The sequence below is a fragment of the Paraburkholderia sp. J7 genome, from assembly GCF_905220155.1.
Taxonomy (GTDB): domain Bacteria; phylum Pseudomonadota; class Gammaproteobacteria; order Burkholderiales; family Burkholderiaceae; genus Paraburkholderia.
The window spans coordinates 571,511-685,197 of the sequence record NZ_CAJMYZ010000001.1 but is presented as its reverse complement, the minus strand read 5'-3'; the positions used below and the strand labels follow the sequence as shown (position 1 = coordinate 685,197).

Genomic DNA, 113,687 nt, shown 5'->3' with positions numbered 1-113,687 from the left:
CGCGCATCGGCATCCGGCTCTACAAGGTGGGCTGTGTGTGGCCGCTCGAAGCGCAGGGCGCGCACGCCTTCGCGCGCGGCCTCGAAGAAATTCTCGTGGTCGAGGAAAAGCGTCAGATTCTCGAATACGCGATCAAGGAAGAGTTGTACAACTGGCCCGATGCGCAGCGTCCGCGCGTGTACGGCAAGTTCGACGAGAAGGACGGCGCCGGCGGCGAATGGTCGGTGCCGATGGGCAACTGGCTCCTGCCCGCGCACTACGAGCTGTCGCCGGCGATCATCGCGAAAGCGATCTCCACGCGGCTCGAAAAGTTCGAGTTGCCCTCCGACGTGCGCGCGCGTATCGCCGCGCGCATGACGGTGATCGAAGCGAAGGAAAAGGCGCTCGCGAAACCGCGTGTGCAAGCCGAGCGCAAGCCGTGGTTCTGTTCCGGCTGCCCGCACAACACATCGACGAACGTGCCCGAGGGCTCGCGCGCGATGGCCGGCATCGGCTGCCACTACATGACCGTGTGGATGGACCGCAATACGAGCACCTTCAGCCAGATGGGTGGCGAAGGCGTGGCGTGGGTCGGCCAGGCGCCGTTCACGAACGACAAGCACGTGTTCGCCAACCTCGGCGACGGCACCTACTTCCATTCAGGGCTGCTCGCGATTCGCGCGGCGATCGCGTCGAAGGCGAACATCACCTATAAGATCCTCTACAACGACGCGGTGGCGATGACGGGCGGACAGCCCGTGGACGGCACGCTCACCGTGCCGCAGATCACGCATCAGGTCGCCGCCGAAGGCGCGGCGAAGATCGCGATCGTCACCGACGAACCCGAGAAGTACGAAGGTGAACCCGCCACGAAGCTCGCGCCGGGCGTGACGATCCACCATCGCGATCAGCTCGATGCGATCCAGCGCGAGTTGCGTGAGATTCCCGGCACGACGATCCTGATCTACGACCAGACCTGCGCCACCGAAAAGCGCCGCCGCCGCAAGCGCGGCACGTATCCGGACCCTGCAAAGCGCGTGGTTATCAACGAGGCCGTGTGCGAAGGCTGCGGCGACTGCTCGGTGCAGTCGAACTGCCTGAGTGTCGAGCCGCTCGACACCGAATACGGCACGAAGCGTCAGATCAACCAGTCCACGTGCAACAAGGACTTCTCGTGTCTGAAGGGCTTTTGCCCGAGCTTCGTGACGGTAGAAGGCGGCCAGTTGCGCAAACCGAAGACGAGCAGCGTGGCGAACGAGACGATGCCGGGCGTGCCAACGCCCGACGTGCCCGCAATCGGCCGCCCCTATGGTGTGCTCGTGACGGGTGTGGGCGGCACTGGCGTGGTGACGATCGGCGCGCTGCTCGGCATGGCCGCGCACCTCGAAGCCAAGGGCGTGACCGTGCTCGACGTGACCGGCCTCGCGCAAAAGGGCGGCGCGGTGATGAGCCATGTGCAGATCGCCAACCAGCCCGGCGACATCCACGCCACGCGTATCGCCATGGGCGAAGCGAACCTCGTGATCGGCTGCGACGCCATCGTGACGGCGGGCGACGACTGCGTTTCACGCATGCAGGAAGGCATGACGCACGTCGTGCTCAACAGCGCGCCCACGCCGACCGCCGAATTCATCAAGAATCCGCAGTGGCAGTTCCCGGGCTCCAACACCGAAGCCGATGTGCGCGCCGCAGCGGGCACGGACAACGTCGCGACCGTCGATGCAAACCGCTACGCGCTCGCGCTGCTCGGCGACGCGATCTACACGAACCCGTTCGTGCTCGGCTACGCATGGCAGAAAGGCTGGCTGCCGCTTACGCACGAGTCGCTCGTGCGTGCGATCGAGTTGAACGCGGTACAGGTCGAGAAGAATCTCGCGGCGTTCGAATGGGGCCGGCGCGTGGCGCACGATTGCGCGGCGGTGGATCAGCTCGTGAAAAAGCCGCTGCCCGAGCAGAACGCCGATGCTGCCGGCGCCAAGATCGTCTCGCTGCATACGCCGAAAGCGCTCGACGCGCTCATCGACAAGCGGGCGCAGTATCTCGCCGCGTATCAGAACGAGGCGTACGCGCGGCGCTATCGCGCATTCGTCGAAAGCGTGCGTCAGGCCGAAGCAAAGCTCGAGCACGCGGACGGCCAGTCAGCGCTGACCGAAGCCGTGGCGAAGAACCTGCACAAGCTGATGGCGTACAAGGACGAGTACGAAGTGGCGCGCCTCTATGCGGACCCAGCGTTCATCGAGAAGATCAAGGCGAGCTTCGAAGGCGACTGGAAGGTGAACGTCCATCTCGCACCGCCCTCGTTCGCGAAGCACGACGACAAGGGCCATCTGCTGAAGAAGCAGTACGGTCCGCGCATGCTGAGCGCCATGCGCGTGCTCGCGAAGCTCAAGTTCCTGCGTGGCACGGCGCTCGATCCGTTCGGCCGCACCGAGGAACGACGTCACGAACGTGCGCTGATCGGCGAGTACGAGGCACTGATGCGCGAAGTGATCGGCGGATTAAGCGAGGCGAATCTGCCGCTCGCAGTCGAACTCGCGAATCTGCCCGACGCAATTCGCGGTTATGGCCACGTGAAGGAAAACAACCTCAAGGCTACGCGCGCGAAGTGGGCCACGCTGCTTGCGAAGTGGCGTTCACCGGAAAACGGCGCGGCTCGGCACGCGGCTTGATGCTTTCTTGAAGCCGTAAAACAAAGGGCGCTCCGTGGGGTCAATTCACCCCGCGGAGCGCCCTTTTCACATCAGGCGATTGCCGAAAGCGCGCTTACTTCGCCGCCGCCTTCGCGACATTCGCGTTAGCCGAAGCCACCGCCGTCATGTTGATGATGCGTCGCACGGTCGCCGCCGGCGTGAGGATGTGCACCGGCTTCGAAGCGCCCAGCAGGAACGGGCCCACCGTCACGCCTTCACCGCCAATCACCTTCAGCAGGTTGTACGCGATATTGGCCGCTTCCACGTTCGGCATGATCAGCAGGTTCGCTTCGCCCGTGAGCGTGGTGCCCGGGAACGACTGCTTGCGGATCAGCTCGGAGAGCGCCGCGTCGCCGTGCATTTCGCCGTCCACTTCGAGTTGCGGATCGCGTGCGGCGATCAGCTCGCGCGCAGCCTGCATGCGCTGTGACGTCGACGAACGCACACTGCCGAAGTTCGACGACGAAAGCAGCGCCACCTTCGGCGTGATGCCGAACTTCTCGATTTCGCGCGCGGCGAGGATCGTCATGTCGGCGAGCTGCTCGGCGCTCGGCACTTCGTTCACGTACGTGTCGCTGATGAAGATGTTGCGGCCCGGCAGCATCAGCAGGTTCATCGCCGCGTAGTTCTGCGCTTCCTTCGCCTTGCCGAACACCTGATCGACGAACTTGAGGTGATAGTCGAAGCTGTTGAGCAGGCCGCAGATCATGCCGTCGGCGTCGCCCAGATGCACGAGAATCGCGCCGATCAGCGTATTGAACTTGCGCACCGAAGCCTTCGCCACGTCGGGCGTGATGCCCTGGCGCGCGCCGAGTTCGTGGTACGCCTGCCAGCTTTTCTGGAAGCGCGGATCGTCTTCCGGATCGACAATCTCGAAGTCGGTGCCCGGGCGCAGCTTCGAGCCCATCTTTTTCAGGCGCATTTCCACGACCGACGGACGGCCCACGATGATCGGCCTGGCGATCTTCTCGTTGAGCACGAACTGCGCGGCGCGCAGCACGCGCTCGTCTTCGCCTTCAGCGAACACGATGCGCGCGCAGTTGGCCTTCGCCGCCGCGAACACCGGACGCATCACCATGCCCGAGCGGTAGACCGTCGCGCCAAGCTGCTCGCGGTAGGCGTCCATGTCCTGGATCGGACGCGTGGCCACGCCCGAATCCATCGCGGCTTGCGCCACGGCCGGTGCGATCTTGATGATGAGGCGCGGGTCGAACGGCTTCGGAATCAGGTATTCCGGGCCGAATTCGAGCGTGTGGCCTTCATAGGCCTTCGCCACTTCGTCGCCCTGATCGGTTTCCTCGGCGAGTTCCGCGATCGCGCGCACGCACGCGAGCTTCATCTCTTCCGTGATGGTGGTCGCGCCCACGTCCAGCGCGCCGCGGAAGATGAACGGGAAGCACAGCACGTTGTTGACCTGGTTCGGATAGTCCGAACGGCCCGTGGCGATGATCGCGTCCGGGCGCACCTTCTTCGCTTCTTCCGGGCGGATTTCCGGCTCCGGGTTCGCGAGTGCGAGGATCAGCGGCTTGTCGCCCATTTCCTTGACCATCTCGGGCTTGAGCACGCCTGCGCTCGAGCAGCCAAGGAACACGTCTGCCGCCTTGATCGCGTCGCCAAGCGTGCGCGCTTCGGTGTTGGCCGCATAGCGCGCCTTCGACGGATCGAGATTGCCGCGCCCCTCGTAGATCACGCCCTTCGAGTCGGTGACGAGGATGTTCTCTTTCTTCAGACCCAGCTTCACGAGCAGGTCCAGACACGCAATCGCCGCCGCGCCCGCACCCGAGCACACGAGCTTCACGCTGCCGAGTTCCTTGCCCACGACCTTCAGGCCATTGAGGATCGCAGCGGATGCAATGATGGCCGTGCCATGCTGGTCGTCGTGGAAGACGGGAATCTTCATGCGCTCGCGCAGCTTCTGCTCGATGTAGAAGCACTCGGGCGCCTTGATGTCCTCGAGGTTGATGCCGCCGAGCGTCGGCTCGAGCATCGCGATGGCGTCGACCAGCTTGTCCGGGTCCAGTTCGTCGAGTTCGATGTCGAAGACGTCGATGCCTGCGAACTTCTTGAAGAGGCAGCCCTTGCCTTCCATGACCGGCTTGGCCGCGAGCGGGCCGATGTTGCCAAGGCCGAGCACGGCCGTGCCGTTCGTCACGACGCCGACGAGGTTGGCGCGCGAGGTGTACTTCTGCGCATCGAGCGGGTCGGCGTGGATCGCCTCGCAAGCCGCCGCGACGCCCGGCGAGTACGCGAGCGAAAGATCGAGCTGGTTGGAGAGCGGTTTGGTCGGCGTGACCGAAATCTTGCCGGGCTTCGGATTCTGGTGATACGCGAGCGCGCTTTGCTTCAGTTGTTCATCCATTTTCAGGCCTGCCTGGACATGAGAGACGTGAGAGAGAGAATCTTTTATGGTCGTAGGCCCGCCGGTTCGCGCGGCACGAGCGTTCCAGCAGGGCCGATTAGTGTACACCTGGCGTCGTTCGCATCCACGTGGGTCAAAGACTGATACCGGGAATTCGCAGGGCCGATACTGCGGCCGCGCGCAGCGCTTTCGTCTGACCGATGCGCCGTGCTTATTCGAGCGCTGCGCCGCGCCGTTCGGGGATCAGGAAGAGGGTCGCGAGGATATCGAGCCCGTAGATGGCGGCGAGCATGCCGAGCGCCGCCGTGAAGGAATAACGGGCGGCCAGTGCGCCCACGGCGAGGGGCCCGAAGCCGCCCACCGCGCGGCCGATGTTGAACAGCACGTTCTGCGCGGTGGCGCGCGCGGCGGTCGGGTACAACTCGGAAATGAGCGCGCCATAGCCGCCGATCATGCCGTTGACGAACACGCCCATCGCCGCGCCGCCGATCAGCAGCGCAAACGGCGTGGAAAGCTGCGCGTAGACGAACACCATGATCACGGCGCCGGCTTGATAGAACAGGAAGGCGGGCCGGCGGCCGAACCGGTCGGCTGCGATGCCGAAAAGCCAGATGCCGAGCGCCATGCCGGCAACCGTCGCGGCGGTCCAGAGCCCCGACTTCGTGAGCGAATAGCCGAAGGACTTCGAAAGGTAGGCGGGCAGCCAGATCATCAGACCGTAGTAGCCGAAGTTCTGCACCGAGCACAGCACGGCCACACCCAGGCTCGCGCGCGCAGTGCGCGCATCGGCCACGAGCATACGCAGCGCGCGCGGGCGCCCGGCCTTCGCCGCGACAGCCACGCGCTGCGCATGCGCGACGAAAAGCTCGGGCTCCTCCACGCGTCGGCGCACCACGAACGACACGACCGCCGGCAACAGCCCGATGGCGAACATGCCGCGCCAGCCGATCAGCGGGAGCAGCAGCGGCGTGAGCAGCGCCGCGGCCAGCACGCCCACTTGCCAGCCGAGCCCGACATACGACGACGCCCGCGCGCGCAAGTGTGCGGGCCACGCCTCGGCAACGAGCGCCATGCCAATGCCGAATTCGCCGCCCAGCCCGATGCCCGCGATCGTCCGGTAGACGAGCAGGTCGCCGTAGCCGCGCGCCAGCGCGCACATGCCGGTGAAGACGGCGAACAGCAGGATGGTCCACGTGAGCACGCGCACGCGCCCGTAGCGGTCGCTCAAAAGCCCGAAGACGATGCCGCCCACCACCGCGCCGACGAGCGTCCACGTGACGAGCGCGCCCGCCTGCGCGCCGGAGAGATGCAGATCGGCGCTGATTGCGGGCAGCATGAAGCCGAGCATCAGCAGATCGAAGCCGTCCATGGCGTAGCCGAGCACCGAAGCGACCAGCGCACGCAGAGCGTGGCCGCGCGGGGTGGTGGCCGGGTTGGCAGAGGCTCCGGGCGGGGAAACGGCGGTCATGTAGGCAATCCTGGGAAACGTGCGCTGACGGGGAACGCAAACCGGCGTGAGTGTAAAGGCGTGGCCGGGCCGTCACAACCGCGCTGCGAACCGGGAATCCCGCAGCGCCGCTGGTGTTCGTACCCCACATCACTGTCGGCAGTTGCCATCGCAACTCGTCGGCGATCGTCAAGTCGGGTAAAATACCGGCCTACGCGCGCAAGAGAAGCCGTCCGGACCGGGCGAGTCGTCCTGACCGATGTTGTCAGACGATCCACGCCTCCGGGCCGCGCACCGCAGGCGCCGAAGCCACGCTTCGAGCCTGCCGTGCCAGCGCCACCGGGCCACGCGCCCACCCTCCTCCCGCACTCATATCCAAGGATTCGCCCATGACAGGCTACGATCGCCAGACGATCTCGGACGCAACCGCGAAAATGCTGCTCGAAGTGAAGGCCGTGCACTTCAACGCCGAAAAGCCCTTCATCTTCACCTCCGGCTGGGCGAGCCCGGTCTATATCGACTGCCGCAAGCTGATCTCGTACCCGCGCGTGCGCCGCGGCCTGATGGAAATGGCCGAAGCCACGATCCTGCGCGACGTCGGCTACGAGCAGATCGACGCCGTGGCCGGCGGCGAAACCGCGGGCATTCCGTTCGCGGCATGGCTCTCCGACCGCCTGATGGTGCCCATGCAGTACGTGCGCAAGAAGCCGAAGGGTTTCGGCCGCAACGCGCAGATCGAAGGTCTGCTCACCGAAGGCCAGCGCGTGCTGCTCGTCGAAGACCTGACCACCGACAGCCGCAGCAAGATCAACTTCATCAACGCGCTGCGCACGGCCGGCGCGCAGGTGAACCACTGCTTCGTGCTGTTTCACTACAACATCTTCAAGGAAAGCGTCTCGGTCCTGAAGGACATCGACGTCGACCTGCACGCACTCGCTACGTGGTGGGACGTGCTGCGCGTCGCCAAGCAATCGGGCTACTTCGAAACGAAGACGCTCGACGAAGTCGAAAAATTCCTGCACGCACCGGCTGAGTGGTCGGCTGCGCACGGCGGCGCAACGTCGGCACCGCAGTAAGCGCACTCGCCGCGCAAGTTCGAGCGCATAGCAAAAAGGCCATCTGCCTCATGGGGCAGATGGCCTTTTTTTCTGGCCGGGGCCGCGCTGCGGGTTCAATGCGCCGCGTGTGCCTCACCGCCCTCGTCAGGCACATCGGGCGCGTGCGATGAGAGATTCAGCAAACCATTGCTCTGCGCGTACTGGAAAAGTTCGGAATCTCGATCGAGTCCGAGCTTGCGCATCGCCGTATTCTTTTGAGTACTGATGGTCTTAATGCTTCGGCTCAGTTTCTCGGATATTTCCTTAATCGTCATACCCGAAACAAAGAGTCGTACGACTTCGAGTTCTCGCTTCGAGAGAATCACTTCATCGGTTTTCCCGCCGCTATTGATGCGCAATTGATCGAGCGCAACCTTTACCTGCGGGCTCATATATTCGAGATTGCGGCTCACATGCTGGACCGCAAGGCCAATGTGGCTCAGGTCGTCGGACTTGTGCACCACCGCGATCACGCCTAGCTCGCCCAGGCGTTTGAGCAGCGCGGCATTTTCGAGCATCGTCAGGACAACGATGGGAACATTCGGGAAGTTGCGCCGCAGGTAGCCGATGAGCGGCAAGCCGTCGCCGTACTGACCGCCCGGCATGGCAAGGTCGGTGACCAGCACGTCGCAGGGAACCGTTTGTAGCGCCTTGACGAGTTCCGTGGACTGGCGAGCGCGGCCAACGACCTGGATCCCTGGAAAATTGAGCAGTGCATGTTCCGCACCAAACAAGATCACCGGATGATCGTCGGCGACTACGACCCTGATTGGTTGCTGCATTACCCCTCCCTGTAGGCAAACCTGCTTCTCTCTCCGGCGCGAGGCCATCCCATAGTTCGCTTCTTGTTGCTGGCGCCCGACGGCTTCACGTGCCCAAGCAGGAGAATATATGACTATAGCGGAATCCTCCCGCTCATTCTGTACGCGCGCAGGCGAAAGCTCGCTCGTTTATACCGCTATATTGAATCAAATCCGGACTAGGGAACAAATCAAACCTTTCCTTCAGGACTACGTGGCCCGAATTTCACAAACATACAGGAGAACTCGCTGATGCGTACTCCCTATGACTTTGAGCCAGGTTGCGCGCGCCGCTCAGGCGTATTCAAGTGGCTCGCCATGGCGAGCGCCGTTACGATCGCCAACCTAGCCTACGCAGGCGAAAATTTCATCATATCGAGCGCCGACTTCAGTGACGGCGGAAAAATCGGACCACGCCAGATTTTCAACGATGCAGGCTGCAAGGGGCCGAACCAATCGCCAAGCTTGACCTGGCGCAATGCTCCTGCAACTACGCGCAGTTTTGCCATTACGATCTTCGATCGCGACGCACCAGGGCGCGGCTGGTGGCACTGGGCCGTCGCGAATATCCCCGCAAACGTGACGAGCCTGCCGGAGAACGCCAGCGCTTCGGGCGCGCTACACAAGCTCGGCGCGATCGAGGCGCGCAACGACTTCAACGTCGACGGCTATGGGGGACCATGCCCGCCGCCGGGCAATCCCCATCGCTATGTCGTGACCGTCTACGCACTGAACATCGATACGCTCCCGCTCGCGCAAGGCCGCCCCGCGGCGCTATTCGATCGCGAGATTCGCGGCTCGACGCTCGCAAGCGCGCAAATCACGGTGACGTACGGCCGCTGACCGGGAGCGGCTGTGTGCGGCTCGCAGCCGATACGCCATGCGACGGATGCTGCAACACGGAACTGTTTAAGATGATGCGTCCCGTTTCAGCGACGCGCGGGTTGGAGCGCTGCGCATCATCCCCACCCCTTGAATGGAGTTGCCCATGTCCCGGATCGTCATTGCGTATCACAGCGGCTACGGCCACACGAAGAAACTCGCGGAAAACGTACTGGTGGGGCTGCAAGGCGCAGGTGCCGACGCAACGATGATCGCCGTGAACGAGATCGACGATGCGGGATGGTCGGCGCTCGACGCCGCCGACGCCATCGTGTTCGGCGCGCCCACCTACATGGGCGGACCGTCCGCCGACTTCAAGAAGTTTGCAGACGCGAGTTCGAAGGCATGGTTCACACAAAAGTGGAAGGACAAGATCGCTGCGGGCTTCACCAATTCGGCGACCATGAATGGCGACAAGTTTTCGACCATCCAGTATTTCGTCACGCTGGCGATGCAGCATGGCATGGTCTGGACCGGTACCGGCATGATGCCCGCCAACACGAAGGCCGCCACGCGCAACGACGTGAACTTCGTGGGCGGCTTCACCGGGCTGCTCGCGCAGTCGCCGGCCGACGCCTCGCCGGACGAAGCGCCGCCCGCAGGCGACCTCGAAACGGCGCGCGCCTTCGGCGTGCGTGTTGCCGCGGTGACCGAGCGCTGGCTGGCCGGCCGCGCGGCGAACGCCTGAATCTCTGCCTTATGGGCCCACGCCGGGTGAGCCCCGGGTAAGCCCCGATTTTTTTCCAGGCGCCGTCACACGTGTGGCGGCATGACGTCTTAAAATACCGTTCCAGCGCCGCCCTGGGTGATGGCGCCCCGCAATTCCCCCGCGTTCAGAGAGACTGAGATGAGCACGAAAGTTTTTGTCGACGGACAGGAAGGCACGACCGGCCTGAAGATTTTTGAATACCTGTCGCCGCGCACCGACGTCGAGATCCTGCGTATCGACGACGCGAAGCGCAAGGACGTCGAGGAACGCCGCCGTCTCATCAACGCTTCGGACGTGACGTTCCTGTGCCTGCCCGACGTCGCCTCGCGCGAGTCGGCCTCGCTCGTCGAAAACGACCGCACCGTCCTCATCGACGCGAGCACGGCGTTTCGCACCCAGGCCGACTGGGCGTACGGCCTGCCCGAGCTGACGAAAGCCCAGCGCGACAAGGTGCGCAAATCGAAGCGCATCGCGGTGCCGGGCTGCCACGCTTCGGCGTTCATCCTGGCCATGCGCCCGCTCGTCGAAGCCGGCCTCGTCGCGCCGGAATTCGCCGCGCACAGCTACTCGCTCACCGGCTACAGCGGCGGCGGCAAGAAAATGATTGCGGAGTACGAAGCGGGCGGCAACGCGAAGCTCGCGAGCCCGCGCCCCTACGCGCTCGGCCTCACGCACAAGCATCTGCCGGAAATGGCGGTGCACGGCGGCCTGAAGTCGGCGCCGGTATTCACGCCGATCGTGGGACCGTTCTACAAAGGCCTCGCGGTCACGACCTATTTTTCGCCGAAGCAGCTCACGCGCGGCGCAAAGCCCCAGGACGTGCAGGCGCTCTTCGCCGAGTACTACGCGGGCGAACCATTCGTGCGCGTGGCGCCCTTCAATGCCGACGAAAACCTCGACGCCGGCATGTTCGACGTTCAGGCGAACAACGACACGAATCGCGTGGACCTGTTCGTATTCGGCAACGACGAGCAGTTCGTCACCGTTGCGCGCCTCGACAACCTCGGCAAGGGCGCATCGGGCGCGGCGATCCAGTGCATGAATCTCGCGATCGGCGCGGCCGAGAATACCGGTCTGAATGCCTGAAGCACTTGCGGTTTCCAGCGCAAACAAAAAAACCGGCTCGCTGAGCCGGTTTTTTTACGTCCGCTGTTTTGCGTCGATGCAAAACCTGCAGACGAAAAAAAGCCCGCCAATGTTTGGCGGGCTGAATCCATATCAGAGGAGACATGGAGGAGACAAGAAGCAGTATATCGACTAGCGTGATGCAATGCAACATGTAAAGTAGTGCGCACCCTGAATGTTGCGTCACAACAACATATTCGTCATTGTCCTGTCATGGACAGGATGAACATCAACTGATCGAGCCCCACAGGCCGCACGAGGTGCACATCAAAGCCTGCTGCGAGCGCCTCGTCGCGGTGGCGCGACTCGCCCCAGCCCGCGAGCGCGATCAGCAGCGGCGCGCGCTCGCCGCTAACCGCGCGCAATTGCCGCGCGATCGTTCCGGGCTCGTCCTGCACGAGCGAAAGCGCCACGATCGCGACATTGGGCGCACCGCGCGCCGCAAGATCGAGCGCTTCGTCGAGCGTGCGGGCCGCAGATACGCCGTAGCCAAGATCGGTCAGCAAGGTGCTGAGCCCGTCCAGCGACTTCTCGTCGTTGTCGGCGATCAGGATGCGCGTCTCCATCCGCCGTTCTCCTACCCTGAAATTGGCCTCGCAGTCGGATCTCCCGTTCGATCCGGTGCGCGCCCTGTCGTCGTCATCGGTTCCCCGCCCCACTTCGCGGGCGGCGCCGCAAACCCGGCCGCCGTCCGTCAAGATGCGCCACATTGTGCTCAGCCGGCCGCCGGGACTTTGTGCGTCACCGCGCGGTCGTCTGAAGATTTTGATCGCAAAACGCCCGCGAACGTTCGCCGGACCTCATTGCGCCCCGATATTCACGTAGTCTCGTCAACCGCGGCCCGCGCGCCGCGCAGCCACCTTGCCGAGCACGGCGAAATCGCGCTCGCCGTCGCCGTGCGCCACGGCTTCGAGCAGGCTGTCGCGCAGCACGCTCGCGAGCGGCATCGGCGTCGCGGCGGCGTCCGCGGCGGCCAGTGCGAGCCGCACGTCCTTCAGGCCAAGGCGCGCCTTGAAGAGCGCGGGCTCGTAGCGCCGCTGCGCGATCATGCCGCCGTAGCCCGCATACACCGGGCCCGGAAACGGGCCGCCTGTCACGACGTCGAGGAAGTCGCGCATCGCGACGCCGTAGCCGTCGAGCAGCGCCGCCGCCTCGCCGAGCGACTCGACGGCCGCAGCGAGCATGAAGTTCGCGGCGAGCTTCATCACGTTCGCCTGCTGAGGGACGGCGCCCACGCGCCACGTTTTCTGACCGATCACGTCGAACAGCGGCTGTACGCGGTCGATCGCCTCGGTCGCGCCAGCCGCCATGATCGTGAGTTTCGCCGCCTGCGCGGCGTCCGGGCGCCCGAGCACCGGCGCCGCCACGTAGTGCAAACCGCGCCCGGCATGGGCATGCGCCAGCGTTTCAGCCAGCTCGACGGAAATGGTCGCCATGTTCACGTGCACGAGGCCGGGCTGTGCGTGATCGAGCAGCGTCGCGTCGATGACCTCGCTCAGCGCAGCGTCGTCGGCGAGCATCGAGAGCACGGCATCGCCCGCGAAGGCCTCGCCCGGCGTGGCGACGATGCGCGCCCCCGCGTCGGCAAGCGCCTGCGCCTTCGCAGTCGTGCGGTTCCACACGCGCACCGTGTGGCCCGCCTTCAGCAGATTGCCGACTATCGCGCCGCCCATTTCGCCAAGACCGATAAAACCGATGTCCATCGCCTGCTCCTTCCATGAAAAACGAGGGGAAACCCGCGCAAAGGTGCAGTACAGCACAACACGGGCCGCGCTGCAGGCGGCCACTCACGCCGCGCGAACGCACGCACGCGCTCCGGCAGGCGGTGCGATACTGCTTTGCATGGTCACCGCCACCTTTCGCTTTTATGAGGAGCTGAACGACTTTCTTGCGCGGCCGCTGCGCCGGCGTGCGTTTAGTTGCGCCTGCGCGCGCAATGCCACGGCCAAACACATGATCGAAGCGCTCGGCGTGCCGCATACCGAAGTCGAATTGATCCTCGTGAACGGCGAATCAGTGGGATTCGATCATCCGCTCGCGGATGGCGACCGCGTGGCCGTCTACCCGAAGTTCGAAGCACTCGACATCCGCCCGCTCTTGCGCGTGCGCGACGCGCCGCTGCGCGAACTGCGCTTTGTCGCCGACGCCCATCTTGGCGGCCTCGCGCAACTCCTGCGGCTCGCGGGTTTCGATACGCTCTACGACAACCACTTCCCCGACGACGAGATCGAGGCGCTCGCCGCCGCCGAGCATCGCATCGTGCTCACGCGCGACCGCGAACTGCTCAAGCGGCGCAGCATCACGCACGGCTGCTACGTGCGCGCGCTCAAGCCGCGCGCCCAGGTCCACGAGATTTTCGAGCGGCTCGACCTCGCGGCGAGCGCGCGGCCGTTCCGGCTCTGCCTCCTGTGCAACGCGCCGCTGCGGCCCATCGAGCGCGCCGCGGTCCGCGAGCGCGTGCCCGCGGGCGTCTACGACCGGCAAACGCGCTTTGTGACCTGCGACGTGTGCCAGCGGGTGTTCTGGGAAGGCTCGCACTGGCAGCGCATGCGCACGCTGATCGACGGCCTCACGCGCCCCGCGGACGACGCGCACGCGGCACACGACGGGCACGACGGGCACGACGGGCACGACGGGCACGACGGCCACAATCGGCACAACGGCCATGAAGGGCCGGATCGTGGTGGCAGCGCGTAGTGGTATTCACGGGTACTCGATGCGGCCAAAAGGCGCTCAAGAGGCACGTAACCGCAATGGACTCACGCAGGCGTTTGCGTACAATGCGCGCCACCGCCCAACACCGGAGCACGACATATGGCCATGAAGAAAACCGACCTTGAGAAGAACAAGGCGCTGAAACTGATGCAAGCAACGCACAAGAACGGACCCGACCGTTTCGGCAAGGGTTCGGCGCAGCCTGCGCTGGACCGCCGCGAACAGCGCAAGCTGGACCAGGCGCAGGGGCTCGTGCCGTTTGCGTGCAAGCTCAACGCCGATCTCGTCGAGAAGCTGAAGGCTCGCGCCGAGGGCCACCCCGGCGGCGTGAACGGCCTGGTCACCGAATTGCTGGAAGCCGGGCTCGCACGCGAAGCGTCCTGAACGCTCCCCCGCGGCAAGCGCGCAAAAAAAAGCCAGAGCAGATGCTCTGGCTTTTTTATGGCTGAAAGGCGCTTTAGTTAGCTTGGCCCTTGTCTGCCGTACCCGCAGCCGATGCGCCTTCCGACACAGCGGCGCGCTTGCCGTGGTGCTTCAGTTGCTTGTGCTGCTTCTTGGCCTTGGCCGGTGCGCTAGCTGCCGGTGCGGTTGCAGCCGGAGCCGAAGCGTCTTGTGCGAATGCGTGAGCCGTAACCAGTGCGAACGATGCTGCGATGAGCGAGGCGAGAATCTTTTTCATCTGTTGTTCCCCAAACCTGACAAATAATGACCGGCACGTTGTGAATTAGAACAGCTGGAAAACGCGAAACGATCCGCTTGCCGATCTGGGCGGGCGTTTCGCGCGAAGCAGTATTACGCAGCGTAGGGCGTTTGTCATCCGCTAATGCCCGGGTGTATTTTCCGGGAGACAATTCCCTTTCAATTCGGATACGATCGCCATTTACGCGTTCGTTTTCCGGAAGTTCGTTGTCTTTTCACGTAATACGCTGAATCGGCCTGCCCCGCGCGAATTCGGGCCAGATTACCGCCCGACTCAGATGCAATCGCGAAAAAATGGGCAATCCGCCCCTTGCGCAACAGGACACCGCGCGCCATTGGCGCCAACCGTCGAAAACGCTGTCGCGCCCGTTCCCCGCGAAAAGAGATCTCCGCTTGCAATCCGCTACCCGCCGCCACCTGCGCGCCAATCTGCTCATGCTGATCGCCGCCCTCATCTGGGGCTCGGCCTTCGTCGCCCAGCGACTGAGCCTCGACGCCATCGGCCCGTTCCTGTTTACCGGCCTGCGCTTCCTGCTGGGCGCCGGCGTCGTCGCCTGCTTCTTGCTGGCACGCGGCCGCGCCGGTGGGCGCCCGGCTGCGGGCCGCGGCAACGCGGCGGCCCCGGCGCTCTTCAATGGTGCGCTGGTGCGCTCGGGCACCGTGCTCGGCCTCGTGCTGGCCGTCGCTATCTCGCTTCAGCAGATCGGGCTCGGCTACACGAAAATCGCAAACGCCGGCTTCATCAGCTCGCTCTATGTCGTGATCGTGCCGATACTCGGTGTGCTGCTGCGTCATCGCACCGGCATCGGCACATGGGTCGGCGCTGCGCTCGCTGCGGTTGGGCTCTACTTCCTCAGCATCAACGAACACTTTTCGGTGATGTACGGCGACTGGTTCCAACTCGGCTGCGCACTCGTGATCTCGATCCAGGTCATGCTCGTGGGCCACTACGCGCCGCGGCACGACCCGCTCGCGCTCTCGATCGTTCAGTTCGTCGCCTGCGGCGTGGCGTGTCTCGCGATCGGGCTCGTGTGCGAACCGCTGCGCGCGGCCGACATCGTGCGCGCCGCGCCCACTATCCTCTATGGCGGCGCGCTTTCGGTGGGCGTCGGTTATACGCTGCAGGTCGTCGCGCAGCGTGACGCCGCGCCCGCGCACGCCGCCGTGATCTTCAGCATGGAAGGCGTATTCGCCGCGCTCGCGGGCTGGGCCGCACTCGGCGAAACGCTCACGCCGCGCGCACTTGCCGGCTGCGCGCTCATGCTCGCCGGCTTGCTCGCCTGCCAGCTGCTGCCAGCCTGGCAAGCGCGCCAGCGCGCCCGGCAGCGCACAACAGTGAAGCCTGTCGAAACAGCGTAAAGCGCGCCATGGTTTTGCGGCGTTGATATCGCGCTCTACAGTTCTTTTTGACGAATGGCGTCGCTAACAGGCGACGCCATTTTTTTTTGTGGATAACGCGCGATTGCGCCGCGCCGAGCCAGGTTATCCACGTCCACCTCTGGATAACCTGGGGACGACCTGGCGAACGACCTGTGCATCACTTCTTGATAACTACGCACCTGGCGTTGCGGTCTGAAAAGTTATCCCAGGAGCTCGCAACGCGTACATGTCTTGTCCGCATGGCTATCCGTTTCGCATCGGTATGAGCCAACAGGTAATTTTCCGGTTGTCCACAGTTAATGCCAGGACTTGTTAACTGCTACTACTTATAAATATAAATACTGAAAAGACTATGGGGAAAGCCGCGACGCTCGCTGCGCTCGCGTGCTGCGCATTCGCGCAGGTCATTGCGCTTCGCGTCTATTCGCGCGCGAAAACACCATCGACGAATCGCGGCAAGCCGAGCAAGGCGAGCCGCGCGATCGATCTGCGGATCTCGCTGCGTCTACCGGAAAGACGCACTGTCTCGCCCGCGCTATGCACGCGGCCGCCTTCGCTGCACGCCCATGCGAGGCAATGCGTCACGGCCACACCTGGCTCGTGATCTTCATTGGCAAGCCAGCCGACGCTCGCCAACGCAACGCTCGCGCGTCCTGCGCTGCGCGCAAGCCCGCCCTCGGCCGCTTCGCGCGCAACCGCCTCGCTAACGAGTCCGTGACGCGCGATCGTCTGCGGACTCACGCCGGGCAGCGCCGCAAGCGGCGCTGCCGAGTGCGCCACGTAACCGAGATCGAGACAACCTGAAGCCCCGCGCTGGTCGGCCATCATCGCGCCGATCGCACCCGCCGTGCAGGTCTCGACACTCACGAGCACGAGCGAGCGCGACATCAGATACCCGGCGATCTGCTTCGTAATGTTCATGACACCAGGAGATGAAAAGGGAAAAAAGCGAGTGTCGCACGCATGCGCACATGAAAAAGGGCGTGCCTCCCGAGGAGGCACGCCCTTGCTGAATGCATCGCGTGAGTACAACGTGGGCGTTAGCCGCCCGCCATCATTTGCTCGATAGTCGGCTCGAGATGGACCAAACCGATGGTCGCGGGCTTGGCCTCGACGACGCCAAAGCATTCCGTGCGGCGCGGCGCCGGATCGACGAGGAAGTTGCGCGCGTAATGCCCGCAACGCTCCGGTGGCAGAAGCCGCTCAGGCGGGATCACCTCGAACGCCGTCCCTACGGCGATGAAGAGATCGTCAGCCGTCATGTCGCGCTGAATGCGCCAGAGCGTTTCGTACTCGGGCGCGCCCTCGTTGAAGAACACCACGCCCGGCTTCACGCCCTCCACCTGCCCGCACGACGGGCAGGCGGCCTGGGGATCGAGCGCCCGGCCGGAGGTCGGGAAGCGATAGTCGCAGTCGGTGCACAGAAGCGAAATCATGTCGCCGTGCAGATGCGTGACCTGACGCGCGCCGGCCTGCTCGAGCATGTCGTCGATGTTCTGCGTGACGAGATGCACGCGCTCCGTGCCCCAGCTGTCCTGCCACTTCGCGAGCAACTCGTGGGCGGCGTTCGGACGCGCGTCGCCGCATTCGGCAATGCGTTGGTTGTAGAAACGGAAAACCGCGGGCCGGTTGCGGCGCCATGTGAGGTAGTTGCAAACCTCGTCGATGCTCGCGTGGGACCAGATGCCGTCGCCGGTGCGGAACGTCGAAATGCCGCTCTCCGCCGAGAGCCCTGCGCCGGAAAACACGAACAGGCGGGGGAGTCTGCCGGACCGCCCAGGTTGCCGGGGTTGCGCCACGTTTGCCACTTTCGCCTCCTTGATCGAACGGCGACATTATGACCTTACAGCAGTGTTTCGGCAGAAGGTCGCAATGGCGATTGCACCCACGGTCTCAACGAGCGCACTACGCTGCCTCTGAGGCGTCCCAGGGCGTCAGACCATCCTGGCAGACGCAGCGAACCGCGGCAGCCGCCTGTGCGGCCTCTCAACGGCTCCTGCTGCGATCGACGAAACAAAAAAGGGATGTCGTAGTGGCATCCCTTTTTCAACAAGCACAAACAAGCACAATCAGCGCGCGATAAACCTCACTCCACCGTCACCGACTTCGCGAGATTGCGCGGCTTGTCCACATCGGTGCCGCGCACGCACGCCGTGTGATACGCGAGCAGTTGCAGCGGCACGACGTGCAGGATCGGCGAAAGCAGCCCGTAGTGCTCCGGCATGCGAATCACGTGGATGCCATCTTCGCTCGTGATGTGCGTGTCGGCATCGGCGAACACATAAAGCTGGCCGCCGCGCGCGCGCACTTCCTGCATGTTCGACTTGAGCTTTTCGAGCAGCGCGTCGTTGGGCGCCACCGTCACCACGGGCATCGCCTCGGTCACGAGCGCCAGCGGTCCGTGCTTGAGCTCGCCTGCCGGATACGCCTCGGCGTGGATGTACGAGATTTCCTTGAGCTTGAGCGCGCCTTCGAGCGCAATCGGGTAATGCAGCCCACGCCCGAGGAACAGCGCGTTTTCCTTGCGCGCGAACTCTTCCGACCACGCGATGATCTGCGGCTCCAGCGCGAGCACGCCGTTGAGCGCGGCCGGCAGGTGGCGCAGCAGTTTCAGATGCGCGGCTTCCTGCTCGGCATTCACATGACCGCGCAGCTTGCCGAGCGTGACCGCGAGAATGAAGAGGCCAACGAGCTGCGTGGTGAAGGCCTTCGTCGACGCCACGCCAATCTCGCGCCCTGCGTGCGTGAGGAACTTGAGTTCGGTGAGGCGCACCATCGCGCTCGTCGCCACGTTGCACACGGCGAGCGTGTGCTCCATGCCGAGCGACTGCGCGTGCTTGAGCGCGGCGAGCGTGTCGGCGGTTTCGCCCGACTGCGAGATCGTCACGACGAGCGCGCGCGGATTCGGCACCGACTCGCGATAGCGGTATTCGCTCGCAATCTCGACATCGGTGCGGATCTTCGCCACCGACTCGAGCCAGTACTTCGCCGTGAGGCCCGCGTAATAGCTCGTGCCGCACGCGAGAATCAGGATGCTGTCGATGCCCTTGAACACCTCGGGCGCGTTGTCGCCGAACAGATCGGGCGTGAACGCGTCGGTGGCGGGGATCGTGTCGGAGATCGCGCGCGGCTGCTCGAAGATTTCCTTCTGCATGTAGTGGCGATACGGGCCGAGATCGACCTCGCCGCCGTATGCGCCGTAGGCCTGCACATCGCGCACTTCGCGCGTCACGATGTTGCCCGCGCGATCGGCAATGCGCACGCCTTCCAGCGTGATCTCGCACACATCGCCTTCTTCCAGATAACTGATGTGCTCGGCGCTGCCCGCAATGGCGAGGCCGTCCGACGCGATGAAGTTCTCACCCTTGCCATAGCCCACCACGAGCGGCGAACCGGCGCGCGCGCCGACCACCGTATGCGGCTGGCTCTTGTGCACCACGCCGATCGCATACGCGCCCGCGAGCTGCTGCACGGCCGCGCGCACGGCGGCGAACAGGTCGCCTTGGTACAGGCTGTGGATCAGATGGGCGATGACTTCGGTGTCGGTTTGCGAAACGAACTCGTAGCCCTTCGCGCGCAGCATTTCGCGCAGCGACTCGTAGTTCTCGATGATGCCGTTGTGCACGATCGCGAGCGTGTCGCGCGAGAAGATCGGGTGCGCGTTGTTCACCGTGGGCGCGCCGTGCGTCGCCCACCGCGTATGCGCGATGCCGGTCACGCCTTCGAAGTGAGCCTCGCGCACCTGTTCGTCGAGTTCGGCCACGCGAGCGACGCTGCGCACGCGCTGCGGGCCGTCGGCCGTCACGACGGCCACGCCGCACGAGTCGTAGCCGCGATATTCGAGGCGCCGCAGTCCTTCGATCAGGACGGGAACGATATTACGTTGCGCAACCGCGCCGACGATGCCGCACATGGATTCGATCCTTTGCAATGAGAGGCGTGGGCGCCGCGCGTTTTCATGCAGCGGCGCCGGGTTTCAACCGTTCAGTTCTTTTTCTTGACCGGGCGAACGTAGCCGGTTTTCGCGATCTGCGTTTTCTCGTTGAGCACGAGCGTGGCTGCGGGCACGTCCTTCCACACCGTCGTGCCCGCTGCGATGGTCACGCCGCGGCCCACGCGCACGGGCGCGACGAGCTGCGTATCCGAACCCACGAACACGTTGTCCTCGATGACCGTGCGGTGCTTGTTCGCGCCGTCGTAGTTGCAGGTGATGGTGCCCGCGCCGATGTTCACGCCCGCGCCCACGTCGGCGTCGCCGACGTAGCTCAGGTGGTTCGCCTTCGAGCCCACGCCGATGTTCGCGTTCTTCACTTCGACGAAGTTGCCTACGTGCACGTCGTCGGCGAGCTTTGCGCCGGGGCGCAGCCGCGCATACGGCCCGAGCACTGCATTCGCGCCAACCGCCGCGTTTTCGATGTGCGTGTAAGCGTCCACGCGCGTGCCCGCGCCGATCGACGCGCTGCGAATCACGCAGTTCGGGCCCACCGTGACGTTGTCCGCCAGCGTCACCTCGCCTTCGAACACGCAGTTCACGTCGATGAACACGTCGCGCCCGCAGTTAAGCGAGCCACGCACGTCGATGCGCGCCGGGTCCGCGAGCGTGACACCCGCCACGAGCAGCGCTTCGGCCACCGTGCGCTGATGCACGCGCTCGAGTTCGGCAAGCTGCTGCTTGCTGTTCACGCCGAGCGTTTCCCATTCGTCGTCGGGCTGCGCGGTCACGGCCGGATGACCGGCGGCGATCGCGGCTTCCACGACATCGGTGAGGTAGTACTCGCCCTGCGCGTTGTCGTTCCTGAGCGCCGCAAGCCAGCCCGCGAGCGGCGCGGTAGGCGTCACGACGATGCCGGTGTTGATCTCGGCGATCTTGCGCTGCGCTTCGTTCGCGTCCTTCTGCTCGACGATGCGCTCGACCTGGCCCGCCGCGTCGCGCACGATGCGGCCGTAACCGGTCGGGTCGTCGAGCGTGACGGTGAGGATGCCGTAACCGTTCGGCCCGGCGGTGTCGACCAGACGCTTGAGCGTGGCAGCACGCGTGAGCGGCACGTCGCCGTAGAGCACGAGCGTAGGCACGTTCGCGTCGAGCAGCGGCAGCGCCTGCGCGAGCGCGTGGCCCGTGCCGAGCTGCTGCGCCTGCAGCGCGAACTGGACGTCGGGCGCGCCAACGGCTTCGCGCACGGCTTCGCCGCCATGGCCGACCACGACGACGAGCCGGGTGGGCGACAGCGTGCGGGCAGTATCGATAACGTGCGAGAGGAGCGGCTTGCCGGCGAGCGGATGGAGCACTTTCGGCAGCGCGGAGTGCATGCGTTTGCCCATGCCTGCCGCGAGGATCACGATGTTCATTGCATCAGTGACTGGATGAGGAATGAAGCGGCCGATTTTAGCATGCGGGATATCCCCGACACGCCGGCCAGACGGGCTCTCTTGCCCCGATAAACACTGTTTTACAACTGCTTTTCAGAAACATCGGCTCGAAATGAAAAACGCTCCGATGCGGGGTCGGAGCGTTTAAGACAAATCGCACTGCCAGCGAGAAACGCGCGGCTTAAAGATCGTCGAACGGCGTGAACTTGATGGCCGTGCCTTCGGCAGGCGCCGGGTCGGTCGAGCACGGCTCCTCGTCGAACGCGATATCGCCGGCCGGATCGGCCACGCCTGTTGCGCGCAGGTCCGCGAAGTTGAACAGGTTCGCGTCCATGAGGTGCGAGGGCACGACGTTGCCGAGCGCGTTGAACATGTTCTCCACGCGGCCCGGGAAGCGCTTGTCCCACTCGCGGATCAACGCCTTCATCTCCGCGCGCTTCAGGTTCGGCTGGCTGCCGCACAGGTTGCACGGAATGATCGGGAATTCGCGCAGCACCGCGTACTTTTCGAGATCGGTTTCCTTCACGTACGCGAGCGGGCGGATCACGACGTTCTTGCCGTCGTCCGACTGCAGCTTCGGGGGCATGCCCTTGAGCTTGCCGCCGTAGAACAGGTTCAGCAGCAGCGTTTGAAGGATGTCGTCGCGATGATGGCCGAGCGCGATCTTGGTCGCGCCCAGTTCGCCCGCCACGCGGTACAGAATGCCGCGGCGCAGGCGCGAGCACAGCGAGCACGTGGTCTTGCCCTCGGGCACCAGACGCTTGACGATGCTGTACGTGTCCTGGTTCTCGATGTGGTACGGCACGCCCACCTTGTCGAGGTACTCCGGCAGCACGTGCTCCGGAAAGCCCGGCTGTTTCTGGTCGAGGTTCACCGCGACGATGTCGAAGTCGATCGGCGCGCGCTCGCGCAGGCGCAGCAGCACGTCGAGCATTGCGTAGCTGTCCTTGCCGCCCGAGAGGCAGACCATGACCTTGTCGCCGTTCTCGATCATGTTGTAGTCGCCGATCGCCTGGCCGACCTGACGCACGATGCGCTTGAACAGCTTGTTGTTCTCGTAGGCTTCCTTCTGCTCGCGGCGCGTGAGCGCCTGGCGGCCGGTGCCTTCGGTCGCGGCTTCCTCGCCAACGGGGAGCGTTTCGGGGGCGTTCATGAATCAGTCCTCTTTGATGCGAAAGACCTCGACGCCCACCGCGTCGCAGTCCGGATAAACGTCGGGCTTCTCGGTCGAGACACGCACGGCGCGCACGAGTTCGTGCGAGAGCAGCGCCGCGGCGAGGTCGTCGCAGAGCGTCTCCTGCAGATGGATATGGCCCTTGCCAACACGCTCGGCAACGGTCGAGCGCATGAAGTCGTAGTCGACGACTTCGCGCAGCTTGTCCTCGTGCGGCGTGCTCGTAGCGAGCGGCACGAACAGATCGACATTGATGACGACGCGCTGTTCGCCGCGCTTTTCGAAGTCATGCACGCCGATGTTGATGTGCACTTCGTAGTCGCGCAGGAAAAGCCGGCGGCAATCGGCCAGCCGGGGGTGAAGCAAAACGGTGGACATACAGGTTCCAGTCGATAAAAGCGTGCGTTCGTTCGCACGTATGCCGGCGCGGCGCGCCCGGCGGGTCGTTCAGCCGGTCTGCAAAGCCGCTCGTGCGCGGCGGCTTGCGTACCTTTGTCTTCGTTAGCACCACGGGCTCGCAGTCGTGCGCGCAGCGGGCTATGCATTTAGTTGCAAATCTTGATGCAACCCACGTTTGGGCTTTAGTTGCCCGTCAAAAACATCACGTCGCGCGGCAGCGGCACGAGGTGCTGGCCGCCGTCCACGACGAGCGTCGTGCCCGTCACGCCGGAAGCGCGCGCGAGATACAGCGCGGCTTCCACGAGATCCGCAGGCCGCGACGCGCGCTTGAGCGGCGTGACCTGGTGCGCGGCCGCGAAGCTCTCTGGCGTCTGGTCGCCCGACTGCAGCGTGAGCCCGGGCGCGAGCCCCACCACGCGCACCTTCGGCGCGAGCGCCTGAGCGAGCGCGACGGTGGCGTTCTGCAACGCAGCCTTCGTCAGCGTGTACGACAGATAGTCGGGATTCATGTTGTACAGCTTCTGGTCGAGCACGTTGATCACACATGTGCGCAGCGTCTCGTCGTCCACCGCTGCCTCGGGCGTTGCCTCGTACAGCATGCGCGCCAGTACGAGCGGCGCGCCCACGTTGATCGCCATGAGCTGCAGCAGCTTCGCGTAGCCCACATCCCGCGCGGTGTCCTCGTCGAAGCGCGACGCATTGTTGAGCACGCACGCAGGACGGCCGAGCGCCGCCGCGCAGTCCGGCACGAGCCGCGCCACCTGGGCCTCGCTGCCGAGGTCGGCGTGCAGCGCCACAGCCCTGCGGCCCAGCGCCGCGATTTGGGCGACGACTTCGTCGGCGGCCTCGCGCGACTCGCCGTAGTGCACCGCGACGTCCCAGCCGCGCGCCGCAAAGCCGAGCGACAGTTCGCGGCCAATGCGGCGTGCGCCGCCCGTCACCAGCACGACGGGCGCCTGGGCGTCGGAATCGGGGCGCGATCCTTCGCCGGATGCGCTCAGGTCGGCGTCAGCCGGGCGGATGCCGGGAGTTGCGCTCATTTACAATGCGGGGATGAATCCGAAAGCTCACGAACCCGATAGTTTACCTGTTCCCGAGCCGATCGCGCTCGCGCAGTCCGAGGCGCTCGCGGCCACGCTGCGCGCCGAGATCGCGGCGGCGGGCGGGTGGCTCCCGTTCGACCGCTACATGGAGCGCGTGCTCTATACGCCGGGGCTCGGCTACTACAGCGGCGGAGCACGCAAGTTTGGCCTTTTCGCCGACGACGGCAGCGACTTCGTAACCGCCCCTGAACTTTCGCCGCTTTTTGCTGCGACGCTCGCGCGCGCCGTGGGCGAAGCGCTCGCCGCCAGCGGCACGCATCGCCTGATGGAATTCGGTGCGGGCACGGGCCGCCTTGCGGCGGGCGTGATGCTCGCACTCGACGCCGCAGGCGTGCCGTTCGACGCCTACGCCATCGTCGATCTGTCGGGCGAGTTGCGCGCGCGCCAGCGCGAGACCATTGCGCAGCTCGCGCCCGCGCTCCTCGATCGCGTGACATGGCTCGATGCGCTGCCTGATCAGTTCGAAGGCGTCGTGATCGGCAACGAGGTGCTCGACGCCATGCCGGTGCGCCTGTTCGCGCGCAAGGACGCCGTGTGGCATGAGCGCGGCGTGAGCATAGGCGCAGAAGGCGCCCTCGCCTTCGCCGATCAGCCCGCGAATTCGGGACGCGACGCGGGCTGGGCACACAGTGCGCTCGCGGGTGTGGACGGCAGCGAAGACTACGTGAGCGAAACGCACGAAGCCGCGCTCGCGTTCACGCGCACGGTTTGCACGATGCTCAAGCGTGGCGCGGCGTTCTTCATCGACTATGGATTTCCGCGCCACGAGTACTACCATGCGCAGCGCGCGCAAGGCACGCTGATGTGCCACTACCGGCACCGGGCGCACGGCGACCCGTTCCTCTATCCCGGCTTGCAGGACATCACTGCGCACGTGGAATTCTCGGGCATTGCCGAAGCGGGTGTCGAAGCGGGCGCGGACCTGCTTGGCTACACCACGCAGGCGCGCTTTCTGATGAACGCGGGCATTACCGACGTGCTCGGCGAAATCGATCCACGCGACCCGCAGCACTTTTTGCCTGCCGCGAACGCGGTGCAGAAACTCGTTTCCGAAGCGGAGATGGGTGAGCTATTCAAGGTGATCGCGTTTTCGCGCGGCATCGACGAGACCATCGCGGCGTTCGCGCGCGGCGACCGCAGCCATACACTCTGACGCGCACGTCACGCGACCATGATCCGCTGGTTCCTCACCACCTTCATCGCTGTCGCGATTCTCTCCAGCGCGCAGCCGTGGCTCAAGAAGCTCGGCATCGGGCGGCTGCCCGGCGACATCACGCTGCGCATTTTCGGCCGCGAGTATCCGCTGCCGTTCATGTCGACGCTCGTGCTTTCGATGGCGCTCTCGTTTCTCGTGCGCGTGCTCTGAGCGAGCGGGCCCGGCTCGCTCACGCCGTAGCGAGCGCGGCCTCTACCGCCGCCACGCGCGCTTCGTGCACCGCTTCTTTAATTCTCTCGGCGCCGCCACGCTCGATCGAGCGCGCAATCGCCCCCGCGTCCACGCCGCGCGCGGCCACGAGCGCCACGCGCAAGCGTTCGGCCTGCGGATAAGGCGCGTTCTCCCAGTTCAGCCGCCCGCGCAAATCCGATTCGCAGGACTGCAGCGCCTCGGCAAACCGCGCCGGTTTGCGCAGCGCGTCGCATCGCTCGAGCATGCGCACGAGCGCCGCCGCCCCCATATCCATCACGCGATGCACGTTGCCATGCTCGCGCGCGACCAGCACGGCGAGGTCGCGGCAATCGTTCGGCACGCGCAGACGGTCGCAAAGCGGCTTGAGCAGATCGACGCTGCGCCCTTCATGGCCAATGTGGCGCGGCAATACGTCCTCGGGCGTCGTGCCTTTGCCGAGATCGTGCGTGAGCGCCGCGAACCGCACCGGCAGCGTGTAGCCCTGCGCAGCCGCATGGTCGATCACCATCATCACGTGCACGCCCGTATCGATTTCGGGGTGATAGTCGGCGCGCTGCGGCACGCCCCATAGCGCGTCGAGCTCGGGCAGCACGCGCGCAAGCGCGCCGCAATCGCGCAGCACCTCGAACATGCGCGAAGGCTTCGCCTCCATGAGACCGCGGGCAATTTCCTGCCATACGCGCTCGGGCACGAGCGCATCGACTTCGCCCGAAGCGACCATCTCGCGCATGAGTTCGAGCGTTTCGGGCGCGACAGTGAAGTCGGCGAAACGCGCGGCAAAACGCGCGATACGAAGAATGCGCACGGGGTCTTCGAGAAATGCGTCGCTCACGTGGCGAAACACGCGGGCTTCGAGATCGCGCGCGCCGCCGAACGGATCGACCACCTCTCCTGTGAGCATGCCGCCCGGCTGCACTTCCCGCGCCATCGCGTTGATCGTGAGGTCGCGGCGCGCAAGGTCTTCCTCGAGCGTCACGTCGGGCGCGTAGAAGAACTGGAAGCCGTGATAGCCCGCCGCCGTCTTGCGCTCGGTGCGCGCAAGCGCGTACTCCTCGTGCGTGTCGGGATGCAGAAAGACCGGGAAGTCCTTGCCCACCGGGCGATAACCCTGCGCGGCCATCTGCTCGGGCGTCGCGCCCACCACGACATAGTCGCGGTCGCGCACGGGCAGCCCGAGCCCCTCGTCGCGAATCGCTCCGCCTACGACATAGATCTTCATTCGTCGTCGCGTTCGTCGTCGGCGACGATGTGTGTTTCGCGGCGCGCGGCTTCCACCCACTCGGCGACCGCAGGCAGTGCGCTCACGCGCTGGGCGTAAGCGGCGGCTTCGGGCGAGAGCTTCGGCTGGTAGCTATTGAAGCGCATGACGACCGGCGCGTACATCGCGTCGGCAATGGTGAATTCGCCGAACAGGAACGGCCCGCCGCTCGCGGCCAGGCACTCGCGCCAGAGCGCGTCGATACGCGCGACATCGGCGAGCGCGCCCGGCGTTGCACCGGCGCCGGGCTTGATCTTGCGGATGTTCATCGGCATGTGGTTGCGCACTTCGCCGAAGCCCGAATGCATCTCCGCACTCACGCTGCGCGCGCGGGCCCGCGCGTTCGCGTCGCGCGGCCACAGCGCGAGCTGCGGGAAGCGCTCGGCGAGCGTCTCGGCAATCGCGAGGGAATCCCACACGGAAAAGCCGTCGTCGGAGACGAGGCACGGCACCTTGCCCGAGGCCGAAAACGCGAGGATCGAGGACTTGGTGCCCGGCTCGTCGAGCTCGATCAGCACTTCCTCGAACGCGATGCCGAAGTGCGTGAGCAGCACCCACGGGCGCATCGACCACGACGAATAGTTCTTGTCTCCGATTACGAGCTTCATTGTTCACATGACCGTAGTGAGTTGAAAGAGCACCGGCGGGTAGCCGCTTACGGGCTATCGACCGGCGCTGGCGCGAAAGATGTTCAGCCGCGAGCGCAGCGAGGCGTCGGCGAGATAGAGCGGCGCGATCGTCTCGATGCTCGCCGGCTCGATATCGAGCTCGGGAGCGAGCGGGCCGGTAAGCACGCTGTCCACCTTCATCGAATCGAGATTATCGCGCGTGAGCACCGGCACGCCGGGCGCCATCTCGAACGACAGCGCCTGCAGGCGCCCGAACGCGTCGGGCAGCCGCACGATGCGTGCGTGGCGGCCCACCGCTTCGCCGCAATACTGCACCAACTGCTCGAGCGTGTAGACCGTCGGGCCGCCGAGTTCGTAAGTGTGCCCGCTCGCGGCGTCGAGATCGAGCACGTTGACGATCGCCTTTGATACATCGCCCACGAACACGGGCTGGAACTTCGCGTCGGGCATGGCGAGCGGAATCATGGGAAAGAGCCGCTGCAGCAGCGCGAAGCGGTTGAGGAACGTGTCTTCCGGACCGAACACGACCGAAGGCCGGAAGATTGTCGTGGCAAGCGCCGTGGCCGCGTGCACGGCTTTCTCGCCGTCGCCCTTCGAGCGCAGATACATGCTGGGCCCACGCGTGTCGGCGCCAAGTGCGCTGATGTGGATGAGGCGATGCACGCCCTTGCCCTCGCAGGCGGCGACGATTTTTGTAGGCAAGTCGACGTGCAGTTTCGCGAAGCCCGGCCCGTAAGGATCGCCGCGGCCGCCGTTGAGCGTGCCGACGAGATTGATGACCGCGTCCGCGTTTTCGACGAAGGCCGCGAGCGCGACCGGATCGGACACATCGGTCTCGACCACGTCGATGGGCAGCAGGGTGAGATGGCGTGCGTTGTAGCGGCGGCGGGTGGCGACGCGCACGTCCTTGCCCGCCTCGACGAGCGCGTTGACGAGATGGCTGCCGATGAATCCCGAACCGCCGATGACCGCAATGGCTTGATGTCGCATCTTCGACCTCCTCGGGCAGACGGCGCCGCCGCGTACGAGGTCCGGTTCGTCCCGCAGCGCGCCGGCCGGAAGGCGGGGCGCGCAGCGTGCCGTCATGCCGCGCACGATCCGTATGACGGGAAGTGGCGCGGCGTGACGGCCCGGCGCTTACGGCGTGATATAGCCGAGACGCGCCTTCAGCGATTGCGGACGGCCCTCGAACAGCGCCGCATAGTAGACCGTGTTCGACAACACGTTTTTCACGTAATCGCGGGTTTCCTGAAACGGAATGGTCTCCGCGAAGATGGCGCCTTCGACGCCGCCCTGCAAAGTCTGGCGCCATGCGCGCGGGCGCCCCGGCCCGGCGTTGTAGCCCGCGGTGGCGAGCACGGCGGAGCCATCGAACTGATTGTAGATCATCGACAAATAGTTCGTTCCGAGCAGGATATTGGTGTCGAGATCGTTGAGCTGGTCGCGCGACAGCGGGCCAATGCCGATCTTCTTCGCCACCATCTGCGCCGTGGCCGGCATGATCTGCATGAGGCCGCTCGCGCCCACGCCCGACTTCGCGTTGAGAATGAAACGCGATTCCTGGCGGATGAGACCGTAGGCCCATTCGACGTCGAGGCCGTTGGTTTGCGCGTCGCGCTCCACGACGTCGCGGAACGGCGCGATGTAGCGCAGCGAGAAGTCGTGTTCCGTTTGCGTGCGGTCGGCCGTGTTGACGGTGCGGTCGAGCAACTGGATGCGTTTTGCGTACTCGGCGACGGCGAGCAACTGGCGATCGCTCATGCCGCGCAGCGGCCAGTTCCATTCGCGATTGCCTTCGAGCCGCAGATTCAGCGCGTAGAAGCGCTGTGCGAGCGCGAAGCCCGGCGTTTGCGCGGCCTGGGCGATGTCGGCGTCGCTGACCGTGGTCTTTGGCGGGATCGTGATCTTCTGGCCGAGCTCTTCGGTGGCGAGCTGGCCGTAGAAGTTATAGCCCTGCGAGATCGACGCGAACTCCTTGCTCGCGAGGCCCGTTTCGCCCGCCTGCTTGAGCGCGCGTGCGTGCCAGTAGACCCACGACGGTTGCGCGCGCAGCGCGGCCGGCATCTGCTCGATCGACCAGCGCACCATCGTCCAGTCGCCGCCCAGCAGCGCGGCGCGCGTACGCCATTCGTAAGCCGGGTACGAAAGCGGTGCGTTGGCCGAGAGGCGATACCAGTCGATCGCGGCGGGCAAACGCTTTTGCGCGCCCTGATAACCGATCGTGCCCCAGCCGATCGCGCGTTCCGGCGAGGTGAGCTGCGGCGCAACGGCGGCGTAGGTCGCGGCGGCCATGGCCGGATCGTTGCGCGCCATTACCGTGACGGCGAGCAGTGCGAGCTGATGCGATTGCGGATCGCCGGTGACGCCTTGTGCGAGCGTGAGCGGCGGTGTGCTCACCGCCTGGCTGAACGCCGTCGGGTCGGGACGCTGCGACAGGCCGTCGAGCAGTTTTGCGCCGGCCGCGGTCTGGTTCTGCTCGTAGGCGAGGCGGATCTGCTGCCACACGTCGTCGCTCGAGAACTGGCCTTTGATCGCAAGCGCGGTGATGAGATCGACGCAGCCGTCGCCGTAATAGCGCGGCTCGGTCAGCAGCGCGCGCGCATCGTTGGCGACGTTCTCGCCGCGCGCCGCGCGCGACTCGAGCGCGTAGCACTTCACCTGCGTGTCGTCGTTTAGCACGAAGCGCGGGTATTGCTGGTCGAAGTTCGCCCAGTCGTGGCGCGCGCCCAGCACGAGCAGATAGTCGTTGCGCAGACGGTCGGCGATCGCCTGGCCGTCGTAGCGCTGCAGGAACGACAGCACCGGCGCATCGGGCGCGTCCACGCGCGCGTGGCCTTGCGAATCGAACAGTTGCGGCTTGAGCTGGAAGTATTCGAGATACGACGGCGCCGGGTAATCGGGGATCATCGCAGCGAGTTGCGCGGCGCGCGCGGGATCGTTATTGCGCGCGGCTTCGCGAAGCTGGATGAAAGTCTGATCGTCGTTCGAGAGGACTGCGCCTACGGGCAGTGCGACGGGGCGCACGGCGTCCGCCGTGCTGCATGCTACGAGTGCCGCGGCAGTCAGTGCGAGACCGACCACGCGATATACTCGGACAAGGCGTTTGGACATCGTTATTTCTGGAGCGCGAGGTGAACCCAAGCATAGCACGCAACCCTCACACGGAATCCAAAAAGGACTGGCGTGCAAGGCTGCTTCCTCGGCGAATTGAGGCGGCTTCCGACATGGCAATCGGGGCGGCGCTGACGGCTCATCTCGACGCGCTCGTCGCACAATTTTCGCCGCGCTCGATCGGGTTCTATTGGCCCTTGCGCGGCGAGTTCGATGCGCGCGCCTGGACCACCGCCTGGCTCGCCGCCGATGCGTCACGCCGCGCCGCCCTGCCCGCCATTGCCGAGCGCCACACGCCGCTCGTGTTCCACGCCTGGACACCGGACGCCCCGATGCGCGAAGGCCATCACGGCATACCCGAGCCGCAGTCGCAGGAAGTGATCGTGCCCGATCTCCTCCTCGTGCCGTGCGTGGGTTTCGATCGCGACGGCTATCGCCTTGGCTACGGTGGGGGCTACTACGACCGCACGCTGGCTGCCTGGCCCGGTGAGGCGTTGCCCGTCACGGTGGGCATTGCGTACGAAGCGTGCCGCATTGATGACGGCGTGCTCGCGCGCGAGGCACACGATCTGCCGCTCGACGCCGTGGTGACCGAAGCCGCCACGCTTCGTTGCCAACGTTCGCGCGAGCGCTGAACGCGGCCCGGGTCACTCAGGCGCGACTCAAAGCGAAGCCGCCGCGCGCGCGGCCGTGTCGTAGAGCCCCGACGCATTGCGCATGAGCTGCGCGGCCTCGCCGATCTGCAGGTTCGTGAGGCCGCTTTCCTTGAGCGTCGCGATGAGGCAGCTTTCGCGCACATCGCGGTAGCGCAGACACAGCGCCTGCCCTTCCGGCGTGACCGAGAAGAAGACTTCCTTGCCGGTCTTTTCGCTTTTTACATACCCTCTGGAGACAAGCTTCTTCAACGCATACGTGGCCACGTGCGTGTCCTCGATGTTGAGCACGAAGCAGATATCCGCGAGCTTCTTGCGCCGCTCGCGATGGCCGACGTGATGGAGCAGCGACACCTCGATCGGCGTCATGTCCTTCACGCCCGCCGCCGACATGCAGCGCACCATCCAGCGGTTGAACGCATTGCTCGCCATGATGAGCGCGTACTCGAACTCGGAAAGCTCGGCGCTCGACTCGGAGACGAGATGTTCGGACGAAACGATCTTGGTCGGCTGGCGCGACATGGCAGGTAACCCGGTAGTCGGTGGTCGAAGAGGCAAAGCGGCGTGGCGTGAGTGTAATTGCAGCGCGTTTTCGGTGCGCCTGGCGAAAACGCTTATTGATAAATTGTAGATAATTTATCGACAATGTACGCTAGGAAGGAATGGCGCCGGGTGTCTGCCTGCGCAAATTTTCGACCGGTCGAACCCGTCCCTGATCGATCCAACATGCCGAATTCTGACCCTCGCATTTTTCCTCTCGGTGACGAAGCGCTCGTCTGCGAAGCGCCGCCGCCCGCCACGCTCGAGATCCAGCGCCGCGTCTGGGCCGTCGCCGCGCTCGCGCGCGGCTGGGCGCCGGTGCGCGAAGTGGTGCCCGGCATGAACAATCTGACGATCACCTTCGATCCGCTCTCGGCCGACGCCGCGGCGCTCGCCGGCGCGCTCCGGGAAGCCTGGCGCGACGCCGAAGACGCGAGCGTTGCCGGCCGCGAGGTCGAGATACCCGTGGTTTATGGCGGCGAGGATGGCCCCGATCTCGAAGCGGTCGCGCAGCACTGCTCGCTCGCTGCCGCCGACGTCGCCGCGCGCCACGCCGCGGGCGTCTACACGGTGTTCTTCCTCGGCTTTCAACCCGGCTTCGCCTATCTCGGCGGACTCGAACCCCAGCTGCACACGCCGCGCCGCCGCGAGCCGCGCCTGGCCGTCCCGGCCGGGTCGGTAGGCATCGGCGGCGAGCAGACGGGTATTTATCCGGCTGCGTCGCCCGGCGGCTGGCAACTGATCGGCCGCACCGCCGCGAAGCTGTTCGACCCTGCGCACAATCCGCCCACGCTGCTCATGCCCGGCGACCGCGTGCGCTTCACCATTGCGGAGCTCCACGCATGATCGAAGTCTTGCGCGCGGGCCTGCTCACCACGGTCCAGGATCTCGGCCGCCCCGGCTACCGGCATCTGGGCGTCGCCACCGGCGGCGCGCTCGATACGCTCGCGCTCGAAGTGGGCAACCGTCTCGTCGGCAACCGGCCCGACGCGGCCGGCATCGAAATCACCTTCGGCCCCGTCGCGCTGCGCTTCGCGCGCGCCACGCGCGTCGCCATTACGGGCACCGACTTCGGCGCCACGCTCGGCGGCCGCCCGGTCTGGTCGTGGTGGAGCCTGCCCGTGGCCGCGGGCGAGGAACTGGTGCTCAACGGTGCGAAGCGCGGCATGCGCGCCTATGTCTGCGTGGCGGGCGGCATCGACGTGCTGCCCATGCTCGGCTCGCGCAGCACCGACCTGGCGGCGGGCTTCGGCGGCCTCGCGGGCCGCGCGCTCAAGGATGGCGACCGCCTCGCCACCGGCGCCTCGTTCGCGCCGGGCCGCGAGCGCGCCGCGCTGGACCCGGGCGCGCCGGCCTTCGGCGTCAAGGCGCCCGTGTGGTGCAGCTTCGCGCTGGCCGACGAGCCGCATCACCGGCGCGGCCGCCATCCGGACGGCATGGCGTGGGCCGTGCCCGTGCGCGTGCTGCGCGGCCCCGAGTACGACAGCTTCACGGCCGAAGCGCAACGCGCGTTCTGGTCCGACGAATGGCAGCTCACCCCCAACAGCAACCGCATGGGCTTTCGGCTCACGGGCACACCGCTCGCGCGCACGAACAGCGCGGACCTGCTCTCGCACGCGGTGCTGCCCGGCACGATTCAGGTGCCGCCGAGCGGCCAGCCCATCGTGCTGATGGCCGACGCGCAGACCACGGGCGGCTACCCGAAAATCGGCTCCGTGATTCGCGCCGACTGGTGGAAGCTCGCCCAGGTGCGGCTCACCGGCGGCGTGCGTTTCGTGGAAGCGACGCCGGCCGCCGCGCGCGCGGCGCTGGAAGAGGAACGGGCGTATTTGCGGCAGATCGACGCCGCGATTGCCATGCACGACGAGCGCTATGCGAGCCGCCGCGCGAATGTAGTTTCAAGCGCGGCCGCGAGCGCGTGATTTTCAAGCACCATCGGTAAGACGAGCAGTAAGAGGAACACATCATGACCACCATCGATCTGAACGCCGATCTCGGCGAAGGCTGCGGCTCCGACGAGGCGCTGCTCGACCTCGTGAGTTCGGCCAACATCGCGTGCGGCTGGCACGCAGGCGGCGCCAATGCCATGCGCGAATGCGTGCGCTGGGCCGTGGAAAAAGGCGTGTCGATCGGCGCGCATCCGAGCTTCAACGACCCCGAGAACTTCGGCCGCAAGGAGATGAACCTGCCGCGCGAGGAGATCTACGCGGGCGTGCTCTACCAGCTAGGCGCGCTCTCCGCGATCGCCCAGGCCGAAGGCGGCCGCATCGCTCACGTGAAGCCGCACGGCGCGCTGTACAACCAGGCCGCGCGCGACCCGCAAATCGCCGAGGCGATCGTCTCCGCCGTGCATGATTTCGATCCGTCCGTGACGGTGTTCGCGCTCGCGGGCAGCGGGCTCGTCACGGCGGCACGCGAGGCGGGGCTCGTGGCGATCGAGGAAGTGTTCGCCGACCGCGGCTACCGCGCGGACGGCTCGCTCGTGCCGCGCAGCGAGCCGGGCGCGCTGCTCGACGACGAAGACACCGTGCTCACGCGCACGCTCGCGATGATCCGCGAGCAGCGCGTGCAGGCCGTGAACGGCGCCTGGGTGCCGCTCAACGCGCAGACCATCTGCCTGCACGGCGACGGCCCGCACGCGCTCGCGTTCGCGCGGCGCATCCGCACGGCGCTCGACGAGGCGGGCATTGGCGTGCGCGCGGCGGGCGCAGGCGAGGTCTGACGCCCTAGCCTCAATGCGGCAATGCGCGCGGCAATCGCCGCGCGCTACGTGCACGGCAATACCCAAGGTTTTCGCAAGGCAATCCCCCGGCAGCGCAAGCTGCAGACGTAGTTGTACCCAGCAGGTTCGTAGTTGTACGAACGGCCATTAGAGCCGCGCAGTCAACGCCGCTACCCGCGGCAATCAACGACAAGCCAATACGTTTGGAGATCCACATGCAGAGCACCGTCAACTTATGGCCGCTGATCGGGGTGGCCGTCATCATCGCCGGCTTCTTGTTACGGTTCAATCCGATGCTGATCGTAGCCGCGGCGGCCGTCGTCACCGGTTTCGCCGGGGGCTTTCCTCCCGGTAAGATTCTCGCCGCCATCGGCACCGGCTTCATCAAGACCCGCAACATCCCGCTCATCATCCTGCTGCCGCTCGCCGTGATCGGTCTGCTGGAGCGCCACGGCCTGCGCGAGCGCGCGCAGATCTGGATCGGCAGCATCAAGGCGGCGACTGCCGGGCGGCTGCTCATCGTCTACCTGCTCGTCCGCGAGCTCACCGCCGCTGTCGGCCTGACAGGTCTGGGCGGTCATCCGCAAATGGTGCGGCCGCTCATCGCGCCGATGGCCGAAGGCGCCACGGAAAACCGCTTCGGCAAGCTCTCCGACGCCGTGCGCTACAAGCTGCGCGCGTACTCGGCCGCGACCGACAACGTGGGCCTCTTCTTCGGCGAGGACATCTTTGTCGCGTTCGGGGCGATCGTGCTGATGGTCACGCTGCTCAAGGAAGCGGGCGTTTCGGTCGAGCCGATCCACGTGGCGCTCTGGGGCATTCCCACGGCGATCTGCGCGTTTCTGATTCACGGCACGCGGCTCTGGCTGCTCGACCGCAAGCTCGAGCGCGAGCTGGGCGGCGCGAAGCCGGCCGGTGCAACGGCGCCGGCAGCCGACCAGCGCCAGGGAGACCAGGCATGACGCTCACCCTCAACTGGCTCTTCTGGCTGCTCGGCATCGTGCTGCTCATCGTGGGCGGCATGATCGTGATGGACCGCGAGCATCCGCGCCGCTTCACGGCAGGCGGCTTCTGGCTGCTCTACGCGCTCATTTTTCTCGTCGGCGACATGCTGCCCGTCGAAATCGTGGGCGTGCTCGTGATCGCCATGGCGCTGATCGCGGGTCTCGGCGGCGTGACCGCCGCCAAACCCAAGGTGCTCGCGCTCGAAACCCGTCTCGCCAGCGCCAAACGGCTGGGCAACAAGCTCTTCGTGCCCGCGCTCACCATCCCCGTGATCACCGTCGTGCTCACGCTCGCGGCCAGCCATCTCGTATTCGGCGGCAAGCCGCTCATCGACCCGAAGAACGTCACGTTGATCGGTTTCGGCATCGGCTGCGTGATCGCGCTCGCGATTGCCTGCATCATCACGCGTGACAGCGTTGGCCAGTCGATGAAGGAAACGCGCCGCCTCGTCGACGCGCTCTCGTGGGCCGCCGTCCTGCCGCAGATGCTCGGCATGCTCGGTCTCGTGTTCTCGGACGCGGGCGTGGGCAAGGCCGTCGCGCACGTGACGACGTCGTACATCAACATGGACGTGCGCTTCGTCGCGGTCGTGGTCTATTGCGTGGGCATGGCGCTCTTCACGATCATCATGGGCAACGGCTTCGCCGCGTTTCCGGTGATGACGGGCGGCGTGGGCGTGCCGGTGCTGGTGGGCATGTTCCACGTCAACCCTGCAATGATGGCCGCCATCGGCATGTTCTCGGGCTACTGCGGCACGCTCATGACGCCGATGGCCGCGAACTTCAACATGGTGCCCGCGGCGCTGCTGGAACTGCCCGACAAGAACGCGGTGATACGCGTGCAGGTGCCCACGGCGCTTGGCATTCTCGCGGCCAATATCGTGCTGCTGAATGTATTCGGGTTTTGACGGAACGAAGGCGCCTGGGGGCGAAAAGCCGGCGAAAGCCGGCTTTTTTTTGCGCCAGCGTTTAGCGCTCAGGCCGCGCGCAGCGAAGCGGCGTCGAGCGCTTCGCAAAAGTGCGGAAAATGCCGCGCGACGAGCACCTCGGGCAGCACATACTGCGGAAAGCATTTCGCCGTGTTGTGAGCATGGAGCACGTGCAGGCACAGGCCCGCGTCGTCGGCGACAAGCGCAATGCGCGCGCCGCGCGAACGCGCGGCCGTGATGAAGCGTCCGTCTTCGTTGAACGAACGCGGCTCGAACGGCTGTGCCGCCCACAACTGCTTCGTATAGACGTAGCTGAAGCCGTAGCCCAGATGGTTGTCGGCGAAGGCCGGGTTGTCCCGCGGGAAATTGAGCACCGTCATGGGCTGAGCGCTCCAGCAAAAATGCAGGCCGCTCTTGCGCATCAGGTCCCAGTACGCGAACTGGCCATACACGCGGCTGTAGAGGAAGAACGCCCCGAGCTTCACGAACTGCACGTCGTGCAAGCGCATGTGCCCGAGCATCGTGCTCAGGTAGTCGGGCGCGTAGACCTCGTCGTCGTCGAAATGCGCGATGACCTCGCCGCGCGCTAGCTCGGCCGCGAGATTGCGCTTCTCGCCAACCGTCAAACGCGTGCGCAGGTGGCGATACACCACGCGCTCGTCGTTCAGACTCGCCATGAAGGCGCTGGGCGTGTCGCTGTCGTCGATCACGATCCATTCGAGCCCGGGCGCGCGCTGCGACGCGAACGAGCGGTAGGCGAGCGGCAAAAACGCTTCACGGTTCCAGGTGGGCGTGACGACGCTCACGCAGGGCGCGTTCGCCGGAGCGGCGGACGAAGAGAACATGGCAGCGACCTCAGCAGCACAAAACCCGCATGCTAGGCGCGCGCTCTGGCTGCCGATATCGAACGTTGACTAAATGCGCTCACTTTTGATCGAACGCAAAGACACGGCGAGCGGCGCCGAGGCCAGCGCTCAACCTGGGTCGACGTTGAACCCACGCTGGCGCAGCAACTGGAGCACGCCTTTCGGGCCGCCCAGGTGCAAGGCGCCGACGGCCACGAAGAGCGGCTTGTTGGGCGCCACATACTGCTGCATGCGCGAAACGAAGCGCCGGTTGCGCTCGTAGACGATGCGGTTATCGACCGACGCCGCCACCCGCGCGTCGTGCGAGAGTTTTTCGGTACGCGCCGCCTCCCAGGCGGCGATCGCGTCGGCGTCGCCCACGCGCCACAGGTGCAGGAGCGTTTGCACGTCGGACACGTTTTGCGCCGGCGTTTGCGCAAGATCCTGAGCGAGCATCTCGCGCTGCTGCGCCAGGCTCAGGTTCGTGAAGGCGCGCATCTGCTCGGCAAGCGTCTCCAGCCCGACGATGCGGCGGCCCTTCCAGCGCAGGAACACGTTCTGCAGTTGCGCCTCGGTGCCGTATTCGGTCTGCAGGCCGGCGCTCAGCGAATCGTAGGTTTCCACGAGCAGCGAGGCGAGCCACGGCCGCATCTTGCGGATTTCGGCAAGCGCCTCGGGATTGCCGCGCATGCGCGCCTCGAGCTTCTGCCAGAGCGGATCGGGTAAGAGGCCCGGCAGGCAGGGCCGTTTGCACACCCCGTATTTCGAGACATCGTCCTGGGAAACGAGCAGATCGTCGGGGGAAAGCTCGAGCGCGAGAATGGGCGACGCGGCGAGCGCCGCGAGAATCGGCGGGCGAAACGGCTGTCCAGGCGGATAGTCGGCGGGGTCGCCCACATGGAGCGTGCCGAGCAGATAGATCGTGAGATTGCCGCGCGTGGCGACGTAGAACGGCATGCGCGCTGGCTGCGTGCGCACCGGGCCGCCAGCCGTCGTGCCGGAGGCATAGCTCGGCACGGCGGGCGCGGCGTGAAAGCCGGGAATGCCACCGCTCGAGCCGCGCGCAGCACCTGGCGGCACGGGGACGGCCGGCCGCACACCGGGCGTATTGGCGACGGCGCCACCGGCGAATGCCGTGTCCGGCGCGCCCGCGAGCACGCCGAGCGCGAGCGAGAGCGAGACCACCGCGCGTAGCGCCCTGCTCGACGCGGTCTTGAGCGCCGCGCACAGCGCTACCGCCAATGCCACACCGAATGCCAAACCCGAAGCCACACCGAATGTCACGCCACCAGCCGTAGACAGCCCGGCAACCACGGCAAAAGCGGCAGCCGGAACGATTGAAAAAGCGGCGGAGAAAACGGTAGGAAAATCAGTGAAAAGGGCGGCGCGACGGCCGCCCATCAACTGGCGGCGCGTAACGATAAAACGACGCGCCGCCGTCGCTTCAGGCCGGCATAGGCCGCCCATCCTCTTCCCCCACCTCCTCTGCACGATGGCAGGATACCTGACGGCCGTCCACTTCGCGAAGTACAGGAACTTCCTTACGACACCTGTCGATCGCGTATGGACAACGTTGGTGGAACGTGCAACCAGAAGGCGGGTTCAGCGGCGAAGGCAATTCGCCCTCGAGCTTGATCTTCACGCGGCGGTCCGCTTCGAAAATCGCGGGTGTGGCCGAGAGCAGCGAGCGCGTGTACGGATGGCGCGGCCGCGAGATCACCGTGTCCTTGTCGCCCAGTTCCGCCACGCCGCCCAGATACATCACCATCACGTCGTCGGCAATGTGCTCGACCACGGCCAGGTTGTGCGAAATGAACACGTAGCTCGTGCGGAACTGCTCCTGCAAGTCCATGAACAGATTGAGAATCTGCGCCTGGATCGAGACGTCGAGCGCGGAAACCGGCTCGTCGGCCACGACGATCTGCGGGTCGAGAATCATCGCGCGCGCGATCGCCACACGCTGGCGCTGGCCGCCCGAGAACATATGCGGATAGCGCTTGGCGTGCTCGGGCCGCAGGCCGACGATGCGCATCATGTGCGCAATGCGGTCCGCGCGCTCAGTCGCCGTGAGCCGCGTGTTGATGGCGAGCGGCTCGCCGAGCGTCTGCTCCACGGTCTTGCGCGGGTTGAGCGAGGCGAACGGGTTCTGGAACACCATTTGCACGCGCCGGCGCAGCGCGGCGATCTTCGCTGCGTTTGCGTGCGCAACGTCTTCGCCGTCGATCGTGAGCTTGCCCGAGGTGGGAGGCTCGATCATCGTGAGCTGGCGCGCGAGCGTCGATTTGCCGCACCCCGACTCCCCCACCACGGCGAGCGTGCGTCCGCGCGTGAGCGAGAACGACACGCCGTTGAGCGCCTTCACCGTACCGGTGCCGAACATGCCGCGCTTGACGCTGTAGTGCTTCTTGAGATCTTCCGCGACGAGAACCTTGTCATCCTCATGAGCCGCGTGTTGCTGGACTGCGTTCATCGCGCGCCTCCGTTGGATTGCGTCACCGCCGCGTTCAGCGGCCTGATACAGCGCACTTGCGCATAGCCGCTCTCATCGGTCACCGCGTTGAGCGCGGGCCGTGCCTTCATGCAGTCGTCCACCACGTATTTGCAGCGCGGCGCGAACAGACAGCCGCTTGGCCGGTCGTCGCGGCCGGGCACCATGCCGGGCAGCGCGGCAAGCCGCATCGCCCCCTTGTTGTGCTCGGGAATCGCCGCGAGCAGCGCTTCCGTGTACGGATGATGCGGACGCGAAAAGATGTCCGGTACGCGGTTCGTTTCGATGATCTCGCCCGCATACATCACGGCCACGCGCTGCGCGACTTCCGAAACCACGGCCAGATCGTGCGAGATCAGCACGAGCGCCATGCCGCGCTCCTTTTGCAGGCGCACGAGCAGTTCCATGATCTGCGCCTGGATCGTCACGTCGAGCGCCGTGGTGGGCTCGTCGGCGATCAGCAGCTTCGGGTTGCAGGCCACGGCCATCGCGATCATCACGCGCTGGTTCATGCCGCCCGACATCTGGTGCGGGAAGTTGTCGATGCGGTTCTTCGCGTCGGGAATGCCCACCTGGTCGAGCAGTTCGAGCGCGCGCGCATGCAGCGCCGAGCCGCGCAGGCCTTCGTGCAGCTTGAGCACTTCCTTGATCTGATAGCCGACGGTGTAGCTCGGGTTCAGGCTCGTGAGCGCGTCCTGGAACACCATGGCGATGTCCTTGCCCACGATGCGGCGTCGCTCCTTGCCCGTGGCGTTGAGGAGATCGCGGCCATTGAACGTGATCGAGTCGGCCGTGACCTTGCCCGGCGCGTCGATCAGGCCCATGAGCGCCATCATCGTCACGCTCTTGCCCGAGCCCGATTCGCCGACGATGCCGAGCACTTCGCCCGGCGCCACGGAAAGATTCACGCGGTCCACGGCGGGCAAGCCGTTGAAGTTCACCGCCAGATTGCGGATGGTGAGAAGTTCGTTATTCATGTCAGGCCATCCGCTTCAGCTTGGGATCGAGTGCGTCGCGCAGCCCGTCGCCGAGCAGGTTGATCGCGAGCACCGAGATCAGGATGGAAAGGCCAGGCATCGTGACGATCCACCATGCGCTGTCGATATAGTCGCGCGCCGAGGCGAGCATCGCGCCCCACTCCGCCCGCGGCGGCTGCACGCCGAGGCCGAGAAAGCCGAGCGCGGCGGCATCGAGAATCGCCGAGCTAAAGCCGAGCGTCGCCTGCACGATCAGCGGAGCCGTACAGTTGGGCAGCACCTGCGAGAACATCAGGCGCATCGTGCCGGCACCGGCCACGCGCGAAGCGGTCACGTATTCCTTGTGCAGTTCGCCCAATGCCGAACCGCGCGTGAGACGCACGTAACCGGGCAGCGCCACGATCGCGATGGCGAGCATGGTGTTCGTGAGACCCGGGCCGATGATTGCAACCACAGCGACCGCGAGCAGCAGCGAGGGCAGCGCCAGCAGCACGTCCATGAGACGCATGATCGGCGTATCGGCCCACTTCTCGAAGAACGCGGCCACGAGACCGAGCACGATGCCCGGAATCAGCGCGAGCACGACCGAAACGCAGCCGATCCACAGCGAGAGCCGCGCGCCGTACATGAGACGCGAGAGGATGTCGCGGCCCGCTTCGTCGGTGCCGAGAATGAACTTCCAGTTGCCGCCGTCGAGCCAGGCGGGCGGAATCTTCACGAAGTCGCGATATTGCTCGATGGGGCTGTGCGGCGCGATGAGCGGCGCGAAGATCGCGACGAAGATCAGCACGAGCACGATCACGCCGGCGCCCACGGCGCCCTTGTTGCGCGAGAAGTTCGCCCAGAATTCGCGCAGCACGAGCGCGCGGCCCGAAGGCGGCGTGACGGCGCGAGGCACGGTGTTCTGAATGTCAGCCATCATGCCTCCTGGTGTTCAATGGTGTGTTGTGGGGTTCGCATTTTCATGGCTCGCTTACCTCGTATGTCGAATGCGTGGGTTGAGCACGCCGTACAGCAGATCGACGAACAGGTTCACGACGATCACGAGCGTCGCGATCATGAGAATGCCGCCTTGCACCACCGGGTAGTCGCGCCGGCTGATCGCGTCGATCAGCCATTTGCCGATGCCCGGCCAGGAGAACAACGTTTCGGTAAGCACCGCGCCCGCGAGCAGCGTGCCGACCTGCAGGCCGATCACGGTCACCACGGGGATGAGCGCGTTGCGCAGCGCATGCACGACGATCACGCGCACGGGCGAAAGACCCTTGGCGCGCGCGGTGCGGATGTAATCCTCGCGCAGCACTTCGAGCATCGACGAGCGCGTCATACGCGCGACCACGGCGAGCGGAATCGTGCCGAGCACGATAGCCGGCAGGATCAGGTGGCTCACGACCGACTTGAACGCGCCTTCGTCGGTGCCGGGCAGGAGCGAGTCGATCAGCATGAAGCCGGTCACGTGCGGAATGTCGAATTCCACCGCGATGCGGCCCGACACAGGCGTCCAGCCGAGCTTCGACGAGAACACCATGATGAGGATGAGCCCCCACCAGAAGATCGGCATGGAGTAGCCGGTGAGCGCGGTGCCCATGACGCCGTGATCGACGACGGTGCCGCGCCGCAGTGCCGCGAACACGCCAGCGGGCAAGCCGACTGCGAGCGCGAAAATGAGCGCGCAGATCGACAGCTCGACGGTGGCGGGAAAGCGCGCGAGAAACTCGCCCATCACGCTCGTATTGGTGATGATCGAGGTCCCGAGGTTGCCGTGGATGGCGTGCCAGACGTAGTGGAAATACTGCATCGGCAGGGGCTCGTCGAGCCCCAGGCGGTGCATCGCCTCGGCGTGCATTTGCGGATCGACGCCGCGCTCGCCCATCATCACTTCGATGGGGTCGCCCGGAATCAGGTGGATGAGTGCGAACGCCAGAATGGTGATACCGATGAACGTGGGTATGACCATGCCGATGCGGCGCAATACGAAGCGGAACATGTGGTGTTCCCCCAAAAGCTTGAAATGAAACGCAACCGGCGACAGGGGCTCGTGACCCCGGTCGCCGGACCATATTTCGCCCGCTTTCCGATCAGGTGAAAGCTGGGCGAAAACTACCCGATAAACATTACTGCATGCCCACGCCGTCGAAGCGCGCGTAGCCGAGCGGTTCGATGCGCATGTCGATCACCTTCTTGCTGACCGGCTGATAGACGGTCGAGTGAGCGATCGGAGAGAACGGCAGTTGCTGCGCGAAAATGTGCTGCGCGTCCTGGTAGAACTTGGTGCGCTGCGCAACATCCGACGTCTGGCGGCCCTTCTGGACCAGTTCGTCGAACGGCTTGTAGCACCACTTGCCGAAGTTGTTGCCGTTCACGGCCTCGCAGCCGAGCAGCGTGCCGAGCCAGTTGTCGGGGTCGCCGTTGTCGCCCGTCCAGCCGATCAGCATCGAGTCGTCCTCGCCCGCGTGCGCGCGCTTGATGTACTCGCCCCACTCATACGTGACGATCTTCGCCTTCACGCCGATCTTGGCCCAGTCGGCCTGAATCATTTCGGCCATCAGACGCGCGTTCGGGTTGTAGGCGCGCTGCACGGGCATGGCCCACAGCGTGATCTCGAAACCGTTCGACTGGCCAGCCTTGGCGAGCAGCGCCTTGGCCTTTTCCGGGTCGTACGCGTTGGCCGGCAGGTTCTTGACGTAGGACCATTGCGTCGGCGGCATCGGGTTGGTGGCGAGCTGGCCCGCGCCCTGGTACACCGAGTCGATGATCGCCTTCTTGTTGATCGCCATGTCGAGCGCGTGGCGCACGTCCGCGTTGTCGAGCGGCTTGTGCGTGACGTTGTACGACAGGTAGCCCAGGTTGAAGCCCGGCTGCGACGGCATCGCGATGTTCGCCTCGGCCTTCAGCGGCGCGATGTCGGCGGGACGCGGATAGCTCATCACCTGGCATTCGTCGCGCTTGATCTTCTGCACGCGCACGCTGGCATCCGGCGTGATCGAGAAGATCAGCTTCGAAAGCTTCACGGCGCCCGGCTTCCAGTAGTCAGGATTGCCGTCGAAACGGATCGTCGCGTCCTTCGTGTAGCTCTTGAAGATGAACGGACCCGTGCCGACCGGATTCTGGTTCAGGTCGGCAGCCTTGCCGGCCTTCATCAGCTGATCCGTGTATTCAGCCGAGAGGATCGAGGCGAATTCCATCGCCATGTTCTGGATGAACGGCGCGTTCGGCTCGTTCAGCGTGAACTTGACCGTGTACGGGTCGACCTTCTCGACCTTCGCGATCAGCTTGTCGAGGCCCATGTCCGTGAAGTACGGGAACGAGACCGGGTACGCCTTGCGGAACGCGTTGTTGGGGTTGAGCATCCGGTCGAACGTGAACACGACGTCGTCGGCGTTGAATTCGCGCGAGGGCTTGAAGAACGACGTGGTCTGGAACTTCACGCCATGACGCAGATGGAACGTGTAGGTCTTGCCGTCCGGGGAAACGTCCCACGATTCTGCGAGGCCCGGTTCGACCTTCGTGCCGCCGCGTTCGAATTCGACGAGACGGTTGTAGACGGTGAACGTGTTCGCGGTGAAGTCGGTGCCGGTCGTGTATTGCGCCGGATCGAAGCCAGCGGGGCTGCCTTCCGAGCAGTAGACGAGCGTCTTGTTCGGAATGCTTTGCGCGGCGTGCGCGAGCGGGGCTCCAGCAATCGATGCCGCTGCGAGCGCCACGAGAGACGTCAATCGGGCAGCACGCAACAGTTTGTTTTCTTTCATGTTTCCTCCAGTTCAGTGCCGGCTTGCGCCAGCGTAGCGCGATCTTACTTGAGCAGGTGCCGCAGTCACAAGCAAGCCAAAAGTCCCGTCGCCTGTGGAAAACGCCGGGTTGACAGGATCGCTTGTTGCCGCATGGTGCGGTGCAGCGTACCTTTGCCCCTCTTTTATTGCGCCGGATAACGATAATCGCGCGCCGCTTTGACGCGCGCTCGAGGGCGGCCATGCGTTCCTGACGCACGTCAACCGCACCGTCCTACCCTCAAAAAAAAACCGCGCGGCCCGGGAGTCCGGGAACCGCGCGGTTTGTTGACGCCTGGCTCGTCGCCAGTGAGCGCCTTAGAACCCCAGGCGCTCGCAGATCGTTTTCGTGGCCTGCGCCGCGTTGAGCGTGTAGAAGTGGATGCCCGGCACGCCCGCCTCCATAAGGCGGCGGCACAGGTCCGTCACCACGTCGAGCCCGAACGCGCGAATCGACTCGCGATCGTCGCCGAAGCTTTCCAGACGCTTCGCGACCCAGCGCGGCACTTCGGCGCCGCACATCTCCGAAAAGCGCATGAGCTGCGAGTAGTTCGTGATCGGCATGATGCCGGGCACGATGGGAATATCCACGCCCAGCTTCTTCGCGTCGTCGACAAAGCGGAAATACGCGTCCGCATTGAAGAAGTACTGCGTAATCGCCGAATTCGCGCCCGCCTTCACCTTTTGCGCGAACGCTTCGAGGTCGTGGCGCGGCGAGCGCGCCTGCGGGTGGTATTCGGGATACGCGGCCACTTCGATGTGGAACGCGTCGCCGGTTTCCTCGCGGATGAAGGCAACGAGCTCCGACGCGTAGCGCAGCTCGCCCACCGCGCCCATGCCCGAGGGCAGGTCGCCGCGCAGCGCGACGATGTGGCGGATGCCGTGCGAGCGGTACTCGCCGAGAATCGCGCGCAGGCTTTCTTTCGAGGAGCCGATGCACGAGAGGTGCGGCGCCGCCTCGATGCCTTCCTTCGCGATGTCGACGACGGTGTCGAGCGTGCCCTGTTGCGTCGAGCCGCCCGCGCCGAACGTCACCGAGACGAACTTCGGCTTGAGCGTGGCGAGCTGGGCGCGCGTGGCGCGCAGCTTTTCCACGCCGTCCGGCGTCTTCGGCGGGAAGAATTCGAATGAGAGTTCGATCGGTTTCATGTTGATGAGGCCAGTGAGGCCAGGCCGCGTAGGTGAGCGGCCCGGGCCCGCATCAGCCGAGGCTGCGGTTGCCGAAAATCAGCGCCGAAAGCAGCCACGAGACGATGCTGTACAGGATCGAGCCGAAAAATGCCGACCAGAAGCCCGACACCTCGAAGCCCTTGAGGAGCGACGCCGCCAGCCAGAAGCACAGCGCATTCACCACGAGGATGAACAGGCCGAGCGTGAGGATGGTCACGGGCAGCGTGAGCACGATCAGCAGCGGGCGCAGCACGGCGTTGATGAGGCCGAGCACGATCGCGACGATGAGCGCGGTGCCGAAACTGCGAATATGGATCGACGGAACGAGCCAGGTGATGATCAGGAGCGCGAGCGCGTTGATCAGCCAGGTCAGCAGCACGGTCATAAGGACTCCTTTTGCGTCGTTGCTTTTGTATCGCCAGATGCCGGCGGCGGATGCCGCCCGCGGTCCCCACGCGTTGCGTGCGGGGATTGGGGTCAGCATCCGCTTGACCGCTTAAACGCGGCTTAAAACTTCAAGCCGCGTTTAGCGCGTTTGTATCGGGCTGTAACCAGCCCGCGACCGGCTTAGTAGCGATAGTGGTTCGGCTTGAACGGACCGTTCTTCTCGACGCCGATGTACGAAGCCTGCTCGTCGGACAGCACCGAGAGGTTCGCGCCGATGCGCGCGAGGTGCAGACGCGCGACCTTTTCGTCCAGGTGCTTCGGCAACACGTACACCTTGTTCTCGTACTTGCTGCCTTCGACGAACAGTTCGATCTGCGCGAGCGTCTGGTTCGTGAACGAGTTCGACATCACGAACGACGGGTGGCCCGTGGCGCAGCCGAGGTTCACGAGGCGGCCTTCGGCCAGCAGGATCACGCGCTTGCCGTCCGGGAAAATGATGTGGTCGACCTGCGGCTTGATGTTTTCCCACGTGTACTGGCGCGTCGAAGCGACGTCGATTTCCGAGTCGAAGTGGCCGATGTTGCAGACGATCGCGTTGTGGCGCATCGCCTTCATGTGGTCGTGGTTGATCACATGGTAGTTGCCCGTTGCCGTCACGAAGATGTCGGCCTTGTCGGCGGCGTATTCCATCGTCACGACGCGGTAGCCTTCCATCGCGGCTTGCAGCGCGCAGATCGGATCGATTTCCGTGACCCACACGGTCGCGCCGAGACCACGCAGCGATTGCGCGCAGCCCTTGCCCACGTCGCCGTAACCGGCCACGACAGCGATCTTGCCCGCGATCATCACGTCGGTCGCGCGCTTGATGCCGTCCACGAGCGACTCGCGGCAGCCGTACAGGTTGTCGAACTTCGACTTCGTGACCGAGTCGTTGACGTTGATGGCCGGGAACGGCAGACGGCCTTCCTTCTCCATCTGGTACAGGCGGTGCACGCCCGTCGTCGTTTCTTCGGTCACGCCCTTGATGTGCGCGAGGCGCTTCGAGTACCACGTCGGATCGATGTCGAGGTGCGCGGCGATCGACTTGTACAGCGCGACTTCTTCCTCGTTCGTCGGCTTGGCGATGACCGAGCGGTCCTTTTCAGCCTTCGAGCCGAGGATCAGCAGGAGCGTTGCGTCGCCGCCGTCGTCGAGAATCATGTTGGCGAATTCGCCGTTCGGCCATTCGAAAATGCGGTGCGAGAATTCCCAGTATTCGTCGAGCGATTCGCCCTTGAACGCGAACACCGGCACGCCGCCCTGCGCGATGGCGGCGGCAGCGTGGTCCTGCGTCGAGAAGATGTTGCACGAGGCCCAGCGCACGTCGGCGCCGAGCGCCGTGAGCGTTTCGATCAGCACGCCCGTCTGGATGGTCATGTGCAGCGAACCGGCGATACGCGCGCCCTTGAGCGGCTGCTGCGCCTTGTATTCTTCGCGGGTTTGCACGAGGCCCGGCATTTCGGTCTCGGCGATGTTGAGTTCCTTGCGGCCCCATGCGGCGAGCGACATGTCGGCAACGATGAAATCTTTGGCTTGATCTTGCGGAACTGCGGCGTTCATCACGCCCTCCTTTCTAAAAGTGACTAGAAATTAAAGACGTGAGCGCCGTTTTCAGTGCGGCGACTTCGCGGCATCGTGCCCTCGAATCAACCGTATTGAGCGCCTTCGAGCCTGGCGGGTTAGAGAAAACCCGTCGCAACGCTCCTCGAAGACGAGGCGTGATTGTAGCAAATTGAGACGGCCAGTTGGATGGCGGCTGCGTGACCGACCGGGGGCCGCGCGCCTCAATGGCCCTGGCCCCGCAACGCGAGTCCGCGCGTCTGCCGCACGCTAGCCATTGCCGTGGCGAGAAAGGCTTCCGAAGCGCGCAGCGTTTCACCCTGCAGGGCCGCCGGCACCGCGCTCAAGCCCAGCTGAAGGCTCAAATAGCGTTCCGCGGCCATCCCCGAGCGATAGTGCAGACGCACCCGCTTCGCGTCGATCAGGCGGCGCTGCCCGAAGGCCTCGCTCAGCGCCCATGCGAGCGCACCGTCTTCGCCGCCGTGGCGGCGAAAGGTTTCGTCCATGGGAAAGCCGCCCAGCGCGAGAAACGCGCCACGGCGGATCACGAGACTGCTCGGCGCCGTATTGCTGATCGCTTCGGCGTGCCTGGCGAAATCGGGGTGTGCGGCGAGCCGGTCCGGAAAGCCCGCATAGTCGACGTCAAGCCGAATCGCTGCTTCGTGCGGATGCTGCTCCAGATGCGAGTGCGCGGCGGCGAGCGCGCGGGCAAGCGTGGCCGCGCCGTTGTAGCACGCGACGATGATGGTGATCGGTTGCATGGAACAGGATGAGGGTGACCGACAACGTGCGTAAGCCACATCCGAGAGCGACCTACACGACGAGACGGCGAATCCTACCCGCGTCCGGCAAAGGTCCATCCTGATAAAGTCCGCCCGCGCCGAACGATCGCGCCGTGAATTAAACAGGCAGGAAACCCAGCGCCGGCGCGAGCAGCACCATCACCACGCCCGCGATCATCATCGTGAGGCTCGCCACCACGCCCTCTTCGCTGCCCAACTCGCGCGCCTTTGCCGTGCCGACGCCGTGCGCCGCCGCGCCAAAGAGCGCGCCGCGCGCAAGCCGCGTGCGCAGCGGCACGAGGCCGAGCACCAGCTCGCCGAACAGCATGCCGCACACGCCCGTGGCGATCACGAAGAGCGCGGTGAGGTCGCGCGGCGCGTGGATCTTGTCCGAAACCGCGAGCGCGAACGGCGTGGAGATCGAGCGCGTCATCAGGCTGCGCTGCAGATCAGGTGAGAGATGCAGGAGCTTGGCCAGCGTGAGCGAGCCGCCCACCGCCACGATGATGCCGACCGTCACGCCCACCGTGAGCGAAATCCAGTGACGCTTGAGCAGATCGCGGTATTCGTAGATCGGGACCGCGAAGGCCACCGTGGCCGGGCCGAGCAGCCACATGAGCCAGCGCGTGTCCTGGAAGTAGACGGGGTACGGAATATGGAGCACGAGCACGAACACGGCGAGCACCGCGGGCACCGCGACGAGCGGCGTGAGCCACGGCGAGCGAAAGCGCGCATAGAGCGCCTTCGAGACGAAATAGAGCGCAACGGTGAGGATGAAACAGCCGGCGGCGATGAGCCGCGCTGCGTCGTCGGCGAACAGGGACGCATAAAACGTGTTCATGACGGAATCACCCTCTCTCTGTTCAGTGCGTTGCAGCCTCAAGCCCGCGCCAGATGGCGCGAATCACGCACGCGGCGCAGCGCGAGACGCCGCTCGAGCTTTGCGGCCTGTTCGACCGCGAACGCCACGGCCACCATCACCATCAGCGTGCCGCCAACCACGACGAGCGCGAGGCGCCAGCCGTCGGCGCGAAACAGGCCGCCGTATTTCACGGCCGCCACGGCGGCCGGGATGAAGAACAGCAGCATGTCGGAGAGCAGCCAGTCGGCGCCCGCCTTCACCCAGCGCGGCGTGACGCCGCCGCAAAAGAGCAGCGCCAGCAGCAGCACGAGGCCGACCACGCCGCCCGGCACCGGCAGGTGCGTGACACGCGTGAGCAAGTCGGCGGCATACCAGACGCCCGCGAGCAGCGCCGACTGCACGGCAATGCGGCCGATACGGCGGCCGAGGCTCGCCACGCCGCCCACGTTGCGCGCGGCGCTTTCGGAAACTTTCGCGGTCGTGTTCGAGGTAGTCATGGCAAACCCTAAGTGACACTGGAATGGAAGTCAGTATAGGGTGCAGCGCAGCATAAACATAATGACTTAGAATCATCTGCTACATTCCATATTGGAATGCACCAACTCAGCACCCCGCTGGGCGTGCTTCCTGCACATTTGTGGAGTCCCGATCGTGGAACTGCGCGCGCTTCGCTATTTCATCGAGGTGGTGCGGCAACAGAGCTTCACCGCCGCGGCCGAAAAACTGCACGTCACGCAGCCGACCATCAGCAAGATGGTGAAGGCGCTCGAAGACGAGACCGGCACGCAGCTCCTGCTGCGCGACGCGCGCCAGATGGTGCTCACCGACGCCGGGCGGATCGTCTACCAGCGTGGCCAGGACGTGCTCGCCGCCCAGGCGCAGCTACAGGCCGAACTCGCCGATCTCGGCACGCTCGGGCGCGGCGAACTCACCATCGGCATTCCGCCGATGGGCGGCTCGCTCTTCACGCCCGCCATCGCCACATTCCGCCAGCGTTATCCGAAGATCGAGCTGAAGCTGTTCGAGCAGGGCTCGCGCGCCATCGAAGCCGCGCTGATCTCGGGTGAACTGGAGCTAGGCGGCGTACTGCTGCCCGTCGATCCCGCGCTCATCGACGTCCTGCCGATCGCGCACGAGCTGCTGTGGCTCGTCGCGCGGCGCGGCTCGCGCTGGGACAACAAACTCGCCGTGCCGCTCGCGGAACTGGCCGGCGAACCGTTTGTGTTCTACGGCGAAAGCCTCGCGCTCAACGACGTCGTGCTGAACGCGTGCCGCACGGCCGGCTTCGTGCCGCAGGTGGTGGGGCGCAGCGGCCACTGGGACCTGATGGCGGCGCTCGTGCTCGCAGGCGTGGGCATTGCGCTGCTGCCCGCGCCCTATGTGCGCCGACTCGACGCCGAGCGCTTCACCTGCCTGCCCGTGAGCGAGCCGCAAATCACCTGGGACATGGCGATCGGCTGGAAGCGCAGCGGTTATCTCTCGCACGCGGCGCGCGCCTGGCTCGACGTTGCGCGCGCGGAGTACGGCAAGCCGTTCACGTTTCTCGATGACTTCGTGCATCCGCCCGGGATGGAGAAGCAGCCGGGCAAGCCCGGCTGAAGCGGTGTGCAATGAAAAAAGCCGCCCGGCTTGCGCCGGACGGCATCTCGCACGCGTAATCCGTACTTCGGATTACTTCGCCACGAACTCGATGCGGCGGTTGTGGAAGCGGCCGCTTTCGGTGTCGTTGCTAGCCACCGGATTCGCGTCGCCATAGCCCTGCGCCGTCAGCCCGCTCAGCGACACGCCCTGCGACGCGAGGTAGGTACGCACCGCGAGCGCGCGCTGCTTCGAAAGCGCGAGATTCGCCGCCTTGTCGCCCAGGTTGTCCGAGTAGCCCGCCACTTCGAGCGAGACCGGCTGGCCGCGCTTAGAGCACGCGATCAGCGCACGCGCCGACTGGCGCAGATCGTCGGCTGCGGAAGCCGGCACGATCGAGCTGCCCGTCTTGAAGTTCACGACCTGCAGGTTGAGCACCTTCGCCACATCGGCGCCTGCGCACGAACTGTCCGTGCCAAACAGGCCCTTCACGGCGTCGCGGAACGACTGCGTCGCATCGGCCACGGCCTTCTGCACGTTGAACACGCCGATGTCGAAGCCCGAGCCGAACAGCGCCTTGAGCTTGTCGAGCCAGCCTGCCTTCGCGTCGGCGGCCGTGCCGCTCAGTTCGACGTGCGTGCCGTCGATCTTCACTTCCGCACCGGGCAGCGCCATGAGCGGCAGCAGGCCGTCGAGGTGCGCGAGCCACTCGGCGGGCTTCGTCGCGGCGTCGACGTTCACGTTGGCGGTGAACTTGCCTGCGCCGAACTGCTTCGTGAGGGCGTCGATGAGTTGCGTCTTCTCGGCTTCGGTGCCGACCGTCGCCGTGATCGTCGGCACGCCGGACTTGTCGACCGTGAACGACAGATGCGCGTCCTGGGTCGGCGCAGGAGCGGCATCGCTCGCGGCCGCGATCGGGCCGGAAGCGACCGTGGCAGAAGCGGCCGCGTCAGACGTGGCCACTGGCGCCGAAGCGCTATCCGCATCCGATGCGGCGACCGCACCCGGCGCGATCGTGCTGGCCGATGCAGGCTGCGCGGCGTCCTGCGTCGCCGCCTCATCGCGCTGGCACGAACGCAGCGCAAAGAACGCGATGATCAGCGCGAGCGCGGCGAGCAGCCACCAGAGCCAGTGATGGCGGCGCTTCTCTTCGGCGATGGGCGGCGTGGACTGGGCCACGGTCTGCGGCGGCACCGAGGCCGGCACCGGACGCACCACGGGCTGCGGATGATCGAGATGCGCGGAGACATCCTTCAGGCGGCTCATGATCGAGCCCGCAAACGCAGCGGCGCTGCCAAGTCCGACAGCGCTCGCCAGATGGTCGGTCAGGCTCGCGTTGACTGACGGGAGCTGATGGCCCAGCAGCGTCGGCAGTTGTCCGACGAAGCCCTGGGAAGCGGTGAAGTGTTGCTTGAGAATCCCCAAGACGGCCGCGCCAACCACGCCGGTGAGCGAAAAGGCCGTGGACTGCGGCGCGCCGGTTTGCGCGGCGACCGCGTCGGCGAGCGCGCCGACATTCGCGCCGGTCGCCTTCTGCACCAGTTCGCGGCCGGTGGCTTCGAGCTGGCCCAGGCCCGCCGTGCTCGCGAGCAACTCGGGCAGCTGCTTGCCGATCAGCGGGTTCGCGTCGGACGACATGATCGTGGAAAAGAGGCTGCGCGCGCCTTCGGGCGTCGCGCCGCGATGCATGATGGCGGCCATGATGGCCGGTGCGGCGGCGCCCGCGACCTTGCGCGTGAAGTCGGGCGTGAGCCCGTAGCGCGTTCCCATCGTCTTGACGACGTTGTCGCTCAGCACGGTTTCCAGCAGTTGAAAAACATTGATGCTCATCGAGGCGGACCCTCCAGTTCGCGGACGCGCCACCTGACACGCCCAAATGCGAGCGCGATTATAGGGAGTGCGAAATCTCGAAAAAGCACGCGAACGGCAAACCGCACATTGTTTGACGAAAAGCCCCGAAAATCTGGACTAGTCGCGACATTGCGCGATGTTGCGGTTGCAACGGGACGACGATGCGCCTCGCTGGCCAGCCTGCGATGAGCCCATGCAATGAAGTAGGAAAAAGCGAAATCGGGCGTCAGGCGTCGATGCGCTGATGCACCGTATCGCGCGCGTATCTCGCTTGTGCGATGAAGTCGGCCGCACGCTCGCCGATCATCACGCTCGGCGCATTCGTGTTGCCGCCGATGAGTGTCGGCATGACCGAGGCGTCGGCAATGCGCAGACCCTCCACGCCGCGCACGCGCAATTGCGGATCGACGACGGAGCGCGCGTCGCCGCCCATGCGGCAGGTCGCAACGGGGTGATAGATCGTATCGGCGTGGCGGGCGATCGTGTCGCGCAGTTGCGCGTCGCTCTGCTCGCCATGTGTGTAGAGTTCGCGGCCGCCCAACTGCGCGAGCGCGGGCGCGTCGAGTATGCGCCGCGCAAGACGCGCGCCCTGCACGAGCGCGTCGACGTCGCGCGTATCGGAGAGAAAGCGCGGATCGATCACCGGCGCCACGCGCGCGTCGGCACTCGCGAGCGTGACTGTGCCGCGGCTCGCCGGGCGCAGCACGCACACGTGCAGCGAATAGCCGTGGCCCCAATGCAAACGGCGGCTGTGATCGTCGACGAGCGCCGTGCAAAAGTGCAGCTGCAGGTCGGGCCGGTCGAGTTCGGGACGGCTCTTCAGAAAGCCGCCCGCCTCCGCCACATTGGTCGTGAGCATGCCGCGCCGCCCGCGCAGATAACGCACGAAGCCCGCGGTCATGCGCGCCGCGCCGCGCAGCGAGTAGCCCACGGTCTCGCTCGAATGCACGCGCTTGTTGAAGGTGAAATCGATATGGTCGATCAGATTGCGGCCGACTTCGGGCGCGTCGTGGCGCACTGCAATGCCAAGTGCGCGCAGATCGTCGGCGGGGCCGATGCCCGAGCACATGAGCACTTGCGGCGAGTTGAACGCACCCGCCGCCAGGATCACCTCGGCGCGCGCCTGGAGTGTCTCGGTCGCGCCGCCGCGCGCAAGCTCCACGCCGCTTGCGCGCGCGCCGTCGAAGGTCACGCGCAGGACCGTCGCGTTGGCGATCAGGTGCAGGTTCGGCCGCTCGCGCGCATACAAATATGCGCGCGCCACCGTGCAGCGTTCGCCGCCGCGCTGCGTCACCTGATAGAAGCCAACGCCCTCCTGCTCCTCGCCATTGAAGTCGTCGTTCAGCCGGAAGCCCGCCGCGCGCGCGGCCTCGACGAAGCGCACGGCCACCGGATTGCGCTCGCGCAGGTCGGCCACGCTTAGCGGGCCGCCCGCGCCATGCCAGGCGCTCGCGCCGCGCTCGTTGTCCTCGGCGCGCAAAAAGTACGGCAGCACGTCGCGCCACGCCCAGTCCGTGCAGCCGAGCTGCGCCCATTCGTCGTAGTCGAGCGGATGGCCGCGCGTGTAGATCATCGCGTTGATGGCGCTCGAGCCGCCGAAGCCTCGGCCACGTGGCTGGTAACCGCGCCGCCCGGCGAGCCCCGGCTGCAGCACGGTTTCATAGGCGTAGTTGTTTTTCGTGCGAAACGGGACGAGCGCCGCGACGCCAAGCGGCATGTTGACGAACGGATTGCGCGCCGTGTGCGGCCCGGCCTCGACGAGCGCGATGCTCGCCTGCGGACAACGATCGGCCAGGCGCCCCGCCAGCGACGCGCCGCCCGAGCCGCCGCCCACGATGATGTAGTCGTATTGCATCGTCTCCCTCTGTCGGCCGCAGTTAGCGCTTTAGCGCTTACTGCGGCCCCATGCAAAGCATCCGCGTCATGAGTAAGGTGGCGTGCTATTTGCACGCTCGTTCGTTTTCGGATTCAATGGCGCATTGTAGGAAGCGTCTGATTCCGAGGTCAGCTTTTATGTCAGAGCATCCCCTCTAAACCTGACGGCTAATCGCCGCCTATGATGGAAGGCGGTTCAGCCGCCAGCGCTGGAACCCGAAAGCGTCCGGACAGCATAAGCAGCACAGGGAGCGCTGGAGCGCACAAGAATCACTCACCTCACGGACGCTTCACATGGAGCGGCCGCTGCGCACGCCTCCCCGTCACGACGACAGCGAACACAACACGAACGGCCGCGCGTGAAGCACGCCGCGCCCGCAGCAGCAGCCTTGCATCGGAGACAGGCAGATGAACCCGACGGAAGCCACGCATCGCCCCGGCACGACCCACGAGGTCACGAATCAGGCGCCGCCGCTCGCCGACTACAACCTCTTCACCACCGACGCCGCGCTCGGCGAGGCCCTCGTGCGCGCGGGCGCGGACTGGCACCGCGAAACGCTCACGCGCCATGGCGAAACGCTCGGCAAAGCCGAAACGCTCGCGCTCGCCGACCTCGCCAACCGCCACGAGCCCGAACTGCACACGCACAGCCCGCGTGGCGAACGGATCGACGCGATCGAATTCCACCCCGCCTGGCACGAACTGCTGGCGCTGCTGCGCGAGCAAGGACTGCACGCCTTGCCGTATTCGGACCCGCAGCCCGGCGCGATGGCCGCGCGCTGCGCAGGCTACTTCCTGCATGCGCAACTCGAATCGGGGTCGCTCTGCCCGCTCACCATGACCTTCGCGAGCATTGCCGTGCTGCAGCGCGAGCCGGCGCTGTTCGACACGCTGCGCGCGCCGCTCTACACGCGCGAGCACGACGCGCGCGACCTGCCGCTCGCGCAAAAGCGCTCGATGATGATCGGCATGGGCATGACGGAGAAGCAAGGCGGCTCCGACGTGCGCAGCAACCGCACCGAGGCGCGGCCGGCTGGCGTCGAAACGGGACGCGGCGCGGCCTATCTGCTCACCGGCCACAAGTGGTTTTTCTCGGCGCCGCAGTGCGACGCGCATCTCGTGCTCGCGCGCACCACGGAGCACGACGGCTCAGGCGCCCCCGGCCTTTCCTGCTTCTTCGTGCCGCGCTACCGGCCCGACGGCACGAAAAACGCGGTGAATGTGCAGCGCCTGAAGAACAAGCTCGGCAACCGCTCGAATGCGAGCAGCGAAGTGGAATTCTTTGACGCGTACGGCGTCATGATCGGCGACGAAGGCCGCGGCGTGCCGACCATCATCGAGATGGCGAACTACACGCGGCTCGACTGCGTGATCGGCAGCGCGGCGCTCATGCGTGCGGCGCTCGTGCAGGCGATTCACCACGCGCGCCACCGCAGCGCGTTCGGCCGCGTGCTCGCGGAGCAGCCGCTCATGCAAAACGTGCTCGCCGATCTCGCGCTCGAATCGGAAGCGGCGACGGCGCTCTTCATGCGCCTTGCGCGCGCGTTCGAAGACAGCGCCGACGCGAAACCCGGCGACACGGACGACACGTCGCTCGAAGCACGCGCCTGGCGGCGCATCGTCACGCCGGCGGCGAAGTTCTGGGTTTGCAAGCGCGCGCTCGCGTTCACGGGCGAGGCCATGGAGGTATGGGGCGGCAACGGCTACGTCGAGGAAGGGCCGATGGCGCGCTTTTACCGTGAAGCGCCCGTCAATTCGATCTGGGAAGGCTCGGGCAACGTGATGTGCCTCGACGTGCTGCGCGCGCTGGAGCGCGAAGCCGACGCGGCCCAGGCGCTCTTTCTCGCGTGGCGCCGCGACGCCCAGACTCACCCGGTGCTTAACGCCGCGCTCGACCGCCTCTCGGTCCTGCTCAACGGGGCGCCCGGCACGCGCGAGGCGAGCGCGCGGCGCATCGCGCAGCAAATCGTGCTGATCGCGCAGGCCATGCTGCTGCGCGACGGGGCGCCGGAAATGGCGCAGGCGTTCATCGCCACGCGCCTCGACGAGCACGACGCCGACTGCGACCGCGTATTCGGCACGCTGCCCGCGCGCTTCGATCACGCCGCGATCATTGAGCGGGCGTTTCCGTCGCGTTCGGTTTGACTCCGCATGCGACCCGACTGCATGACCCGATTTTCCTGTTCGCGCACGCGGCACAGCGTGCGTGAACCCCACGAGGACCGACCATGAAGCAGGACCTGCCCGAAGACTTCGCCCGCAAGGCGTACGGCGCACCGGACGATCCGCGCGCCGCGCTCGACACGCTGCTCGCCGCGCAGCGCGAAGCCTTCCTGCGCGACCCGTTCCCGTCCTGGGAAGCACGCGCGCGCCATCTGAAGGCGCTGCGCGACGTGCTGTTCTCGCACCGCGACGCGCTTGCCGAGGCGATGAACGCCGACTTCGGCCAGCGCTCGAAGGCGGAAGTCGCGCTCGCGGAATTCGTCGTGCTCAAACAGGAGATCGATGCGGCGCTCAGGCACGGCGCGCGGTGGATGAAGCCGCGGCGCCGGCCGGTGGGCAAATGGCTGCTGCCGGGCCGCGCGAAGGTGGTGCCGCAGCCGCTTGGCGTGGCGGGCATCGTCGTGCCGTGGAACTACCCGCTGTTGCTCGCCGCGAGCCCGCTCGTGTGCGCGCTCGCAGCAGGCAACCGCGCGATGATCAAGATGTCGGAGCTCACGCCGCGCACGTCCGCGCTCTTCGAGGAACTGATCGGCAAGACGTTCGCGCGCGATCACGTGGCGGTCGTGAACGGCGACGCAACGGTTGGCGCCGCCTTCAGCGCCCTGCCGTTCGACCATCTGCTCTTCACCGGTTCAACGCGCGTGGGGCACGAGGTCATGCGCGCCGCAGCCGCGAACCTCACGCCGGTCACGCTCGAACTGGGCGGCAAGTCGCCCGTCATCATCGGCGAAGAAGCACGCCTGAACTACGCCGTGGACAGCCTGCTGCTCGGCAAGACGCTGAACGCGGGGCAAACCTGCATCGCGCCCGACTACGTGCTGCTGCCGCGCGGCAAGGAGGAGGCGTTCATCGCTCGCGCGCGCACGCGCTTCGCCCAGCTGTATCCGGACTTCGCCAACAACCGCGATTACACGTCGATCATCTCGGCGCGCCACTTCGAGCGCCTGCAACGTCTCGCCGACGAAGCGCAGGCGAGCGGCGCGCAACTGCACGCGCTCGGCACGCACGACGCCGCCACGCGGCGCTTCGCGCCCGTCATCGTGACGAACGCCGGTGCGCAAACGGCGCTCATGCAGGAGGAAATCTTCGGGCCGCTCCTGCCGCTCGTGCCCTACGACACGCTCGACGAGGCCTTGCGCTACGTGAACGCGCGCCCTCGCCCGCTCTCGCTCTACCTCTATGCCGACGACGCGCGCACGGTCGAGCGCGTGACGCGCGAAACGGTCGCGGGCGGGATGTCGGTGAACGAGACGCTCATGCACATCGCCGCCGAAGGACTGCCGTTCGGCGGCGTTGGCGCGAGCGGCATGGGCGCGTATCACGGCTACGAGGGCTTCGTCACGTTCTCGAAGATGAAGCCCGTCTTCACCCAGGCGCGGTTCAACGCGCGCGGGCTCATCGCGCCGCCCTACGGCAAGCGCTTCGCCTTGCTGATCAAGATGATGTTGAAGGGTTGAACGGCAGCGCGGGCGGCCCGCCGCGCGGGCCGCCGACCCGGCGAACGTCGCTGATGTCGTGCAGGGGACTGCCTGCTGCTGCGGCAGACGTGCCAGTTTGCGCTTGCGCGGCCGCTTTGGCTTTCGCGCCGTTTTCCGCTTCGAGGCGGTGCAGCCAGGCTAGCAATTCGGCCACCGCCTGGTACAGCTGCGGCGGGATCTTCGCGTCGAGGTCCACGCGCATGAGCAGCGAGACCATCTCCGGCGCTTCGTGCACATAGAGGCCCGCTTCCTTCGCGCGCTGCACGATCATCTCCGCGACAAGGCCGTAGCCCTTCGCGACCACGCGCGGCGCGCCGTCGCCTTCGGGGGCGTCATAGGCGAGCGCGGCAGCGCTCCTGCGGTGCGTGCGGCTCATCACAGCTCCCAGTTCTGGTCGTGGTTCGGGTGATCGCTAGTGTCGGCGCTCGTTCGCGCGGCGGACGCATCCGTTGCAGCGCCCGCCTGCGCGCTGGCCGCGGCGGATGTGTTTTGCGCGGCGTAGGCGTTCGCAGCGCTCGCGGCTCTCGCCGCCTCGGCCGGATTTGCCGCCGCGCCGCTGCCGATCTCGCGAATCGATAGCCCGGCGAGCGTGAGCCCGAGCGCTTCGAGCCGCCCGCGCAGCCACTCGCTCTCTGCAGTCAGTCGCGCGGCGCCGCCCGCGCTCGCCTGCACCCGCACGGCGAGCGTCGAGCCCGTGAGCGTGAGTTCCGCGTCGACTGTGCCGAGCTTCGGCAGCGCAAGCGTGAGGCGCGTGCGCCATGGAATGTCGTCGGCGTCGACACCGGCTGCGCCGGAGTGCGGGTCGCGGGCATCGTAATCGTCTTGCTGGATGCTCCAATCCACCCGCACGCCCGGCCAGGCCTCGCCATTCCACCGAAACTCGCCGGTCGCGAGCAGATCGAGCTGCTGGCGAACGAGCGGAATCACAGCCGGATGGACCGACGGGCCGGCGGCCTGCGCCGCGGCCTCGTGCATGGCGGGCAGCAAGGTGTCGGCGAGCGCCGCGCGTGCCTGGGTCTGTGCCGTGGCCGAGGCCGTCTCGCCGTGCGGCTCCGCCAGCCCGGGGAATGCACGCGCCAGTGCGGCATTGATCTGGCTTCCCGCGTTCGCAGCATTGCCCGCGTCCCCGCGTGCGCCGCCCGGCGCGTCCGCGAACGTTTCGCTCCATTGCACGTCGTCGATGTCGTCTGCGTCGTGGCTCCAGTCGAGCGACAGTTGCGAGTGGGCGCCGAGCAGACGGTTCTGGGGCTCGTCGGCGAGTTCGGCGGGCGAGAGCTGGCCGCGCAGCCATTGTGCGAGGTGGGCTTCGTAGAAGAGTCCGCTCGAGCTCACCGTTTGCGCGAGCGACGCGGCGAGCGCGGCGACCGGGCCGGCTTGTGCGGCGGCTGCGGTTTGCGTAGTTTGTGCGGTCTGGGTGGTTTGCCCGGCTTGCGGATCTTGCGAGGATGCCGTCTGCGTGGAGGCCGCCGTCCCGGCGTCGGCCGCCCCGGTCAGCGCGCCGCCGGCCAGCCCCTGGGCCGCGAGCGCCACCTCCGCGAGCAGCGCGGCTTGCGCCGCCTGCGCCGCTTCGCCGGCGAGTCCCGGCAGCGGCAAAGCGCCGGCGCCGCCGGGCGCCGCATCGGCTTCGGGGTTGGCCCAGAGGGGGGCGCTGCCCACCACGGCGGGCGTCGCTTCGCCGCCCGAGCGGATGATGGCGTCGAGCGCCAGCGCAACCGCCGAAAGCACGGTCTGCGCGGAGTCCTGCGTACTGTTTGTGCTGGTTGCGGTGTCGGCGGGCGCGGCAGTGCCCGTCGCGAGCGCGGAGACGCCCGTTTGCGCCGCGCCGGAGGCGCCCTGCGGGCCGACCGGCGTGAGCGCCGCGATGCGGCTCGCGAGGAGCGCGGCGGCTCCGGTGTCGATTCCGTTCATGGTGTTCCGGATCTGCGCACAGCGCTGACCTGCCGGTTCATGGGGCGTTGCGCGCCGTGGCCTCCCGAGGCGCCACGCGCCGCGCTAACGGGCGCCGTAGATTTCCTGCAAGACCCGCGCGGGCTGCGCGGTGCCGTAAAAGAGCGCCGAAAGCCGCGCCATGCAAGGGCTGGCGAGATCGCGAATGGCGGCGTCGTCGGCGAGGATCTGGCGGATCAGCTCGTACTTGCGCGCCCGCTCGGAAACCGTGAGCCGTACCGCGGCCTCGGCGTCCTTCAAGGCATCGACGAGGACCCGGTACTCCTCCTGCAAGCCGATCAAATCGTTCCAGTGCGCATCGCGCGCCGCGTGGAGCATCTGCTCCGACACGGCCGCTATCGCTTCGTAGCGGGCGAAGTAGTCTGCTTTTGAACTCATCTCATCAATGAGCCGGGCGATGACGCGGATGACTGTTCGGCCATCCTCGCCACTTCCGGCCCTATCCCCAACCAGGCTTCTTCGAGCGTAGCCAGCAGTCTGTCGACCTCGACCAGCATGGTCTCGCTCTGTTTAATATTGGCTTCCAGCAGGCGCCGCGTCATGTAGCTGTACAGCGAATTCAGGCGTTGAGCGATCTCGCCGCCCGCCTCGACGTTCAACGCGAGCTGAAGTCCGCTCTCGACAATCCGGATCGCCTTGGCGATCGCCTCGCAACGCGGGCCGACGTTGCCGGCCTGCAAATGCATACGTGCCTGCGCGATGGCTTGCCGCGCTCCCTGATACAGGAGCACGATCAGCTTGTGCGGGCTCGCACCCATGACCCCTGTTTCGACGCCCACGCGTGCATAGGCGTTAGCTCCAGATTGGGCAGGGGAAAACATCGGCGCTTCTCCTTGATACGTTTGGCTTGAGTGCGGTCGTCCGGCGCTTGCGCGAAGCACGAGCGACGGACTCTTCTAGCCGGGTTATCGGAACGTAGGGGAGGAAGCTTTAGCGCATTGAAGAGGCGAAGGTCTTCACACCTGGATCTGCATGATGTCGGTGTAGGCGGCCACGAGCTTGTTGCGCACCTGCAATCCGAACTGGAAGCCGATGTTGGCTTTCTGCATGTCGACCATCACGTCGTTGAGCGACACGTTGTTCGCGCCGAGTTCGAACGCCTGCGACTCGCCAACGGCCTTCTGCTGGGCGTCGCTGATCTGGTCGAGCGACGACTTGAGCGCCGCCGCGAACCCGCCGGCCGTGGCCGCGGCGGACTTTTCGTCGGCTGCGGTGGGGCCGCCGGCCGCCTGGGTCGCCATCGACTGCATCTGGGCCAGGGCGGACGTGAGCGGGGATACTGGCACGGTCATGTTTGCTCCACGAAAAGGGGACATGCGGGGGACATGCAGGGTGTTCCGGGGACGAGCCCCAAGGCCGGAATTTCGGCATTCCCGCGGCAATTCAGCGGGCCCGGCCAGCACGGCGACCTGACAGGACGCCGAATCTGGAGGAGAGCATAGCAGCGGGTCCGATTCGGCAGCCCCGAAACTAGGGGGAAAACCCGGCTCTATTCGCGCAATCGGCTTGCCAGCGGCCCCGGATAATGCGTCTCGTGAAAGTCTCCGCCATGCAAGGCGAGACCTGGAAGCCTCCGGAGATACCCGTCGCATGGATTCGACTGCCAATTCTTTGATCAACCCCGACGCCCGCATGGGCCTCGCCACCTCTGGCGCGGGCGCCGCGGCCGGTGCTGGCGCGGGCGCAGGCCTGGGCGGCGCGGAAGACCTCGGCGGCGGTTTCGCGCAACGCCTCGGTTCGCTCTCGTCGCTGCGCAACGTGCGCGGCAACCCGCGCGCGCCGCTCATTTTTGCCGTGGCGGTGCTCGTTGCCGTGGTCGCCGGCCTCGTGCTGTGGTCGCGCGCGCCCGACTATAAGGTGCTGTACAGCAACCTGTCGGACCGTGACGGCGGCGCCATCATTACGGCGCTCCAGGCCGCAAACGTTCCCTACAAGCTCTCGGACGTCGGCGGCGCGATTCTCGTGCCTTCCGAGCAGGTCAACGAAATGCGCCTGCGCCTCGCCTCCCAGGGCCTGCCCAAGAACGGCTCGGTCGGCTTCGAGCTGATGGACAACCAGAAGTTCGGCATCAGCCAGTTCGCCGAGCAGATCAACTACCAGCGCGCGCTCGAAGGCGAGCTCGAGCAAACGATTCAGTCGATCGCGAGCGTGAAGACGGCGCGCGTGCATCTGGCCATTCCGAAGCCTTCGGTATTCGTGCGCGAGCGCGAAGCGCCCTCGGCCTCGGTGCTCGTGAACCTGTATCCGGGCCGCATTCTCGACGACGGCCAGGTCGCCGCGATCACGCACATGGTCGCTTCGGCGGTGCCGGACCTGCCGGTGCGCAACGTGACGGTGGTCGACCAGGACGGCAACCTCCTCACCCAGAGCGCCACGGGCGTTGGCCTCGACGCCTCGCAGCTCAAGTACGTGCGCCAGGTCGAACACGACACCCAGTCGCGCATCGACGCGATCCTCGCGCCCCTCTTCGGCGCCGGCAACGCGCGCTCGCAGGTGAGCGCCGACCTCGACTTCTCGAAGCTCGAGCAGACCTCCGAAGCCTACGGTCCGAACGCCAACCCGCAAGCCGCCGCCATCCGCAGCCAGCAGCAGAACATCTCGACGGAAATGCAGCAAAGCGGCGCGGGCGGCGTGCCCGGTGCGCTCACGAACCAGCCGCCGCAGCCGGCCTCCGCGCCGGTCAACGCGCCGGCGGGTGCGAACGGCGCGTCGGCCGCGGTGCCGGTTTCCGATCATCGCGACACCACGACGAACTACGAGCTCGACAAGACCGTGCGCCACTATCAGCAGGCGGCTGGCGACGTGAAGCGCCTGTCGGTCGCCGTGATCGTGAACTATCAGCAGAAGGTGGACGCCAAGGGCCACGCCACCATGCAGCCGCTCGACGCGCAGAAGCTCGCGCAGGTCGAGCAGCTCGTGAAGGACGCCATGGGCTACGACGCCAAGCGCGGCGACTCGGTGAACGTGGTGAACGCCGCGTTCCAGACCGACGTCGACCCGAACGCGAACCTGCCGTGGTGGCGTCAGCCGGACATCCTCGCACTCGCCAAGCAGATTGCGACGTGGCTCGGCATTGGCGCGGTGGCTCTGTTCCTCTACTTCGTGATGGTGAAGCCGGCGCTGCGCCGCGCGTTCCCGCCGCCCGAGCCGGTTGCGCCCGCGCTGCCCGGCATGGCCGACGGCGAGCCGCTGCTGCTCGACGGGCTCCCCGAGGCCGTGCGCATCGGCGGCGCCGGCGCGGAAGGCGAAGACAACGCGGAAAACGAAGCCGCCCTGCTCGCCTTCGAAAACGAGAAGAACAAGTTTGAACGCAACCTGGAATACGCGCGCAACATCGCGCGCCAGGATCCGAAGATCGTCGCAACCGTCGTGAAGAGCTGGGTGAACGATGAACGCTGAAGGCGCAACCAAGAGCGCGCTGCTGCTCATGTCGATCGGCGAACAGGAGGCCTCCGAGGTCTTCAAGTTCCTCGGTCCGCGCGAAGTGCAGAAAATCGGCGCCGCGATGGCGGCGCTCAAGAACGTCAAGCGCGAAGAGATCGAGGTCGTGCTGCAGGACTTCGTCAAGGAAGCCGAGCAGCACACCGGCTTCTCGCTCGACTCGAACGACTACATCCGCAACGTGCTCAACAAGGCACTGGGCGAGGACAAGGCCGGCGCGATCATCGACCGCATTCTGCAAGGCGGCGACACGAGCGGCATTGAAGGCCTCAAGTGGATGGATTCGGGGTCGGTGGCCGAACTCATCAAGAACGAGCACCCGCAGATCATCGCGACGATCCTCGTGCACCTCGACCGCGACCAGGCCTCGGAAATCGCTTCGTGCTTCACTGAGCGTCTGCGCAACGACGTGCTGCTGCGTATCGCGACGCTCGACGGCATCCAGCCGCAGGCGCTGCGCGAACTCGACGACGTGCTCACGAACCTGCTCTCGGGCAGCGACAACCTCAAGCGCAGCCCGATGGGCGGCATCCGCACGGCGGCCGAAATCCTCAACTTCATGACGAGCCAGCACGAAGAAGGGGTGATCGAGAACGTCCGCCAGTACGACGCGGAACTCGCGCAGAAGATCATCGATCAGATGTTCGTGTTCGAGAACCTGCTCGACCTCGAAGACCGCGCGATCCAGCTGCTGCTCAAGGAAGTCGAGTCGGAGTCGCTCATCATTTCGCTCAAGGGCGCGCCGCCCGCGCTGCGCCAGAAGTTCCTCGCGAACATGTCGCAGCGCGCGGCCGAACTGCTCGCCGAAGACCTCGACGCGCGCGGTCCGGTGCGCGTGTCGGAAGTCGAGGCGCAGCAGCGCCGCATCCTGCAGATCGTGCGCAACCTCGCCGAGAGCGGCCAGATCGTTCTAGGCGGCAAGGCAGAAGACGCTTATGTCTGACAGCAGCTCCGCGAACAGGCATCGCTCAGCGTACCAGCGCTGGGAGATGGCCTCGTTCGACCCGCCGCCTCCCCCGCCGCCGCCGCCCACGCCCGACGAAACGGCCGCGTTCGAAGCGCAGCTGCACGCGCTGCGCGACGCGGCGCACCAGGAAGGGCTCAAATCGGGCCATGTGGCGGGTCAGGCGCTCGGCTATCAGGCCGGGCACGAGCAAGGCCGCCAGCAGGGTTTCGAGCAAGGCCAGGCCGAAGCGCGTGCGCAGGCCATGCAGCTCGCGCTGCTGGCGCGGCGCTTTAGCGACGCGCTCGAAACGGCACAGGCCGGTGTGGCCGAGACGCTCGTCGAACTCGCGCTCGACATTGCGCAGCAGGTCGTGCGCCAGCACGTTCAGCACGACCCGACGGCGCTTGTCGCGGTCGCGCGCGAAGTGCTCGTGGCCGAGCCACAGCTTTCCGGCTCCCCGCAGCTCGTGGTGAGCCCCGCCGATCTGCCGATCGTCGAGGCCTACTTGCTGGACGACCTTCAAACGCGCGGCTGGAGCGTGCGCACCGACCCGACGATCGAGCGCGGCGGCTGCCGCGCACAGGCCGCGACGGGCGAAACCGACGCCAGCATCCGCACGCGCTGGGAGCGCGTGACGGCCGCGCTCGGCAAGGCGCGGCCATGGTGAACCACCCGCAACCGCCGAGCCATCAGGCCATCCACACGGGCGGCCTCACGCCGCTCGAGCAGGAACTCGCGCTCGCGTCGTTCGGCCCGCTCGCGAGCGACCCCGCGCAGCTTGGCGCGTTGCTGGTCGGCGACCTCGACATTCCCGACACGCGCAAGGCGCGGGAGCTGGGCGCCATCGACGCGATCGACGCCGCGCTGGCCGCGGACAGCCTCGAAGCGCCGCCAGGGCTGATGGATGAGGGCGCGACCGGCACGCCGGTCGAGGCGAAGGCGCCGCCCGCGCCCTACGTGCCGCCGGCGAACTACGACCCGGCCAACTCGTTCCTCACGACGTGGAACGCGCAACTGCGCAGCTTTCGCGAGCGCAACGCGCTCGCCCTGCCGCTGCGCGGCTGCGGGCGTCTCACGCGCGCGGCGGGCCTCGTGCTCGAAGCGGTGGGGCTGCGCCTCGCCGTGGGCGCCGAGGTGATGATCGAACTGCCGCCGGGCAGCTCGCTGCCGATGGCCGAGGCGGAAGTGGTCGGCTTCGGCGGCGACAAACTTTTTCTGATGCCGACGACCGAAGTCGCGGGCCTGTTGCCCGGCGCGCGCGTCTGGCCGCTCGAAACCGCGCCGATCGCCGACCCGAAGGCGGGCGCGAAACGCTTGCCGGTGGGCTGGGGCATGCTCGGCCGCGTGGTCGACGCCTCGGGCCGCCCGCTCGACGGCCTGGGTCCCCTGAACACCGAAGCCGACGCGCCGCTCACCGCGCCCGTCATCAATCCGCTGAACCGCGAGCCGATCCACAAGGTGCTCGACGTGGGCGTGCGCGCGATCAACTCGCTGCTCACCGTCGGGCGCGGCCAGCGCATGGGCCTGTTCGCGGGCTCGGGCGTGGGTAAATCGGTGCTGCTCGGCACGATGGCGCGCGCGACCAGCGCGGAAGTCATCGTGATCGGCCTGATCGGCGAGCGGGGCCGCGAAGTGAAGGAATTCATCGAGCAGATTCTCGGCGAGGACGGCCTCGCGCGCTCGGTCGTCGTGGCGGCGCCCGCCGATGTGTCGCCGCTGCTGCGTATGCAGGCTGCCGCGTACACCACGTCGCTCGCCGAATATTTCCGCGACCAGGGCAAGCACGTGCTGCTGCTCATGGACTCGCTCACACGCTATGCGATGGCGCAGCGCGAGATTGCGCTCGCCATCGGCGAGCCGCCCGCGACCAAGGGCTATCCGCCTTCGGTGTTCGCGAAGCTGCCGGCGCTCGTCGAGCGCACCGGCAACGGCCCCGAGGGCGGCGGCTCGATCACGGCGTTCTACACCGTGCTCACCGAAGGCGACGATCAGCAGGACCCGATCGCCGACTCGGCGCGCGCGATTCTCGACGGCCATATCGTGCTCTCGCGTGCGCTCGCCGAAGCGGGACACTATCCGGCCATCGACATCGAGGCTTCGATCAGCCGTGCGATGACCGCGCTGATCGACGACCAGCATCTGAACCAGACGCGCGCGCTCAAGCAGATGCTTTCGCGCTACCAGCGCAACCGTGACCTCATCAACGTGGGTGCGTACGTGAGCGGGCGCGACGCCGTGCTCGACCGCGCAATCGCACTGTATCCGCGCATCGAGGCCTTTCTTCAGCAGGGTTTTCGCGAAACCGCGAACTATGATCAGAGCGTCGAGATGCTCGGCCAGCTGATCGGAGCCAGGACATGACGAAACAGACCGCGCTGCAAACCTTGATCGGCCTCGCCCAGGACGACGTCGACGCCGCCACGCAAAAGCTCGGCCGCGTCCAGCGCCAGCGCGGCGAGGTCGAAAAGCAGCTCGAGGCGCTCATCACCTACCGCGACGAGTATCACGCGCGCTTCACCGAATCGGCGCGCAGCGGCATGGCCGCGGGCAACGTGCGCAACTTCCAGGCATTCATCGACACGCTCGACGCGGCGATCGAACAGCAGCGTCGCATGCTCGAGCAGGCCACCGCGCGCGTGGAGGCCGCCAAGCCCGAATGGCAGCGCAGCAAGCAGAAGCTCGGCTCGTACGAGGTCCTGCAAACCCGCCACGACGATGTGCAGGCCCGCAAGGACGCCCGCCGCGAACAGCGCGACGCCGACGAGCACGCCGCACGCGTGCTGCGCACGCGAACGTCGCAACACCCGTAATACGTTTTCGAGGCCGCCAGCATGTCGCTCCTCTCTTCCCTCTCCTCGATGTTCGGCGCCGCCGCCGACGCAGTGACGGGCAATTCCGCATCGAACGCCGCGTCGAATACGGCGTCGAACGCCATCAGCCAGGCCGACGCCGCCAGCCAGGGTTTCGCGCAGACGCTGCAACAGCAGATGAACGCGCAAAGCGCGCAGGCCAGCCAGAACGCCCAGGCGGCGCAAAGCGCGCAGTCGAATGCCGCCGCGCAGTCGAACTCGAATGCGTCGAGCAGCAATGCCTCGTCGCAAAGCAGCAGTAGCAGTAGCAGCGGCGCCTCGCAGACGTCGAGCTCGAACTCGAGCCAGGGCTCGCAGTCCACCTCGAGCGCCGATCGCCGCGCCGCCGCGCGCTCCCAGCAAAAGCAGGCCGCGGACGCAGGCGCGCAAGCCGCCGCGGCGCAGGCTCAGCAAGCCTTGCAGGCGCAGCAGGCGCAGAACGGCACGAGCACCGACGCGAACGACGACAGCAGCCAGACAGGCAGCCAGGCGAGCAGCGACAGCACGCTCGCAGGCGTCGCGTCCGCGGCCGCTGCGGCAGCCGCCACGGCCGCCGCCGGCGCGACGGGCGCTGCGGGCGACGGCACGGACACCGGCAGCACGACTAGTGCCGGCGTCACGTCGGTGCACGACGCGCTGCAAGCTGCGCTCGCGCAGCTGCGCGGCGGCGCGGGCGCGCTCGCCACGCGCGCGGCGAACACGGCAGGCACGGCGGCAAACAGCGCAGCCACGGCCACCACGGGCTCAGGCTCAGGCTCGGGCTCCGGCATCGCCAGCAGCTTCGCCTCGCATTTGAGCGCGAACGCCCAAAGCAAGGCATTCGGCACGGCAACGAGCAGCGGCGCAAGCGCCGACGCGGCCAAGGGCGTCACGACGACCGCCACCGACGCCGCGAAGGCCGCAACGGACGCGCTCACGGCAGCGGCGCAGCAGCAGGCAGGCGCCGCCACGCAGACCGACGTCACGGCGAGCACGGCCACGACCGATGCGCTCGCCGCCACCCAGGCCGCAGCGGTCGCCGCCGCGTCGGCCGCCCAGGCCCAGGCGGCTCAGGCCGCCAGCGCCAGCGCGAATCCGGCGGCCGCGGCCGCTGCCTCCGCTTCGATCGCGCCGCAGGTCGGCACAAACGACTGGGAAGACGCGCTCAGCCAGAAAGTGGTGTTCCTCTCGAACGCGCACCAGCAGTCGGCGGAACTCACGCTCAATCCGAAGGATCTCGGACCGCTCCAGGTTGTTCTGCAGGTCACGGAAAGCCACGCGCACGCGCTTTTCGTCTCGCAGCACCAGCAGGTGCGCGAGGCCGTCGAGGCGGCCCTGCCGAAGCTGCGCGAGGCCATGGAGCAGAACGGCATTGGCCTTGGCAGCGCGAGCGTGAGCGACGGCTTCTCGCGGCAGATGAACCAGCAGGCGCAGCAGGACGGCAGCGGTTCGGGCCGTTCCAGCGGTTCCGGCTCGGGCTCGGGCTCGGGCTCGGGCTCGGGTTCCGGCAGCACGCTGAGCGCGGCGGACGCCGTGGACGACGCGCTCGGCACCGCCGCGAGCGTCACGCAGCGCTCCGTCGGCCTGATCGACACGTTCGCCTGACGCGCCTCAAGCGCCTTCCCCACCTCCCGACCTCCCCAGCCGGACCTGCCCGGCATCTTCGGACAATGCAGCCGCGTACGCGGCTGCTTTACGTCTGCCCCACGCTCGCATGACGTGCCCGGCTTGCCGCGGCGCGCAACAAAACCACGAGATAGCCGGAATTCCCCCGTCTATTCCTCCCATCGCTGAAAGGCAAAAGCCGGAACAATGCAGCATGCCCGGACTGACCATCAGGTCGGCGCCCCGGACCCTTGCAAGCATCCCAGGCTGACTCTTCGACATGGCGACCACCACCGCATCCCAGCAAGCCGCGCCCCAAGGCGCGAAACCCGGACCGATGAAGCGCATTCTCCTCATCGCGCTCATTGCGATCCTCGCCGCCGCAGTGGCGGGCGGCGCGACGTGGTTCTTCATGTCGCGCCACGCGGCGAGCGCGCCGGCCACGCCGGCGGCAGCGCCCCCGGCCGTGCCCGTCTACTACGCGCTCGAGCCGATGACCGTGAACCTGCAGACCGACGACGGCGAATCGCACTACCTGCGCATCGGCCTCACGCTCAAGCTCGACAGCCAGGCCACCCAGGACGCGCTCGTCGCGCGCATGCCCGAGATCCGCAGCCGCCTGTTGCTCGCGCTCTCGAACAAACATCCGTCCGACCTCGCGCCGCTCGACGGCAAGCGTGCGCTCGCCACCGAGCTCGCCGTGCTGATCTCGCAGCCTTCGGACGCGAACGAAAAGCCGATGCACGTCGACGACGTGCTGTTCACCGAATTCGTCGTCCAGTGAGCGTGACTGAAATGATTCCCGCGATGGAGGGCCAGTCATCATGACGATGGGTCACGACGAGTTCATGTCCCAGGAGGAGGTCGATGCCCTCCTCAAAGGCGTCACCGGCGAAGTCGATTCCGATTCGAACGGCTCCGAGAAGCAGGGCGTACGTCCCTACAACATCGCGACGCAGGAACGTATCGTCCGCGGCCGGATGCCCGGCCTCGAAATCATCAACGAGCGCTTTGCGCGCCTGTTGCGCGTCGGCATCTTCAATTTCATGCGCCGCACCGCCGAAATCTCGGTGGGTCCGGTGCGCGTGCAGAAGTACAGCGAGTTCACCCGCAACCTGCCGATCCCGACGAACCTGAACCTCGTGCACGTGAAGCCGCTGCGCGGCACGTCGCTGTTCGTGTTCGACCCGAACCTCGTGTTCTTCGTCGTGGACAACCTGTTCGGCGGCGACGGGCGCTTTCACACGCGCGTGGAAGGCCGCGACTTCACGCAAACCGAACAACGCATCATCGGCAAGCTGCTCAATCTCGTGTTCGAGCATTACACGACCGCGTGGAAGAGCGTGCGGCCGCTGCAGTTCGAATACGTGCGCTCCGAAATGCATACGCAGTTCGCAAACGTTGCCACGCCCAACGAGATCGTGATCGTCACGCAGTTCTCGATCGAGTTCGGTCCGACGGGCGGCACGCTGCACATCTGCATGCCCTACTCGATGATCGAGCCGATCCGCGACGTGCTCGCCTCGCCGCTGCAAGGCGAAGTGCTCGACGTGGACCGCCGCTGGGTGCGCGTGCTCTCGCAGCAGGTGCAGGCCGCCGAAGTCGAACTCACGGCCGACCTCGCGCAGGTGCCCGTGACGTTCGAGCAGATCCTGAACATGAAGAAGGGCGACGTGCTGCCCATGAACGTCGCGGAACACATCACCGCCAAGGTGGACGGTGTGCCCGTGATGGAGTGCGGCTACGGAATTTTCAATGGTCAATACGCGTTGCGGGTCCAGAAGATGATCAGCGCAGCCGACACGATGAAGGAAGGTGGATATGAGTGACGTAAACGGCACGAGCGCAGACGAGCCGGTGCTCGACCCGGGCTTTGCGGAGGCCGCGGCGCAGGATGCGGGCGGCGAGTCGTCGCTGGACGACTGGGCGAGCGCGCTTGCCGAGCAGAACAGCAACGACGCACCGGCCGCGCAGCCCGCGGCCGTGTTCCAGCCGCTCTCGAAGGTCGATTCGACCAAGACGGCCAACGACATCGACATGATTCTGGACATTCCCGTCCAGATGACCGTGGAGCTTGGCCGCACCAAGATCGCCATCCGCAACCTGCTGCAACTCGCGCAGGGCTCGGTCGTGGAACTGGACGGCATGGCCGGCGAGCCGATGGACGTGCTCGTGAACGGCTGCCTCATCGCCCAGGGCGAAGTGGTGGTCGTGAACGACAAGTTCGGTATTCGTCTCACCGACATCATCACGCCGTCCGAGCGGATCCGGAAACTGAACCGATGAAACGCGAGGCTGTTCCCGGCGTCGCGACGAGCGTGGCTTCTCGCGCCAACGCACGACGCGCGGGCAAGTCCCGCGGCGCGCAGGCGCTGCGCTTCGCGTGGCGCCTCGCCGTGCACCTCTCGCTCGCCGGCGCCGCGGTTTGCGCCGTCATGAGCGCGCGGGCCGCCGACCTTCAGGCGGTCAACGAAGCCACGCGCGCGGCCGCCGGTGCCGCGGGTACGTCGGGCGCCTCCGCCGTGATCGCCGGCAGCGCGGTTCCCGCGCTCGGTTTCGGCGCGGTCGTGCAGACGGTGCTGGGTCTCGCGCTCGTGATCGGCGTGGTGTTCGGCTGCGCCTGGCTCGCACGGCGTCTCGGCCTGCAAGGCGGCCCGAAGAACGCGCTCGTGAAGACCGTGGGCGGCGCATCGCTCGGCGGCAAGGAGCGCGTGGCCGTGGTCGAGATCGGCGACACCTGGCTCGTGCTGGGCGCCGCGCCCGGCAACGTGCGCCTGCTTCACACGCTGCCCGCGGGCGAGCTTCCCGCCGGCGTCGCGGCGGCGGCTCCCAACGCCCCCGCCCTCTCGGGCACTTTCGCACAGCGCTTTCGTGACGCGCTGAAAAGCGAAGCGAATAAACGCATCCACGCGCGTTTCATGCGTCACGACGGCGGAGCGCAGTAAATGCACGGCAGTTCCCTTCATGCGCCGGGCGCGGGCGGCGAAGCCCACGCACGCGCGGCTACCCTCGCCAAGATCGCCAGAACGGCGCTCCCTTTTGCGCTGATGCTCGGCGCGGGCGCCGTCGCCCTCGCGCTGCCGCACCTCGCGCACGCCCAAAGCGTGGCCGGTCCGCAAGGTCTGCCCGCCTTCAACACGAGCCCGGGCCCGAACGGCGGAACGACCTACTCGCTGAGCGTGCAGACGATGCTGCTGCTCACGATGCTGTCGTTCCTGCCGGCGATGGTGCTGATGATGACGAGCTTCACGCGCATCATCATCGTGTTTTCGCTGCTGCGCCAGGCGCTCGGCACGACGACCACGCCGCCCAACCAGGTGCTCGTGGGCCTCGCACTCTTTCTCACGCTGTTCGTGATGTCGCCCGTGCTCGACAAGGCCTACAACGACGGCTACAAGCCGTTCTCGGCCGGCACGATTTCGATGGACGACGCCGTGGCGCGCGGGGTGGCGCCGTTCAAGACCTTCATGCTGCGGCAGACCCGCGAGTCCGACCTCGCGCTCTTTGCGCGCATCTCGCACGCGGCGCCCATGCAGGGGCCCGAGGATGTGCCGCTCACCCTGCTCGTGCCCTCGTTCATCACGAGCGAGCTGAAAACCGGCTTCCAGATCGGCTTCACCATCTATATTCCGTTTCTCATCATCGACCTGGTGGTGGCGAGCGTGCTGATGTCGATGGGTATGATGATGGTCTCGCCCGCGACGATTTCACTGCCCTTCAAGCTCATGCTGTTCGTGCTGGTGGATGGCTGGCAACTGCTGATCGGCTCGCTCGCGCAGAGCTTCAGCTAAGGAGCTCACGATGACACCCGAAATGGTCATGACGATTGCCCACGAGGCAATGTACGTCACGCTCCTGCTAGCCGCGCCGCTGCTGCTCGTGTCGCTCGCCGTGGGTCTCGTGGTGAGCCTCTTCCAGGCCGCCACGCAGATCAACGAAACCACGCTCTCGTTCATCCCCAAGCTGATTGCCATCGGCGTCACGCTCGTGATCGCCGGCCCGTGGATGCTTTCGACGATGATCGACTACATGCACCGCATGTTCACGAGCATCGTCTCGGTCGCGGCGGGCTAGCGCCGCCGCCGCGCGGCTTTTCGGCACGCTCCATGTTCACCGTCACCTACGCGCAGCTCAACGCCTGGCTCACGGCATTCCTCTGGCCGTTCACGCGCATTCTGGCGCTCGTGGCGGTCGCGCCTGTGTTGGGCAACCGCTCCGTGCCCACGCGCGTGAAGATCGGCCTCGCGGGGTTCGTCACGCTGATCGTCGCGCCCACGCTCGGCGCCATGCCGCAGGTCACGGTGTTTTCCGCCGAGGGCGTGTGGATCCTCGTCAACCAGTTCCTGATCGGCATCGCGCTCGGTTTCACGATGCAGCTCGTGTTCGCGGTCGTGACCGCGGCGGGCGACATGATGAGCCTCGGCATGGGGCTCGGCTTCGCGAGCTTCTTCGATCCGCAGGCCAACACCAGCACGCCGGCGCTCTCCTCGTGGCTGAACATGATGGCGATGCTCACGTTCCTCGTGTTCGACGGCCATCTGCAGATGCTCGCGGCGCTCGTCGCCACGTTCCAGACGCTGCCAGTCACGGCGAGCGTGCTGGGCGCCTCGGGCTGGAACCTCATGGCCAACTATGGCGCGACGATACTGACCTCGGGCCTGCTGCTGTCGCTGCCGGTGGTGGTCGCGCTGCTCATCACCAATCTTTCGCTCGGCATTCTCAACCGCGCGGCGCCGCAGATCGGTATCTTCCAGATCGGCTTCGCGCTCACGATGCTCGTGGGCATGCTGCTCGTTCAGCTCATGATGCCCAACCTGATTCCCTACTTCGCGCGCCTGTTCGACAGCGGCATCGACCAGATGGGCCGCGTGGCTGCCGCGCTGCGGCCGCCAGCTTGAAGCCCGTTTCGCGACAGCGGGCAAGGCAATAAAAAAGCGGACCGAAGTCCGCTTTTTTTTTCGACCGCTCAATGCCTCGCGTTCAAGGATTGATGTACTGGAACAGCGAGAGATTCTGCGTCGCGGCAAAACTCTTCTGCGAAGCCGTGAGCGCGTTCGAGAGCTGCTCGAACTGGCTGATCGCGGCCACCGTGTCGGTGCTCGTGAGGTCGGAGAGGTTCGAGGTGACCTGCAGCGAGCTGGTCGAGGTGACCGTTTGCAGCGCCTTCACTTCCTGCTCGCGGCCACCCACGGAAGCCTGCACCGTGATCACGTTCGAGAGCGAGTTGCCGATCTGCGAGAGGCCGGTGTTCAGCGCGTTGCTGAGGTTCGCGACCGCAGCCTGGGAGCCGCTCGTGGGCGTGTTCAGCGCGGCGATGATGCTGTCGATGCTCGCGAACACGTCGGTGTTCTGCGACGCCGTGGCGGGCGTGACCGAGAACGAGTCGCCCGCGGCTGGCGTACCCGAGAACGTCACGTTCATGCCCGAGCCGAGCGAAACGGCGCTGCCCTCCGTGTAGTTGGCTGCAGCCGTCGTCGTCGCCGGGTTGGCGCTGTTGTCGGTCACCGTATAGGTGAGCGCACCGGTCGTCGGGTCGGTGGCGAACGCGATGGAGTAGTTGTCGTTGTTGGTCGCCTGCGTCGGATCCGTCACCGTCACGCTGCTGATCACGCCCGTACCCGTGTTCGACGAACTGCCCGAGGCAATATTGACCGAACCCACGGCCTGCACGCTCTGGAACACCGTCGTGCCCGTGTCGCCCACCGCGATGTTACGCGTGCCGGCCACCTGCATCACGCGCTGGCCCGCGTCGCCGTTGTAGGTCACGCCGCCGCCCGACTTGTTCGAGAACACCTGCGAGGTGCTCTGAAAGCCGGAAAAGATGTAGTTGCCCGCGCCGTCCGTGGTGTTGGCGAGCGTGAGCAGCTGGTCGCGGTCGCCTTGCATCTGCTGGGCGATCGCCTGGCGCGCCTGGTCGGTGAGCGAGCCGTTCTGGGCTTCGATGATGAGCGAATGGATGCTCTGCATCGTGCTCGTCACGCTCGAGAGCGTCGTGTCCTCGAGCTGCAGCGCGGTAAGCGCCGTGGTCTGGTTCGACGAATACTGCGTGAGCGTCGCGCTCGTGGTGGAAAGCGTCACCGCCTGCGCCGCGCCGAGCGGATTGTCGGCCGGGTTCGAAATGGCCACGCCAGTCGAAATCTGCTGCTGGACCTGGAGGATCTGGGACTGCTGGTTCTCCATCGTCGACACGCTGGAGGCAAAAATCTGGGAAGTCGCGATACGCATGGATTAGCGCCTCACTGGAAAATGCCGATCAGGGTCTGGAACAGCGAGGCCGCCGTCTGGATCACCTTGCTGTTGGCCTGATAGAGCTGTTGGTACTGCAGCAGGTTTGCGGCTTCCTCGTCGAGGTTCACGCCCTGCACCGACTGCTGCTGCGACGTGAGCTGCGTCACGAGCGACTGCTGCGAGGTGTTCGACGCCTTCAGCTGGCTAGCGGAGTTGCCGATCGTGTTGACGTAGTTCGCGTACGCCGTGGTCAGCGTGGTCGATCCGCTGAACGCCGTGCTCGACGTGAGGTTCGCGATCGCGAGCGCGTTGCGGCCGTCCTGCGTGCCGCTCACGTTGCCCGCCACCGTGAACGAATCGCTGTTCGAGGGCGTGCCCGTCATCGTGAAGCTGATGTTGGTCGCGGTGCCGTTGGCGCCGGTCGAATCGGTGAGATTCGTGATGGTGTACGTCGCGCCCGTGGTCGGGTCGTACGGTACGCCGGTGACGGGCGGCGTGGCGGTGCTGTCGATCGTCACGGAACTCGTCGTGCCGCCTGCCGTAATCGACACGGTCGTGCCGTCCGGCAGGCCCGTCAGCGTGCCCGTGGTCGAATCGTACGAGAGCGTGACCGGCAGATTCGTCGTCGAATAGCCCGTGCCCACCGTGCCTTGCGTGACGTTGGCCGTGCCTGCATTCGTCGTGCCCGCCGAAACGACCACCGGCGTCGCCGCCGCGATCGACGCGGGGTCGCTGGTGGCGACAGAAAAACTCGCGAGCGCGCCGGCCGTCGGCTGGATCATGAACGAGTCGCCTGCGCTCACCGTGCCCGAAGGCGTGATCGAGAAGCCGCCGATCGTGATCGGCGCGGTGCCGTTCGGCTGGCTATCGACCAGCGTGTTCGTCGCCGTGTCGGTGAGGTTCCAGTTCGTGCCGTCGTAGCTCAGCTGGTAGTTGTCGGTGAGCGGCGCCGTGCTGTTCGTGAGCGTCGCGCTGACCGTGGTCTGCGTGTCGGGGTTCGTCGAGCTGGCCGTGACGAGCGGGTTGCCCACCGTGAACAGATTGCCGCCCGCGCCGCCCGAGAGCGTGAGGCCGAGTGCGTTCTGCGAGTTCACCTGCGCGGCGAAGCTCGTGACGATCGCGCCGAGCTGCGACTCCGCCGGATCGAGCGTGGTCGAGACGAACGAAAGCAGGCCGCCCACCGTGCCGCCTTGCAGCGCGGCCGAGTTGAGCACCTGCGGCGTGCCTTGCGACGCGGCGCTCGCGCCGTTCAGGCCCTGCCACGCCACCGTGAGTTCCTGAGGATTCGTGCTCGAAGGCTGTGTCGTGAGGTTGTAGCTATTGCTGCTCACCACGAGCGGCTGGCCGTTGCCAAGGAAGACGCTGTAACTGCCGTTGCTCTGGACGACCTGCACGCCAACCAGCTGCGAAAGGCTCGCAACGGCTTGATCGCGCTGGTCGAGCAACTGGTTCGGCTGCTGGCCGCCTGCGCTCGCGGACGTGATCTGCGCGTTGAGGTTCGCGATCTGCTGCGTATAGGAGTTGATTTGCGTGACGGCGCTCGTGAGCTGCGTGTTCACGCTCTGGCGCATGGAGTCGTACTGCGAGCTCGCGGCGTTGATCTGGGTGGCGAGCGTTTGCGCGTCGGAAAGCACGGTCTGGCGCGCCGCGGTATCCGAAGGCGAATTCGAAACGTTCTGCAGGCCCGAGAAGAAGTTCGTGATCGCGGTCGCGATACCCGAGGTCGGGCTGCCCACGAGATTCGAGAGCTGCGTGGCGAGGGTGTACGACGCCGAGTACGCGCTGCTGGTCGACTGCGCGTTGTTGAGCGCCGTCGTGAGGTACTGGCTGTAGGCGCGTTGCACGGTCGCGGTCGTGACGCCGCTGCCGATATAGCCGCTCGACGTGTACTGGCCCGTCGATTCCTGGTACACCGGCGTCTCGACGGTGTAGCCCGCGGTCGTCGAGTTGCTGATGTTCTCGCCGGTGGTCGAGATGCCAATCTGCGCTGCCTGCAGGCCGCTCAGACCGATCGAGAAAATGTTGGACATGCGTGATCCTCGAAAACGGCCCGCCCCCCTGGCAAACCGCGTGATGTACTCACGGTATAACGGCAGCGCCCTTCAAAAATTGAGCGCCTGATGAGCCCGAAAACGTTAGCGCGCGTGCGTGTGCACATGCGCGCCTGTCCCGTGGCGCAGCGAACCGGCGCAATCTGCATTGCGCCGGCCGGATGATGCGGATCGTGCGGGTGAGGCGGTACGGATCAGGCGCGAGCGAGCGCGCGGCGCTTCATCTCGAGCTGCGTGATATAGCGCTGCAGCGTGTTCTCGGCGGAGCCGGGCAGCGCGTCGAAGCGAAAGCCCATGTGATAGCGGCGATCGCCGTTGGGCAGGTCGATGAAGCGCAGCACGACGAGCCCGAGATCCACGCGCAGCTTGCCGTGCGCGCGCAAGTCGAGCTCGACGTCGGGCAGCACGAGGCCCATGGAGAGATCCGCCACACGCGCGTCGGTCGTGCGCAACCCGAGGCCGCCAAGCGAGAGGTCATGCACCTCGTAGGCGAAGCGCGGGCCGCCGCTCGGCAGTTCGCCGCGGCAGATGCACGGCTCGAGCACGGGCGTGTCGACGCGGAAATACTCGCGCCGCTGCACGTAGAACAGCACTTCGGGGAAGTCGGCTTCGAACGCGGGGCGCCCTTCGAACTCGGTGCGCCGCGGCGTGGCCGTCTTGAACTCCACGCGCACGCCGTCGGGCGAAGCGTGGAAGTGGGACTCGGGCGCGGCGAGCACGCCCGTGTTCTGCTCGGGCAGCGCGCCCCAGTCGAACACGAAAGTGCGCTCGCGTCCGTTGACGGCCAGAATGCGCGTGACGAGCTGTCCGCCGCGATACTGGAGCGTCAGGAAGTCGCCGCGATTGACGAGATTGCGTAGCTGGACGCCGATCTCGAGCGGGTTGCGGCGCCCAAAATCGTGAGCGCCTTCCGCGTCCCCGCCTGCTTCCTGTGGATTCGACTGAACGGTATTCATGGGCCTGCCGGAAATTCGTGAACGTGCCAGCGCGCCTGCGGACCCTTTCCGCGCGCGCCGTTCGGGCGGTCTGACTGCCCGATTGCTTTTCCATCTCGCCTGCATTAGCGGCAGGCATTACGAAAAATTTAGGGATTCGGCCTAAAAAAAGTGGGCTTTATCCCTGCATGAAACACGCGTGTGCAGCTTCTTCCGGCAACTGCGCCGAGGCAACGTTTGCGGCGGCCCATGTGACGCGAACCGCGACGCCAGCGGCGTTGCCCGCCGCCTAGCCGGCCGTCAGGCCATCCGCTGCATGATGGTCAGCAGCTTTTTCGCGTAGTGCGGGTCGGTGGCGTAGCCCGCGCGCTGCATGCCGTGCGCGAAGCCCTCAGCGCTCTTCGAGCCGTTGATCACCGACGCGTAGCGCGGATTGCTCTTGAGCAGCGACGCGTAGTCGGTCATCGCCTCCTCGTACGAGTCGTAGGCGCGGAACTTCTCCACCACGCGATGCGGCTGGCCGTTCACGTACTCGGTCGTGACCGTCGAGACGGTCTTGCCGGTCCAGTCCTTGCTCGCCTTGATGCCGAACACGTTGTGGCTCGTCGAGCCGTCGGCGTTCTTGATCTCGCGCTTGCCCCAGCCCGATTCGAGCGCGGCCTGGCCGAGAATGAAGCGCGCAGGGATGCCCGTGGTCGAGCTGGCCTGCTGCGCGGCGTTGGCGAGCTTGTCGACGAACGCGTCAACCGAGGCGTCGCCGTTGCCCTTGACGGGCGGCGTGAGCGCACTGTTGCCGCTGTAGCCCGAACCGTTGGCGAGCGCGCCGTTGGCCGCCGCGTTGCCGTAGGCGCGACCGAGCGCATTGAGCATCGCGAGGTTGCCCTCGTTCGCGTCCTTGCCTGAAAGCCCGGAGATCGCGCCCGCCATGCCGCCCGCGCCGCCTGCCCCGCCTGCGCCATCGGCACCGGCCGCGCCGCCCATGCTGCGCATGAGCTGCTTGAGCATCGCGTTCGCCACGCCAATGCCCTTGTTCGACATCTGCTGCGCGAGCTGCTGGTCGAGCATCGACGTGAACTGCTTGCTGTCGTTGGACTCGAGCGGGCTGTCGTCGGGCGTCGCGTCGCGCATGCTCTTGAGCATCATCTGCGTGAAGACGGCGTCGAACTGCTTCGCGGCCATCTTCGCGCCCTGCTGGGGCGAAGCGTTCGCCGCGGCGCGCATCGAGTCGAAGCCCTGCACGTCGAGTGCAAAGCGGTTGGTGAGGTCGAGGCTGCCGCCGCCGATGTTGTTCGTATTATCCAAGTTACACCCCTTAGATGATCTCGAGGTCGGCGCGCAGTGCGCCTGCTGCCTTCATCGCCTGCAGGATCGACATCAAGTCCGCCGGCGTCGCGCCGAGCGCGTTGAGCGCCTTCACGACCTCGGCGAGATTTGCGCCCGCCGTGACGAGCTTGAGCGATCCGTTGTCCTGCTTCAACTGGATCTGCGACTGGCGTGTCGCCACCGTCTGGCCATTGGAGAACGCGCCGGGCTGGCTCACCGCCGTTTGCGTGTTCACGACGACCGAGAGATTGCCGTGCGCGACCGCGCAGCTCTCGAGCGTGACCATCTGGTTCATGACGATCGAGCCGGTGCGCGCGTTCAGGATCACCTTCGCAGCCGGCGTGGCCGGGTTCACGTTGAGGTCCTGGATCTGCGCGATGAAACCCACCTGCGAGGCCGGATCGGCCGGGCCGTGCACCTGGATCGTGCGGCCGTCGAGCGGCGAGGCCGTGCCCGGGCCGAACATGTTGTTGACGGCCGAGACGATGCGCTGCGTCGTGTCGTAGTCCATGTCGTTGACGGTCAGCGTGAGGAGGCCGCCCTGCTGCGAGACCGGCGAGATCACCGAGCGCTCGATGATCGCGCCGCCCGAGATGCGGCCCGCCGCGAGCTGGTTCACCTGCACCTTGCTGCCGTTGGCCGAGGCGCCCGCGCCGCCAACGGCCACGTTGCCCTGCGCGAGCGCATAGACCTGGCCGTCCGCGCCTTTGAGCGGCGTGAGCAGCAGCGTGCCGCCGCGAATGCTCTTCGCATTGGCGAGCGACGACACCGTGATGTCGATTTGCTCGCCCGGCCGCGCGAACGGCGGCAGCACGGCCGTCACCATCACCGCGGCGACGTTCTTCAGCTGCATGTTGTTGAGCGTCGACGAGGAACCCGACGAGCTCGACGTGTTGTTGATCGAGATGCCGAGGTTCGCGAGCATGTTCGCGAGCGTTTGCGTGGTGAACGGCGCCTGGGTCGTCTGGTCGCCGGTGCCGTCGAGACCCACCACGAGGCCGTAGCCGATGAGCGGGTTGTCGCGCACGCCCTGGAAGGTCGCGAGGTCTTTCACGCGCTCGGCGCGCGCGGGCGTCGCATAGGCGACGAGCGCGCCGCACGCAACGACGAAACCGAACGCCACGCCCAGGGCGGCGAGCACGTCCTTCATGCGCGAGCGGCGCGAACGATGGAAGCGGATCTTTACCATGGCGCGATGTTCAGGAAGAAGCGTTGCAGCCAGCCCATCGTCTCGGCTTCGTCGATCACGCCTTTCGCGGAGTATTCGATCTTCGCGTCGGCGACGTCGGTCGAGAGCACGGAGTTGTCTCCGGCAACGGTGTTCGGATTGACGACGCCGGAAAAGCGCACGTATTCATTGCCCTGGTTGATGAGCATCTGCTTCTCGCCGGACACGACGAGATTGCCGTTGGGCAGCACGTTCGTGACGGTCACGGTGATGACGCCCGTGAATGTGTTCGAGGCGTTCGCGCCGCCCGTGGCGTCGAACTGGTTCGCGCCCGTCGTATTCAGGTTCGCGCGGTTGAAGAAGCCCGGCAGGAAGTTCGCGGTGCCCGCTACGCTCGTGCTGGTGCCGCGCTTGGTGTTCGCGCCCGATGACTTGGTCGCGTTGATGTTTTCGGAAATGACGATCGTGAGGATGTCGCCGGTATTGCGCGGACGCTGGTCCTCGAAAAGCGGCCGACCCGCGTAGCCCGGGTTGTAGATGGCGCCCGGCGAATTGTTCGTGGGCGGCGGGGGCGGCACGGCCGTCATCGGCTGCTGCACGATGGGCTGCCGGTTGGGAATGTAGGCGCAGCCCGCCAGCATCGCGAGCGCCACACCCGCCACGAGCGCTCGGGCATGGCCCGGCCGCCGTGCGCGGATGCGAGGATGGTTTCGAACGGACTGCGACATATTCTTCACCGACTTGATTAACCAGGGACTCAGCCTCAGACCTGCATCTGGCTGAGGGTTTGCAGCATCTGGTCAGAAGTGGTGACCGCCTTGCTGTTGATTTCGTAGGCGCGCTGCGTCTCGATCATGTTCACGAGCTCTTGCACCACGTTCACGTTCGACGATTCCACGTAGCCCTGGTTGAGCGTGCCCGAACCGTTCTGGCCCGGCGTGGAAACCGTGGGCGCGCCCGACGACGCCGTTTCCGACAACAGGTTCTGCCCGTTCGACTGGAGACCGGCCGGGTTGATGAACATGGCGAGCTGCAGCGTGCCGATGGTCGTGTTGTTGGCCGTGCCCGGCGTCGTGACCGTCACCACGCCGTCGCTGCCGATGGTGAGCGAGGTGGCGTTGGCGGGCACCGTGATCGCCGGGATCACCTGGTAGCCGCTCGCCGTCACGAGCTGGCCTTGCGAGTTGGTCTGGAACGAGCCGTCGCGCGTATAGGCGGTCGTGCCGTCGGGCATCTGCACCTGGAAAAAGCCCGCGCCGTTGACCGCCACGTCCTTCGAGTTGCCGGTCTGCTGCAGGTTGCCCTGCGTGTAGAGACGCTCGGTCGCCACCTGCTGCACGCCCGTGCCCACCTGGCTGCCCGAAGGCAGTTCGGTTTGCTGGGTGGAGTTCGCACCCGGCTGGCGCAGCGTCTGGTACATGAGGTCCTCGAACACCGCGCGCGAGCCCTTGAAACCATTGGTGCTCACGTTCGCGAGGTTGTTCGAGATCACGTCCATCTGCGACTGCTGGGCCTGCATGCCGGTGGCGGCGATGTAAAGCGATCGGTTCACGGTGTCTTTCTCCCGGTCCGGCCTCGCGCGCGTCGTGCGTCGCGAAGCGGCCTTCATTTAACTTGAAATGGCTTAGCTGAAGTTGAGCAGCTGGTTCGCGCTCTGCTCGTTCTGGTCGGCGTTCTGGAGCAGCTTGGTCTGCATCTGGAACTGGCGCGCGTTGGTGATCATCGAGACCATCGCCGCAACCGGGTTCACGTTGCTGCCCTCGACCGACTCGGTCGCGACCTGGACGGTCTGGTCCGCGTCGGCGGGATTGCCGTCCGACGTGTGGAACAGGCCGTCGTCGCCGCGCGTGAGCGCACCGGCCGGCGGGTTGACGAACTTGATCTGGTCGATCATGGCGATCGCGTTGGCGGGGCTGCCCGGCGCGATGGCTGAAACCGTGCCGTCCTTGCCGATCGTGATCGCCGAGCCCGGCGGCACCGCGATCGGGCCGCCGCCGCCGATCACCTGCTGGTTGGCGGCGGTGACGAGCTGGCCGTTCTCATCGACGTGCAGGTTGCCCGCACGCGTGTAGGCCTCGTTGCCGTCCGCGGTTTGCACGGCCATGAAACCCTGGCCCTGGATGGCGATATCGAGCGGGTTGCCGGTGTGCGAGATCGCACCGGGCGTCATGTCCGAGCCAGGCGTCGCCGACAGCACGAAGGTGCGCGTGGTCTGGTCGTTCACCGTCGAGCCGTCGCCGAACGACATCGGCACGGCGCGAAAGTTGGCGAGCTGCGCGCGAAAGCCCGTGGTCGAGACGTTCGCGAGGTTGTTCGCGACGACGGCCTGCTGCTCGAGCGCCTGGCTCGCGCCCGTCATCGCGGTATAGATCAGTCGGTCCATGATGTGCCCGGTACGTGGTTAGGCGCGTTACATCTGCAGCAGCGTCTGGTCGACGGTCTGCTGCGTCTTGATGGTCTGCGCGTTCGCCTGGTAGTTGCGCTGTGCCGTGATCAGGTCGACGAGCTGGTTCGTCAGGTCGACGTTCGACGCTTCGAGCGCGCCGCCCGTGAGCGTGCCGTGGTTCGTGCTGCCCGGCGTGGAGATCTGCGCCACGCCCGACGCCGTCGTTTGCTGGAACTGGTTGCCGCCCAGGTTCACGAGGCCGTTCGGGTTGTTGAAATTGGCGAGCACGATCTGGCCGAGCGCCATGGTCTGGCCGTTCGAGTAGTTGCCGGTGATGGTGCCGTCCGCGCCGATCGAGAAGTTCGACAGCGTGCCGCTCGGGTAGCCGTCCTGGGCGAGGTTGTTCACGCCGTCGGCCGAGCCGTACTGCGTCGTGCCCGAGAGGTCGAGCGTAAGCGACTGGGGCTGCGTGGAGCCGTCCGTCGGCGTAATGCTGAAGGTGAACGACGAGGTGCCGTTGGTCGACACGGGGTTGGTCGCATCCGCGGTAATGCTCTGGAGCGCGCCGGACGAGCTGAACTGCGCCGTGCCGAGCCGCTCCACCGAGCCGGCCTGACCCGCGTAGACGTCCCACTGGCCGCTCGTCGCGTCCTTCACGAAGTACATGTTGACCGTCTGCGCGCCGCCCAGCGTGTCGTATCCCGTGATCGACGTCGAGTAGTTGTAGCTCGTCGAGTCGGTCGCGCTGAACGTCGCGGTCGTCGGCACCGTGTCCTGCGCGTTCAGGTTCAGCTGCGCCGTGATGTTCGACGTCGCCAGCGGCGCGATGTTGGTGGTCGGCACCTTCAGCGCCACGGTCTGCGCCGAATTGATCACGCCGGTCGAACTGGCGGCATAGCCCATCAGGTCATTGCCCGAGGCGTCGGTGATATAGCCGTTCTTGTCGAGCTGGAACACGCCGTTACGCGAATACGTGATCGTGCCGTTGTTCGACATCTGGAAGAAGCCGTTGCCGTTGATGGCGACGTTCAGCGCCTGGCCCGTCGTATTGATCGTGCCTTGCGAGAAGTCCTGCTGCACGGTCTGCAGCGACGCGCCGAGGCCGATCTGGTTGCCCACCGACGTCGCGATGGTGTTCGCGTAGACGTCGGCGAACTGCGCCGTGCTTTCCTTGAAGCCAATGGTGTTCGCGTTGGCAATGTTGTTGCCAATCACGTCGAGGTCGTTCGACGAGGCGGCGAGGCCGCTCAATCCTTGCTGGTAGCCCATGGTTGTCTACTCCGCGCTTATTGCGTTGATTGTCGTGTTCAGAGAATGGCGCCCACGCTCGAAAGCGGGACCGTCTTGCCGTTGGCGAGCGAAAGGCTTGCAGTGCCGTCCGACTGCTGGACCACGCCCTGCACCTGGCTCGCGACGAGCGCGGTGGCCGTGGCGGACTGGCCGTTGGTCGTCGCGCTGGCAGTGATCGTGTAGGTGCCGTCCGCGACCGTGTTGCCCGAGCTGTCCTTGCCGTTCCAGGTGACGGGCACGGTGCCCGCCGACTGCGCGCCGAGGTCGAGCGTGTTGACGACCTGGCCTGCCGAGTTCGTGATCGTGAGCTTCACGTCCGACACCGCCGAAGGCAGCGTGACGCCGAGCTGCGGCGCCGTGCCGCTCGACACCGCGGCGCTGCTGCCAGCCGCGAGCACGGTCGAGCCGATGAGCAGCGCAGCCTGCGCGTTCTGGCCCGCCGAGAGTTGCGTGGAAAGCGACGACAGCGACGTGTTGAGCTGCTGGATGCCCGACACCGTGTTGATCTGGGCGAGCTGCGAGGTCATCTGCGAGCTGTCCATCGGATCGGTCGGATCCTGGTTCTGCAACTGCGCGACGAGCAGCTGCAGGAAGGTGGTCTGCAGGTCGCTCGCGCTCGTGCCGCTCGACGACGACGAACTCGACGAGCTCGTGCCGTTCATGGTGTCGAGCAGTTGCTGCGACACGGTGGCGGTGCTGCCGCCGATGGTTGTGTTGCTGGAACTCAACGCGTTCTCCCTCGATTGCGCTTCGTGCTTGGCGTGTGGTGGTGGCGGGCGCGGCTTCGTCTCGCGCCCGCTGGTCTCTGTATTACTGCGTCGTGCGTGCTGTGCTTCAGTTCGCCGCTTCAAGTACCCGCTCTAGGTGCCCGCTTTACGTACCGATGGTGAGCGTCTTGAGCATCAACTGCTTGGCGGTGTTCAGCGTTTCGACGTTGGCCTGGTACGAGCGCGACGCCGAGATCATGTTCACCATCTCCTGCACCGGATCGACGTTGGGCATCGTCACGTAGCCGTCCGCGTTCGCGGAAGGGCTGTCGGGGTCGTAGGTCTGCTTCATGGGCGTGGGGTCGTCCACCACACCGGTCACCCTGACGCCGCCCACCTGCTGGCCCGAGGCCGTGCGCGCGCCGCCGAGCGGGTTGACCGCGAACACGACCTGCTTCGCCTTGTACGGCTGGCCGTCGGGGCCGGTCGTGCTGTCGGCGTTGGCGAGATTGGACGCCGTCACGTTCAGACGCTGCGATTCCGCCGTCATGGCGGAGCCCGCAACGCTGAAAATGTTCATCAGGGATGGCATGGTTTCGTTGACCTCACATCAGGTGCGCGTCGCGCGCGCGTTGGTCGTTCATGGCTTCGTTGTTGCGTACGTATTGCCGCTTCGCTCGCGCGTCGATCAGCTCGAACCCGAGGTGATCGCGGACAACATCGTCTTGATCTGCTGCGAGACCACCGTCATGCCCGACTCGAAGTGCAGCGCGTTGTCGGCGAACTGCACGCGTTCGGTGTCGAGATCGACCGTGTTGCCGTCGAGCGCGGGCTGCACCGGCGTGCGGAACATGAGCTGGCTCTTGTAGGTGTCGGCCGGGCCGCCGGTCGGGATCAGCTTCGCGTCGCCGGCCATGTGGCCCGACTCCGTGGACGCCATCTGCATGCCGCTCGTCACGCCCGCGGGCTGCGCCATGGCGAGCGGCTGGACGTTGCCGCCCGAGGTGGCCGCCATGCCCGCCGTGCCGCCGGCGCCTTGCTGGCGCAGCGCGCCCGCAAGCGAAGCCGAGAAGTCCACGTCGCGCGCCTGGTAGCCCGGCGTGTCGGCGTTCGCGATGTTCGAAGAGATCAATGCCTGCCGCGTGGCGCGCACATCGAGCGCTTCGCGCCCAAAGGCGAATTCGGCATCGAGTTTGTCCAGCATCGGGCGTTCTCCGTGAAGCGAAAAAGGATTTGGCGTGAGCGCGGCAGGCTCGCCATCGGCGAGGAATCCGGTGCAAGCGCGGCGCAAACGTTAGGCGCGTGACCCGAAGGCCTTTGCGCATGGAGTGGAATATTAGGCGGGGGTGGCAAGAACCAATCGGACGAATAGCCGGTAAAGCGCCCCTCTATTCGACGCAAGCGCGCGGGGGCGGCCGCCTAGAATGCGAGGCGTGTCAATGCATTCGATGGAGAACGACGATGCCGCAAACTGCCTCTTTGCGCAGGCCCGACGCGGGCCTGAAGCGGCGTGCGCGCGCGCTGTCGTGGAGCGTGTCCTGGACGTGCGTGCTTGGCTGCGCCCTGGGTGGCGCGCTCGCTTATGGGCAAACTGCGGCGCAAACGGCGGCGCAAACCGCACCGCAGCCCGAGGGCGCGGGCGGCCAGATCTTTATTGCGGGCAACGGCGACCGCGCGGGCGCCGACGCCGCGCAGATGAACGCGCTGCTCGCCAGCAACGCGAAGAAGCCTGCGGCGGCTATGGCCAGCAATACCGTCACGAATGCCGCCAACAACGCCGCCACCAATGCACCCGCCAGTGACGCCGCGCCGTTGCGCGCGGCCAGTTACGCCGATCTGAATTCGCGCGGCGTACCCGAGGACGCGCGCGCGGGCGTCGACTCGAACGGCATGATCACGATTCCGGGTCCCGGCGAGCGCGTGCCCCAAGGCAACGCGCCGCGCATCGTCACGATTCCCGCGCCGGGTGCGAGCGCCCAGCCCGTGCGCGTGCCGCCGGCCAACCCGAACAACGCGGGCACGCTCCAGCGCGTGAACTTGCCAGGCACCGCTAACCGCGTCGCCGCCGTAGTCGTGGACGCTGGCGCGAAGCCGGTGGCCAGTGCAAGCGCCAGCGCGCCGCCGAATCCGAATACCAGCGCCGCCGCCACGAACGCGCAGACCGTACCGCCCGGTCAGCAGGACGGCGAATCGATCCGCGCCGTCGCACTCACCTTCCTGCAGCAGCAGTCGGCGGGCTTGCCGGGCCACGTGAACATTACGGTCGCGCCGGTGTTCCCGCGCGGCCTCGCGGCCTGCACCTCGCTCGAGCCGTTCATGCCGCCTGGCGCGCGCACGTATGGCCACACGACCGTGGGCGTGCGCTGCATCGGCGCGAAGCCGTGGACGCTCTATGTGAGCGCGCGCATTGCCGTGGACGTGACTTACTACGTGGCCTCGCGCCAGATCGGCGCGGGCGAAGCCCTCTCGGCCGCGGACTTCATGCCGCGCGCGGGCGATCTCGCGAACCTGCCGCAGACCATCATCACCGATCCCAACCAGGCGACGGGCGCCGTCGCGCTCGCGCGTATTGCCGCGGGACTGCCGCTGCGCACCGACATGCTGCGCAGCGCCGCCTCGGTGGTGATCGGGCAAACCGTCAAGGTGATCGCCGTGGGCAGCAACTTCACGATCTCCGCCGAAGGCAGCGCGCTGAACAACGCCGAGCCTGGCCAGCAGGTGCGCGTGCGCACGAGCGGCGGCCAGATCATCTCGGGCGTGGTCAAGGACGCCGGCACCGTGCAGGTGCAAATCTAGGCTCAGCAAGATCTGGTAAGGGCCGGATCGAGGCGGTTTCAGCCCCGTCCGGCGGCCCGATCCGGCGGTTTACGGCTTTGTGCGCCAGCACACGTAACAGCATGTAACGGTGGGATTTTCGGCTAAAGTTCGGCCCGACCTATGCCGTTATCAAGGTCAAATCGATCAGGAAAGCCCATCGTGAAAGTTGACTCCTCCACCCGCAATGATCCGCGCCCGCTGCAGGATGGCGTTGCGCGCTCGCAAGCCGATTCGAGCGGCGTAAGCGCCGCCAGCACCGACAGCGCGGCCACCTCCGGCGCGGCAAGCAGCACGAGCGCTGCGGGCGCGAACGTGAACCTCTCGTCGCTGTCGTCGACGATGCGCTCGCTCGCCGCGAGCGGCTCCGCCGACATCGACACGGCGCACGTGCAATCGATCAAGGACGCGATCCGCAACGGCACGCTGCAGATCGACTCCGGCAAGATTGCCGACGGCGTGATCCAAACCGCCCGCGACCTCGTGAAGCCGACGTCTGGCAACTGACGTCCGACGCACGAGCGCCGCGTAAACTTCGCTTTTTTGGTGCCTTGCAATGAAAGATGCCCTGTTGGCCACACTGATCGACGAACACGCCACGGTTGAGGCGTTCGCGTCGCTGCTCGCCTATGAAGAAAAGGCGCTCGTGTCAGCCGACGGCATGGAGGCGCTCCCGCAGATCGTCGAGCAGAAGACAACGCTCACGCAGCGTCTCGCGGGCCTCGAAAAGGCGCGCGACGCGCAGCTGGCAGGCCTCGGCCTCCCCGGCGGCCGCAAAGGCATCGAAATGGCCTGCGACGGCGACACGCGTCTCGCGAGCCAGTGGGAGTTGCTCAAGGGTTCGACCGAGCGCGCGCGCCGCAAGAACCTCACGATCGGCATGATGATCCGCACACGCATGGAACATAACCGCCGCGCGCTCTCGATCCTGCGCGGCGAAACGGGCAACGGCGCGATGCTGTACGGTCCCGATGGGCGGCTGCCGGCGTTCGGGCTGTAAGCGGCGCTCACCAGGGATTCGCCAAAGACAAAAGCCGAAGCGTTGCCGCTTCGGCTTTTTTGTTTGAGGCAACGAATCGCCTTCAGATTTTCATGCTTGCTTGATCGTAGCGACCGGCAGGAAAAGTCTGCGCGGCGCATCGGTGAACGGCACGAATCCGTATTTCCGATAGAACCCTCCTGCGTTCTCATCGAGCGCGTCGACGAGAACACACTGCACGCCCACCGACTCCGCCGTTGTCAGAACAACATCCAGTGCGTGCATCAGCAGATATTCGCCAAGGCCCAGGCCCTGGTGCCGCCTGTCTACCGCCAGTCGGGCGAGCAGGACTGCGGACACGCTCCTCGGCAGCCGTGCGGCCGGCATTCCCTGCGTTTCTACCGCTGTCGCCGCAAGGGCGTAGTAGCCCGCAATCGTGCGCGGCGCGGACGACACCGCAGCAACGTAAGTGCGAGATAGATTCTTCTTTTGGTGCTGACTCGCTACGTGGCGAATCCATTCGCTCATCGAATCGACGCCGCAGTCGAAGCTGCTGCGGTCATCGCTCTCCCTCAGCTGACGAATCTGCGTTTGCACTCTTGTTCTTCCTGAAGCGAGCCATCGCGCGCTGCAGCGCTTCATTGGGCTTCGGCGGCTCGTCCAGCAAAGCGAAGAAGCGCTTCGATTCGTCCATCGTCAGGCGGATGGAACGAATGACCTCTTCCTGCTCGATAACCTGCTCCGCGGCCCTAAGCGCGGCCTGCACAATAAACTGGTTGAGGGTGCTGCCCGAAAGGTCTGCAGCAAGCTGCAGGATTTCCTGTTTCTCCGCGCTCAACCGGGCAGTGATTCGCCCGCGGCTGGAGTTTTCCATACCGTTGTTGATAGCCATTGTTCATCCTTTTTTCGGGCCTGGCGCACGCCTACATCGTTTGGCGGATGCGCGGCCCGAGGTTCTCGTTCGAGTCGATCTCCATTGACGGAGTGGAGTCACTATATCACGCATGGTGCCAAATTGGCACCATGTGATTCGAACCGCCCGCCAAACAAAAAAGCCGGAGCGCTCCCGCACCCCGGCTCTTTCACCGCAACCCAGCCCACGCCAGCCAAGGCGCGGCGTCTACCGCCTCAAGTCTCCTGGCCGGCCCACGCCATCTCGCGCAGCCGCGTGCGCAAGCGCGCCACCGCCTGGCTGTGCAGCTGGCACACGCGCGACTCGCTCACCTCCATCACCGCGCCGATTTCGCGCAGGTTCATGCCGCGCTCGTAGTAGAGCGACATGAGCAGCTTCTCGCGCTCGGGCAGCCGCTCGATCGCTTCGACGAGCGCGCCGCGCAGGCTGTCGTCGAGCAGCGCCGAAAGCGGGTCCGAGTGATCGACGCAATAGCGGTCGAGGAACGGTTCGTCCTCGGCGGAGCGGTCGAAGTCTTCGTAATAGATGAGCTGGCTGCCATGCAGGTCCTGCAGCATGCTCTGGTATTCGTCGAGCGGCATGCTCAGATGCTCGGCGATCTCCGTTTCGCTCGCCGAGCGCCCGAGCCGCTGCTCCACCTGGTGCACCGCGCTTTCCACTTCGCGCGAGGTGCGGCGCAGGCTGCGCGGCAGCCAGTCGTTGCTGCGCAGCTCGTCGAGCATCGCGCCGCGAATGCGCTGGCTCGCGTAGGTCTCGAACTGCGCGCCCTGATCTTCCTTGTAGCGGTTGGCCGCGTCGAGCAGGCCGATCATGCCGGCCTGGATCAGGTCGTCGAGGTCCACGCTCGCCGGCATCTTGGCCACGAGCTGCAAGCCGAGCCGTCTGACGAGCGGCGCGTACTTCGCAAGCACGTCGGCCTGCGAAATTTTTCCTTGAGCGTTATACATCGTGCTCTCCACTTCTCATGTCCCTGATTGGCGTCGTCGTGAGCACGTCAAACGTGCTGCGGCGACGTGCGCTGCGCGGGCGTATCGGTCCGCCAGCCCACATGGGCCGGTGCGGACGCAGATGTTGCGTTGGGTGCGGGATGCACACCCGTCACGCTGGCTACGAACGAATCGGCGTTCGCGGCGAGCGCGCTGTGTGCGGCGTTTGTTGCATGCGTAGCGTGTAGCTGGACGCCGTCTCGCGGCACGCCGTCCAGGTCGTCGGCGGGTGCGTCGCCCGCCGCTTCGTGTGCTTCGTCCGTGGGGACGAATGCGGCGCTGGCGCGCGCCGTGGCCGGCGAGCACGCCGAAACCGCGGGTCGCATGGGCCAGTGCGGCAGTTCGGCGGCCACGTGCCGGAAGTCTCGCGCGGCGTTCGTCGAGGGAAACGCATCGACGATGCAGCGTGCGAGTTTGAGCGCCTGCGCCATGTGCTGATCGGCGGCGACGCATCCGGCGCTTTCGAGCGACACGCTCAGGTAGCGGCTCGCTACCCCGGCGAGGTTTTCGATTGCGGTGTGCGCGTCGCTCGCGTTCGCCACATGATTCGCAAGCACGCGGAACTGTGCGATCGCATGCGCGAAGTGCAGCCGCTTCATGCACGCATACGCGTCCGTGATCGACTGCGCACCGATGCGCATGACGATCAGCACGTCATGCGCGTGCATGGCGAGCGGCGAGAGCGCGCCTTCGGCATCGAGCTGCGCGTCGATCAATACGATGTCCGCGGGGCCCGAAATGACTTTTTGCAGTTGCGCGGACGTGTACTGCGCGCGGTTGTCGCGCGAGGCGGCCAGCACGCCGAAGCCGAGCGCGTGACGCCCCACGGCTTCGTCGAGCGTGCGCTCGCCGCGCATCACGGCGGCGAAGTTGCCTGCGCCGCGCACATTGCCCACCAGCGAGCAGACCGAGCGGGGTCCGAGGCACTCGTCGATCACGAGCACGTCCTTACCCTGCGCGGTTAGCGCCGCCGCGAGATTGACCACGGCGGTCGTGCGGCCGGGCGAACCCGCGCCGCCTGTCACCGCGACCACGCGCGAGCCTTCGCGCGCGAGGAGCCGCCGCAGCCCTTCAGCCTGATCGATTACGAACTTATCCAAACCTGACCTCGGGAGCCTGCGAATTCGAACGCGTCGAGAGTGCCGACAGCAGCGCCGGGATATCGTCTTCGTGCGGCACGAACGGCGAGCTCTCTCGCGGTATGCAGAACGCGCTGCGGATCAGGAAGCGGCGCGTCGCCACGTAAAGGTTCTCGGGAACCTTCTGGCCCGTCGAGACGTAATGCACCGGCAGCTTGTAGCGCAGCACCGTGTCGAGCGCGCTGCCGAGATTGGTCGCCTCGTCGAGCTTGGTGAGGATGCAGCCCGTGAGCGGCGCGTTTTCCGGGCCGCTCTGGTAGGCCTGCACGACTTCGTTGAGCGTGTCGCCGTGGTTGGTCGCCGAGAGCAGCAGCAAGCGCTGCACCGGGCGGCCGGCGCCGCACAGCATGGCGATCTGGTCGGCCACGGCGCGGTCGCGCTGGCTCATGCCGATCGTGTCGATCAGCACGATGTGCTTGTTCTTGAGTTCGGTGAGGGCGAGCTGGAGGTCCGCGCCGTCGCGCACCGCGTGCACCGAAACGCCGAGGATCTTGCCGAAGATGCGCAGTTGCTCGTGGCCGCCGATACGGTAGCTGTCGGTGGTGAGGAGCGCGACCTTGCTCGCGCCGAAGCGCATCACGCAGCGCGCGGCGAGCTTCGCCGTGGTCGTGGTCTTGCCCACGCCGGTCGGGCCCATCAGCGCGAACACGCCGCCGCGCTCCATGAGCGCCTCTTCGTCTTCGAGCACCGGCAGGTTCGATTCGAGCACCGACTGGAGCCATTCCATGCCGGCTTCTTCGGTTTCGACTTCGGGCAGGCGGTCGATCATCATCTTCACGAGCTGCGCCGAAAAGCCCGCGGCGAACAGCTGCTTGGTGAGCGCGCCCTGCACCGGGCTACGGCGCTGGCGTTCGCCCCACAGGAGGCCCGCGAACTGCTCTTCCATCATGCCGCGCATGGAGGCGAGTTCGTTCATCACGGTTTCGTTGACGACCTGCTCGATGCGCGCGCGGATCGCTTCGCTCACGGTCTGGGCCGCGTCGGCGCCCTGCGCGTTGCGGCTGCCGGGCGCGGGACCCGCGGCTTCCGGGCCGTGGCCGAGGCGCTGCGCGGCGCGGCGCGCGGCGACGTGCGCGGCCTCGAGCGCCCAGTCGGGCGTGCTGGCGTCCACGTCGGGCGGCAGCACCGGATCGGCGACATTGCCAAGACCGCGTGCCGCTGCGGCCGCGGGCGTCATGCCCGGCACGCGCGGAGCGTTCTGCTGGTTCGCGATACGGCGAGCGTGATCGATGAGCCAGGGGTTCGACTCGGCCATCGTGCGCGACGCATCGCTCGCGCTCGCGGCGGCGGCCTGCTCGAGGCGCGCAGCGGCTTCACGGGCGGCGGCCGGGGCGTTGGCGTTCGCGGCCTGGGTCATGGACGCAAACGATGGCGCAAAGGCGGACGAGCCAAGCGACTCGGTTGCGGCCTGCAACGCCATTTGCAGCGGCGAGTGCGCGAGCGGCACCGTTTGCTGCGATTGCGTTGCCTGCAGCGCGGCATGCAGCGTCGGCGGCATCGCCGATTGCGCGGCCTGCTGGCCTGCCGCGGCGCGCGATGAAGGCGAAAGCGACGCCCCTGCAGCGGACGCTGCCGCCGGTGCCTGGCCCGTTGCCTGGCCGAGCGAGACAGCGGTGTCGGCGGCGTGATCGCCATCCGGCGTATCGGCGTCGGCATTCGCGCCGCCGTTTTCGGCGCCCACTTCCGGGCTCGCGCCGAACACCGATGAGAACACGTCGGGCATGCCGCTCGCGTAAGGGTTCGCCGCGCCGATCGGGGCGGCGAGCGCAGCCGGTGCGCCGGGCGCAGCGCGCGGTGAGCGCGGCATTTGCGTCATGGCGGAGGGCTGCGCGAACGCGCCGCCTTGACCACCCTGGCCACTCAAGCCAACCAGCGCTTGCGCCGCGGCAGCATCGGCCGGCGCGATCGCCGCGAGATCGCGGTCCGCGAGCGCGACGATTTCAACGCTGCCGTCGTCGAGCGTGCGGTTCGACAGAACGACGGCGTCCGCACCCAACGCTTCGCGTACGAGCCGTAACGCGTCGCGGCTGGTGCCACCGATGAATTTGCGAATGTTCAAGCTGAGCCCCTGAAGAGGTAAGCGGCCGATGCCGCCGCCGGTCGTCTGTTGCTGGAATGGCGCTGGATTGCTGCCGGCCGTGCGTCGCTCGCAAAGCCTTTTCCGATGTTGGAATTATTTCGAAGGTGGGGCACCCATGATCGATGGATCAGGGCGGAGAAATGCGGGTAATTCACGGAATCGGCGCGGAGGGCGCGCAGGAGGGAGAAGTGGCGTGTGGAGGCCTCCAGGCTGGCTTTGCGCCACGCCCACACGCGGCTCGACTAACGAAAAAGCCCGCAAAAGCGGGCTTTTTCTCGATCCGGTGCGGCAACGCGCCCGGCGCGATCAATGCGTCCCGATCACATTCACCACCTTCACGTTGCGCGTATCCGGCACTTCGGCATACGACAGCACCTTGAGCTGCGGCAAGCTGCGGCGCAGGAAGCGCGAGAGCATGGGGCGCAACGCGTGCTGCACGAGCATCACGGGCGAGAGGCCCAGCGCCTGCTGACGCGCCATCGCCTGCTCCGTCTGCGTGAGCAGCGTATGCGCGAGACCGGGTTCGAGGCCGGGGTTCGGGCCCGAGGTGAGCGTTTGCGAAAGCACGCGCTCGAGGTTCGCATCGAGACCCATGACCTGCATGTCGGCGTTGCCGGGGAACCATTGCTGCGTGATCGCGCGGCCAAGCGAAATGCGCACCGCCGCCGTCAGATCGTGCGCGTCGGTAATGCGCGGCGTGTGCTCCGCGAGCGATTCCATGATCGTGCGCATGTCGCGAATCGGCACGCCTTCTTCCAGCAGGTTCTGCAGCACCTTCTGCAGCGTCGTGACCGGCAGCACCTTCGGCACGAGGTCGTCCACGAGCGAAGGCGTGTCCTTCTGCACGCGCTCGAGCAGCGCCTGGACCTCGCGGCGGCCGAGCAGTTCGGCCGCGTGCATGACGACGAGGTGATTCAGGTGCGTTGCCACCACCGTGCTCGAATCGACCACCGTGTAACCGAACACCTGCGCCTGCTCGCGCACGTTCGAATCGATCCACACGGCGGGCAGCCCGAACGCCGGGTCCGTGGTCGGCGTGCCCGGCAGCACCGCGCTCACCTGGCCCGGGTTGATCGCGAGCCACTGGCCCGGATAGGCCTCGCCCGTGCCCACTTCCACGCCCTTCAACGCAATGCGGTAGGCGTTCGGTCGCAGTTCCAGGTTGTCGCGAATATGGATGACCGGCGGCAAGAAGCCGATTTCCTGCGCGAACTTCTTGCGAATGCTCTTGATGCGCTTGAGCAGCTCGCCGTCGGTGTTCTTGTCGACGAGCGGAATGATGCGGTAGCCCACTTCGAGGCCGAGCGTGTCGATGAGCGCCACGTCGTCCCAGGTCGCCTCGGTGTTCTCGGCCGGCGCAAGCGCAGCGGGCGCGGTATCCGCGACCACGGCGCTCGCCTTCTTGGCCTCGGCGTTCTTCTTCATCGTGCGGCCAAGCTGGATCGCGCCGCCGCCGAGCAGCAGAAACGCAAAGTGCGGCATGCCCGGAATCAGACCCATCATGCAGATGATCGAGCCCGTGATCAAAAGCACGCGCGGATTCGTAAAGAGCTGGCCGGTCAGCTGCGTGCCGATGTCTTCGTTGGTGCCCACGCGAGAAACGATCACGCCGGCCGCCGTCGAAATGATGAGCGACGGGATCTGTGCGACAAGGCCGTCACCGATCGTGAGCAGCGTGTAGGTCTCGGCCGCCGCGCTGAACGGCATGCCGTGCTGCACCACGCCCACGATCAGGCCGCCGGCGATATTGATGACCATGATGAGCAGGCCGGCAATGGCGTCGCCGCGCACGAATTTGCTCGCACCGTCCATCGACCCGTAGAACTCCGCCTCCTGGGCGATCTCGGTCCGGCGCTTTCTCGCCGCATCTTCGTTGATGAGACCCGCGTTCAGGTCGGCGTCGATCGCCATCTGCTTGCCGGGCATCGCGTCGAGCGTGAAGCGCGCGGACACTTCGGCAATACGCCCCGCGCCCTTCGTGATCACCATGAAGTTGATGACCATGAGGATCACGAACACCACGATACCGACGGCGAAGTTGCCGCCCACGAGGAAGTGGCCGAACGACTCGATCACCTGGCCAGCTGCCCCCGGACCGGTGTGGCCATCGAGCAGCACGATACGCGTGGAGGCCACGTTCAGCGAAAGCCGAAGCAGCGTGGAGAACAGCAGCACGCTCGGGAAGGCCGCGAAGTCGAGCGGCTTCATGGTGTACATGCTGACGAGCAGCACCATCACCGAGAGCGCGATGTTGAAGGTGAACAGCAGATCCAGCAGGAACGGCGGCAACGGCAGGATCATCATGCCGAGGATCATGCAGATCAGGATCGGTCCCGCCAGCGCGCGCAGATTCGTGCCTTGCAGCATCTCCGGGCGCCGCGCGAGAAAACCGGTGCGGGCGTTCATTCTGTTGCTCCTTCAGTGCCGTCGCGCGCCGGGTTCGTGTCGGTGCGTCCGGCGTTGTTCGATGCGGTATTTGCGTTGGTGCGATTCGCGGCCTCGGCGGCCGTGCGCTCATCTGGCGTGAGGGCTTCGTCGGCTTCGCTCGCTTCGTCTTCGTCGCTCAGGGCGCCCTTGTCCATATCGGGCGGCACGTCGAGATCGGTCGGCTCCATCGGCACGTCGCCGCCATGTTCGCGAAAGCGCTTGAGCTGATAGACCCACGCGAGCACCTGCGCAACCGCGCCATAGAGCGGCCCCGGGATTTCGCGATTGAGGTCGACGTTGTAGTAGAGCGCGCGGGCAAGCGGCGGCGCTTCGAGCAGCGGCACGTTGTTCTCGGTGGCGATCTCGCGGATGCGCGCGGCCACGAGGTTCACGCCCTTCGCGACGACCTTTGGCGCGCGCATCTCGCCATCGGCGTACTTGAGCGCGACGGCGAAGTGCGTCGGGTTGGTCACGACCACGTCGGCCTTGGGCACCTGGGTCATCATGCGGCGGCGAGCGGCGGCGCGCTGCTGCTGGCGAATGCGACCCTTCACGTGCGGATCGCCTTCGTTCTCGCGGTGCTCGCGCTTGACCTCTTCCTTGGTCATACGCAGCCGGCGGTAGTACGACCAGACCTGGTAGGGCGCATCGATTGCCGCGACAAAGAACATGCCCGCGACCGTCATGCCGCAGCACACCGCGATCAGATGCATGCCGTCGGCGAAAGCGCGCGGCGCAGGCTGCATCGCGAGGCCGAGGATTTCGTCGCGATGGTTCCACAGCGCAGAGCCGCCGATCACCCCGACTACGGCCGTCTTCACGGTCGACATGCCAAGCTGGATCAGCCCGTTGACGGAAAAGAGGCGGCTAATGCCCGTAATCGGGTTCAGGCGTTCGAATTTCGGTTCGAGCAGCTTCGTCGAGATCAGCCAGCCGCCGAGCGCCATGGGCGCGACGAGCGCCGCCACGCCCGTGAGCGCGAGCACCGGGATGACCGCGAGGAACCCCTCGCGCGCAGAAAGCCCCGCGCCAATGAGCATGCGCCGCGTTTCGAACGCGTCGGCATGGTTGAACGTGAAAGCCGAGCGCAACATGGCTTGCAGATGAGTGCCGATCGTTCCCGAGAGCATCCACGCGCCAAAGAAGCCCGCCGAGAGCAACGCGAACGTGGATAGCTCTCGGGAACGCGGAACCTGCCCCTCCTCCCGCGCCTTTTCCAGGCGCTTGGGAGTGGCGGATTCGGTTTTATCGAGGTCGCTGTCCTCAGCCACGCATGCTCCGGTCGTGGGCGCGCGCCGCTCGTCGCGGCTGCGCGGCTCGCGCGCGCCCTTTTTCAGTGACAGCGATTATTGCCGCGCAAGGCAAGCGGCGATTGACGGAGTAAGCCGGGTAAATCAGGGTATTTCGGCCGATGGAAACGGGGCGCCATCATCGGCGAGCGGCAGCGCGCGACGCGCAAAGCGCTCGCGCGCCGCCAGGCGCGCTCGGTGCGCCGCTTCAATGCGCCGCTTCAGTACGCCACAAACGGCGCCTTGCCACCGGAAGCGGTCATGTCCATGCCGTAGTAGACATAGCGGCCGTAGAAAAACGACAACCCTAGGTCGAGCGCTGCCGACGACCCGAACTGCCCGGCCAGGTTGTTGGCCGCATAGTTCGCGCCGCTGCCGAGCAGGCTGTTGGCATTCGCGACATTGAAGGCCGCGGTGCCGGACGTCGCGCCGTTATTGGAAACGAGCGCCGCGCTGAAGGACTGCGTGGACGAGGGGCAGTAGAACGTGCCGAGATTGCCGCCGCACTGCGGCAGGCTGCTGTCGGCGAAGAAGATCGCGTTCGAACCCGAGTCGAGGAAGGTCTGAAGCGTGCGCCCGTTGAAGGTCGAGCTGAGCCTGCCCGATGAGTCCGTGACGAAGCTTTGCGAGGCGGTCATCGCGTTGTTCGACTGCGTGCCGATGCCGAACACGAGCGTGCCCGTCGCGCTCGGCGCGCCGCTGTCAGACACGGGCGCCATCTCCAGAATCACGCCATTGCCGTCCGTGCCGAACTTGGGCACGGGGTTGGCCACGAGCTGCGTTTGCGCGACCGTGGCCGAGACGCAGTTCGTGTTGTTTGGACAAGCGTAGTAGTTGCCGAAGGTGTCGTAAGGCGCCACGCCGATACCGAGAATGCCGTTCGCGCCCAGTTCCTGCACCGTGTTCTGCGCGTTGCCGAAACCCGCGCAGGCCTGCGGCACCGTGTTCGAGGCCAGGTCGCCGATCACCTGGATCGGAATGTTGGACGCCGTCTCCTGGGCGAGCTTGACGTCGGCGGAACGCACGGTGCCCCACGTAAAGCCGTCCGCAAAGGCCGTGCACTCGGCGAGCGTGCCGCCGCTGACCGTGGTGGTGGGCAGCGAGTTCAGCACGTTCGGCAGCGCCGACGCGAGCAGACGCAGGCCGAACGACGCCGTATCCACCTGAACGTTGTCGACGGTCTCGCAGGTGCTCGTGCCCGCCTTGCAAATCGTCACGCTAACGGTGGGGATGTTGGGCAGCGTGCCGGTCAGTCCGCTGTTCACGGTGACGGCCACCGTGTTCGCGGCGGTGGACGCAGTGGGCTGCTGCGTGGGACTGGGCACCGCGGAGCCGCCACTGCCGCTGCCGCCACTACTGCCGCCCGAACTGCTGCTATTGCTGCTGCCGCCCCCGCCTCCGCAGGCGGCGACAAGCGAAACGAAAGCCACGAGCGCGACGGTCGAAAGGAACCGGAAAGGGCGCAGCCACACGCTGCGCGAATCGCGTGAAGTCAGCACTGAAGTCAGCACGTTCGGCCTCCGCTCGTCACTGGATATCGGAGCCGCTGACGCCTGCAGGCAGTGCCTGCGGCAGCCATGCCTGCCCGGAGAAGGCGCCCATGTGGCCGCCCGAATGCACGATGACGTTCGAGTTTTCGACCACGCCCGGCCCGCGCACGAGACCGGCGGCGTGGCTCGCCTTCACCCCGGCCGTGTATTGGGGAAAGTAGCTGCCTAGCAGCGTGGCGAGATTGGGCATCTGCGGACCGTCCCAGGCAACGCCGAATACCGTGCCGGCCGGCGTGAGGTACTCGCGCACGACGGTGCCGTTGGCGAGCGTGGTCTGCTGGACGGTGTAGGTGGAGGTCGCGGAGGCGCCGGAAGTCGCTGCCTGCACCGCTGCGCGCGCAACGGCGGACGCGTTGCCGGTCGCGGCGGCCGCCGAGGCGGCGCTCAGGGTGCTCGCGCTCGCGCCCGCCGGTGTGGGCATGGGTGCGCCGCCGAGCGCGGCTTGCGCCGGGGGCGCCGCGAGCAGTGCGCAAAGCAGTGAAGCGGGAAGCGCCGCGCGAGGCGCGCAGCGGGTTGCGGCGCGGCGCGCGAACCGACGCGCCGCCTTGCCACAGAACGATGTGTATGGATACAAGGCGTCCCCTCCCTCCGGCGATGGCGCGTTGCACCATGCGCTGTCGGGCCGCGCGGGAACGTCGCGGCGAGGGGCAGCAGGACGGGCAACGGCTGGCTCAGCTTCGTTCCACCACCGCGACGCTCGTCGCGGCAGGGCACGAAGGCATGTGCACTAGTATGCCCGCCTTGGACGCCGTGCGGCAGCTAACCGAACGGCTAGCTGCCGGTCGGCCAATCGCGCCAGGTCAGAAGCCGAGGCTAGCGAGCAGATCGTCGACCTGCGCCTGGTCCTGCACCACGTCAGTCTTGCCTTCCGGATTGATCTGCGGGCCGTTGAGCAGGCCTTCGGGGCTGCCCGTGCTGCTCTGGGTCTCGGCAAGCGCCGCCGCCGTCGCCGCGAACTGCTCGCGCCGCTCCGGCGCGATGTTCTCGACCAGCACGGTGAGCAACTGCTGCTCGATCAGATAGACCACGTCCATGATCTTCTTGATCACCTGACCCGTCAGGTCCTGGAAGTCCTGAGCGAGCATGATCTCGAGCAGCTGCTGGTTGGTCGCCGCCGTGGCTTGCGGCACGCCGTCCACAAAGGCGCGCGTGTCGTCCATCAGCTGGCGCACTTCCTCGCGGCCGATCGGCGCGTCGTACCACGTCGCCCAGCGGCTCGTCAGCTCCTTCGCGTCGTGCTCGAGCGTTTCCTGCAGCGGCTTGGCGATATCGATTGCGGTCAGCACGCGCTCGGCGGCCTGCTCGGTCATGTTCGCGACATAACGCAGCCGGTCGCGCGCGTCGGGCACCGCCTCGGCGGCGCGCTCCACGTGCTTGTCGAGACCGAGCTCGCGCATCGAGTCGCGCAGGCTGCGAGTCAGGTGGCCGATGCGCGCGAGGATGCGGTCCGTCGCCAGCTCGCTCGCCTCGCCCGCGGCGGGCGGCGCGAAGTCGAACTCGGGAGGCTGCGGGAGCGGTTCGGCGCCCTCGCCTTCCGGCCACTCATCGGGTTGCGCACTGATGGGCTCGTTCACGTCAGCTCCCCGTCTTGGCCAGCTTCTCGAGAATCTTGTTGAGCTTCTCGTCGAGCGTGGCGGCCGTGAACGGCTTCACCACGTAGCCGCTCGCGCCTGCCTGCGCCGCTGCGATGATGTTTTCCTTCTTCGACTCCGCCGTCACCATCAGCACCGGCAGATGCGTCAGGTTCGCGTCGGCGCGGATCTCCTTGAGCATGGCGAGACCGTCGAGGTTCGGCATGTTCCAGTCGGAGATCACGAACTCGTAGTTGCCGCCGCGCAGGCGTGCGAGGCCCGCTGCGCCATCTTCGGCTTCGTCGACGTTCGAGTAGCCCAGTTCCTTCAGCAGGTTGCGGACAATCCGGCGCATCGTCGGAAAGTCGTCCACCACCAGAATCTTCATTCCCTTATCCATCACGTTCCATTCCTCCAGGCGAAAACCCGGGCAATTATCCAGAGAAGCGCACTGCCTATCCAGATAAATTAATCGCGAGCGATCGTGCAAGCGTTTGCGGCCAACACGATCTCTCGATATTGGTTGTTCATCAGACGCGCTGGACCCGGTCGCCCATCGAGGCGAGGCGGGTCATCACGCGCCGGCTCATATCTGCAAGCGAGGCGATTTCGTCGGCGCCGCCCATTGCAATGGCTTCGCGCGGCATGCCGAACACGATGCAGCTCGCCTCGTCCTGCGCGAGCGTGTACGCCCCGGCCTGACGCATTTCGAGCAGCCCGGCCGCACCGTCGCGGCCCATGCCCGTCAGAATCACACCGATGGCGTTCTTGCCCGCATGCAGCGCCGCCGAGCGAAACAGCACGTCGACCGACGGACGGTGCCGGTTCACCGGCGGGTCGTCGGACAGATGCGCGATGTAGTTCGCCCCGCTGCGTGCGAGCAAGAGGTGGGCATGGCCCGGCGCGATGTAGGCATGGCCGGGCAGCACACGTTCGCCGTGCTCCGCTTCCTTGACGGTGATGCGGCACAGCCCGTTCAGGCGCTGTGCGAACGACTTCGTGAACCCCGGCGGCATGTGCTGCGCGATCAGCACCGCGGGCGCGTCGGGCGGCAGCGGCTGCAGCACTTCGCGGATCGCTTCGGTCCCGCCCGTCGACGCACCGACGATCACGAGCTTTTCGGTCGAGACGAGCCGGTTGTTGATCATCGGCGCCGGGCTCGCTGCCTGCGCGGCGGCGTGAGCGGGCGCGGCGCCTCCCGCTGCGGCAGCGGCGGGCGCATGGTGCGCGCGCACGCGGGCGCGGGCGGCGGCGCGCACCTTGTCGGCGAGCTTTTCCGCGTAGTCGAGCATGCCGTCGCGAATGCCGACCTTCGGCTTCGTCACGAAGTCGACCGCGCCCAGTTCGAGCGCGCGCAGCGTGATTTCGTTGCCGCGCTCAGTCAGCGACGACACCATCACGACCGGCATGGGCCGCAGGCGCATGAGCTTCTCGAGGAAGTCGAGGCCGTCCATGCGCGGCATTTCCACGTCGAGCGTGAGCACGTCGGGGTTGTGCTGCTTGATCAGCTCGCGCGCGACGAGCGGATCCGGCGCGGTGGCGACGACCGTCATGTCGGGCTGACTGTTGATGATCTCCGTCATCAAACTGCGGATCAGCGCCGAATCGTCGACGCAGAGAACCTTGATTTTTTGCACAGCGTTCACGCCTCCTCTACTGTCCTGGCGTTGTCTTGACCGGATGCACGCAGCGCGGACGACCCGCTCGAGCCGAACAGCTCGATTCGAGGACGCGCGCCCTGCGGCTGGGATTGGGAAATCTGGGACGCCGCGGCGCCCGGGCCCGCGCGCCCGGCGCTGCCGACTCCGAACAGTTCGACGCGTGCACGCGCACGCGCGAGCCGTTCGGCGCGCGCCTCGGCGGTTTGCGCGGCGAGCTGCTGTTCGCGCTCCGCCACGCTCGTGTCCTGCGAAAGGCGCAGCTTCTTCACCATCACCTGGCCCGTGCGCGGCAAAAACGCCACCTTGCGCGGATGCGAGCCTTGCAGGTCCTCGGCCACGATGCGAATGTTCTCGGTCGCGAGATAGCGGCGCACGAACGCGGCGTTGCGATCGCCAATGTTCATCGTCGTCATGCCCGCGAGCACCGCCGCGCCGCCGAACACCTTGGCCTCGAAGCGCTCGCGCCGGCCGCCCGCCTTGATCAGCTCGTTGATGAGCACTTCCATCGCGTAGGCGCCGTAGCGCATCGCGTCGGAGGCGCCGGTGAGCGCGTGGGCGGAGTCCGCGCCGTCGTCGGGCAGCATGAAGTGGTTCATGCCGCCAATACCGGCCGAGCGGTCCTGGATGCAGGCCGCCACGCACGAGCCGAGCACGGTGACGAGCACCATGTCGTCGCCCGTCGTAAAGAACTCGTTGGGCAGCAGCTTCACGCCCGGGCGCTGGAAATGCGTGTCGAAATAGCGATTCGTCGCGATCGGGAGGCGGGCGCTCATGCGGGCACTCCGATCGCGTCGTTCGCGCGGCGCGGCGCGGCATGGGCGCCGCGCGTGAGTTCGTACACCGTCTGGCCGCGCAGACGGAACGCCTGCGTGACGTAGGTGAAGTTCTCCGAGTGGCCCGCGAACAGCAGGCCGTCCGGCTTCATGAGCGGTTCGAAGCGCGTGAGGACCTGCGCCTGGGTCGGCTTGTCGAAATAGATCATCACGTTGCGGCAGAAGATCGCGTCGAACGTCGTGCGCAAGCCGTAGTCCGCGTCGGTGAGATTGAGCTGCTCGAACTTGATCATCGCGCGCAGCTCCGGGCGCACCTTCACAAGCCCCGCGTGCGAGCCCGTGCCCTTGAAGAAGAAGCGCTTGAGGCGCTCGGGCGACAGATGCTTCACCTGGTCGAACGAGTAGACGCCCGCGTCGGCCTTGGCGAGCACCTGGGTGTCGAGGTCGGTGGCCAGCACGCGCGCCTCGCGCGCGGCGCGGTCTCCCAGCGCTTCGACGAGCGTCATTGCGATCGAGTACGGCTCTTCGCCCGTCGAAGCCGCTGAGCACCAAACCGAAACCGGCTGCGCACCCGGCGCCCCGCGCCGCTTCACGAAATCCGCGAGGATCGGGAAGTGATGCGCCTCGCGAAAGAACGCCGTGAGGTTCGTGGTGAGCGCGTTCGTGAACGCTTCCCACTCGTGCGCGTCGTTGCGCGCTTCGAGCTGGTCGAGGTACTCGCGAAAACTGTCGATGCCGAGCGTGCGCAGGCGCCGCGCGAGGCGGCTGTATGCCATGTCGCGCTTATGGTCCGAGAGCGAGATGCCCGCGCGGCGGTGAATGAGCGCGCGAATGCGCTCGAAGTCCGCCGAGGTGAAATCGAAATCGCGGTTGCTCTCGACGCCCTGAGTGCCCGAACCGCCCGGATCACCGTCGTGGCGTGAATTTCGCAGCGCTTTCATGCTGATGCTCCTTCGCATTGCGCGCCGCCCACTGCATGGGATACCGCGGCGCAGGACTGCTGCGCGCCGCGCCTGCCCGGTTGCAATGCGTGCGGCGCATGGGCGGCCTGCGCAACGCGCGTGGACCCGTGGGTCCGGCGCGGCAGGTCTTGCCGTTGTGTAGCGCTCATGTGCATTGCAGTTGCTCGTCGTGTTCAGTTACTTCACTACTTTTCTATGCCGCGTTCGATCAGAACGTTTCCCAGTCCGAATCGTCCGAAGCCGATGCCGCCGTGCTCACGTGCGTCTCGGCGCGCGCAGGCGCAGCCGGTTTCGCTGCAGGCGTTGCTGCGGATTTCGCCGCGGCCTTCGCTGCCGGTTGCGCCGCGGGCTTTGCGGCTGCCTTTGCCGTGTCCGCCGATGCCGTCGGCGCCGCCGCCGCGGGCTTCGCAACAGCCGTTGCCGAAGAGGGCGTCGTGCGTTTCGCGGCGCCCGGCGCGGCCGGCGTCACACGCGCCGGGCTTGCGCCCACGCTGCGCGCTTGCGCGCCACCCGTCGTCCACGTGCCGAGCACGTTTTGCAGCTGACGCGTCTGCTCTTCGAGCGACGCCGCAGCCGCAGCCGCCTGCTCCACCAGCGCGGCGTTCTGCTGCGTGACGGTGTCCATCTGCGTAACGGCCCGATTGACCTGCTCGATACCGCCCGACTGCTCCTCGGACGCCGCGCTGATCTCACCCATGATGTCGGTCACGCGACGCACGGCCTGAAGGATTTCTTCCATCGTCGAGCCGGCGCGGCCCACCAGCTGCGAGCCGCTTTGCACCTTCTCGGCCGAGTCGTTGATGAGTTCCTTGATTTCCTTCGCGGCGCTCGCGCTGCGCTGCGCGAGGCTGCGCACTTCGCCGGCCACCACCGCGAAGCCGCGGCCCTGCTCGCCCGCGCGCGCCGCTTCCACGGCCGCGTTGAGCGCGAGAATGTTGGTCTGGAACGCAATGCCTTCGATCACGCTGATGATGTCCACGACCTTCGCCGAACTCACGGCGATGCCCTGCATCGTGTTCACCACCTCGCCCACCACCTCGCCGCCGCGCGTCGCGATGTCCGAAGCGTTGACGGCCAGCTGGCTCGCCTGACGCGCGTTCTCGGCGTTCTGGCGCACGGTGCCGGTGAGCTGCTCCATGCTCGACGCCGTTTCCTGCAGCGAAGCGGCCTGCTGCTCGGTGCGCTGCGACAGGTCGGTGTTGCCCATGGCGATTTCACGCGCGCCCACGTCGATCGAGCTTGCGCCCGTGTGCACCGCGCTCACGAGCGTGACGAGGCTTTCCTGCATGCGCTTGATGGCGCCGAAGAGTCGCCCGATCTCGTTGTCGCTGTAGACGGTGACCGTCTGCGAAAGATCGCCCTGGGCGATGCGCTCGAAGCACGTCACTGCGTCTTCGAGCGGCTGCACGATAAGGCCGCGCATGGCGAAGCGGATCGCCACCACGAGCACGAGCGCGATGGCGATCACCGCGCCGATGGCGATGCGCATCATGTCGATACGCTCGTTCGCCGTGGCCTGGCGCGCCTGCGCGCCGTCCTGCATCGCTTGCGCGAGCGGCGCGGCAACGTTGTCGTAGTCGACGAACATCGGGCTGATCTTCGTATCGGCCACGGCGTGGTAAGCCACTTGATCGTTTGCGCGCAGAGCCGCGAATTCGGGCTGAACGCCGTCTTGCATCAGCGCCGCGCGTTTGGCTGCGAGCGCATCGAGCATCGCGGTGTCGAGACCGCTCTTCGGCACGCCCTGGAAGACCTGCCATGCCTCGTTGGATTTCGCGAGCAGTTGATCGGCGCGATCGAACGCCTTCTTCGCGTCATCGGCCTGGCCCGCCGCCGCGAGCGCGCTGCCGCGTTCGAGTGAGACACGCGTGCGCAGCAGATACGACGAGGCGTCGTTGAGCGCATGCATAGCGACGAGATCGCCGCGCGCCATCGTGCCGAGCGCGTCGCTCGCACGCCCGAGCGCGACGAGCCCGAGTCCGCCGACCAGCACGGTCAGCGCAACCAGAATGACCCCGACGCCCGTGAGCGTCGTGCGGATCGACCATCTTTGCAGCATCTCGTTTGCTCCTGTCCTGTGCAAATCGGGGCGGGCTATCTGCCCAGGCGCGGCAACGCCAAAGGCCACGCACGAAGCGCGCGCGAAAACGAAGGCGGCTTGCCGCTCTTTGGCGGCGGCTTATCCGCTCTCTCTCACGCTGGCCTCGCGGCCCCCCGGTTTTACCTCTCGGCGCGTTAAACCAACGCCTCGATCAGAGCCATTTCCCGGCTCGTCATCAGCTTTTCGATGTCCATCAGGATCAGCATGCGGCCTTCCACGGTGCCGAGGCCCGTGAGGTACTCGGTCGTGAGCGTCGCGCCGAATTCGGGCGCGGGCATGATCTGCTCCATCTGCAGCGTGAGCACGTCCGAGACGCCGTCCACCACCATGCCGACCACGCGATGCGCGACGTTCAGGATGATGACGACCGTCTGGTGGTCGTACTCGACGCGGCCCAGATGGAACTTGATGCGCATGTCGACGATCGGCACGATGATGCCGCGCAGGTTGATCACGCCCTTGATGAAGTCGGGCGCGTTCGCGATGCGCGTCACGCTGTCGTAGCCGCGGATTTCCTGCACCTTCAGGATGTCGATGCCGTACTCTTCCGCGCCGAGGGTGAAGACGAGGAATTCCTGACCGCCTGCGTCGGCCTGCAGCGCGTCGCGGCGTTGCGCGCCGGCAAGGGCGCCGTGCGCGCCGTTGCCTTGAATCGATTGGACTTCTGCCACGTTAGCCCCTGAACGGTTGGGAGATGATGGATTGAGTGCGTCCGGACTTCATAACGATCACGCGAATTCGGCGAACGCACCCGAATTAGCGCTGGCGCTCACGCCGTGTGTGGCGCGCGTCTCGCGATTGAGCGCGGCCACGTCGACGATCAGCGCGACGCTGCCGTCGCCGAGAATGGTCGCCGCCGAAATGCCGTGCACCTTGCGGTAGTTCGTTTCGAGGTTCTTCACCACGACCTGCTGCTGGCCGACCAGCTCGTCGATCAGCATGGCGAAGCGACGGCCTTCGGTTTCCATGATCGTGACGATGCCCTGGGTCGGGTCCGTGCGCGCGCCTTCCACGTTGAACGCCTGGTGCAGCGCCACGAGCGGGAGATATTCGCCGCGCACGCGCACCACGCGGTCGCCGTTGGTGACCGTGTAGATGTCTTCGTGGCGCGGCTGCAGCGACTCCATCACGAAGTTCAGCGGCAGGATGAAGATCTCGCTGCCCACCTTCACCGACATGCCGTCGAGAATCGCGAGCGTGAGCGGCAGCACGATGCGCGTGGTGCTGCCCTTGCCCGCGTGCGAGGTGATCTCCACGTGGCCACCCATCGCCTGGATGTTTCGCTTGACCACGTCCATGCCCACGCCGCGGCCCGACACGTCGGTCACTTGCTCGGCGGTCGAGAAACCCGGCAGGAAGATGAGGTTCCAGACCTCGTCGTCGCTCATGGTGTCGCTGACCTGCATGCCCTGCTTGATCGCCTTGGCGAGAATCTTGTCGCGGCGCAGGCCTGCGCCGTCGTCGCTCACTTCGATCACGATGTTGCCGCCGTGGTGCGCAGCGGACAGCACGAGCTGGCCCGTGGCGTCCTTGCCCGCGGCGCGGCGCGCTTCCACGGTTTCGATGCCGTGGTCGAGCGAGTTGCGCACGAGGTGGGTGAGCGGGTCGATGATGCGCTCGATCAGGCTCTTGTCGAGTTCGGTCGCTTGACCGAAGGTGACAAGCTCGACTTCCTTTCCGAGCTTCGCCGCGAGATCGCGCACGAGGCGCGGGAAGCGGCTGAAGACGTAATCCATCGGCATCATGCGGATCGACATCACCGCTTCCTGCAGGTCGCGCGCGTTGCGCTCGAGCTGCGCCATGCCGTTATAGAGACGGTCGTGCAGCGCCGGGTCGAACGTGCTGGTGGTTTCCGCCAGCATGGCCTGCGTAATGACGAGTTCGCCCACGAGGTTGATCAGCTGATCGACCTTTTCGACGCCCACGCGAATCGAGCTGCCTTCGGCCGAAGCCGCCGCGGCGGCCGGACGCGCCTTGCGCTCGCCTTCGGCTTGCGCGGGCGCGCTCGCCGGAGGGCGAGGCGCTTCGAGTTCCGGGTGCGGCGCAGGCGGCGCGGCGGGCACCACGGCGCTCGCCGCCGCGGGCGCTGCCGGTGCGGGGGGCGCAGCAGGCGTCAATGCAGCCGCCGGTGCTGCGGCGGGAGCGGCTGCCGCTGCCGGTTGGGCGTCGCCCTGCGGCGCGGCGCCACGGCCGATCGAAATCTGTTTCTCGTCGATCACGAAGCAGCACACCGCGATGATGTCGTCGGACGTCACATCGGTTTCGAGCCACAGCGTAAGGTCGTCGCCGGTCTTCACCTGGCCGATGATGCGGCCGAGGTTGCCGAGCTCTTCGACGAGCAGCTCCTGGTCCTTCGCGTCGACCGCACGCAGCGTGACGCGCAGGTGCGGGCCTTCGGCGCCGGCATCGCCGCTCGCCGCCGGCGCTGAGGCTGCCGCGTCGATCGCCTCGCTCACGACGTGTTCGGGCGCGCCAGAACCGCCAGCCGACAGCGTGCTGTGCATTTCGAACGCGGCTTCGAGATCTTCTTCCGAATCGCCGGTGCTCGCCTGCGGGGCCGGCGCGGGCGCGGGAGCCGGTGCCGGCGCCGGTTCAGGCGCGGCTGCGGGTACGCCGCGGCTTTCCGCATAAAGGCGCTCGAGCTTCGCGCGCACGGCGGCAGCCGCTTGCGCGTCGGGCTCGGCGCTCGCGCGGTACGCGCCGAGCTGGTCGGAAAGCACGTCCTTCGTTTCGAGGAACGTGTCGATCATGTCCTTGCGCAGCACGAGCTCGTTGTTACGCGCGCGGTCGAGCAGCGATTCGAGAATGTGGGTCGTCTCGGTCAGGGCCGTGAAGCCGAACGTCGCCGCGCCGCCCTTGATCGAGTGCGCTGCGCGGAAGATCGCCGCCAGATCCTCGGGATCCGGGCGACCGACGTTCAGGTTCAGGAGGAGCTGCTCCATCTGCGCGAGCAGCTCGTCCGCCTCGTCGAAAAACGTCTGATAGAACTGAGTGATGTCGAGAGTCATTGCTCTTTCACCGCGTTAATTGCCTGGGGGGTGCCTGGTCGGTCGCCACGCGGCACCTCAAGGGTGGGCCTCGCCGAGTGCGCTCGCCAGATCGACGAGCAACTCGGGGTCCACCGGTTTTTCGATCCAGCCGGTCGCACCTGCGTCGCGCACGGCTGCCTTGAAGCCTTCGTCCGATTCCGTGGTCAGCACGAGGATGGGCGTTTCGAAGTACGAAGGATTCGCCCTTAGCTGCTTGATCAGGTCGAGTCCGCCCATGCGCGGCATGTAGAGGTCGGTGAGCACGAGATCGAAGCGCTGGGCGAGCGCATGCTCGAGCCCTTCTTCGCCGTCGCTCGCCACCGTCACTTCATAGCCTGCCGAGCCGAGCGCCGCACGCAGGATCTCCCGCATGGACACCGAATCGTCGATCGCCAGAATGTTCCTGATCATCCGTTCCTCGTTGTCATTGCGCTGCCGGCGCTGCCGTTGTTGCCATCGCCGGCGCCACGCTCACCGCGGGCGCCACCGACGGTACGACCGACGTGGCCACCTTCGGCGCGATCGCCACCGGGGCCGGCGCCGCCCTGACCGGCACTGCGTCCGGCGTGAGCGCGGGCAGGCTCTTGCCCGAACCCGCTGCGTCGTCGGAGAGCGTGGTGGCGGTCGAGTCGTCGTGCATGAGCGCGTCTTCGGACTTCCTGTTCAACACGATGATGCTGATACGGCGGTTCTCGGGGTCGAGCGGATCGGCCTTGTTCAGGTTCTGCGTCGAAGCGAGACCGAGCACGCGCAACACCTTCGATTCGTCCATGCCGCCCGCGATCAGCTCGCGGCGCGACGCATTCGCGCGGTCCGCGGAAAGCTCCCAGTTGCTATAGCCCTTGTCGCCGCCCGCGTAAGGCACGGCGTCGGTGTGGCCCTGCACGACGATGCGGTTGGGCACGTCGTTGAGCGTCTTGCCGATCGCCTGCAGGATGTCGCGCATGTACGGCTCGACCACGTCGCGCGCCGTCGCGAACATCGGGCGTTTCTGCGAGTCGACGATCTCGATGCGCAGGCCCTGCAGCGTGGAGTCGATGCGGATCTGCTGCTTGAACTGGCGCAGCACCGGGTTCGCTTCGATCGCCGCCATCAGCTTCACCTGCAGGTCGTGCAGGCGCACCTGTTCCTTGCGCTCGAGCGAGCCTTCGAGCTGCTTCGTGGCGTCGTCGTCGTTGTGCTTCGACTGGTTGCGCTCCGAGCGCTCGGTGGCGCCGTCGCTGCGGCGCGTGACGCCCTGGTCCTGCGACGAGATGTCCCGGCCGCCGCCCTTCAGGATGCTCGAGTCTTCGGCACTGCGATCGCCGCCCCAGAGCGTGATCTTCATCGGCTGGTTGAAGTAGTCGGCGATGCCCTTCAACTGCACCGTCGTTGCCGACGAGAGCAACCACATCAGCAGGAAGAACGCCATCATCGCGGTCATGAAGTCCGCGTAAGCGAGCTTCCACGCGCCGCCATGATGGCCGGCCTTCTTCGGCGCGGCGCGCTTGACAACGATTGCGCGGTCCTTGTTGTTGCTCATGGGCCGTTCCTTACTTCGCCTTCACGCGGCGCACGTGCTCTTCGAGCTCGGTGAACGACGGACGCTCGGTCGAGAACAGCACCTTGCGGCCGAACTCCACGGCAATGGCCGGCGCGTAGCCGTTCAGGCTCGCGAGGATCGTCACCTTGATGCACTGAAACATCTTGGTCGACTCGGTCACGCGCTGCTCCGCGAGGCTCGAGAGCGGGCCGATCAGGCCATACGAAAGCAGAATGCCGAGGAACGTGCCCACCAGCGCCTGCGCGATCATCTCGCCGAGCACCGCGGGCGGCTTGTCGGCGGACGCCATGGTGTGAACCACGCCCATCACCGCAGCGACGATACCGAACGCCGGCATCGCGTCGCCCACCTTCGCGAGCGCATGGGCGGGCGCCTCGCCTTCGGCGTGGTGCGTTTCGATTTCCTCGTCCATGAGGCTTTCGATTTCGAAGGCGTTCATGTTGCCGCCCACCATGAGACGCAGGTAGTCGGTGAGGAATTCGACGATGTGGTGGTCGGCCAGGATCTTCGGATACTGCGTGAAGATCGGGCTTTTCTGCGGATCGTCGATATCCGCTTCGAGCGTGAGCGTGCCTTCCTTTCGCGCCTTCGCGAGCAGGACATAGAGCAGCGCGAGCAGCTCCATGTACACGTCCTTGTTGTATTTGGCGCCCTTGAACAGCGTGGGAAGCACGCGCAAGGTGGCCTTGATGGTCTTGATGCCGTTGCCGAGGATGAACGCGCCGACGCCAGCACCGCCGATCATGAGCAATTCCATCGGCTGCATGAGCGCGCCGAGATGGCCGCCCTCGAGTGCGTAGCCGCCGAAGACGCAAAGGATCGTCAAGAGGGTTCCAACGATAATCAGCACTGCCGGGTCCTCACTAGAAATGCGCCGCGAACCGCCGTCGGCCCGCGCCCTTAGCTGGGTTTACGGCAACGGCGCGAAAAACTTTGGGATTGAATGGGCGCGGATCGCAAGCCGGCCGGGCGTCTGCCGTCTGCCTTGCCTGCGCATGACGGATGGATGTGGGGCCGGTTCGTGAAGCCGCGTGGGAAGGGGGTGTCGCGGGCGCCGGTGTCTGGCCGCGGCCGCCAGCGACGATACGTTCGCGGTTTCGGCAATCGCCGTTTGGAGTCGCCTTGCGGTGCCCAAACAGGGACGGGCCGGGTTTATCCGGAGTCCCGGCCTGCACGGACAGCATCTGGCACCATCAAGCGGCATCGAGCGTGCGTCCAGCCGCGTCGATTCGCCTCAGGCCGCGATCTGCGAGGCAAGCGCGTTGCGCCGCGTGCGTCCGGCCCGCGAAGGCGGCTGGCACAGCCCGCACACGAAGCCGCGCTGCGGGTCGTGCGCGTGGGCCACGTAGCGGCCGCCGCAACGGCTGCACGGCGTCATCTGCAAGAGGCCCGAGGCGAAGTAGCGCACGAGCGTCCAGGCGCGGGTGAGGCTCAGCGCGGGCGTTTCGTCGTGCAGGCGCAGGTGCTCGAGATAGAGCCGGTAGCTCTTCACGATGGCGTGAATCGGCTCGCAGCGCGCGTGGCGGTTCATGAACACGAACGTGTTGTAGAACAGCGAGGAATGAACGTTGGGCTGCCAGGTCATGAACCAGTCGGTCGAAAACGGCAGCATGCCCTTGGGCGGCGACTCGCCCTTCACTTCCTTGTAGAGCCGGATGAGACGGTCGCGCGAGAGCGAGGTCTCCGCTTCGAGCAATTGCAGGCGCGCGCCCAGCTCGATCAGCTCGATCGCAAGCGCGATCTCCTTTACCTCCTGCACCACACTCTTTGTCGCCATAGACACCCGTTGGAAGCCGCAAAGGAATGCGCGTGGCCCCTGCCGCCGTTTGCGCGGCAGCAAGGGTCAATGCGCGGCCGCGCGCTGCGGCGCGGGGTGAAGCGGTTCAGCCGATCTGCTCGACGTCCTGGCCCGCCATGACGATCGCCGAATGGGTCAGCGCGGTTTTGCCCTTGTCGGCAAGCGCGCTCAGAATGGCGTGGTCGTCGAACCGGAAGCGGCAAAGCAGCTGGTTCGAAGCGGCAAGGCGTACGGTCTGTGCGAAAGAGAGATTGGCGAGCACCTCGGCGGACTGCTCGGAAATGCCCATGCGGAACATGCCCGTCGGCTTGTCCTCGCGCAAAAGACGTTGCGCGAGCAACAGGTACGACAGGTTCACTTCCTTGATCTCATTGAGCATGTCGCTGTGCGTCGTCGCGCTCATGGATTCCCCCGAATCAAATCGCGGCGGCTGGTCAGACCGCCTGCGGAAAACGTTTGCTCGCCCAGATGCAACCCAAGTGCATCCAAACGGCCTGTTTATGGTCGTGGTTGCATTGTGGCTGGGGCGGGAACAAATGGAAATCGGACGGATGCCGCGACGCGTTGCGAGAAAAACCTTCGCTAACGTGTAGGAATTATTCTGACAAAGAGGCGGGAGCAGCGGTGGGAGGCGGCGCGCGCCATGTCATGCGCATAAGCTGCTTATTTGTCTGCTGATTATAGGCTTTTTCATGGATGCGTCACGTGCGCATGCTAATGGCGCACACCAGGACCTTGGGTCAACGCCTTGCGACCCTTGTTCGGACGCCTCGGGCACGAGACTTGCGCAGTGCGCGGCCAGGCCACGTCACGCTTTGCAATGGCCGCTTACACAGGCTGTATCCCGCTGTAACAACTTTAAGCGTTTGCAAAACCGCGTGTATCGGGCTGCGAATTGCCCATAATCGGACTCAGGGATAACCCGATACCGTAGTACCGCCGCAGTGCCGCATCACAGCGTTCGTTGCACACGCGGCTTTTTGCCAGGAGATCGAACAATGCGAATCGCACAAATTGCGCCACTTTATGAAGCCGTTCCGCCCAAGCTTTATGGCGGCACCGAGCGCGTCGTGTCCTATCTGACCGAAGCGCTGGTCGACCTCGGCCACGACGTGACGCTGTTCGCCAGCGGCGATTCGGTCACCTCGGCAAACCT

Annotated in this window: 107 protein-coding genes, 1 pseudogene and 1 riboswitch (2 of these 109 running past the window's edge); of the genes and pseudogenes, 36 read left to right on the top strand and 72 right to left on the bottom strand. The window is 66.2% G+C overall.

Annotation, left to right across the window (positions count from 1 at the left end):
• Positions 1–2,648: the 3' portion of an indolepyruvate ferredoxin oxidoreductase family protein gene (locus tag U5A58_RS03055; protein WP_321960216.1), read on the top strand. The gene continues 955 nt to the left of window position 1, outside the view; only the last 2,648 of its 3,603 coding nucleotides appear in the window; its start codon lies off the left edge, out of view; it ends in the stop codon at positions 2,646–2,648.
• 94 nt (positions 2,649–2,742) lie between these two features.
• Here the strand turns inward: U5A58_RS03055 and U5A58_RS03050 are convergent, their stop codons facing one another.
• The gene (locus U5A58_RS03050) at positions 2,743–5,028 is read right to left on the bottom strand and encodes an NADP-dependent malic enzyme (RefSeq protein WP_321960215.1); all 2,286 of its coding nucleotides are present in this window, start codon (positions 5,026–5,028) and stop codon (positions 2,743–2,745) included.
• 211 nt (positions 5,029–5,239) lie between these two features.
• A complete protein-coding gene (locus tag U5A58_RS03045) occupies positions 5,240–6,496 on the bottom strand; it encodes an MFS transporter (protein WP_321960214.1) in 1,257 nt (418 codons plus the stop codon).
• Between the two features lie 368 nt (positions 6,497–6,864).
• Between U5A58_RS03045 and U5A58_RS03040 the strand changes: the two genes are divergently transcribed.
• On the top strand, positions 6,865–7,551 hold the full coding sequence (locus U5A58_RS03040) for an orotate phosphoribosyltransferase (protein WP_254318767.1): 687 nt from the start codon (positions 6,865–6,867) through the stop codon (positions 7,549–7,551).
• A 95-nt stretch (positions 7,552–7,646) separates the two neighbouring features.
• Here the strand turns inward: U5A58_RS03040 and U5A58_RS03035 are convergent, their stop codons facing one another.
• Complete coding sequence (locus U5A58_RS03035; protein ID WP_321915275.1) at positions 7,647–8,354, bottom strand: response regulator transcription factor; 708 nt, start codon at positions 8,352–8,354, stop codon at positions 7,647–7,649.
• 336 nt (positions 8,355–8,690) lie between these two features.
• On the opposite strand from U5A58_RS03035, the gene U5A58_RS03030 reads away from it, so the two are divergent.
• The 3 genes from U5A58_RS03030 to argC all read left to right on the top strand — a co-directional run bounded on the left by U5A58_RS03030 (position 8,691) and on the right by argC (position 11,049).
• Positions 8,691–9,215, top strand: coding sequence for a YbhB/YbcL family Raf kinase inhibitor-like protein (locus tag U5A58_RS03030; protein ID WP_321960243.1), 525 nt, complete (start codon positions 8,691–8,693; stop codon positions 9,213–9,215).
• A gap of 145 nt (positions 9,216–9,360) precedes the next feature.
• The gene (locus tag U5A58_RS03025) at positions 9,361–9,942 is read left to right on the top strand and encodes a flavodoxin family protein (RefSeq protein WP_321960213.1); all 582 of its coding nucleotides are present in this window, start codon (positions 9,361–9,363) and stop codon (positions 9,940–9,942) included.
• A 159-nt stretch (positions 9,943–10,101) separates the two neighbouring features.
• Positions 10,102–11,049, top strand: coding sequence for an N-acetyl-gamma-glutamyl-phosphate reductase (argC, locus tag U5A58_RS03020; protein WP_321960212.1), 948 nt, complete (start codon positions 10,102–10,104; stop codon positions 11,047–11,049).
• A gap of 239 nt (positions 11,050–11,288) precedes the next feature.
• On the opposite strand, the gene U5A58_RS03015 is transcribed toward argC, so the two are convergent.
• Both U5A58_RS03015 and U5A58_RS03010 read right to left on the bottom strand, forming a co-directional pair.
• Positions 11,289–11,654 carry a response regulator gene (locus U5A58_RS03015; protein WP_321960211.1) on the bottom strand — a complete coding sequence of 122 codons (366 nt, stop codon included), beginning with the start codon at positions 11,652–11,654 and terminating at the stop codon, positions 11,289–11,291.
• 264 nt (positions 11,655–11,918) lie between these two features.
• Entirely contained in the window at positions 11,919–12,791 is an 873-nt protein-coding gene (locus tag U5A58_RS03010) for an NAD(P)-dependent oxidoreductase (RefSeq protein ID WP_321960210.1), read from the bottom strand.
• Between the two features lie 139 nt (positions 12,792–12,930).
• Between U5A58_RS03010 and U5A58_RS03005 the strand changes: the two genes are divergently transcribed.
• Positions 12,931–13,785: a Mut7-C RNAse domain-containing protein gene (locus tag U5A58_RS03005; RefSeq protein ID WP_321960209.1), complete on the top strand. Its 855-nt coding sequence runs from the start codon at positions 12,931–12,933 to the stop codon at positions 13,783–13,785.
• Between the two features lie 117 nt (positions 13,786–13,902).
• A complete protein-coding gene (locus U5A58_RS03000) occupies positions 13,903–14,187 on the top strand; it encodes a hypothetical protein (protein ID WP_321960208.1) in 285 nt (94 codons plus the stop codon).
• Positions 14,188–14,260: 73 nt separating this feature from the next.
• On the opposite strand, the gene U5A58_RS02995 is transcribed toward U5A58_RS03000, so the two are convergent.
• Positions 14,261–14,482: a hypothetical protein gene (locus U5A58_RS02995; protein ID WP_321915282.1), complete on the bottom strand. Its 222-nt coding sequence runs from the start codon at positions 14,480–14,482 to the stop codon at positions 14,261–14,263.
• Positions 14,483–14,937: 455 nt separating this feature from the next.
• Between U5A58_RS02995 and U5A58_RS02990 the strand changes: the two genes are divergently transcribed.
• Positions 14,938–15,861, top strand: coding sequence for a DMT family transporter (locus U5A58_RS02990; protein WP_415774157.1), 924 nt, complete (start codon positions 14,938–14,940; stop codon positions 15,859–15,861).
• A gap of 441 nt (positions 15,862–16,302) precedes the next feature.
• Here the strand turns inward: U5A58_RS02990 and U5A58_RS02985 are convergent, their stop codons facing one another.
• The 7 genes from U5A58_RS02985 to U5A58_RS02955 form a co-directional block, all read right to left on the bottom strand.
• Positions 16,303–16,803 carry a CinA family protein gene (locus tag U5A58_RS02985; RefSeq protein ID WP_321960206.1) on the bottom strand — a complete coding sequence of 167 codons (501 nt, stop codon included), beginning with the start codon at positions 16,801–16,803 and terminating at the stop codon, positions 16,303–16,305.
• 119 nt (positions 16,804–16,922) lie between these two features.
• Positions 16,923–17,630: an SIR2 family NAD-dependent protein deacylase gene (locus U5A58_RS02980; RefSeq protein WP_321960205.1), complete on the bottom strand. Its 708-nt coding sequence runs from the start codon at positions 17,628–17,630 to the stop codon at positions 16,923–16,925.
• Between the two features lie 338 nt (positions 17,631–17,968).
• On the bottom strand, positions 17,969–19,795 hold the full coding sequence (gene glmS, locus U5A58_RS02975) for a glutamine--fructose-6-phosphate transaminase (isomerizing) (RefSeq protein WP_321960204.1): 1,827 nt from the start codon (positions 19,793–19,795) through the stop codon (positions 17,969–17,971).
• A gap of 71 nt (positions 19,796–19,866) precedes the next feature.
• On the bottom strand, positions 19,867–21,228 hold the full coding sequence (gene glmU, locus U5A58_RS02970) for a bifunctional UDP-N-acetylglucosamine diphosphorylase/glucosamine-1-phosphate N-acetyltransferase GlmU (protein WP_321960203.1): 1,362 nt from the start codon (positions 21,226–21,228) through the stop codon (positions 19,867–19,869).
• A 202-nt stretch (positions 21,229–21,430) separates the two neighbouring features.
• Positions 21,431–22,402, bottom strand: a complete 972-nt coding sequence (gene ttcA, locus U5A58_RS02965; protein ID WP_321960202.1) for a tRNA 2-thiocytidine(32) synthetase TtcA — start codon at positions 22,400–22,402, stop codon at positions 21,431–21,433.
• A gap of 3 nt (positions 22,403–22,405) precedes the next feature.
• Positions 22,406–22,801 (bottom strand): dihydroneopterin aldolase, encoded by a 396-nt coding sequence (locus U5A58_RS02960; protein ID WP_321960201.1) that lies wholly within the window; start codon positions 22,799–22,801, stop codon positions 22,406–22,408.
• A 203-nt stretch (positions 22,802–23,004) separates the two neighbouring features.
• Positions 23,005–23,862: an SDR family oxidoreductase gene (locus tag U5A58_RS02955; protein WP_321960200.1), complete on the bottom strand. Its 858-nt coding sequence runs from the start codon at positions 23,860–23,862 to the stop codon at positions 23,005–23,007.
• 13 nt (positions 23,863–23,875) lie between these two features.
• Between U5A58_RS02955 and U5A58_RS02950 the strand changes: the two genes are divergently transcribed.
• Together U5A58_RS02950 and U5A58_RS02945 are read left to right on the top strand one after the other, a co-directional pair.
• On the top strand, positions 23,876–25,078 hold the full coding sequence (locus tag U5A58_RS02950) for a class I SAM-dependent methyltransferase (protein ID WP_321960199.1): 1,203 nt from the start codon (positions 23,876–23,878) through the stop codon (positions 25,076–25,078).
• Positions 25,079–25,096: 18 nt separating this feature from the next.
• Positions 25,097–25,291, top strand: a complete 195-nt coding sequence (locus tag U5A58_RS02945) for a DUF2905 domain-containing protein (protein WP_321915292.1) — start codon at positions 25,097–25,099, stop codon at positions 25,289–25,291.
• Between the two features lie 19 nt (positions 25,292–25,310).
• On the opposite strand, the gene U5A58_RS02940 is transcribed toward U5A58_RS02945, so the two are convergent.
• The 4 genes from U5A58_RS02940 to U5A58_RS02925 form a co-directional block, all read right to left on the bottom strand.
• Positions 25,311–26,552 carry a multifunctional CCA addition/repair protein gene (locus U5A58_RS02940; RefSeq protein WP_321960198.1) on the bottom strand — a complete coding sequence of 414 codons (1,242 nt, stop codon included), beginning with the start codon at positions 26,550–26,552 and terminating at the stop codon, positions 25,311–25,313.
• The gene (locus tag U5A58_RS02935; protein ID WP_321960197.1) at positions 26,549–27,199 is read right to left on the bottom strand and encodes a glutathione S-transferase family protein; all 651 of its coding nucleotides are present in this window, start codon (positions 27,197–27,199) and stop codon (positions 26,549–26,551) included. Before U5A58_RS02935 ends, U5A58_RS02940 begins: the two co-directional genes overlap by 4 nt.
• 54 nt (positions 27,200–27,253) lie before the next feature.
• The gene (locus tag U5A58_RS02930) at positions 27,254–28,210 is read right to left on the bottom strand and encodes a complex I NDUFA9 subunit family protein (protein WP_321937099.1); all 957 of its coding nucleotides are present in this window, start codon (positions 28,208–28,210) and stop codon (positions 27,254–27,256) included.
• Positions 28,211–28,357: 147 nt separating this feature from the next.
• On the bottom strand, positions 28,358–30,331 hold the full coding sequence (locus U5A58_RS02925) for a lytic transglycosylase domain-containing protein (RefSeq protein WP_321960196.1): 1,974 nt from the start codon (positions 30,329–30,331) through the stop codon (positions 28,358–28,360).
• Between the two features lie 8 nt (positions 30,332–30,339).
• Between U5A58_RS02925 and U5A58_RS02920 the strand changes: the two genes are divergently transcribed.
• Positions 30,340–30,966, top strand: a complete 627-nt coding sequence (locus U5A58_RS02920) for a 5-formyltetrahydrofolate cyclo-ligase (protein WP_321960242.1) — start codon at positions 30,340–30,342, stop codon at positions 30,964–30,966.
• Between the two features lie 27 nt (positions 30,967–30,993).
• On the opposite strand, the gene U5A58_RS02915 is transcribed toward U5A58_RS02920, so the two are convergent.
• Positions 30,994–31,506 carry a winged helix DNA-binding protein gene (locus U5A58_RS02915; RefSeq protein ID WP_321960195.1) on the bottom strand — a complete coding sequence of 171 codons (513 nt, stop codon included), beginning with the start codon at positions 31,504–31,506 and terminating at the stop codon, positions 30,994–30,996.
• Positions 31,507–31,710: 204 nt separating this feature from the next.
• Here U5A58_RS02915 and pxpB point away from each other — a divergent pair, with 204 nt between their 5' ends.
• From pxpB to U5A58_RS02890, 5 genes are all read left to right on the top strand, one after another.
• Positions 31,711–32,370: a 5-oxoprolinase subunit PxpB gene (pxpB, locus tag U5A58_RS02910; protein WP_321960194.1), complete on the top strand. Its 660-nt coding sequence runs from the start codon at positions 31,711–31,713 to the stop codon at positions 32,368–32,370.
• Positions 32,367–33,446 (top strand): biotin-dependent carboxyltransferase family protein, encoded by a 1,080-nt coding sequence (locus tag U5A58_RS02905; protein WP_321960193.1) that lies wholly within the window; start codon positions 32,367–32,369, stop codon positions 33,444–33,446. The genes pxpB and U5A58_RS02905 overlap by 4 nt, the downstream gene beginning before the upstream one ends.
• Before the next feature lie 44 nt (positions 33,447–33,490).
• Positions 33,491–34,246, top strand: a complete 756-nt coding sequence (pxpA, locus tag U5A58_RS02900) for a 5-oxoprolinase subunit PxpA (RefSeq protein WP_321937095.1) — start codon at positions 33,491–33,493, stop codon at positions 34,244–34,246.
• 215 nt (positions 34,247–34,461) lie between these two features.
• On the top strand, positions 34,462–35,208 hold the full coding sequence (locus tag U5A58_RS02895) for a DUF969 domain-containing protein (RefSeq protein WP_321915300.1): 747 nt from the start codon (positions 34,462–34,464) through the stop codon (positions 35,206–35,208).
• The gene (locus U5A58_RS02890) at positions 35,205–36,158 is read left to right on the top strand and encodes a DUF979 domain-containing protein (RefSeq protein ID WP_321915301.1); all 954 of its coding nucleotides are present in this window, start codon (positions 35,205–35,207) and stop codon (positions 36,156–36,158) included. Before U5A58_RS02895 ends, U5A58_RS02890 begins: the two co-directional genes overlap by 4 nt.
• Before the next feature lie 68 nt (positions 36,159–36,226).
• Here the strand turns inward: U5A58_RS02890 and U5A58_RS02885 are convergent, their stop codons facing one another.
• The 13 genes from U5A58_RS02885 to U5A58_RS02825 form a co-directional block, all read right to left on the bottom strand.
• Positions 36,227–37,024, bottom strand: coding sequence for a glycosyltransferase family 2 protein (locus tag U5A58_RS02885; protein WP_321960192.1), 798 nt, complete (start codon positions 37,022–37,024; stop codon positions 36,227–36,229).
• A gap of 129 nt (positions 37,025–37,153) precedes the next feature.
• The gene (locus U5A58_RS02880) at positions 37,154–38,272 is read right to left on the bottom strand and encodes a TraB/GumN family protein (protein WP_321960191.1); all 1,119 of its coding nucleotides are present in this window, start codon (positions 38,270–38,272) and stop codon (positions 37,154–37,156) included.
• A gap of 196 nt (positions 38,273–38,468) precedes the next feature.
• The gene (locus U5A58_RS02875) at positions 38,469–39,494 is read right to left on the bottom strand and encodes a peptide ABC transporter ATP-binding protein (RefSeq protein WP_321915304.1); all 1,026 of its coding nucleotides are present in this window, start codon (positions 39,492–39,494) and stop codon (positions 38,469–38,471) included.
• Positions 39,491–40,489, bottom strand: a complete 999-nt coding sequence (locus tag U5A58_RS02870; RefSeq protein ID WP_321915305.1) for an ABC transporter ATP-binding protein — start codon at positions 40,487–40,489, stop codon at positions 39,491–39,493. The genes U5A58_RS02875 and U5A58_RS02870 overlap by 4 nt, the downstream gene beginning before the upstream one ends.
• A gap of 1 nt (position 40,490) precedes the next feature.
• On the bottom strand, positions 40,491–41,408 hold the full coding sequence (locus U5A58_RS02865) for an ABC transporter permease subunit (RefSeq protein ID WP_321960190.1): 918 nt from the start codon (positions 41,406–41,408) through the stop codon (positions 40,491–40,493).
• Positions 41,409–41,462: 54 nt separating this feature from the next.
• Positions 41,463–42,476, bottom strand: a complete 1,014-nt coding sequence (locus tag U5A58_RS02860) for an ABC transporter permease subunit (protein WP_321915307.1) — start codon at positions 42,474–42,476, stop codon at positions 41,463–41,465.
• Between the two features lie 127 nt (positions 42,477–42,603).
• The gene (locus tag U5A58_RS02855) at positions 42,604–44,238 is read right to left on the bottom strand and encodes an ABC transporter substrate-binding protein (protein WP_321915308.1); all 1,635 of its coding nucleotides are present in this window, start codon (positions 44,236–44,238) and stop codon (positions 42,604–42,606) included.
• Between the two features lie 336 nt (positions 44,239–44,574).
• Positions 44,575–45,405: a methylenetetrahydrofolate reductase [NAD(P)H] gene (gene metF, locus U5A58_RS02850; protein ID WP_158758848.1), complete on the bottom strand. Its 831-nt coding sequence runs from the start codon at positions 45,403–45,405 to the stop codon at positions 44,575–44,577.
• Between the two features lie 52 nt (positions 45,406–45,457).
• Positions 45,458–45,811, bottom strand: a complete 354-nt coding sequence (locus tag U5A58_RS02845) for a phage holin family protein (protein WP_028203399.1) — start codon at positions 45,809–45,811, stop codon at positions 45,458–45,460.
• Between the two features lie 182 nt (positions 45,812–45,993).
• A complete protein-coding gene (gene ahcY, locus U5A58_RS02840; RefSeq protein ID WP_321960189.1) occupies positions 45,994–47,412 on the bottom strand; it encodes an adenosylhomocysteinase in 1,419 nt (472 codons plus the stop codon).
• 33 nt (positions 47,413–47,445) lie between these two features.
• Positions 47,446–47,565: riboswitch (S-adenosyl-L-homocysteine riboswitch) on the bottom strand.
• A 71-nt stretch (positions 47,566–47,636) separates the two neighbouring features.
• Positions 47,637–48,173, bottom strand: coding sequence for a hypothetical protein (locus U5A58_RS02835; protein ID WP_321960188.1), 537 nt, complete (start codon positions 48,171–48,173; stop codon positions 47,637–47,639).
• Positions 48,174–48,312: 139 nt separating this feature from the next.
• Positions 48,313–49,035 carry an LrgB family protein gene (locus U5A58_RS02830; RefSeq protein WP_321960187.1) on the bottom strand — a complete coding sequence of 241 codons (723 nt, stop codon included), beginning with the start codon at positions 49,033–49,035 and terminating at the stop codon, positions 48,313–48,315.
• Positions 49,036–49,073: 38 nt separating this feature from the next.
• Complete coding sequence (locus U5A58_RS02825; protein ID WP_321915313.1) at positions 49,074–49,553, bottom strand: CidA/LrgA family protein; 480 nt, start codon at positions 49,551–49,553, stop codon at positions 49,074–49,076.
• A gap of 154 nt (positions 49,554–49,707) precedes the next feature.
• Here U5A58_RS02825 and U5A58_RS02820 point away from each other — a divergent pair, with 154 nt between their 5' ends.
• Positions 49,708–50,655, top strand: coding sequence for a LysR family transcriptional regulator (locus tag U5A58_RS02820; protein ID WP_321960186.1), 948 nt, complete (start codon positions 49,708–49,710; stop codon positions 50,653–50,655).
• Between the two features lie 72 nt (positions 50,656–50,727).
• On the opposite strand, the gene U5A58_RS02815 is transcribed toward U5A58_RS02820, so the two are convergent.
• Both U5A58_RS02815 and U5A58_RS02810 read right to left on the bottom strand, forming a co-directional pair.
• A complete protein-coding gene (locus U5A58_RS02815; RefSeq protein ID WP_321960185.1) occupies positions 50,728–52,464 on the bottom strand; it encodes an OmpA family protein in 1,737 nt (578 codons plus the stop codon).
• Between the two features lie 247 nt (positions 52,465–52,711).
• On the bottom strand, positions 52,712–54,340 hold the full coding sequence (locus tag U5A58_RS02810; RefSeq protein WP_321960184.1) for a GMC family oxidoreductase: 1,629 nt from the start codon (positions 54,338–54,340) through the stop codon (positions 52,712–52,714).
• 428 nt (positions 54,341–54,768) lie between these two features.
• Between U5A58_RS02810 and U5A58_RS02805 the strand changes: the two genes are divergently transcribed.
• Both U5A58_RS02805 and U5A58_RS02800 read left to right on the top strand, forming a co-directional pair.
• On the top strand, positions 54,769–56,505 hold the full coding sequence (locus tag U5A58_RS02805; protein ID WP_321960183.1) for an isovaleryl-CoA dehydrogenase: 1,737 nt from the start codon (positions 54,769–54,771) through the stop codon (positions 56,503–56,505).
• 83 nt (positions 56,506–56,588) lie between these two features.
• Positions 56,589–58,040, top strand: coding sequence for a coniferyl aldehyde dehydrogenase (locus tag U5A58_RS02800; RefSeq protein WP_321960182.1), 1,452 nt, complete (start codon positions 56,589–56,591; stop codon positions 58,038–58,040).
• Here the strand turns inward: U5A58_RS02800 and U5A58_RS02795 are convergent.
• The 5 genes from U5A58_RS02795 to fliE form a co-directional block, all read right to left on the bottom strand.
• Positions 58,018–58,437 (bottom strand): EscU/YscU/HrcU family type III secretion system export apparatus switch protein, encoded by a 420-nt coding sequence (locus tag U5A58_RS02795; protein WP_321960181.1) that lies wholly within the window; start codon positions 58,435–58,437, stop codon positions 58,018–58,020. The two genes, U5A58_RS02800 and U5A58_RS02795, sit on opposite strands and share 23 nt — an antisense overlap.
• Entirely contained in the window at positions 58,437–59,969 is a 1,533-nt protein-coding gene (locus U5A58_RS02790) for a flagellar hook-length control protein FliK (protein WP_321960180.1), read from the bottom strand. The genes U5A58_RS02795 and U5A58_RS02790 overlap by 1 nt, the downstream gene beginning before the upstream one ends.
• Positions 59,970–60,053: 84 nt before the next feature.
• Positions 60,054–60,386: a flagellar protein FliT gene (locus U5A58_RS02785; protein WP_321960179.1), complete on the bottom strand. Its 333-nt coding sequence runs from the start codon at positions 60,384–60,386 to the stop codon at positions 60,054–60,056.
• Positions 60,383–60,829 (bottom strand): flagellar export chaperone FliS, encoded by a 447-nt coding sequence (fliS, locus tag U5A58_RS02780; RefSeq protein WP_321960178.1) that lies wholly within the window; start codon positions 60,827–60,829, stop codon positions 60,383–60,385. The genes U5A58_RS02785 and fliS overlap by 4 nt, the downstream gene beginning before the upstream one ends.
• A 135-nt stretch (positions 60,830–60,964) precedes the next feature.
• The gene (fliE, locus tag U5A58_RS02775) at positions 60,965–61,300 is read right to left on the bottom strand and encodes a flagellar hook-basal body complex protein FliE (RefSeq protein ID WP_321915323.1); all 336 of its coding nucleotides are present in this window, start codon (positions 61,298–61,300) and stop codon (positions 60,965–60,967) included.
• Between the two features lie 298 nt (positions 61,301–61,598).
• On the opposite strand from fliE, the gene fliF reads away from it, so the two are divergent.
• From fliF to fliR, 13 genes are all read left to right on the top strand, one after another.
• Positions 61,599–63,407, top strand: coding sequence for a flagellar basal-body MS-ring/collar protein FliF (fliF, locus tag U5A58_RS02770; protein WP_321915324.1), 1,809 nt, complete (start codon positions 61,599–61,601; stop codon positions 63,405–63,407).
• Positions 63,397–64,392 (top strand): flagellar motor switch protein FliG, encoded by a 996-nt coding sequence (fliG, locus tag U5A58_RS02765; protein ID WP_321915325.1) that lies wholly within the window; start codon positions 63,397–63,399, stop codon positions 64,390–64,392. Before fliF ends, fliG begins: the two co-directional genes overlap by 11 nt.
• Positions 64,385–65,062: a flagellar assembly protein FliH gene (gene fliH / locus U5A58_RS02760; RefSeq protein ID WP_321915326.1), complete on the top strand. Its 678-nt coding sequence runs from the start codon at positions 64,385–64,387 to the stop codon at positions 65,060–65,062. Before fliG ends, fliH begins: the two co-directional genes overlap by 8 nt.
• On the top strand, positions 65,056–66,756 hold the full coding sequence (gene fliI / locus U5A58_RS02755; RefSeq protein ID WP_321960177.1) for a flagellar protein export ATPase FliI: 1,701 nt from the start codon (positions 65,056–65,058) through the stop codon (positions 66,754–66,756). The genes fliH and fliI overlap by 7 nt, the downstream gene beginning before the upstream one ends.
• Entirely contained in the window at positions 66,753–67,205 is a 453-nt protein-coding gene (gene fliJ, locus U5A58_RS02750) for a flagellar export protein FliJ (protein WP_321960176.1), read from the top strand. Before fliI ends, fliJ begins: the two co-directional genes overlap by 4 nt.
• A 21-nt stretch (positions 67,206–67,226) precedes the next feature.
• Entirely contained in the window at positions 67,227–68,828 is a 1,602-nt protein-coding gene (locus U5A58_RS02745; protein WP_321960175.1) for a flagellar hook-length control protein FliK, read from the top strand.
• 280 nt (positions 68,829–69,108) lie between these two features.
• Positions 69,109–69,612: a flagellar basal body-associated protein FliL gene (gene fliL / locus U5A58_RS02740; protein WP_321960173.1), complete on the top strand. Its 504-nt coding sequence runs from the start codon at positions 69,109–69,111 to the stop codon at positions 69,610–69,612.
• A 46-nt stretch (positions 69,613–69,658) separates the two neighbouring features.
• Positions 69,659–70,657, top strand: a complete 999-nt coding sequence (fliM, locus tag U5A58_RS02735) for a flagellar motor switch protein FliM (RefSeq protein WP_321915380.1) — start codon at positions 69,659–69,661, stop codon at positions 70,655–70,657.
• Positions 70,650–71,114: a flagellar motor switch protein FliN gene (fliN, locus tag U5A58_RS02730; RefSeq protein ID WP_321960172.1), complete on the top strand. Its 465-nt coding sequence runs from the start codon at positions 70,650–70,652 to the stop codon at positions 71,112–71,114. The genes fliM and fliN overlap by 8 nt, the downstream gene beginning before the upstream one ends.
• The gene (fliO, locus tag U5A58_RS02725) at positions 71,111–71,773 is read left to right on the top strand and encodes a flagellar biosynthetic protein FliO (protein WP_321960171.1); all 663 of its coding nucleotides are present in this window, start codon (positions 71,111–71,113) and stop codon (positions 71,771–71,773) included. Before fliN ends, fliO begins: the two co-directional genes overlap by 4 nt.
• A gap of 102 nt (positions 71,774–71,875) precedes the next feature.
• The gene (gene fliP, locus U5A58_RS02720; RefSeq protein WP_321915381.1) at positions 71,876–72,619 is read left to right on the top strand and encodes a flagellar type III secretion system pore protein FliP; all 744 of its coding nucleotides are present in this window, start codon (positions 71,876–71,878) and stop codon (positions 72,617–72,619) included.
• 10 nt (positions 72,620–72,629) lie between these two features.
• Complete coding sequence (gene fliQ / locus U5A58_RS02715) at positions 72,630–72,902, top strand: flagellar biosynthesis protein FliQ (protein ID WP_321915333.1); 273 nt, start codon at positions 72,630–72,632, stop codon at positions 72,900–72,902.
• Between the two features lie 32 nt (positions 72,903–72,934).
• Positions 72,935–73,726, top strand: a complete 792-nt coding sequence (fliR, locus tag U5A58_RS02710; RefSeq protein WP_321960170.1) for a flagellar biosynthetic protein FliR — start codon at positions 72,935–72,937, stop codon at positions 73,724–73,726.
• 82 nt (positions 73,727–73,808) lie between these two features.
• Here fliR and flgL read toward each other — a convergent pair whose 3' ends face one another.
• From flgL to U5A58_RS02650, 12 genes are all read right to left on the bottom strand, one after another.
• Positions 73,809–75,053 carry a flagellar hook-associated protein FlgL gene (gene flgL / locus U5A58_RS02705; protein ID WP_321960169.1) on the bottom strand — a complete coding sequence of 415 codons (1,245 nt, stop codon included), beginning with the start codon at positions 75,051–75,053 and terminating at the stop codon, positions 73,809–73,811.
• A gap of 11 nt (positions 75,054–75,064) precedes the next feature.
• Positions 75,065–77,086, bottom strand: a complete 2,022-nt coding sequence (gene flgK, locus U5A58_RS02700) for a flagellar hook-associated protein FlgK (protein ID WP_321960168.1) — start codon at positions 77,084–77,086, stop codon at positions 75,065–75,067.
• A 215-nt stretch (positions 77,087–77,301) separates the two neighbouring features.
• Complete coding sequence (locus U5A58_RS02695; RefSeq protein ID WP_321915337.1) at positions 77,302–78,063, bottom strand: flagellar brake protein; 762 nt, start codon at positions 78,061–78,063, stop codon at positions 77,302–77,304.
• Positions 78,064–78,342: 279 nt separating this feature from the next.
• A complete protein-coding gene (gene flgJ, locus U5A58_RS02690; RefSeq protein WP_321960167.1) occupies positions 78,343–79,344 on the bottom strand; it encodes a flagellar assembly peptidoglycan hydrolase FlgJ in 1,002 nt (333 codons plus the stop codon).
• A 10-nt stretch (positions 79,345–79,354) separates the two neighbouring features.
• A complete protein-coding gene (locus U5A58_RS02685; RefSeq protein WP_321915382.1) occupies positions 79,355–80,515 on the bottom strand; it encodes a flagellar basal body P-ring protein FlgI in 1,161 nt (386 codons plus the stop codon).
• Between the two features lie 32 nt (positions 80,516–80,547).
• On the bottom strand, positions 80,548–81,261 hold the full coding sequence (locus tag U5A58_RS02680; protein WP_321915339.1) for a flagellar basal body L-ring protein FlgH: 714 nt from the start codon (positions 81,259–81,261) through the stop codon (positions 80,548–80,550).
• 35 nt (positions 81,262–81,296) lie between these two features.
• A complete protein-coding gene (flgG, locus tag U5A58_RS02675; protein ID WP_158758878.1) occupies positions 81,297–82,085 on the bottom strand; it encodes a flagellar basal-body rod protein FlgG in 789 nt (262 codons plus the stop codon).
• Between the two features lie 72 nt (positions 82,086–82,157).
• Positions 82,158–82,916: a flagellar basal-body rod protein FlgF gene (gene flgF / locus U5A58_RS02670; RefSeq protein ID WP_158758879.1), complete on the bottom strand. Its 759-nt coding sequence runs from the start codon at positions 82,914–82,916 to the stop codon at positions 82,158–82,160.
• A gap of 27 nt (positions 82,917–82,943) precedes the next feature.
• Positions 82,944–84,188: a flagellar hook protein FlgE gene (gene flgE / locus U5A58_RS02665; RefSeq protein WP_321960166.1), complete on the bottom strand. Its 1,245-nt coding sequence runs from the start codon at positions 84,186–84,188 to the stop codon at positions 82,944–82,946.
• Between the two features lie 38 nt (positions 84,189–84,226).
• Positions 84,227–84,871: a flagellar hook assembly protein FlgD gene (locus tag U5A58_RS02660; protein WP_321960241.1), complete on the bottom strand. Its 645-nt coding sequence runs from the start codon at positions 84,869–84,871 to the stop codon at positions 84,227–84,229.
• 211 nt (positions 84,872–85,082) lie between these two features.
• Complete coding sequence (flgC, locus tag U5A58_RS02655) at positions 85,083–85,508, bottom strand: flagellar basal body rod protein FlgC (protein WP_321915343.1); 426 nt, start codon at positions 85,506–85,508, stop codon at positions 85,083–85,085.
• Between the two features lie 96 nt (positions 85,509–85,604).
• Complete coding sequence (locus U5A58_RS02650) at positions 85,605–86,120, bottom strand: flagellar basal body protein (RefSeq protein ID WP_321915344.1); 516 nt, start codon at positions 86,118–86,120, stop codon at positions 85,605–85,607.
• 257 nt (positions 86,121–86,377) lie between these two features.
• On the opposite strand from U5A58_RS02650, the gene flgA reads away from it, so the two are divergent.
• The 3 genes from flgA to U5A58_RS02635 all read left to right on the top strand — a co-directional run bounded on the left by flgA (position 86,378) and on the right by U5A58_RS02635 (position 88,730).
• The gene (gene flgA / locus U5A58_RS02645) at positions 86,378–87,712 is read left to right on the top strand and encodes a flagellar basal body P-ring formation chaperone FlgA (RefSeq protein ID WP_321960165.1); all 1,335 of its coding nucleotides are present in this window, start codon (positions 86,378–86,380) and stop codon (positions 87,710–87,712) included.
• Between the two features lie 180 nt (positions 87,713–87,892).
• On the top strand, positions 87,893–88,237 hold the full coding sequence (gene flgM / locus U5A58_RS02640; RefSeq protein ID WP_321960164.1) for a flagellar biosynthesis anti-sigma factor FlgM: 345 nt from the start codon (positions 87,893–87,895) through the stop codon (positions 88,235–88,237).
• Between the two features lie 49 nt (positions 88,238–88,286).
• Positions 88,287–88,730 carry a flagellar protein FlgN gene (locus U5A58_RS02635; RefSeq protein ID WP_321960163.1) on the top strand — a complete coding sequence of 148 codons (444 nt, stop codon included), beginning with the start codon at positions 88,287–88,289 and terminating at the stop codon, positions 88,728–88,730.
• 90 nt (positions 88,731–88,820) lie between these two features.
• On the opposite strand, the gene U5A58_RS02630 is transcribed toward U5A58_RS02635, so the two are convergent.
• The 22 genes and pseudogenes from U5A58_RS02630 to flhD form a co-directional block, all read right to left on the bottom strand.
• A complete protein-coding gene (locus tag U5A58_RS02630) occupies positions 88,821–89,306 on the bottom strand; it encodes a GNAT family N-acetyltransferase (RefSeq protein WP_321960162.1) in 486 nt (161 codons plus the stop codon).
• On the bottom strand, positions 89,269–89,601 hold the full coding sequence (locus U5A58_RS02625; RefSeq protein ID WP_158758885.1) for a DUF1778 domain-containing protein: 333 nt from the start codon (positions 89,599–89,601) through the stop codon (positions 89,269–89,271). The genes U5A58_RS02630 and U5A58_RS02625 overlap by 38 nt, the downstream gene beginning before the upstream one ends.
• A gap of 236 nt (positions 89,602–89,837) precedes the next feature.
• A complete protein-coding gene (locus U5A58_RS02620; protein WP_321960161.1) occupies positions 89,838–90,569 on the bottom strand; it encodes an RNA polymerase sigma factor FliA in 732 nt (243 codons plus the stop codon).
• 356 nt (positions 90,570–90,925) lie between these two features.
• Positions 90,926–91,708 (bottom strand): annotated as a pseudogene (locus U5A58_RS02615) (MinD/ParA family protein); the annotation flags it as partial.
• Positions 91,701–93,806: a flagellar biosynthesis protein FlhF gene (flhF, locus tag U5A58_RS02610; protein WP_321960160.1), complete on the bottom strand. Its 2,106-nt coding sequence runs from the start codon at positions 93,804–93,806 to the stop codon at positions 91,701–91,703. The pseudogene U5A58_RS02615 and the gene flhF, both read right to left, overlap by 8 nt.
• A 327-nt stretch (positions 93,807–94,133) precedes the next feature.
• On the bottom strand, positions 94,134–96,233 hold the full coding sequence (flhA, locus tag U5A58_RS02605; protein WP_321960159.1) for a flagellar biosynthesis protein FlhA: 2,100 nt from the start codon (positions 96,231–96,233) through the stop codon (positions 94,134–94,136).
• A complete protein-coding gene (gene flhB / locus U5A58_RS02600; protein ID WP_321960158.1) occupies positions 96,230–97,525 on the bottom strand; it encodes a flagellar biosynthesis protein FlhB in 1,296 nt (431 codons plus the stop codon). Before flhB ends, flhA begins: the two co-directional genes overlap by 4 nt.
• Positions 97,526–97,764: 239 nt before the next feature.
• A complete protein-coding gene (locus U5A58_RS02595) occupies positions 97,765–99,054 on the bottom strand; it encodes a DUF3443 domain-containing protein (protein WP_415774153.1) in 1,290 nt (429 codons plus the stop codon).
• A gap of 16 nt (positions 99,055–99,070) precedes the next feature.
• Complete coding sequence (locus U5A58_RS02590) at positions 99,071–99,571, bottom strand: DUF2844 domain-containing protein (RefSeq protein ID WP_321960239.1); 501 nt, start codon at positions 99,569–99,571, stop codon at positions 99,071–99,073.
• A 322-nt stretch (positions 99,572–99,893) separates the two neighbouring features.
• Positions 99,894–100,667: a protein phosphatase CheZ gene (gene cheZ / locus U5A58_RS02585; protein ID WP_321915352.1), complete on the bottom strand. Its 774-nt coding sequence runs from the start codon at positions 100,665–100,667 to the stop codon at positions 99,894–99,896.
• A 1-nt stretch (position 100,668) separates the two neighbouring features.
• On the bottom strand, positions 100,669–101,064 hold the full coding sequence (gene cheY / locus U5A58_RS02580; RefSeq protein ID WP_321915353.1) for a chemotaxis response regulator CheY: 396 nt from the start codon (positions 101,062–101,064) through the stop codon (positions 100,669–100,671).
• A 130-nt stretch (positions 101,065–101,194) separates the two neighbouring features.
• On the bottom strand, positions 101,195–102,301 hold the full coding sequence (locus U5A58_RS02575) for a chemotaxis response regulator protein-glutamate methylesterase (RefSeq protein ID WP_321915354.1): 1,107 nt from the start codon (positions 102,299–102,301) through the stop codon (positions 101,195–101,197).
• A gap of 5 nt (positions 102,302–102,306) precedes the next feature.
• Positions 102,307–103,098: a chemoreceptor glutamine deamidase CheD gene (cheD, locus tag U5A58_RS02570; RefSeq protein ID WP_321937061.1), complete on the bottom strand. Its 792-nt coding sequence runs from the start codon at positions 103,096–103,098 to the stop codon at positions 102,307–102,309.
• Entirely contained in the window at positions 103,095–104,039 is a 945-nt protein-coding gene (locus tag U5A58_RS02565) for a CheR family methyltransferase (protein ID WP_321915356.1), read from the bottom strand. Before U5A58_RS02565 ends, cheD begins: the two co-directional genes overlap by 4 nt.
• Positions 104,040–104,268: 229 nt before the next feature.
• Positions 104,269–106,119, bottom strand: coding sequence for a methyl-accepting chemotaxis protein (locus tag U5A58_RS02560; protein WP_321960157.1), 1,851 nt, complete (start codon positions 106,117–106,119; stop codon positions 104,269–104,271).
• A 176-nt stretch (positions 106,120–106,295) separates the two neighbouring features.
• Positions 106,296–106,832 carry a chemotaxis protein CheW gene (gene cheW, locus U5A58_RS02555; protein WP_042265902.1) on the bottom strand — a complete coding sequence of 179 codons (537 nt, stop codon included), beginning with the start codon at positions 106,830–106,832 and terminating at the stop codon, positions 106,296–106,298.
• Between the two features lie 57 nt (positions 106,833–106,889).
• Positions 106,890–109,169, bottom strand: a complete 2,280-nt coding sequence (gene cheA, locus U5A58_RS02550; protein ID WP_321915358.1) for a chemotaxis protein CheA — start codon at positions 109,167–109,169, stop codon at positions 106,890–106,892.
• A gap of 57 nt (positions 109,170–109,226) precedes the next feature.
• Positions 109,227–109,601 carry a response regulator gene (locus U5A58_RS02545; RefSeq protein WP_158758898.1) on the bottom strand — a complete coding sequence of 125 codons (375 nt, stop codon included), beginning with the start codon at positions 109,599–109,601 and terminating at the stop codon, positions 109,227–109,229.
• Positions 109,602–109,614: 13 nt separating this feature from the next.
• The gene (gene motB, locus U5A58_RS02540) at positions 109,615–110,712 is read right to left on the bottom strand and encodes a flagellar motor protein MotB (protein ID WP_321960156.1); all 1,098 of its coding nucleotides are present in this window, start codon (positions 110,710–110,712) and stop codon (positions 109,615–109,617) included.
• A gap of 10 nt (positions 110,713–110,722) precedes the next feature.
• Positions 110,723–111,583: a flagellar motor stator protein MotA gene (motA, locus tag U5A58_RS02535; protein ID WP_028203346.1), complete on the bottom strand. Its 861-nt coding sequence runs from the start codon at positions 111,581–111,583 to the stop codon at positions 110,723–110,725.
• A gap of 384 nt (positions 111,584–111,967) precedes the next feature.
• The gene (gene flhC, locus U5A58_RS02530; protein ID WP_321915361.1) at positions 111,968–112,510 is read right to left on the bottom strand and encodes a flagellar transcriptional regulator FlhC; all 543 of its coding nucleotides are present in this window, start codon (positions 112,508–112,510) and stop codon (positions 111,968–111,970) included.
• A gap of 106 nt (positions 112,511–112,616) precedes the next feature.
• A complete protein-coding gene (gene flhD / locus U5A58_RS02525; protein WP_321915362.1) occupies positions 112,617–112,934 on the bottom strand; it encodes a flagellar transcriptional regulator FlhD in 318 nt (105 codons plus the stop codon).
• A 595-nt stretch (positions 112,935–113,529) separates the two neighbouring features.
• Between flhD and U5A58_RS02520 the strand changes: the two genes are divergently transcribed.
• Positions 113,530–113,687: the 5' end (the start) of a glycosyltransferase family 4 protein gene (locus tag U5A58_RS02520; RefSeq protein WP_321915363.1), read on the top strand. It continues 907 nt past the right edge of the window; the window shows 158 of its 1,065 coding nt (coding positions 1–158); its start codon is at positions 113,530–113,532; the stop codon falls past the right edge of the window.

Bases quoted from the DNA above. Each gene is read 5' to 3' on its own strand.
- metF (WP_158758848.1), bottom strand. From the start codon at position 45,405: ATGAAACCGATCGAACTCTCATTCGAATTCTTCCCGCCGAAGACGCCG.
- U5A58_RS02805 (WP_321960183.1), top strand. From the start codon at position 54,769: ATGAACCCGACGGAAGCCACGCATCGCCCCGGCACGACCCACGAGGTC.
- U5A58_RS03040 (WP_254318767.1), top strand. From the start codon at position 6,865: ATGACAGGCTACGATCGCCAGACGATCTCGGACGCAACCGCGAAAATG.
- U5A58_RS02950 (WP_321960199.1), top strand. From the start codon at position 23,876: ATGAATCCGAAAGCTCACGAACCCGATAGTTTACCTGTTCCCGAGCCG.
- U5A58_RS02825 (WP_321915313.1), bottom strand. From the start codon at position 49,553: ATGACTACCTCGAACACGACCGCGAAAGTTTCCGAAAGCGCCGCGCGC.
- U5A58_RS02925 (WP_321960196.1), bottom strand. From the start codon at position 30,331: ATGTCCAAACGCCTTGTCCGAGTATATCGCGTGGTCGGTCTCGCACTG.
- flgA (WP_321960165.1), top strand. From the start codon at position 86,378: ATGCCGCAAACTGCCTCTTTGCGCAGGCCCGACGCGGGCCTGAAGCGG.
- U5A58_RS02625 (WP_158758885.1), bottom strand. From the start codon at position 89,601: ATGGCTATCAACAACGGTATGGAAAACTCCAGCCGCGGGCGAATCACT.
- U5A58_RS02930 (WP_321937099.1), bottom strand. From the start codon at position 28,210: ATGCGACATCAAGCCATTGCGGTCATCGGCGGTTCGGGATTCATCGGC.
- U5A58_RS02680 (WP_321915339.1), bottom strand. From the start codon at position 81,261: ATGTCGCAGTCCGTTCGAAACCATCCTCGCATCCGCGCACGGCGGCCG.
- pxpB (WP_321960194.1), top strand. From the start codon at position 31,711: ATGCCGAATTCTGACCCTCGCATTTTTCCTCTCGGTGACGAAGCGCTC.
- U5A58_RS02995 (WP_321915282.1), bottom strand. From the start codon at position 14,482: ATGAAAAAGATTCTCGCCTCGCTCATCGCAGCATCGTTCGCACTGGTT.
- U5A58_RS02565 (WP_321915356.1), bottom strand. From the start codon at position 104,039: ATGAAAGCGCTGCGAAATTCACGCCACGACGGTGATCCGGGCGGTTCG.
- U5A58_RS02875 (WP_321915304.1), bottom strand. From the start codon at position 39,494: ATGAACGCAGTCCAGCAACACGCGGCTCATGAGGATGACAAGGTTCTC.
- fliN (WP_321960172.1), top strand. From the start codon at position 70,650: ATGAGTGACGTAAACGGCACGAGCGCAGACGAGCCGGTGCTCGACCCG.
- U5A58_RS02790 (WP_321960180.1), bottom strand. From the start codon at position 59,969: ATGAACGGAATCGACACCGGAGCCGCCGCGCTCCTCGCGAGCCGCATC.
- U5A58_RS02835 (WP_321960188.1), bottom strand. From the start codon at position 48,173: ATGCAACCGATCACCATCATCGTCGCGTGCTACAACGGCGCGGCCACG.
- U5A58_RS02895 (WP_321915300.1), top strand. From the start codon at position 34,462: ATGCAGAGCACCGTCAACTTATGGCCGCTGATCGGGGTGGCCGTCATC.
- U5A58_RS02620 (WP_321960161.1), bottom strand. From the start codon at position 90,569: ATGTATAACGCTCAAGGAAAAATTTCGCAGGCCGACGTGCTTGCGAAG.
- U5A58_RS03045 (WP_321960214.1), bottom strand. From the start codon at position 6,496: ATGACCGCCGTTTCCCCGCCCGGAGCCTCTGCCAACCCGGCCACCACC.
- U5A58_RS02815 (WP_321960185.1), bottom strand. From the start codon at position 52,464: ATGAGCATCAATGTTTTTCAACTGCTGGAAACCGTGCTGAGCGACAAC.
- U5A58_RS02955 (WP_321960200.1), bottom strand. From the start codon at position 23,862: ATGAGCGCAACTCCCGGCATCCGCCCGGCTGACGCCGACCTGAGCGCA.
- U5A58_RS03000 (WP_321960208.1), top strand. From the start codon at position 13,903: ATGGCCATGAAGAAAACCGACCTTGAGAAGAACAAGGCGCTGAAACTG.
- U5A58_RS03010 (WP_321960210.1), bottom strand. From the start codon at position 12,791: ATGGACATCGGTTTTATCGGTCTTGGCGAAATGGGCGGCGCGATAGTC.
- flhC (WP_321915361.1), bottom strand. From the start codon at position 112,510: ATGGCGACAAAGAGTGTGGTGCAGGAGGTAAAGGAGATCGCGCTTGCG.
- U5A58_RS02745 (WP_321960175.1), top strand. From the start codon at position 67,227: ATGTCGCTCCTCTCTTCCCTCTCCTCGATGTTCGGCGCCGCCGCCGAC.
- ttcA (WP_321960202.1), bottom strand. From the start codon at position 22,402: ATGAACGCCCCCGAAACGCTCCCCGTTGGCGAGGAAGCCGCGACCGAA.
- flgK (WP_321960168.1), bottom strand. From the start codon at position 77,086: ATGTCCAACATTTTCTCGATCGGTCTGAGCGGCCTGCAGGCAGCGCAG.
- U5A58_RS02990 (WP_415774157.1), top strand. From the start codon at position 14,938: ATGCTGATCGCCGCCCTCATCTGGGGCTCGGCCTTCGTCGCCCAGCGA.
- fliH (WP_321915326.1), top strand. From the start codon at position 64,385: ATGTCTGACAGCAGCTCCGCGAACAGGCATCGCTCAGCGTACCAGCGC.
- U5A58_RS02845 (WP_028203399.1), bottom strand. From the start codon at position 45,811: ATGACCGTGCTGCTGACCTGGCTGATCAACGCGCTCGCGCTCCTGATC.
- fliP (WP_321915381.1), top strand. From the start codon at position 71,876: ATGCTCGGCGCGGGCGCCGTCGCCCTCGCGCTGCCGCACCTCGCGCAC.
- U5A58_RS02785 (WP_321960179.1), bottom strand. From the start codon at position 60,386: ATGAGTTCAAAAGCAGACTACTTCGCCCGCTACGAAGCGATAGCGGCC.
- U5A58_RS02650 (WP_321915344.1), bottom strand. From the start codon at position 86,120: ATGCTGGACAAACTCGATGCCGAATTCGCCTTTGGGCGCGAAGCGCTC.
- cheA (WP_321915358.1), bottom strand. From the start codon at position 109,169: ATGACTCTCGACATCACTCAGTTCTATCAGACGTTTTTCGACGAGGCG.
- U5A58_RS02695 (WP_321915337.1), bottom strand. From the start codon at position 78,063: ATGAATACCGTTCAGTCGAATCCACAGGAAGCAGGCGGGGACGCGGAA.
- fliF (WP_321915324.1), top strand. From the start codon at position 61,599: ATGGATTCGACTGCCAATTCTTTGATCAACCCCGACGCCCGCATGGGC.
- U5A58_RS02635 (WP_321960163.1), top strand. From the start codon at position 88,287: ATGAAAGATGCCCTGTTGGCCACACTGATCGACGAACACGCCACGGTT.
- U5A58_RS02830 (WP_321960187.1), bottom strand. From the start codon at position 49,035: ATGAACACGTTTTATGCGTCCCTGTTCGCCGACGACGCAGCGCGGCTC.
- U5A58_RS03025 (WP_321960213.1), top strand. From the start codon at position 9,361: ATGTCCCGGATCGTCATTGCGTATCACAGCGGCTACGGCCACACGAAG.
- U5A58_RS02940 (WP_321960198.1), bottom strand. From the start codon at position 26,552: ATGAAGATCTATGTCGTAGGCGGAGCGATTCGCGACGAGGGGCTCGGG.
- U5A58_RS02685 (WP_321915382.1), bottom strand. From the start codon at position 80,515: ATGAAGGACGTGCTCGCCGCCCTGGGCGTGGCGTTCGGTTTCGTCGTT.
- pxpA (WP_321937095.1), top strand. From the start codon at position 33,491: ATGACCACCATCGATCTGAACGCCGATCTCGGCGAAGGCTGCGGCTCC.
- U5A58_RS02890 (WP_321915301.1), top strand. From the start codon at position 35,205: ATGACGCTCACCCTCAACTGGCTCTTCTGGCTGCTCGGCATCGTGCTG.
- U5A58_RS02960 (WP_321960201.1), bottom strand. From the start codon at position 22,801: ATGTCCACCGTTTTGCTTCACCCCCGGCTGGCCGATTGCCGCCGGCTT.
- U5A58_RS02915 (WP_321960195.1), bottom strand. From the start codon at position 31,506: ATGTCGCGCCAGCCGACCAAGATCGTTTCGTCCGAACATCTCGTCTCC.
- U5A58_RS02795 (WP_321960181.1), bottom strand. From the start codon at position 58,437: ATGAGCCGCACGCACCGCAGGAGCGCTGCCGCGCTCGCCTATGACGCC.
- cheY (WP_321915353.1), bottom strand. From the start codon at position 101,064: ATGGATAAGGGAATGAAGATTCTGGTGGTGGACGACTTTCCGACGATG.
- U5A58_RS03050 (WP_321960215.1), bottom strand. From the start codon at position 5,028: ATGGATGAACAACTGAAGCAAAGCGCGCTCGCGTATCACCAGAATCCG.
- flhD (WP_321915362.1), bottom strand. From the start codon at position 112,934: ATGAGCGCGACGACGCACAGCGACATGCTCAATGAGATCAAGGAAGTG.
- glmS (WP_321960204.1), bottom strand. From the start codon at position 19,795: ATGTGCGGCATCGTCGGCGCGGTTGCGCAACGTAATATCGTTCCCGTC.
- U5A58_RS03035 (WP_321915275.1), bottom strand. From the start codon at position 8,354: ATGCAGCAACCAATCAGGGTCGTAGTCGCCGACGATCATCCGGTGATC.
- U5A58_RS02810 (WP_321960184.1), bottom strand. From the start codon at position 54,340: ATGCAATACGACTACATCATCGTGGGCGGCGGCTCGGGCGGCGCGTCG.
- U5A58_RS03015 (WP_321960211.1), bottom strand. From the start codon at position 11,654: ATGGAGACGCGCATCCTGATCGCCGACAACGACGAGAAGTCGCTGGAC.
- fliE (WP_321915323.1), bottom strand. From the start codon at position 61,300: ATGACCGTGCCAGTATCCCCGCTCACGTCCGCCCTGGCCCAGATGCAG.
- U5A58_RS02545 (WP_158758898.1), bottom strand. From the start codon at position 109,601: ATGATCAGGAACATTCTGGCGATCGACGATTCGGTGTCCATGCGGGAG.
- U5A58_RS02860 (WP_321915307.1), bottom strand. From the start codon at position 42,476: ATGTTCCGCTTCGTATTGCGCCGCATCGGCATGGTCATACCCACGTTC.
- U5A58_RS02800 (WP_321960182.1), top strand. From the start codon at position 56,589: ATGAAGCAGGACCTGCCCGAAGACTTCGCCCGCAAGGCGTACGGCGCA.
- flgL (WP_321960169.1), bottom strand. From the start codon at position 75,053: ATGCGTATCGCGACTTCCCAGATTTTTGCCTCCAGCGTGTCGACGATG.
- U5A58_RS02935 (WP_321960197.1), bottom strand. From the start codon at position 27,199: ATGAAGCTCGTAATCGGAGACAAGAACTATTCGTCGTGGTCGATGCGC.
- fliL (WP_321960173.1), top strand. From the start codon at position 69,109: ATGGCGACCACCACCGCATCCCAGCAAGCCGCGCCCCAAGGCGCGAAA.
- flhA (WP_321960159.1), bottom strand. From the start codon at position 96,233: ATGAACGCCCGCACCGGTTTTCTCGCGCGGCGCCCGGAGATGCTGCAA.
- fliS (WP_321960178.1), bottom strand. From the start codon at position 60,829: ATGTTTTCCCCTGCCCAATCTGGAGCTAACGCCTATGCACGCGTGGGC.
- glmU (WP_321960203.1), bottom strand. From the start codon at position 21,228: ATGAACATCGTGATCCTCGCGGCAGGCATGGGCAAACGCATGCACTCC.
- fliI (WP_321960177.1), top strand. From the start codon at position 65,056: ATGGTGAACCACCCGCAACCGCCGAGCCATCAGGCCATCCACACGGGC.
- flgF (WP_158758879.1), bottom strand. From the start codon at position 82,916: ATGGACCGACTGATCTATACCGCGATGACGGGCGCGAGCCAGGCGCTC.
- U5A58_RS02945 (WP_321915292.1), top strand. From the start codon at position 25,097: ATGATCCGCTGGTTCCTCACCACCTTCATCGCTGTCGCGATTCTCTCC.
- U5A58_RS02560 (WP_321960157.1), bottom strand. From the start codon at position 106,119: ATGCTGCAAAGATGGTCGATCCGCACGACGCTCACGGGCGTCGGGGTC.
- U5A58_RS03005 (WP_321960209.1), top strand. From the start codon at position 12,931: ATGGTCACCGCCACCTTTCGCTTTTATGAGGAGCTGAACGACTTTCTT.
- U5A58_RS02870 (WP_321915305.1), bottom strand. From the start codon at position 40,489: ATGAATAACGAACTTCTCACCATCCGCAATCTGGCGGTGAACTTCAAC.
- motB (WP_321960156.1), bottom strand. From the start codon at position 110,712: ATGAGCAACAACAAGGACCGCGCAATCGTTGTCAAGCGCGCCGCGCCG.
- fliM (WP_321915380.1), top strand. From the start codon at position 69,659: ATGGGTCACGACGAGTTCATGTCCCAGGAGGAGGTCGATGCCCTCCTC.
- cheD (WP_321937061.1), bottom strand. From the start codon at position 103,098: ATGAGCGCCCGCCTCCCGATCGCGACGAATCGCTATTTCGACACGCAT.
- argC (WP_321960212.1), top strand. From the start codon at position 10,102: ATGAGCACGAAAGTTTTTGTCGACGGACAGGAAGGCACGACCGGCCTG.
- ahcY (WP_321960189.1), bottom strand. From the start codon at position 47,412: ATGAACGCCGCAGTTCCGCAAGATCAAGCCAAAGATTTCATCGTTGCC.
- U5A58_RS02660 (WP_321960241.1), bottom strand. From the start codon at position 84,871: ATGAACGGCACGAGCTCGTCGAGTTCGTCGTCGTCGAGCGGCACGAGC.
- fliQ (WP_321915333.1), top strand. From the start codon at position 72,630: ATGACACCCGAAATGGTCATGACGATTGCCCACGAGGCAATGTACGTC.
- U5A58_RS02855 (WP_321915308.1), bottom strand. From the start codon at position 44,238: ATGAAAGAAAACAAACTGTTGCGTGCTGCCCGATTGACGTCTCTCGTG.
- U5A58_RS02885 (WP_321960192.1), bottom strand. From the start codon at position 37,024: ATGTTCTCTTCGTCCGCCGCTCCGGCGAACGCGCCCTGCGTGAGCGTC.
- U5A58_RS02985 (WP_321960206.1), bottom strand. From the start codon at position 16,803: ATGAACATTACGAAGCAGATCGCCGGGTATCTGATGTCGCGCTCGCTC.
- fliG (WP_321915325.1), top strand. From the start codon at position 63,397: ATGAACGCTGAAGGCGCAACCAAGAGCGCGCTGCTGCTCATGTCGATC.
- fliR (WP_321960170.1), top strand. From the start codon at position 72,935: ATGTTCACCGTCACCTACGCGCAGCTCAACGCCTGGCTCACGGCATTC.
- fliO (WP_321960171.1), top strand. From the start codon at position 71,111: ATGAAACGCGAGGCTGTTCCCGGCGTCGCGACGAGCGTGGCTTCTCGC.
- U5A58_RS02865 (WP_321960190.1), bottom strand. From the start codon at position 41,408: ATGGCTGACATTCAGAACACCGTGCCTCGCGCCGTCACGCCGCCTTCG.
- U5A58_RS03030 (WP_321960243.1), top strand. From the start codon at position 8,691: ATGGCGAGCGCCGTTACGATCGCCAACCTAGCCTACGCAGGCGAAAAT.
- fliJ (WP_321960176.1), top strand. From the start codon at position 66,753: ATGACGAAACAGACCGCGCTGCAAACCTTGATCGGCCTCGCCCAGGAC.
- flgC (WP_321915343.1), bottom strand. From the start codon at position 85,508: ATGCCATCCCTGATGAACATTTTCAGCGTTGCGGGCTCCGCCATGACG.
- U5A58_RS02905 (WP_321960193.1), top strand. From the start codon at position 32,367: ATGATCGAAGTCTTGCGCGCGGGCCTGCTCACCACGGTCCAGGATCTC.
- flgE (WP_321960166.1), bottom strand. From the start codon at position 84,188: ATGGGCTACCAGCAAGGATTGAGCGGCCTCGCCGCCTCGTCGAACGAC.